At 30.3% G+C, this 115,343-nt stretch carries 86 protein-coding genes and 1 pseudogene; 47 read left to right on the top strand and 40 right to left on the bottom strand.

The features are described 5' to 3' along the window. Positions 1-151 precede the first annotated feature (151 nt). Positions 152-1,006 (top strand): Rpn family recombination-promoting nuclease/putative transposase, encoded by an 855-nt coding sequence (locus tag GOY08_RS03340; protein ID WP_158997147.1) that lies wholly within the window; start codon positions 152-154, stop codon positions 1,004-1,006. A 169-nt stretch (positions 1,007-1,175) separates the two neighbouring features. Here the strand turns inward: GOY08_RS03340 and GOY08_RS03335 are convergent, their stop codons facing one another. Beyond that, a complete protein-coding gene (locus tag GOY08_RS03335; RefSeq protein WP_158997146.1) occupies positions 1,176-2,270 on the bottom strand; it encodes a mannosyltransferase family protein in 1,095 nt (364 codons plus the stop codon). A 693-nt stretch (positions 2,271-2,963) separates the two neighbouring features. Further along, positions 2,964-4,265, bottom strand: a complete 1,302-nt coding sequence (locus tag GOY08_RS03330; RefSeq protein ID WP_158997145.1) for a hypothetical protein — start codon at positions 4,263-4,265, stop codon at positions 2,964-2,966. 722 nt (positions 4,266-4,987) lie between these two features. On the opposite strand from GOY08_RS03330, the gene GOY08_RS15725 reads away from it, so the two are divergent. Next, positions 4,988-5,389 carry a DUF805 domain-containing protein gene (locus GOY08_RS15725; RefSeq protein ID WP_158997144.1) on the top strand — a complete coding sequence of 134 codons (402 nt, stop codon included), beginning with the start codon at positions 4,988-4,990 and terminating at the stop codon, positions 5,387-5,389. A 136-nt stretch (positions 5,390-5,525) separates the two neighbouring features. Here the strand turns inward: GOY08_RS15725 and GOY08_RS03320 are convergent, their stop codons facing one another. Genes GOY08_RS03320 through GOY08_RS03305 form a run of 4 tightly spaced genes read right to left on the bottom strand, consistent with a single transcriptional unit; the run spans position 5,526 to position 19,593 of the window. Beyond that, entirely contained in the window at positions 5,526-6,095 is a 570-nt protein-coding gene (locus GOY08_RS03320) for an imm11 family protein (RefSeq protein ID WP_158997143.1), read from the bottom strand. A gap of 12 nt (positions 6,096-6,107) precedes the next feature. Continuing rightward, positions 6,108-13,220, bottom strand: a complete 7,113-nt coding sequence (locus tag GOY08_RS03315; RefSeq protein ID WP_158997142.1) for an AHH domain-containing protein — start codon at positions 13,218-13,220, stop codon at positions 6,108-6,110. Between the two features lie 47 nt (positions 13,221-13,267). Beyond that, the gene (locus tag GOY08_RS03310; RefSeq protein WP_158997141.1) at positions 13,268-17,287 is read right to left on the bottom strand and encodes a hypothetical protein; all 4,020 of its coding nucleotides are present in this window, start codon (positions 17,285-17,287) and stop codon (positions 13,268-13,270) included. Positions 17,288-17,304: 17 nt separating this feature from the next. Further along, positions 17,305-19,593 carry an RCC1 domain-containing protein gene (locus GOY08_RS03305; protein WP_158997140.1) on the bottom strand — a complete coding sequence of 763 codons (2,289 nt, stop codon included), beginning with the start codon at positions 19,591-19,593 and terminating at the stop codon, positions 17,305-17,307. 190 nt (positions 19,594-19,783) lie between these two features. On the opposite strand from GOY08_RS03305, the gene GOY08_RS03300 reads away from it, so the two are divergent. Next, positions 19,784-20,662, top strand: a complete 879-nt coding sequence (locus GOY08_RS03300) for a phage tail protein (protein WP_158997139.1) — start codon at positions 19,784-19,786, stop codon at positions 20,660-20,662. 129 nt (positions 20,663-20,791) lie between these two features. Here GOY08_RS03300 and GOY08_RS03295 read toward each other — a convergent pair whose 3' ends face one another. The 4 genes from GOY08_RS03295 to GOY08_RS15600 all read right to left on the bottom strand — a co-directional run bounded on the left by GOY08_RS03295 (position 20,792) and on the right by GOY08_RS15600 (position 23,134). Next, positions 20,792-21,709 carry a TatD family hydrolase gene (locus GOY08_RS03295; protein WP_268892494.1) on the bottom strand — a complete coding sequence of 306 codons (918 nt, stop codon included), beginning with the start codon at positions 21,707-21,709 and terminating at the stop codon, positions 20,792-20,794. Positions 21,710-21,732: 23 nt separating this feature from the next. Then, a complete protein-coding gene (locus GOY08_RS03290) occupies positions 21,733-22,167 on the bottom strand; it encodes a Fur family transcriptional regulator (RefSeq protein ID WP_158997137.1) in 435 nt (144 codons plus the stop codon). A 125-nt stretch (positions 22,168-22,292) separates the two neighbouring features. After that, positions 22,293-22,955: a trimeric intracellular cation channel family protein gene (locus tag GOY08_RS03285; RefSeq protein WP_158997136.1), complete on the bottom strand. Its 663-nt coding sequence runs from the start codon at positions 22,953-22,955 to the stop codon at positions 22,293-22,295. A 56-nt stretch (positions 22,956-23,011) separates the two neighbouring features. Beyond that, positions 23,012-23,134 (bottom strand): hypothetical protein, encoded by a 123-nt coding sequence (locus GOY08_RS15600; RefSeq protein ID WP_268892487.1) that lies wholly within the window; start codon positions 23,132-23,134, stop codon positions 23,012-23,014. Positions 23,135-23,426: 292 nt separating this feature from the next. Here GOY08_RS15600 and GOY08_RS03280 point away from each other — a divergent pair, with 292 nt between their 5' ends. The 5 genes from GOY08_RS03280 to GOY08_RS03260 all read left to right on the top strand — a co-directional run bounded on the left by GOY08_RS03280 (position 23,427) and on the right by GOY08_RS03260 (position 29,614). Continuing rightward, the gene (locus GOY08_RS03280; RefSeq protein ID WP_158997135.1) at positions 23,427-24,704 is read left to right on the top strand and encodes a cysteine desulfurase family protein; all 1,278 of its coding nucleotides are present in this window, start codon (positions 23,427-23,429) and stop codon (positions 24,702-24,704) included. Positions 24,705-24,717: 13 nt separating this feature from the next. Beyond that, the gene (locus GOY08_RS03275; protein ID WP_158997134.1) at positions 24,718-26,049 is read left to right on the top strand and encodes a glycerol-3-phosphate dehydrogenase/oxidase; all 1,332 of its coding nucleotides are present in this window, start codon (positions 24,718-24,720) and stop codon (positions 26,047-26,049) included. A gap of 87 nt (positions 26,050-26,136) precedes the next feature. Beyond that, entirely contained in the window at positions 26,137-27,396 is a 1,260-nt protein-coding gene (locus GOY08_RS03270; RefSeq protein WP_158997133.1) for a cation:dicarboxylate symporter family transporter, read from the top strand. Positions 27,397-27,463: 67 nt separating this feature from the next. Then, positions 27,464-28,945: a PP2C family protein-serine/threonine phosphatase gene (locus GOY08_RS03265; protein WP_158997132.1), complete on the top strand. Its 1,482-nt coding sequence runs from the start codon at positions 27,464-27,466 to the stop codon at positions 28,943-28,945. A 54-nt stretch (positions 28,946-28,999) separates the two neighbouring features. After that, complete coding sequence (locus tag GOY08_RS03260; protein ID WP_158997131.1) at positions 29,000-29,614, top strand: NAD(P)H-dependent oxidoreductase; 615 nt, start codon at positions 29,000-29,002, stop codon at positions 29,612-29,614. A gap of 123 nt (positions 29,615-29,737) precedes the next feature. On the opposite strand, the gene GOY08_RS03255 is transcribed toward GOY08_RS03260, so the two are convergent. The 9 genes from GOY08_RS03255 to GOY08_RS03215 form a co-directional block, all read right to left on the bottom strand. Beyond that, on the bottom strand, positions 29,738-30,925 hold the full coding sequence (locus tag GOY08_RS03255; protein ID WP_158997130.1) for a GAF domain-containing sensor histidine kinase: 1,188 nt from the start codon (positions 30,923-30,925) through the stop codon (positions 29,738-29,740). Between the two features lie 210 nt (positions 30,926-31,135). After that, positions 31,136-33,796, bottom strand: coding sequence for an RCC1 domain-containing protein (locus tag GOY08_RS03250; protein WP_158997129.1), 2,661 nt, complete (start codon positions 33,794-33,796; stop codon positions 31,136-31,138). After that, positions 33,793-35,517, bottom strand: a complete 1,725-nt coding sequence (locus tag GOY08_RS03245; RefSeq protein ID WP_158997128.1) for a hypothetical protein — start codon at positions 35,515-35,517, stop codon at positions 33,793-33,795. The genes GOY08_RS03250 and GOY08_RS03245 overlap by 4 nt, the downstream gene beginning before the upstream one ends. Before the next feature lie 293 nt (positions 35,518-35,810). Continuing rightward, positions 35,811-36,947, bottom strand: a complete 1,137-nt coding sequence (locus tag GOY08_RS03240; protein WP_158997127.1) for a hypothetical protein — start codon at positions 36,945-36,947, stop codon at positions 35,811-35,813. An 89-nt stretch (positions 36,948-37,036) separates the two neighbouring features. Next, entirely contained in the window at positions 37,037-38,812 is a 1,776-nt protein-coding gene (gene recJ, locus GOY08_RS03235) for a single-stranded-DNA-specific exonuclease RecJ (protein ID WP_158997126.1), read from the bottom strand. Next, a complete protein-coding gene (gene secF / locus GOY08_RS03230; RefSeq protein WP_158997125.1) occupies positions 38,813-39,868 on the bottom strand; it encodes a protein translocase subunit SecF in 1,056 nt (351 codons plus the stop codon). 17 nt (positions 39,869-39,885) lie between these two features. Next, positions 39,886-41,676, bottom strand: a complete 1,791-nt coding sequence (gene secD, locus GOY08_RS03225; protein WP_158997124.1) for a protein translocase subunit SecD — start codon at positions 41,674-41,676, stop codon at positions 39,886-39,888. Between the two features lie 95 nt (positions 41,677-41,771). Further along, complete coding sequence (gene yajC / locus GOY08_RS03220; RefSeq protein ID WP_158997123.1) at positions 41,772-42,191, bottom strand: preprotein translocase subunit YajC; 420 nt, start codon at positions 42,189-42,191, stop codon at positions 41,772-41,774. A gap of 37 nt (positions 42,192-42,228) precedes the next feature. Then, positions 42,229-43,386, bottom strand: coding sequence for an acyl-CoA dehydrogenase (locus tag GOY08_RS03215; RefSeq protein ID WP_158997122.1), 1,158 nt, complete (start codon positions 43,384-43,386; stop codon positions 42,229-42,231). Positions 43,387-43,620: 234 nt separating this feature from the next. On the opposite strand from GOY08_RS03215, the gene GOY08_RS03210 reads away from it, so the two are divergent. From GOY08_RS03210 to GOY08_RS03190, 5 genes are all read left to right on the top strand, one after another. Next, positions 43,621-45,126 (top strand): HAMP domain-containing methyl-accepting chemotaxis protein, encoded by a 1,506-nt coding sequence (locus GOY08_RS03210; RefSeq protein WP_158997121.1) that lies wholly within the window; start codon positions 43,621-43,623, stop codon positions 45,124-45,126. An 11-nt stretch (positions 45,127-45,137) separates the two neighbouring features. Further along, on the top strand, positions 45,138-46,637 hold the full coding sequence (locus tag GOY08_RS03205) for a HAMP domain-containing methyl-accepting chemotaxis protein (protein WP_158997120.1): 1,500 nt from the start codon (positions 45,138-45,140) through the stop codon (positions 46,635-46,637). A 21-nt stretch (positions 46,638-46,658) separates the two neighbouring features. Further along, positions 46,659-48,170, top strand: coding sequence for a methyl-accepting chemotaxis protein (locus tag GOY08_RS03200; protein WP_158997119.1), 1,512 nt, complete (start codon positions 46,659-46,661; stop codon positions 48,168-48,170). Positions 48,171-48,340: 170 nt separating this feature from the next. Continuing rightward, positions 48,341-49,705, top strand: a complete 1,365-nt coding sequence (locus GOY08_RS03195; RefSeq protein ID WP_158997118.1) for a PorV/PorQ family protein — start codon at positions 48,341-48,343, stop codon at positions 49,703-49,705. Between the two features lie 285 nt (positions 49,706-49,990). Then, the gene (locus GOY08_RS03190; RefSeq protein WP_158997117.1) at positions 49,991-51,355 is read left to right on the top strand and encodes a PorV/PorQ family protein; all 1,365 of its coding nucleotides are present in this window, start codon (positions 49,991-49,993) and stop codon (positions 51,353-51,355) included. A gap of 11 nt (positions 51,356-51,366) precedes the next feature. On the opposite strand, the gene GOY08_RS03185 is transcribed toward GOY08_RS03190, so the two are convergent. From GOY08_RS03185 to GOY08_RS03145, 9 genes are all read right to left on the bottom strand, one after another. Continuing rightward, positions 51,367-53,580: a HEAT repeat domain-containing protein gene (locus GOY08_RS03185; protein WP_158997116.1), complete on the bottom strand. Its 2,214-nt coding sequence runs from the start codon at positions 53,578-53,580 to the stop codon at positions 51,367-51,369. A 36-nt stretch (positions 53,581-53,616) separates the two neighbouring features. Further along, complete coding sequence (locus GOY08_RS03180; protein ID WP_158997115.1) at positions 53,617-54,483, bottom strand: spermine/spermidine synthase domain-containing protein; 867 nt, start codon at positions 54,481-54,483, stop codon at positions 53,617-53,619. Positions 54,484-54,568: 85 nt separating this feature from the next. Then, positions 54,569-55,600 carry an SPFH domain-containing protein gene (locus GOY08_RS03175; RefSeq protein WP_202914013.1) on the bottom strand — a complete coding sequence of 344 codons (1,032 nt, stop codon included), beginning with the start codon at positions 55,598-55,600 and terminating at the stop codon, positions 54,569-54,571. A 21-nt stretch (positions 55,601-55,621) separates the two neighbouring features. Then, positions 55,622-56,074: an NfeD family protein gene (locus GOY08_RS03170; protein ID WP_158997114.1), complete on the bottom strand. Its 453-nt coding sequence runs from the start codon at positions 56,072-56,074 to the stop codon at positions 55,622-55,624. Next, the gene (locus tag GOY08_RS03165; RefSeq protein WP_158997113.1) at positions 56,074-57,324 is read right to left on the bottom strand and encodes a pseudouridine synthase; all 1,251 of its coding nucleotides are present in this window, start codon (positions 57,322-57,324) and stop codon (positions 56,074-56,076) included. Before GOY08_RS03165 ends, GOY08_RS03170 begins: the two co-directional genes overlap by 1 nt. A 77-nt stretch (positions 57,325-57,401) precedes the next feature. After that, the gene (locus GOY08_RS03160) at positions 57,402-58,658 is read right to left on the bottom strand and encodes a pyruvate dehydrogenase complex dihydrolipoamide acetyltransferase (protein ID WP_158997112.1); all 1,257 of its coding nucleotides are present in this window, start codon (positions 58,656-58,658) and stop codon (positions 57,402-57,404) included. A 26-nt stretch (positions 58,659-58,684) separates the two neighbouring features. Then, the gene (locus GOY08_RS03155; RefSeq protein WP_158997111.1) at positions 58,685-59,662 is read right to left on the bottom strand and encodes a pyruvate dehydrogenase complex E1 component subunit beta; all 978 of its coding nucleotides are present in this window, start codon (positions 59,660-59,662) and stop codon (positions 58,685-58,687) included. Positions 59,663-59,688: 26 nt separating this feature from the next. Next, positions 59,689-60,657: a pyruvate dehydrogenase (acetyl-transferring) E1 component subunit alpha gene (gene pdhA / locus GOY08_RS03150; protein ID WP_158997110.1), complete on the bottom strand. Its 969-nt coding sequence runs from the start codon at positions 60,655-60,657 to the stop codon at positions 59,689-59,691. Positions 60,658-60,873: 216 nt separating this feature from the next. Next, on the bottom strand, positions 60,874-61,785 hold the full coding sequence (locus tag GOY08_RS03145; RefSeq protein ID WP_158997109.1) for a dimethylarginine dimethylaminohydrolase family protein: 912 nt from the start codon (positions 61,783-61,785) through the stop codon (positions 60,874-60,876). A gap of 179 nt (positions 61,786-61,964) precedes the next feature. On the opposite strand from GOY08_RS03145, the gene GOY08_RS03140 reads away from it, so the two are divergent. The 6 genes from GOY08_RS03140 (at position 61,965) to GOY08_RS03115 (ending at position 71,584) form a co-directional block, all read left to right on the top strand. Then, the gene (locus GOY08_RS03140; RefSeq protein WP_158997108.1) at positions 61,965-63,188 is read left to right on the top strand and encodes a class I SAM-dependent rRNA methyltransferase; all 1,224 of its coding nucleotides are present in this window, start codon (positions 61,965-61,967) and stop codon (positions 63,186-63,188) included. A 15-nt stretch (positions 63,189-63,203) separates the two neighbouring features. After that, on the top strand, positions 63,204-64,322 hold the full coding sequence (locus tag GOY08_RS03135) for a glycosyltransferase family 4 protein (RefSeq protein ID WP_158997107.1): 1,119 nt from the start codon (positions 63,204-63,206) through the stop codon (positions 64,320-64,322). Positions 64,323-64,411: 89 nt separating this feature from the next. Next, positions 64,412-66,241 carry a translational GTPase TypA gene (typA, locus tag GOY08_RS03130; RefSeq protein ID WP_158997106.1) on the top strand — a complete coding sequence of 610 codons (1,830 nt, stop codon included), beginning with the start codon at positions 64,412-64,414 and terminating at the stop codon, positions 66,239-66,241. Positions 66,242-66,311: 70 nt separating this feature from the next. Then, on the top strand, positions 66,312-69,269 hold the full coding sequence (mutS, locus tag GOY08_RS03125) for a DNA mismatch repair protein MutS (RefSeq protein WP_158997105.1): 2,958 nt from the start codon (positions 66,312-66,314) through the stop codon (positions 69,267-69,269). 126 nt (positions 69,270-69,395) lie between these two features. Beyond that, the gene (gene rpsR, locus GOY08_RS03120) at positions 69,396-69,641 is read left to right on the top strand and encodes a 30S ribosomal protein S18 (RefSeq protein WP_158997104.1); all 246 of its coding nucleotides are present in this window, start codon (positions 69,396-69,398) and stop codon (positions 69,639-69,641) included. A gap of 74 nt (positions 69,642-69,715) precedes the next feature. Then, positions 69,716-71,584, top strand: a complete 1,869-nt coding sequence (locus GOY08_RS03115) for a sulfatase-like hydrolase/transferase (protein WP_158997103.1) — start codon at positions 69,716-69,718, stop codon at positions 71,582-71,584. Between the two features lie 26 nt (positions 71,585-71,610). Here the strand turns inward: GOY08_RS03115 and GOY08_RS03110 are convergent, their stop codons facing one another. The 4 genes from GOY08_RS03110 to GOY08_RS15665 form a co-directional block, all read right to left on the bottom strand. Continuing rightward, positions 71,611-72,957: an RCC1 domain-containing protein gene (locus GOY08_RS03110; RefSeq protein WP_158997102.1), complete on the bottom strand. Its 1,347-nt coding sequence runs from the start codon at positions 72,955-72,957 to the stop codon at positions 71,611-71,613. Beyond that, on the bottom strand, positions 72,954-73,613 hold the full coding sequence (locus GOY08_RS03105) for a hypothetical protein (protein ID WP_158997101.1): 660 nt from the start codon (positions 73,611-73,613) through the stop codon (positions 72,954-72,956). The genes GOY08_RS03110 and GOY08_RS03105 overlap by 4 nt, the downstream gene beginning before the upstream one ends. 14 nt (positions 73,614-73,627) lie before the next feature. Beyond that, positions 73,628-75,085 carry a sigma 54-interacting transcriptional regulator gene (locus GOY08_RS03100; RefSeq protein WP_158997100.1) on the bottom strand — a complete coding sequence of 486 codons (1,458 nt, stop codon included), beginning with the start codon at positions 75,083-75,085 and terminating at the stop codon, positions 73,628-73,630. Between the two features lie 168 nt (positions 75,086-75,253). Then, positions 75,254-77,143 carry a methyl-accepting chemotaxis protein gene (locus GOY08_RS15665; RefSeq protein ID WP_328598597.1) on the bottom strand — a complete coding sequence of 630 codons (1,890 nt, stop codon included), beginning with the start codon at positions 77,141-77,143 and terminating at the stop codon, positions 75,254-75,256. A 170-nt stretch (positions 77,144-77,313) separates the two neighbouring features. On the opposite strand from GOY08_RS15665, the gene GOY08_RS03090 reads away from it, so the two are divergent. The 13 genes and pseudogenes from GOY08_RS03090 to GOY08_RS03035 all read left to right on the top strand — a co-directional run bounded on the left by GOY08_RS03090 (position 77,314) and on the right by GOY08_RS03035 (position 91,695). Beyond that, positions 77,314-78,939 (top strand): SpoIIE family protein phosphatase, encoded by a 1,626-nt coding sequence (locus GOY08_RS03090; protein WP_158997099.1) that lies wholly within the window; start codon positions 77,314-77,316, stop codon positions 78,937-78,939. 15 nt (positions 78,940-78,954) lie between these two features. Continuing rightward, the gene (locus GOY08_RS03085; RefSeq protein WP_158997098.1) at positions 78,955-79,881 is read left to right on the top strand and encodes a PDZ domain-containing protein; all 927 of its coding nucleotides are present in this window, start codon (positions 78,955-78,957) and stop codon (positions 79,879-79,881) included. Beyond that, positions 79,878-80,924 (top strand): hypothetical protein, encoded by a 1,047-nt coding sequence (locus GOY08_RS03080; protein ID WP_158997097.1) that lies wholly within the window; start codon positions 79,878-79,880, stop codon positions 80,922-80,924. Before GOY08_RS03085 ends, GOY08_RS03080 begins: the two co-directional genes overlap by 4 nt. Next, complete coding sequence (gene gspD, locus GOY08_RS03075; protein ID WP_158997096.1) at positions 80,921-83,314, top strand: type II secretion system secretin GspD; 2,394 nt, start codon at positions 80,921-80,923, stop codon at positions 83,312-83,314. The genes GOY08_RS03080 and gspD overlap by 4 nt, the downstream gene beginning before the upstream one ends. Positions 83,315-83,337: 23 nt before the next feature. Further along, positions 83,338-85,164 (top strand): GspE/PulE family protein, encoded by a 1,827-nt coding sequence (locus tag GOY08_RS03070; protein ID WP_158997095.1) that lies wholly within the window; start codon positions 83,338-83,340, stop codon positions 85,162-85,164. A gap of 2 nt (positions 85,165-85,166) precedes the next feature. Beyond that, positions 85,167-86,396 carry a type II secretion system F family protein gene (locus GOY08_RS03065; protein WP_158997094.1) on the top strand — a complete coding sequence of 410 codons (1,230 nt, stop codon included), beginning with the start codon at positions 85,167-85,169 and terminating at the stop codon, positions 86,394-86,396. A gap of 51 nt (positions 86,397-86,447) precedes the next feature. Then, complete coding sequence (locus GOY08_RS03060; protein ID WP_158998057.1) at positions 86,448-86,906, top strand: type II secretion system protein GspG; 459 nt, start codon at positions 86,448-86,450, stop codon at positions 86,904-86,906. A gap of 29 nt (positions 86,907-86,935) precedes the next feature. Beyond that, positions 86,936-87,028, top strand: a pseudogene (locus GOY08_RS15720) (type II secretion system protein); the annotation flags it as partial. 39 nt (positions 87,029-87,067) lie between these two features. Beyond that, positions 87,068-87,745 carry a hypothetical protein gene (locus GOY08_RS03055; RefSeq protein ID WP_235899646.1) on the top strand — a complete coding sequence of 226 codons (678 nt, stop codon included), beginning with the start codon at positions 87,068-87,070 and terminating at the stop codon, positions 87,743-87,745. Then, positions 87,717-88,448, top strand: coding sequence for a type IV pilus modification PilV family protein (locus GOY08_RS15495; protein ID WP_202914012.1), 732 nt, complete (start codon positions 87,717-87,719; stop codon positions 88,446-88,448). The genes GOY08_RS03055 and GOY08_RS15495 overlap by 29 nt, the downstream gene beginning before the upstream one ends. Before the next feature lie 5 nt (positions 88,449-88,453). After that, positions 88,454-89,218: a prepilin-type N-terminal cleavage/methylation domain-containing protein gene (locus tag GOY08_RS03045; RefSeq protein ID WP_158998056.1), complete on the top strand. Its 765-nt coding sequence runs from the start codon at positions 88,454-88,456 to the stop codon at positions 89,216-89,218. Next, positions 89,209-90,513, top strand: coding sequence for a type II secretion system minor pseudopilin (locus GOY08_RS03040; protein ID WP_158997092.1), 1,305 nt, complete (start codon positions 89,209-89,211; stop codon positions 90,511-90,513). The genes GOY08_RS03045 and GOY08_RS03040 overlap by 10 nt, the downstream gene beginning before the upstream one ends. A 9-nt stretch (positions 90,514-90,522) precedes the next feature. Then, entirely contained in the window at positions 90,523-91,695 is a 1,173-nt protein-coding gene (locus tag GOY08_RS03035; protein WP_158997091.1) for a metallophosphoesterase, read from the top strand. Here the strand turns inward: GOY08_RS03035 and GOY08_RS03030 are convergent. After that, positions 91,685-92,092 carry an OsmC family protein gene (locus GOY08_RS03030; RefSeq protein ID WP_158997090.1) on the bottom strand — a complete coding sequence of 136 codons (408 nt, stop codon included), beginning with the start codon at positions 92,090-92,092 and terminating at the stop codon, positions 91,685-91,687. The genes GOY08_RS03035 and GOY08_RS03030 overlap by 11 nt on opposite strands. A gap of 97 nt (positions 92,093-92,189) precedes the next feature. Between GOY08_RS03030 and GOY08_RS03025 the strand changes: the two genes are divergently transcribed. The 5 genes from GOY08_RS03025 to pgtP all read left to right on the top strand — a co-directional run bounded on the left by GOY08_RS03025 (position 92,190) and on the right by pgtP (position 97,641). Beyond that, positions 92,190-92,675 (top strand): hypothetical protein, encoded by a 486-nt coding sequence (locus GOY08_RS03025; RefSeq protein WP_158997089.1) that lies wholly within the window; start codon positions 92,190-92,192, stop codon positions 92,673-92,675. A 29-nt stretch (positions 92,676-92,704) separates the two neighbouring features. Then, positions 92,705-93,493, top strand: coding sequence for a GTP cyclohydrolase FolE2 (gene folE2 / locus GOY08_RS03020; RefSeq protein ID WP_158997088.1), 789 nt, complete (start codon positions 92,705-92,707; stop codon positions 93,491-93,493). A 161-nt stretch (positions 93,494-93,654) separates the two neighbouring features. Then, positions 93,655-94,248 (top strand): L,D-transpeptidase family protein, encoded by a 594-nt coding sequence (locus GOY08_RS03015; RefSeq protein ID WP_158997087.1) that lies wholly within the window; start codon positions 93,655-93,657, stop codon positions 94,246-94,248. 341 nt (positions 94,249-94,589) lie between these two features. Next, positions 94,590-95,978: a hypothetical protein gene (locus tag GOY08_RS03010; RefSeq protein WP_158997086.1), complete on the top strand. Its 1,389-nt coding sequence runs from the start codon at positions 94,590-94,592 to the stop codon at positions 95,976-95,978. A gap of 328 nt (positions 95,979-96,306) precedes the next feature. Next, complete coding sequence (pgtP, locus tag GOY08_RS03005) at positions 96,307-97,641, top strand: phosphoglycerate transporter protein PgtP (protein ID WP_158997085.1); 1,335 nt, start codon at positions 96,307-96,309, stop codon at positions 97,639-97,641. Positions 97,642-97,652: 11 nt separating this feature from the next. Here the strand turns inward: pgtP and GOY08_RS03000 are convergent, their stop codons facing one another. The 3 genes from GOY08_RS03000 to lpoB all read right to left on the bottom strand — a co-directional run bounded on the left by GOY08_RS03000 (position 97,653) and on the right by lpoB (position 99,724). Further along, the gene (locus tag GOY08_RS03000) at positions 97,653-98,402 is read right to left on the bottom strand and encodes a substrate-binding periplasmic protein (RefSeq protein ID WP_158997084.1); all 750 of its coding nucleotides are present in this window, start codon (positions 98,400-98,402) and stop codon (positions 97,653-97,655) included. Between the two features lie 55 nt (positions 98,403-98,457). After that, the gene (gene frr / locus GOY08_RS02995) at positions 98,458-99,018 is read right to left on the bottom strand and encodes a ribosome recycling factor (RefSeq protein WP_158997083.1); all 561 of its coding nucleotides are present in this window, start codon (positions 99,016-99,018) and stop codon (positions 98,458-98,460) included. A 79-nt stretch (positions 99,019-99,097) separates the two neighbouring features. Next, positions 99,098-99,724 carry a penicillin-binding protein activator LpoB gene (lpoB, locus tag GOY08_RS02990; RefSeq protein ID WP_158997082.1) on the bottom strand — a complete coding sequence of 209 codons (627 nt, stop codon included), beginning with the start codon at positions 99,722-99,724 and terminating at the stop codon, positions 99,098-99,100. A 166-nt stretch (positions 99,725-99,890) separates the two neighbouring features. Here lpoB and nadB point away from each other — a divergent pair, with 166 nt between their 5' ends. From nadB to GOY08_RS02965, 5 genes are all read left to right on the top strand, one after another. Then, a complete protein-coding gene (gene nadB, locus GOY08_RS02985) occupies positions 99,891-101,528 on the top strand; it encodes an L-aspartate oxidase (RefSeq protein ID WP_158997081.1) in 1,638 nt (545 codons plus the stop codon). A gap of 23 nt (positions 101,529-101,551) precedes the next feature. Next, entirely contained in the window at positions 101,552-102,631 is a 1,080-nt protein-coding gene (locus GOY08_RS02980) for a glycosyltransferase (RefSeq protein WP_158997080.1), read from the top strand. Position 102,632: 1 nt separating this feature from the next. Beyond that, positions 102,633-104,303 (top strand): energy-dependent translational throttle protein EttA, encoded by a 1,671-nt coding sequence (gene ettA, locus GOY08_RS02975; protein WP_158997079.1) that lies wholly within the window; start codon positions 102,633-102,635, stop codon positions 104,301-104,303. Positions 104,304-104,481: 178 nt separating this feature from the next. After that, positions 104,482-105,258, top strand: a complete 777-nt coding sequence (locus tag GOY08_RS02970; protein ID WP_158997078.1) for a type 2 periplasmic-binding domain-containing protein — start codon at positions 104,482-104,484, stop codon at positions 105,256-105,258. A 14-nt stretch (positions 105,259-105,272) separates the two neighbouring features. Next, on the top strand, positions 105,273-106,688 hold the full coding sequence (locus GOY08_RS02965) for a phospholipase C/P1 nuclease family protein (protein ID WP_158997077.1): 1,416 nt from the start codon (positions 105,273-105,275) through the stop codon (positions 106,686-106,688). Here GOY08_RS02965 and GOY08_RS02960 read toward each other — a convergent pair. Next, a complete protein-coding gene (locus GOY08_RS02960) occupies positions 106,678-107,145 on the bottom strand; it encodes a YaiI/YqxD family protein (RefSeq protein ID WP_158997076.1) in 468 nt (155 codons plus the stop codon). The genes GOY08_RS02965 and GOY08_RS02960 overlap by 11 nt on opposite strands. An 83-nt stretch (positions 107,146-107,228) precedes the next feature. Between GOY08_RS02960 and GOY08_RS02955 the strand changes: the two genes are divergently transcribed. The 4 genes from GOY08_RS02955 (at position 107,229) to GOY08_RS02940 (ending at position 110,048) form a co-directional block, all read left to right on the top strand. Continuing rightward, complete coding sequence (locus GOY08_RS02955) at positions 107,229-108,113, top strand: substrate-binding periplasmic protein (RefSeq protein ID WP_158997075.1); 885 nt, start codon at positions 107,229-107,231, stop codon at positions 108,111-108,113. Next, entirely contained in the window at positions 108,114-109,082 is a 969-nt protein-coding gene (locus GOY08_RS02950) for a phosphate/phosphite/phosphonate ABC transporter substrate-binding protein (protein ID WP_158997074.1), read from the top strand. It begins immediately after the preceding gene. A 147-nt stretch (positions 109,083-109,229) separates the two neighbouring features. Then, entirely contained in the window at positions 109,230-109,613 is a 384-nt protein-coding gene (locus GOY08_RS02945; protein ID WP_158997073.1) for a hypothetical protein, read from the top strand. A gap of 27 nt (positions 109,614-109,640) precedes the next feature. Beyond that, positions 109,641-110,048, top strand: coding sequence for a hypothetical protein (locus GOY08_RS02940; RefSeq protein ID WP_158997072.1), 408 nt, complete (start codon positions 109,641-109,643; stop codon positions 110,046-110,048). A gap of 1,016 nt (positions 110,049-111,064) precedes the next feature. On the opposite strand, the gene gatB is transcribed toward GOY08_RS02940, so the two are convergent. From gatB to GOY08_RS02925, 3 genes are read right to left on the bottom strand one after another with little or no spacing between them, the layout of a single operon-like run. After that, positions 111,065-112,570, bottom strand: a complete 1,506-nt coding sequence (gene gatB, locus GOY08_RS02935) for an Asp-tRNA(Asn)/Glu-tRNA(Gln) amidotransferase subunit GatB (protein WP_158997071.1) — start codon at positions 112,568-112,570, stop codon at positions 111,065-111,067. Positions 112,571-112,598: 28 nt separating this feature from the next. Beyond that, positions 112,599-114,077, bottom strand: a complete 1,479-nt coding sequence (gatA, locus tag GOY08_RS02930) for an Asp-tRNA(Asn)/Glu-tRNA(Gln) amidotransferase subunit GatA (protein ID WP_158997070.1) — start codon at positions 114,075-114,077, stop codon at positions 112,599-112,601. Positions 114,078-114,092: 15 nt separating this feature from the next. Continuing rightward, positions 114,093-114,434 (bottom strand): Asp-tRNA(Asn)/Glu-tRNA(Gln) amidotransferase subunit GatC, encoded by a 342-nt coding sequence (locus tag GOY08_RS02925; protein WP_158997069.1) that lies wholly within the window; start codon positions 114,432-114,434, stop codon positions 114,093-114,095. Positions 114,435-114,556: 122 nt separating this feature from the next. Between GOY08_RS02925 and cmk the strand changes: the two genes are divergently transcribed. Beyond that, complete coding sequence (gene cmk, locus GOY08_RS02920; protein ID WP_158997068.1) at positions 114,557-115,228, top strand: (d)CMP kinase; 672 nt, start codon at positions 114,557-114,559, stop codon at positions 115,226-115,228. The last annotated feature ends 115 nt before the right edge of the window (positions 115,229-115,343 follow it).

The following is a 115,343-nucleotide window of genomic DNA, read 5'->3' as shown; positions in this document are numbered from 1 at the left end:
TTATTCTTTATCACTAAATAACATAAAATAAAAATCAATAGAATTTCACATTATCCAATTTATTGTTAACTTTGTTTACTTTCTGGGCAGCATCACACTTTTCATTATTTTTTATTTATGCTCCTTTTTTATTTACTTGAAAGGAGTTTTTATGGAATTTAAATTACTTGATATTAAAAATAATTATGTCTTTAAACGCATTTTTGGAGAGAAAGAAGATGTTTTAATTCATTTTTTAAATAGTGTATTAAATTATCCAGAAGATGAAAAAATTATTTCCTTAACATATTTAAATACTAAAATTAATAAAGACCAAGAAAACGATAAAGAAACTAGGTTAAATGTCTTGGCTAAACTCAATAATGAAAGCTTTGTGAATATTGAAATTCAGGTGCAAAATACCTATGAGTACGAAAAACGTTGTTTGTATTACTGGGCGAAGCTTTATGAACAACAATTAACAAGCGGAAAGAAATACAAAACTTTAAAACCTGCTATCTGCATCCATATCTTGAACTTTAATTTCTTTAAGGATAAAGATTATTTTATGACGAAAATTAAAGCATTAGATACTGAAACAAGAAAAGTTTTTTCCCACGATTTCCAACTGTACTTTTTAGAAGTTCCCAAAATCACAGATCATTATTATAATGAACTCGATAAATGGATGCACTTTTTTAAAGGCGCTTCAAAGGAGACTGTTATGGCTATGCAAACCCCTGAAATTGGAAAAGCATTTATTACCCTAGAATATATCAGCCAAGATCCCGTTGCTAGAGCAAAATACGAAGCCAGAAGAAAATATGAACTGGACTACAACACTGATATGGATGGGGCTAGGGAAGAGGGTTTTGCTAAAGGAAAAAATGAAGGAGTTCAAATAGGGTTTACAAAAGGAAAAATAGGAATAGCAAAAAATCTTTTAACAAATCATTTTCCAATTGAAATGATCAGTAAAATAACTGACCTACCTATTTCTGAGATAGAAAAGCTAAAGAATAGTTAGTTTCTCTATTTTATTTCAAAATTATATGTAATAATTTTGAAATAAAAGATAAGAATATTTCTTCAAAATATTCCCTAAGTCTAAATTTACTTTTATTTTTATATTTTTTACTATTTAGATTACTAAATTTGTTAATTGTTATTGATATTTTATAAATATTCTCTAGAAATTAATATGCCCACTTTAAAATTCCATAATTATATGTAGTTTGAAAATTTAGAAAAAGAAAAATAAATAAGATACCTAATTTAATATATAATTCTTTTTTACTATTATAAATTCCCAAAATAAAAAACACAGGAAATAGATAACTAAAAAATCTAAATGAATTGATTGTTTCCCCTTGAAATGGCAATAGCAGTACAGAGATGACACAATAAAAACTTATTGCTTTTGAATAATTCCAAAGCTTTATTGAATAAAATAAAATTAAATAAAAAAATAATTGATGCTTTATAGCGCCTAAAGATTTATCTTGATGATTTCCTTGTAGAATAAATACTTTAAAATAATCACTAAAATATTCAATATGATGCCAATTTTTTTGTGCTTTCATGAATTCAAAAGGATTTGAAAAAACTAAATATTGATATAAAAGATAAGAAATAAAGAAACTTCCGGAAATAATTCCAGAGATGATAAATTTCTTTAATTTTTGAAACAAATTAGATTCATTTTGGCATAAAAGAATAGCAACAGCAATTGCCAATAATACTCCCTGATTTTTTGTTATACTACAAAGTCCAGCAAAAATTGTTGCCCATAAAAATTTCTTTTTATATGAAAAATATAAAGCTAAATAGGAAAGAAATAAAAATAAGGATTCCGTATGGTGCGTATGAAAAATGTAACTACCCGGAGATAATATAAAAAATAAGAAACATAATAAATTTTTTGGGTATAACCATACTGGTAAATCATTATCTTTTATTCCTAGATTTCTTATATAATATAAAAATGAAAAAAATAATACACTTGAAAAAATAGTTCCCGTTACAGCAGTTGATAGAGGGTTAAATTGAAAATCAATTAACTTTACAAGAGTTGGATATAATGGAAAAAATGCTCTACTTTGTTCAATGACATAGCTGTTTTGAATTATTTTTGTATACCATCCAGAATCCCAGTGATTTAGAAGTTCAATCAAATTATTTGCAGGTGTTAAATGCGGTTTAAATTGTAAAAGATATAGCCAAAGACAAAAATGCAGCAAGAAAATAAAAAACGCTATAAATAAGTACAAATCAAATGATGACTTTTTCAATAGAAACCTCAGAATTAGAAACGTTTTACCACTATAAGTAGTAGTGGGCTAACATTTTATTTTAAGCGACTCAACTAAATTAAAGGATATCAAGATCTCTGTCAAATTTAATATTTTTTTACAACTATTTTTATTTTTCGTCAAGTAAAGTTTTCCTAGGTAAACTTCCATAATTCATTTTTTTTAGATGAATTCTATTAAATACTTCATTTTATTACTCAGAAATTCTTGTATTTATTTTCTATTATTAAATATATTTTTTATAAAGAAGGAAGGTCATGCAAAATATTTTTGGCATGCGGTACATTAAAAACGTTTTTCAAATATTTATATTAATAAAGTATCATTTAATTGGCAGTTATGATTTGAGTAATTCAATTGAATAAATAGTTACAAATTGAATTCTTATTTTTTTTGAATCAAAATAGCAATGGAGTTACTTCACTTTTAAGTTTGTAGTTGTAATATTTATGTTGTATCTGTAATAGAATTATTAACTGATTAAAGTTTGATTTAGAGGCAGTATTTTAGTATTTGTCTAAAAATTAAAATACAAAAGTATTTTAAATGAAATAGCTCTGATTTCCTTAAATATTTATTTATAAAATTAATTTATGAATTTGAGTATTTTATAAGAACTTACAATTTTATTTCAAATTTTGAGGAAAGAGTAACTAATAATGCATGGTCAGCTTAATTTAAGCTGACAAAGCTAATTTTTTCTTTACTAGTTACTTTTTGAATTAGCAAGTCGTTTTCATTTTTTCCATCTTTTAATAAGGCAAATATTTGAACATTATCAGCATAACGGTTAGCAATGAAATTGAGATCTCCGTTATCATTAACATTCATATATGTAATACTAAATTTATCTGGTTGAATTAAAGTCGTAAAGGTTTTACTATTGATATCATATTTTTCTATTAATGTTTGTCCTGATGTATTGGTTCCCAAAATAAATAATGCATGATGAGAACCTTGAATTTGTGCAATTTTTGTAATTTGAACTGGTTTGAGTATTTGAGAATTACTAGAATTCATTGCATCAATTAATATTTCTTCATTATAAGCAAACATAGAACGGTTGGTTTTTACTAATTTATTTACTTCTGGTAAAGTTGAATGAATGATTTTATGATTAAATGAATCTCCGAACTTTTCTAAACTTTCTAATTTACAATGTACTTTTCCAAAGTTATTATAATATTTTAAAAAATAAAAGTTCTGACCAAATCCACTGGAACCATCTAAATACTCATAACCATGTAAATTAGGATTAAGGGGTTGTATTTTATCATTGTGATTAATGATTTTAACAAGGTCAAGGTCTCCTCCTCCTGAACGAGAATATGTGATGATGTCACCTAAGGAGTTGGGTTGGAATTTAAAGACACTTTCTTTAGAGGTCTTTTCTATAATTCTTTTTAAGCTATTTTTTTCAAACTGATCAGTGGATAAATCTAATTTATATAATATATCTGAATCTCTAAATACTATAAATGTTTTTTCGGAATTAAAATTGACTGCATCTTCATAAACGAAAAAATCTTCTTTTGTTTCTAAACAAGCTAAATGAGCATCACTTTTACGAATGGTGATAAAAGGACATCTTTTTATCATGTAATGTGAATTTTCGAAATAAAGAAGGACATAATATTTTGTATCAAATATATATCTTGGTGAGTATAACACATGAGATGATTTTGTAATTTTTTTACCCGTTTTGACATCTGTGATTTCAAAAATTCCAAGTTCAGAAATACTGTTGTCTGCATTTAAAGTATAAATTGCCTTTTTATCAGGAAGATCTTTATTTTCATCAAGATACATTCCTTTTATCTGGGTAAAATTATGAATAGCGTTTACTAATTTAAATTGTTCATTAGGATTTGAATTTGATTCACTACTATTGCTATTTTTAGAAGCGCTTTTTCCACAACTATTAAATAATAATGTAAAAGGTAAAAGAAATGGAATAATATTCTTAGCTTTCATTTTTCCTCCATAGGAAATATCTTAAAACAAAAAGACTTGAAAAGTCTTTTTGCAAATTATAATAAAATCAAAAATAATCAATAGAATATTAATAATTTTTTGTTTAAATCATAATGAATGGATTTAAAAATTAGAACAAAAAAGCAGCAGTTTTGTTAAAAAAAGAGAAAAGGGGTTCTTCCTTGTTAATTACAATTTTGTGAATCGAAATTAATGCATGAAAATGATTGCATAGAAATCACAATTTTTTTAATATTAGCAGAAATTTAAAAACAAATTATTTCCCGTACCTGTATTTTACCTTAGAATTCCGACAGAAAACCATCTTTGAATAGAGGAAATTTTAGAAAAGCCTTTATTGGAAAATCAGTTTTTCAAATAAAGTAACATTAATTCATCAATTAAAGGCAGATATTGTTTTGAGATGGATTTATGGATATTCTTAATAAACATAAACTGCTTTGTAAGGTTTCTTTTAGTAAAGTATTTAAAGAGTTTTGATAGATACTTCATCAGTCTCATTAAGCACATGATTTTTCTCCTAAATTAACATTATTAAAATTTTCTTGGCAATAATCTTTAATGCAATTATATTATTTAAAATTTGTTTCTTCCAAATCAATAATTGATATTTTAGTATATATTTATTAGAGTTTTCATTCAAGTAAATATTAAGGAAGTTATTTACTTGAATTTTTTCTTATAGTATAGGATTACGTTATATGAGAATTATATCTGCAATTAGATTAGGCTTACTAAACTTCAACAATACCAAAATCCGAAGCGGTAGAGCTGAATATTGGTATTTTGTTATATTTTTAGGGCTTGTTAATATTATTTTAATCTTTTTTTCTATTTTTTTCGTATCAAAAATATTATCTATTTTTATTTTTAATACTGATACTTTAAAAAATATCTCAATTATAATGATATTTATTTTTTTGTTAATTCACGCATTTTTATACTTAATTATAACCATAAGAAGACTTCATGATATCAATAAAAGCGGCTGGAACATAATTTTATGTTTTATTCCAATACTTTCATTAATAATTCTATTCTATTGCATACTTCCAGGCGATAAATTTATAAATAATTATGGGAAGCCAAGTACTTTAGAATAGAATTTCAGGTACATTTTAGAAAGTAAATTAATATTTTAGCATGTATAAATATTTTTCAATAATGAAATTAATCAGAATAAAAAATTAAAATTTAATTAGGGTTTGTTCCAAGGATAAAAATTATTCCCCCTTTTATTCACTCCATAGGCTTCAATGTAAATCCTTGAATATTCTGTTTTTTAAATTCCTCAGCCAGTTCTTTAGTTATAAAAACTGGCAAATCATATCCTTTTAATCTAAAAATATGCACATCTTTAGGTACTTTAGATCTATCAAGAACCATTTTATCAAATGTATAAAACTTACCTAAAAGATCCGGTCTTCCGTACTCTTCAGTAAATAATCGAAATTTTGAATTTTCTCTATCAACACAATCAATTATATTTAAAATATTTAATATATAATAGGGTCTTTCACCTGGGTAAACAACGATTGGAATAAGCTGAAAATTTGTTTCTCCAACAGCTTTTAAACAAGATATAATTTTTTCATTTATATATATTGCAAATGCTACACCATAATGAAAATCTGTATATTTTTTTCCCCACAATTGAGTTGTATAAAGATCTTTAGTTATCGCTACAGATTTACCTTCATTAAAAATATCATCTTCATAACGATTTTCTGAATCTTTCTCTACAACCTGATTAAACAACAAATATTTAAATTTTGGTGAAGGATCTATTATTTTATAAAACTCACTCATTATTTACCTCTTTTATCTTTTAGTCCTATCAATCTTAGGGCCACCTGAATTTTCCTTTGACTTAACTGTCGAATTCCCATTGCTATCTTTTTTAGTCACTAAATTGTTTAAATTTGTTCCTGGTGTAACTATCTCTTTTTTTATATTTTCTAATTCTTTTGTGAAAGCTTTAGTATATTCTTCACCATCTAAACCTTTTGTAACCTCTTTAAGCCTAGTATAAATCTCATTATGATATTCAAAAGTATGAGGCCCCTTATGCCCAGGTACTCTTACCGTATTTTCAGGTCCTTTATCCATATCTAATCCAGCTTTTTCAAACATAGCTCTAAACCTTGGTGTCCAAGGACCACCTGCTCTAGGTGACTTATCATTTTTGTTTGTACAAATATGGTGCTCTGGATCTTTTTGTTTGCTTTTAGCCTCCACTTCCGTAGCAGTTTCAATTTTGCTTTCAGGAAGAACAGTATTAACTGGAACACTTTGATCAACTGCTAAAACGGATTGAATGAAATCTGCGGCTGCATACAGATCATCTGCATTTACAGGTAAAAAATCACCAATAAGATCCGAAGTAGCCTGCATTTTTTCTGTTAAATTTGTATTAGGATCTATGATTGTAGTGGCATGTCTACGAACGGAATCGACCGAATCATATGTTGATTGAATTAAATTCCCTGTTCTTACAACTTTAATCGCTGTTTTAATAATGATATTTTCCCCAGAAGGGTCATTCATTATTACAGGGTTATTTCCGGAATACTGAAATAAATTTGAATCATCCGGATTCTGCAACATCCGCTCAAGGCTTTGCCCAATATAGACATCTGGTGAAAGCCATAATCCACGTGCAGGATCATAGGAGCGGACCCCCATTGTATGTAAACCCGATTGCGCAGAAAATTTACCAGTAGCAAATTGCTCAGTAGCCCGCATTCCCTGACTGTTACTTTCAGAGCTGGCATTAAACATTTCAAATGATTTTTTAGGCCAAGTTGCACGACTATTATTTTGAATACTTGTAAAAAACTGAGAATCAATTCTTTGGGTACTATTTTGAGTATTTTCAAAATTTGCATTGCTTAGTAAAGGTAAATCTCTAGCCAAACCAAAAGGTTCTGTTACGTTTTTTTCAACAACTTTTTTTGTATCAATATCGATAACTGCAGCTATCGATCCCACTACATCTTTTATTCTTAATTCTTTTCGAAACTGGGCTGAGGTATCAGATATAGTTTCAGGTGATGTTGCATTTAATATTGGATTTCTTGTAATTAAAGATAAAGTTGCAAATTCGCCTAAATTAATATTAAAATGTAATTCATCTCGTTCAAAATAAATATTATCCGTTACTTTAACAAACCGTGGATGTGTTAAAGTTTTTACTTGCGGTTTTTCTACCGTTCCTTTACTGGCATTTATTACTTCTTCTAATTCAACGGAGTCAAATTCTGCAATTAAATGTCCTTTATCATTAAACATGCGATAAGAAAGCAATTCATTGTAAATTACATTTTTATCCACATGTTTTGCTGAATAAACCGCTTGTAATTGTCCATTCCCATTCCATATATACTTTTGCATGGGAATACTATCTGGGGTTTTCCAACTTTCAGAGCTCTGTTTATTTAAAACTGCTAATGTAGGAGCAACTCCAAATTCACGATATCCAGAACTATCATGATTATAAAACTGCTTTATGCTTTCTTTTCCATCAGTTGAAATAATGGAAACTAAAAGTCCATCAAGTGACGAACTTTCCGAATTAGAATACTCATAATTATCAATTAATTGATTTAAATTTGCAGAAACTCTACTTGCAATAAAATTTCCGCTTCTTGTAACCTTTTTAATTTTACCGCTTGCGGAGTATTGATAATTTATTTCTCCCCAAAGGCCTTTTGTTTCGCTCAAACGACCAAAGAAGTCATATTTAAAAGTACTTGAAGGATGATAAATATTATCATATTTGTTTGCTGATAAGTCTTTACTTGTCGTAATTAAATAGTCTTTATCATATTCCCAGCCATGATGAAATAAGGAGTTTGCACTAGAAATATCAGATAATTTTTGGGGAATATTTTGGGATTCACCTAACCAAATTGCTGTTGGTATTTGTTTTTGTAAATGCCATTCTGTTTGCAATTTTAAATTATTTTCAAACTGAATTTGCGTCAAGTAACCCTGATTATTAAAATAAATATTTTCAACAGGTGTTGAAATAACTTTATCTTGATTGATAAATTTTAAATTACTTAAATTGTTATTACCAAGTATATATTTTAATTCATAACCAGAAACATTTTTGGCTAATAATTGTATATTTTTTTCATTAGGAAATCCACCAATGCTAGAAACTTTTTCAATATTTCCGGCTAAATTAAATTCTTTATCTACAATATACTGGCTAATATTTACTTCATTGCTATCTTGACCAAAATATAAATCAAGAATTTGTGAATTTACAACTCCTTCTTCATTTAAAAAATATTGTTGTATATTTTTACTTGTTCCAAGTTGACTCTTTGCAATAACTGAGGTCGATTTTAATAAACCTAAACTGGCAGGTTGACTAATTTCTTCTCCGTAAGAATACAATATTTTATCAACCGCATTAGTTTTATTTAATTTATTATATTTAGTAGAGACTATTTCTGAAATTCTGTCATACGTATCGTATATTGTATTTTTCTCTGCTAATAGATTTGCAGAAGTTTTAATACATTCTTCAGGAACAGTGTTTCGTTCACAAGTATTTGTTTGTATAATTCTGTCATAATCATCATAAAAATGTTTTATGATACCTAGGCGAGTATTTGCAATATAAGAGGGAAAACCATTTGCTAAAAATTGCTGTTCCGCTACTAAACCATCATTATCTGCTACTTTTATTAATCGATGAAAAGCATCATATTCCATATCTAAAATATGAGTTATCTCTGTCGTGTTACCTTGTGAAGTTAAACCTTTCTCAATTCTAACTAACTCACCGACTTCATTGTAAACTGAACGAGTTTTTCTACCTTCAGGCGATATAACTTCTCTAAAATTTGCTCCAACCTTATTTTCTAAAATTTGTCCATCGGGAAACTCAACTGTTTTTATAGAGCCATCAAAGAAAAAAGTAGTTTTATTTTTTAATATCGCTTTTTCATGATTTAAAGTTTGATTTAATCCAAATTGAATTCTTGGCAAAATATTATTTAATACTTGTTCTTCTGAAATTTCTGAATTTACATAATCTTTAAAAACGCTACCAAGGCTATTTCTAGCTGATTTATTTCCTAAACTAAATCGATTGGCATCTAAACGAGAAGCCTCGAAAATAGCTTCATCTTTCCCAGAAAGCCATATTTTTTTGTTTAGAGTTAATTTTTCATCTGCACGATTTCTATTATAAATAGAAACAAACCCAAAGTTAATATTTTGACCATTTAAAGATGGTAGTTTTTCTAAATTGTAATCATTTAAAATTGAAAACTCTGCTGATTTATTTTGATTTTCCTCCAATGAATCCATAAATTGTTGAATATCAAGCGTTGATTTACCAACAACAGTAGAAAGTTTTGGAAAACTATATTCATAACTTTCAGTTTCTAATAATTCTTTATCATAGTTAAGATTGGGAATTTTAATATGAAAATATTTTTTTTCATTATTTTTACTTTTTACAAAATCTGAAATAAAAGTTGTTACTTTTTTAATTAAATTTTCACTTTCCGCCGAATTTGTTTTAATTATAGTTCCGGGAGTAGTCTTATTTTTATATAATTTTACTAATCGTGAAAATTCATCATACTCAAATCCTTTAATGGTGCCCCTTGTGCTCTCCAGCCGAGTAAGATTGCCAAGCTCATCATAAGTTGCAGAGTTTTTAATTCCATATCTATCAGTTACAGATAATAATTCTATTCCTGTTTCTGACCATGTAAAAATTTGTTTATCCCCTGTTGTAGATTGATAAACTTTAGGACGCCCATAAAAATCAAATTCTTGAATTGCCCATTGTTTTGTTGATACGCCTAAATGATTAGTTTTGTCATGTTGATATAAAAGTCCTGTTTGTGTCTGATAATGATATTGATAGCTCATTTGTGGTGCGTGTGAAGTACTAGATAAAGTTACTTTACTCACTTTATTACAAAAGATTGCTAAATTTTCACTATGTGTAGCAGGACAAAAGTATTCAAGAGTTGTGGTAGATGATTTTTCCCCTTGGCTTGTATTACTTAAATCTGTAACAGTATGTAATCTATTAAATTCATCATAAGTATTGTATTTTATTTTCAAAGACTCAGCATTATTCCCTAAATAATTTTTCCCAATTATTTTTTCTGTTTCACTCATTGTCAAAATTGAGGCTAAGAAATATTGATTTATTGGAATCACACCTAATCCACGTAGTAAGTGTGATTCCATCTGTTTTGCTGAAACTGTTTTTTGTGCGATAAAAATATTTTCTTTTTCAGAAAAATCACCACTAAATGCTGAATTTGCATTTAATGCAGCTCCAACTTTTGTTGAATATTTATACCCTGCTAATTGTGTACACCATTCATTTTCTTTCTCATTCTGAGTAGAGACATTGCATTTAACAGCTGTATTCTGATCTAAAGCATTTATTTCTGAAGAAAAAACAGACGAATTGGTTTTTAATAATTCATGATAATATTGAGTTGATTCACTTAAATATCTTCTGCCAGATAAAAATCTATTTTCAGTTAGTTGTCCAGCTTGTGTTTCATCTCCTACTTTTAATGATCGAGTTAAACCAAACGCAAGAAATTTAGCTAATTTTTTATCATATGCAGGAGACCTATACGCATATCGTGTAATTTGAACAGGATTAAAACCATCACTAGTTGAAATTTGTTTTACCAATGGAAAAATCACAGGTAAAATAAAATTATTTTGTGCTTGATTGATGATTTCAGGATCGGTTTCAAACGTTAAAGTTTCATGTAATTCTTTTAAAGGTGTAGAATAATTAATTTTAATGTAACGTCCATCTTCTGTTAAAACTGAAGATAGTAAATTTGGGAAGGAAGGTAAATCTAAATTTAAAAAAGTATATTTTAATGAGTCTGGATATTGAGATACTACAATTGGTTTTCCAGAACCAATCAAATCAATTACTTGAAAATTTTCTGTATTTACATAACCTCTTCCAGTATAAACATCTACCTCTGTTAACTTATTACTAACTCCGTTGTTTACTAAAATTTTAAACCCATAACTTTTTGGTGCAATTAAGCTTGGCAACCCATTACCAAAAATATCTACAATATTTATATTTTTTAAATTAGAGGGTTCTAAATTTCTTATTCTTCCTAAAGTAGTGGGAGTAAATGCAGCTTCAGTATAAATACCTTGTGAAAATTTACCATTGTTTAAATAAACAACCAAATCGCCGGAAGAGTCATTTAATATGTCAGATAAACCATCATTATTCCAATCAACAATCCGCATTTTATCAGGATTAAAATAAATACTACTTTCTAGCGGTAAAGTTAAAACAATTTTTTCAAATTCCATAATAAATTGACCTGGTTTTGCATCTGATCCAGTATATGGAGTCATACCTTTATTCAATAAAATATATGCTTTTCCAGCTCCTGAACGGATACAAAATAAATCACTTTTACCATCATTATTAATATGCATTAATTGAATATTTGCATAGTCGCATTGTGTTAAAAATCGAATATCTTCTGCCTTAAATTTTGCTACACGTTGTATAACAACATTATCATCTTTATCTTTTTTATAGTCATTAAAATATACAAGTGGAATATGGTTATAGTCATTAAAATCAACCCAATCTTGAGCCCCATGTCCATCCATATCAGCAAATTTAACTTTACTTATATAAAACCATTTTTGCCATTTCGCTACACCTTCTGAAAGTATTATTTTTCCAGTTTTTGTTTCTGGTAAAGATTTTTGTTTCATAGTTTCTTCTTGAAACAAATTTTTAAAATCATAGTCTTTATATGTTAAATATAATTTTCCACTAAAATATTCGCGCGAAATTAAAGAAGGATAACCTTTCCCATGAATATCTAAGAACAAAGAATCTTTTCCAATTTCATGATAATTAGAACGATTTTTGAAAGAATATTGGGAAAATTTATTTAAACTTAACTTGCTGTCTTTGAAAAAAGATTTTGCATTATATTTAAAAACAGTTTTTGGATGTTTTGCATTGTCGGTTTGTCCATACATTACAACTGAAATTAATCTACCTGCTAAGTCTGATTTTTCATATTCAAAAACATATTTATTTAATTGTTTTAAATTTTTATAAACAGTAACTTTAGAAATTCTTTGCGCAGATACTTGAGGTATTCCAAAGGAAAAATCTGGTTGAATAAAATTATTATATTCATAATTTAATTGAACAGAAACATCATCGGATTGTACTAAATTTAATAATGGTAAGGAATAAAAAATAGGTTTTCCTAAAAATCCCTCTCTATGTTCTTTTGTGTTGGCTAAATTTAATTCAACGGCAGTAAATTGAGGCTTAATATAATTGTAGTTTATTTCTCCCTTCCCTGCAAAAGTTCTAACTTTAGTTAAGTACCAAGTATTTATTTTTCCATCTGGAGTTTGAATTTTAGCTTCATTTGTTGTCCCATACTCATGGATATTACCATCATTTAAATAAAGAACAAAAGAACCATTTTCTCCACATTTTAGAACATCTTGACCAGAATTTCCTTGACTTACCCAAGTTCCATTTCCTAAGGGTATCATTTGAGTACTTGAGATAAAAATATTATCCGCAAGTGACTGACTACAATTTGTTGCTGTTAGATAATTTGTTTTCCCTCTTTTTTTATCTATTTGAATTTTTGGAATATTTAAACTCCAAAAATTTCCACCTTCGCCAATTGAAGAAACAGGAAAATAATTTAATGCTAAACTAATTTGCATCTGGCGGGAAGCTGGAATAGAAAATGGAATATTCCAACTAATACTTCCCGAATCAGAAACATTCCAATCAAGTTCTCGAGCACCATATGTACCAGGAGTTTTTGGTACATTAATTGTAGGAGGAGTATAAGGAGCAACAAACTGTTGCTGAGCATATGCTATTGAATTAGTAAAAATAAGATTCAAAAAAAAAATGAGAAAAATAGAAGTTTCATTCTTTACAACATCCTTGTTTAGTTAGAGACGGTATAAAAGTAAAGTTCTGCAGCAATAATTTGAGGAAGTTCAAAATTTGCTTTAATATTATTTTCATCAGACATTAAATTTTTTCTGTCATATAAATCAGCATAGAACTCTTCGTAACCAAAGACCCAATTTCCCATTAAAGGTTTTCCAGCAATATGTTGGAAATTCATCGAACTATTTACATAGTTACTTTGACAAGGAATGTCATTTAATTGTGTTGCTTGATTGCCATTTAAATTATTATTTACACAAACTTGCATTGCTTGAACATAGTTATGTAAATTTGTATTTTCTTTATATGATACTGTTCCTGCTAATCTAGTCCAATCACCAAAAGAAGAATCTATTTCAGGTAAATTATCATGCCTAATATAATTGTCATATATTTCTTGAGTCCATGCTGTACTTGCATAACTTTTATTTTTATGTGTACTTGAAATATAATTATGATTATCTTTTAACCAATGTATTTTGCTATAGTATAAATCCATAAAAATTTCGGGATTGAATAAATTCAATAAATAAGAATCTTTTATATTTTTTGTCAATAAAAACTCTTTTAAAGACTTTTCTTGTTGTTTAGCATAACTAAGAATTTGTTGATAAGTTGAATCCTTATTGTCATGTGACAAGCCATCCCTAATTGTGATTAATTTGTTATCTGACTGCGAATAACTAGTAAGTGATGATGAATCTTGAAATTCCTCCTCTTTCGATCTTGTTAAATGCATTGACATACCAACCACTCTACTTGATGAGTAGTTGCGTATTGCACTATCAATTGCTTTTGTATTTGTTTGCCCTGAAATAATTAGAGCAATTGCCTCTGGATTTAAATTTAAACTAGAATACCCATTATCTCTAAGCCCTTTTATAAAATCATTTTCAATTCTACGTTCTTCTTCTGTTTTTCTATGTTTTATATTTGGATAATTTGCATAATATTCTTGAGAATATAATTTAACTTTAAAGATACTTACGTTGTTCCCAAAAAATCCTATGTTTAACTTAGAATCAGTAATTTTTTTGAGTTCTGTTATACAAGCTGATGCATCATGAAATGAAGAAATATATCTACAAAATTTCTGCGCCTCATTTAGTAAACGAAGGAATTCTTCAAAATTTGGATTCCAACTTAAACCAATTCTATGAGTTAACGCTCTATAAGCAAAATATTTAAGAAGAGAATTTGCATATTCATGTGTATTATTAATTAAATATTCTTTGTCATAGTAACTTTTCATGAATGGAAAAAGTGAAGTCATTTCAAATAATTTTTTTGAGTGATCCCAAACTATTATCTGTTTATCTAAATTACTTATAGCTGTAATAGCTGAATTTAGTGAAATTTTAGAATTATCATGATCAATATTAGCTATTTCTAAATTTATTTTTGCTTGTTCAATTTCATTCTTAGCAGATAAAATTTGATTTTTAATTAATTTAGTTGCAAGAGTTAAATTAACTTCATTATTAACAAAATTAGAAATTTCATTTTCAATTTGCACTTCGTCAAATGCAAAATAATATCTTAAATTTCTTTCATACTTATTTCTAAATGATGATGTCAACGCTAGAGTTGTTGCATCATTTGAAATTTGTAATTTAATTTCGTTTATTGAATTGATTAAATTTATTTTTTCTTGCTCTATATTATGTTCTGCTATTATTGCAGAGAATTTTTGCGCCTTAGTGTAAATATTATTTTGTGCAATTTGCGCTTTTAGTGCTGCATATCCTGAAAAATCATTATCGCCTGATAAATCATTATCATTAATATATTTATTACACTCAGCTAAAATACTTTCATCAGATTGATTTTCAATAGGAAATTTCTGTTTTGTGTCAGTTATATTGAATCTTATAGCAAACTGACTTTGAATTGCATAGATACTTGCAATTGTTTCTATTGAGTTTTGTTTATGGGAGCCTAAATTCATTAAATTAGAGGCATAACTAGACCAATGTGGAGTTCTAACATCGAATTGACTAGCATTAACTCGAGATGCATTTTCTTTAAGTTGATAATAACTTAATTGAGCAGATCTTGCTAATGCAGCACTAGCAGCTTCTGCCATACACCCTGGTGTTACTTTTTTTTCTACTTCAGAAATATGATCATTATTATTAAAGTCTTCAAAAGATATATCCTGCCATTTTGTTTTATCTCCCCATAAATCCTTTGGATTTAAACTAACAATACATTGATGATTTTTTAACAAATCTATATTATTATTATATGTTTTAATTGATGAAACACATTGGCTTAAAAATTCTTTTTTAATTGCAGCCATTTGACTGTTAAGAGCCTTGTCAATTAAAGATGAATTTTCAAAAACTGCTTTTTTGTAATCAGTAATTGCTTGTTGAGAGTCAGACAAAGAAACTGAATTTAACAATTGTTCATTAAAATAAAGTTTTTTTAATGAATTGAAATATTGCCTTAGTAAATTTCCTTGTTGTTGCTTTACTTGCTGCAATTGAATTTCATAGCTTGATAAAGCCGCTTCTGCAGAAGATAATGCTGTTTTTTTACTCACTATATTTTTCTCTGATATTTTTACCTTATTTTCAGCTGTAGACTTTTGATCTAAAAGAATAGTTTTTTGTAATTCTAATTCGGTTCTTTTCTTACCTAAATCATCTAATTTATAAGTAAATTCTTTATTTTTATTAAAGTCAGCGACTACTGTATTTATTTCCTTTTCAATTGATGAAATGTATTTTGATGAATTTGCTAAACTCAAAGAATTTTCAATCAATGAATTATGAGAATTTCCATTAAAATTTAAGTTTTTTTGTGCATTGCTAGGATCTTTTTTCAAATATTCTTCACACAACTTTTTCTCACTTTTTGCTATACTATAGCGAGAATCTGCAGTACAAGCTAAATAAGCTTGTTTTTTATTAAAAGTATTATCAAAATAATTTTTATTAATCACGGGTAAAGCTATTTCTGATAAATTACCAAATATTTTTTGCAACTCACCACACATGGTCGCTAAGTGAGCAGGTGCACTTACTGAAGAATTTAATAAACAATACTTATTAGAATATATTCTTTTAGCGTATAGTTTTGCTAATCTTAAATCTTGTAAAATAATTTCTCTGACTGAATATTCATTTTGAGAGTTTTCATATTGTGAAGCCAAATTTTCATTTGGAGCTTTAGTCTTATGATAAAGATCCTCACTAGTAATAACACCTTTCCACCTATACATTGCTCTTTCATAATGGGCTCTAGTTAAAATATAATAAGAAAATGTTCTAGTTTCATCTAAAAAGTCATTATAAGAAATACTAGGATCGAATTTGGTATCGAAAAGCTTAATATCTTCTTTATTTTTATCTTTTCCTTTTATTTCTATGATTTTTTTATCTAAATTTACTTCTTTTTCAATTATACTAAGAGCAGTATGCGCCTCACGGATAGATGAATTTAATTTTGCAAATTTGCTAAATTTCAGAGTAGAGTTTTCATTATTGACAAATTTATTACCAAAGAAATCTTTATTTTGTGAAAGAATATATTTAGATTCAGAATTAATAACATTATTTGGAATTTCTGAAATTTTTAATAAAATACTAGCATTTAATAAATACAACTGAGGGTAGAAACATCCATTATCAATAATTTCAGAATTTTCTTTTAATATTTTTTCATATTTATAATCAAACTCATTATTATTTGAGATAAAAACACTTTCATTATTTAAAAATAATTTATTAATATATTCATTTGATAAACCAGTTTTTAAATTACATTTTTTTTCGCGTTCTACCATATACTCTTCATTGATAGGCTTATCTATATTTTTTATATTATCCTGATCTAAAAGGAGATCGGCACCAAAGACAGAACTGTGATTATTTATTATATTTGATTTTGAAGAATAAGGGTAAAAGCCATTCTCTGTATTATTTGAATGATTAGCATCTTTAATTTGATTACAAGATGAAATTATAGATAATAAAAATATACTTTTTAATTTTAAATTATTTTTCATAAGAATCCTTCTAATTTTTAATTTTTCCAACAATCTATACTTGCATCAAAAACGTATGGATTTTCTATTGTTAAATTTTCATCAATTTTTCTAATGCCACAGATGTTTTTATATCCTACTGAAACGCTATAAAAATTTTGGGCATAAGGTCTTTCTATTTTAATAAATTGCTTATTTTTTTGATTTAAACTTTTTCCTTTACAAAATAATTCATTCTTTTGATTAACAATACAAATTGTCCCATCTCTTGTAGAAAAAGAGATAAATTTTTGATTTAGATCTATTTTTTTAGGAATTTTTTGATTTGGTATTAGTGTATTGTCAGGGTTGACAAATATTCCTTCAAAGCTATTTCCCCAACAATAAAGATCATTTGAATTTGATTCTGCACATGAGTAATTTCCATCAGCTAAGACTTTTTTAAAGGATACATTTATTAAATCAATTAAATTTGGATATTCGTATGAAAGAGGAATACTGGGATCTCCTAACTGATTTTGCTTATTTTCGCCCCAGCAATACAACTTATCATTTAAAGAAACAGCACAAGTGTGAAAATCACCAACACTTATGTCTTTAAAAAAGATATTTTCTTGATCTTCTGTGATTACTTTAACTGGTAATTTTGAAAATTGGTAAGAACCATCACCTAGCTGGCCTGAACTATTATTACCCCAACAATACGCAGTATTTAATTTATCAATTCCACAGATATGATTAACACCGGTAGATATTTTAACAAATTCTAATTTAATTCCTTTTTCATTCTTGAATTCATAATTAATTGGAAGGACTTTATTAATTGAATTTGAAATTTTATTTATTAATGTATTTTCACTTTTACTCCAGCAATCAATTGATTGATTATCTTTGCGAATAGCACAACTATACTCTTTTGATTGCTGGATATCTATATAAGATAATTGTGAGGTCCAAGGCATCAATTGCGATGTGTTCCAAGGAGAAGCCTCTAAAGAATTAGGTTCTTTCAAATTTGTATTTAAACACAATAAATGATTTCCGTTTTCGCTTGAAGTAAGGCCACAAGCAGTATCTAAACCAACGGATATTTTACTAAAACGGTTTTTGAATAAAAAACCGTAACATTGTAGTTTTTCATTATTTGCACTAATGCCACATAGACTAGAATTTGATATACTGATATTAGTAAATTCCAAATTTGAAATTTTTAATGCCTTTGATAAAACAGAATATTTTGATCCTAAATTGCTTTCAATGTTTTGTTGTATTAATGTGTCAGAATTATTATTTAATTGTCCATATGTATTATCGCCAAAACAATACAATTTGTTACTACTGTCTTTAAAACAGCTTGTATCAGAATTAACAAAAATTTTACTTATATTATTAAAGTTTTCAATTTTTTGTGGTAAAGTCGCACTTTCAAGACAATTATTTTGAATATTATTGCAGACTTTTTTCTCAATATTATTTTCATATTTTTTGCTAAACGCATTTATTCCAAGTTGAGCTTTATTATTTGAACCCCAACAATACATTTCATTTTGCTCTGATAGCGCACATGTGTGCGAATTGCCTAACTCAACTTGCTTCCATTTTAAATTATTTTCTATCTTTTTAAATTGCGACGAATTTTTTTTATTACCTAAACCTAGTTGTCCAAAATTATTATTTCCCATACAATGTAAAAATTTATCTTTATCTATGCCGCAAGAAAATTCAGTATTTAAAACTTTACTTCCATTTATCTTAAAATCTAAAAATTTAGTCGTTGAAAGTAAATAAGGATTTTCTGATATTTTCTTATTTTCTACATCAAAATCCCAGCAATAAACTAGCTCATCATTTTTATTAATTCCACAAATTTTTTCTTCTGATAAAGTCAAAGTCATAAAATTTGCATTAATCGGTAAATTTAATTCTTTTGGATTTTGGAAATCTAATTTTTTAGTTGGATTTTTGCCACAAACCCATTTATTTTCATCATTTTTAGCGCATAAAATATTTTCACTAATAACAATTTTTTGATATTTTTTATCGTTAATTATAAAATGTTCTGATGGTATACCACTGCTGTCACTATCTGAGTACTTATTCCAACAATAAATTGCGTTAAATTTTTTTTCAATTGCACATAAATTTTGCGAAGAATTTACAACTTCATAAAATTTATACTCTGGCACCAAATTTATTACTGATGCAAAATTTTTATTTAGATTACCATAACTTTCGCTTTGATTATTTTTTTTGCCACAAGAGACTAGATGGACAAATACCAGTGATAAAAATAATATTTCATTATTTTTATTGTAATTTATTTTCATATCAAAACCTTTTAAAAAATTATTCAACTGAACAATTTTAAATATTTAAAAATGTTAATTTTAGATATTAACAAAAATTTAAAATGTCAATTATAAAATTTGTATTTTTGATTTAATTATAATAAAAATATTTTTACTTGACGAAACTCCGTTAAGTGCGAGTTAACTTATTAACAAAATTGAGACCTCTATGAAAGCTAGTTACATTGTTTCCCTAGTACCATTATTATTATCATCATCATTTATATACGGATTACCTTGTCAAGAAGGAGGATTGACTGAAAAGGTAAATTGCTTAAATAGAAAGCTTGAAACATTAATGCAAATTAATTCTACCCTTAACAATAAAATTAATGATGCAGCAAAAGTACCAGCGGGAACAGTTGTTGCATTTGCAGGCGACATAAATAAAATTCCTGAAGGTTGGGTATTGTGTGATGGAAAAGTAATTTCACGCAAAGACAAATATTCTGAATTATTTAACACCATCGGCACCGCCCACGGACAAGGCGATGGTTCCACTACCTTTCACTTACCAGATTATCGTGGATTATTTTTGCGTGGAGTATTAAATGACAGAAGTGGTTTAATGGATCCTTCTGCAACTACACGTGGCTCAATGAATACAGGAGGTAACACTGGAAATAAAGTTGGTTCTTACCAAGGAGATTCTTTTGGTGAGCACAGTCATAATTCTGGGAACTTGAGGAATTCTAGTAGTTATTTAAGTTATAATGGTAGCGGTACTCCTGATAGCAGATATGTAAGTGGGACAACACAACCTGATGGCGATCACTCACATAATCATCCAACTCATTATACAAGACAGCACCTACATCCAGGAAATGGTTTTGCAGTTATCCAAGCTGACCCATCAATAAGTCAATATAATAAAAGTACTCAAAGCGCTGGATCACATAGCCATTCTTTTTCAATAAGACTTCCAAATTATTCTTTTTCCATTAATACATCAATTCCAGCACAAACAATAAGCGGAACAACTGCAAATCAAGGCGGTAGTGAAACAAGACCAAAAAATGCTTATGTAAATTATATTATTAAGTATTAAAAAATATTCTCTCAAAAAATATTAAAACTTATTTTAATATTTTTTGATTTTCACTTCCCATCATAAAAATTTCTCAACTAGAAAAAAAATCCATACTAAATAAAGTAACATTAAATTTAAAGAAACATCCTAAATTATTCCTAAAAATTTTAAAATATTTTTATTTGTTTGATCTACTAATTCACTAGGAGATAAATCAACGTATTTTGCTAAAATATTTGCAATATTATTCAACATTGCAGGTTCGTTATAAGGTAATTTTCCAATTTCAGGTATTTCTGGGGGAAGATCGGGAGAATCGGTTTCAAGCAATCTTAAATGCGTAGGGCATTGAATAAAAGCTTCTCTATTTTTTAAAGCTTGTTTCCAAGTAGGAACACCACCAAAAGAAAAAAATATAGAGTGCTTAGAAAGTTTTTTTAATTCTTCAACAGATCCACTATAGCAATGGATCATAATTTTTTGCACCCCTTTTTCTAATGCCCATTGAATTCTTTCATAGCAATATTGCCACGGAGCGCGCAAATGTAAAATCATAGGTAAATTATATTTTACTGCACTTTCAACTAAAAATTCAAATGCGATATTTTGCAATTCAAGTACCTGTTTTTTTGCTAATCCTTTGCACTTTGAATGTTGCATAACATCTTTAGAAAGATCAAACCCTGCTTCACCAATTGCCCAAATATTAGATAAATGATTTTTCAAAATAGTATTAAATAATTCAAAATCTTTTGTAATTTGCTTGATATTTTCACTTCCATCAGTATTTAACCACTTTTCATGGATATGCATTGGATGCAAACCATGGGTTAGGAAACAAGAAAATTTATTGCTACTTATTTGAAAGTTGGAATTTAGATAATTTTCTCGATTTAAAAACTCAAGAATATCATTAAAATCAGAATTGGTTAGGATGGCAATATTTTCAAGTGTATCTTCATTCCACACACCTGCGGCAACTCCAACTTTAACTTTTGAATGGATGGAGTTTAGAATTGTTTGCTTTAAATTAGGTAGATAATTCAAATGAAAATGCGAATCAATGATAAATAAATTGTGATTAGAATTTAAGTCATTGTTCCCCGCAAAAATACGTCTACCTCCACTACGTTAATATTTTTAGGTAGGTCTAATATAAGTTTACATTGCTCTTCTGAAATATCAAATAGCTTTCCAGTATTGTTATCAAAAAAGTGGAAATGTTCGTTTACGTTTGTATCGTAAACTACTTTACCAGTATGTGGTAATTTAAATTCTTTCAACATACCTGCGTGCACAAGAACATCTAAGGTATTGTATACGGTTGCTCTGCTTAATTTTGGAAAGTTAGCATCAGTCCAATTTTTTATATCTTCTGCTGTAGGATGATCTGCTTCACAAAGAACATACTTACAAATTGCAATTCTTTGTGCAGTCGCGGCCACACCAGACTTTTTCAGTCTTTCTTCTATCTCAGCAACACTTAAGCATGGATTTTTTTCATTTATTGGTGTTGGAATCATAAAAATACCCTCATAAAGAGATGTTATAAGTATCTAAAGAAAATAGCAAGAAATTATTAGACTTATTCTAAATTTTGAATTAAAAAATTAATGCACTCATTTCATAACCTGTTGAAATTAATTAATTATTCAAGATTTGGAACTCTTTTCTTTCTCCGCAAAAACTTTAATTTACGGTTATGTATTGTATCTTTTCTTGCTTTTGGCAAATGCCAATTTTTCCATATAGAGATCATACGTGACACAAAAATAAATAAAATAACAATAATATCAAGCATTAATGGTGGCAGATAGTCATCTAAAACAAAATAGATTATTCCCCCCATAACAGCAAAAGCTCCATAAATTTCTTTCTGAAATAAGTATGGAACCCGATTGACTATCACATCGCGAATAACACCACCAAAACATGCGGTTATTACGCCCATCAATATACATTGATAATTTAATAGTCCTGATTTTAGAGCAACCTTAATTCCAGCTAAGGTAAAAAAAGCTAAGCCTAGGGCATCAAATATTAAAATCATTTTATCAAAATAACGGTGCTGTTTTTTAAATGCTAATACAACTATTGTTGCTAACAACGCAATTAACCAATAGATTGGAGTGTTGAAAACTGCAGGTGGAGTGTTGCCAAGAATAATATCCCTAAGACATCCGCCACCAAATCCAGCAACAACAGCCATTACAAAAATTCCAAAAATATCCATTTTTTTAGCAACAGCAATCGAAGCGCCACTAATGCAAAAAGCAAAAGAACCTGAATAATCAATAACATTAAAAACCATATTAGAACCTTATAAAACTACCTTATAATTTATTTTTAGAATTATTCTCGTTTTATTCAAGAGGATATTCCTTCTGTTGGTAATAGTTTTCTATTTTCCCAAACTATATTTAAGTAAAGAATGTTGGTAAAGAAGTAAAGAATTTGGAAAATTAATTTCAGTCGTAATAAATTTGGCATATCCCTTCCTTTCATATCTAGCATAAATCAAAACTAAGATTTTGAGTTATACCCTTGAAGTATTAGCCTTCTCTAAAAGCACCATACCCCTTAAAGTAACAATATATTATTTTTTTAATTTATAAAAGAATATCTTAACTTTTCTTACGAAATTAAATTATTGTGATTGGATAATCAATCAATTAAATCAAAAATATACTTTAGATTCTTTATTTCAAACGAGATCATTTGCAAGTTTTAAGACTTCAGTCTAAGTTAATGATCTTGGTTACAACAAACTTGGACTTTATCTATGCTTAAAAATATATTTATAAAAAACTTTATTCTCCCATCTCAATTATATAATACTTCCAAAAAAAATGTCCCTAATATTAAATTTGGAGGCATTGAACTTCCTAAAAAAACTATTTATCTAGACTTTGCTGCCAGCACGCCTTTAGATAAACGCGTCTTAAATGAAATGACACCCTGGATGCTCGGTTATTTTGCAAATGCTGCCAATAGAACACATCCAATGGGGGAAATAACAGATCACGCAATTGCAGAGGCAAGATTAAAAATTGCTAACATTTTTAAAGTTGACTATGATGAAATTGTATTTACTTCAAGCGCCACTGAAAGTAACAATTTATTTCTTCGAGGTCTGATAACCAGTCCATTTCGAAAAAAAAATAAAATATTGTATAGCCCAACTGAACACTCAAGTATTATTGCAACAATAAAAGATTTAGTAGAAAAATACGGCGAAAAAATTATTTTTAAAGAACTTCCAATAGATCAAAATGGGCAAATTATTTTAGCAGATGCTGAAAAATTAATCGATAAAAATACACTATGTGTCTGCGTGATGGATGTAAACAATGAAACAGGAATAATACAAAAAAATATTCCATATTTAAAAGAATTATGTGAGAAAGTGAATACTATTTTACATGTTGATATGGCGCAAGGATTTGCACGCTGTAAAATGGAAAATTTATTTTTAAATTTTGATACAGCAACAATATCATCTTCTAAAATATATGGTCCAAAAGGAGCTGCCGCACTCATTATAAAAAAAAGAAAGCCTAAAATAAAGCTAGAGCCGCAACTAACAGGAGGTGGTCATGAATTTCTTTTGCGTTCAAGTACACCTAATACAGCGGCAATCATTGGCTTTGCAAAAGCTTGTGAGCTACAGTTCATAGAAGCATCTGAAAGAAGTGAATATTGTGAAAAATTAGAAATAGCTTTTAAAAAAGAAATTTCAAAGCAAATACAACCTATTTATTATGGCAAAGAGGAAAATAAAGTAAAAGGAATATTAACTTTATGTATTGCTGGAGTGAATGCAATGAAACTTCTTGAAGAAACAAAATCCGTTTGTGCTAGTGTGGGAAGTGCTTGTAAAACTCTGCAAGCAACATCTAGTCATGTATTACTGGCTATGGGTGTTCCCTTAGAAAATGCGCTATCAAGTTTTCGCATTAGTTTTGGTTTGACAAATTCCGAGGCTGAAGTCAAAGAAGCGGCTAAACGTTTGGCCAAAACAGCAATAAAATTAAAAAACGAATCTGCAACTCTAAAATAATAGGATGTTGATTATGGACTTGAATGTATTAATTGTCGGCGGAGGAATTCACGGTGTTGGTTTATTACATGATCTAGCAACCCGTAAAATACATGGGATACATCTTGTCGAAAAAAATAAAATTGCTTCTGGAACTTCGAGTCGAAGTACGAAATTAGTTCATGGAGGCTTAAGATATTTAGAGCACATAAACCAATGGAGCCTTGTAAAAGAAGCACTAAAAGAAAGAAGTTTACTACTAAAACTTCTAAATGGAATTGTAAAACCTCTTCCTTTTGTTCTACCCAATTTTCATGGTGATAAACGGCCACCATGGATGGTTCGTCTTGGATTATTTTTTTACGACTTACTAGCAGGAGATTGTGGATTACCATCTGCAACTAAAATAAGTAAAGATGAAATTATTCATTACGCTCCTTATTTAAATGTAAAAAAAATAGAAAGTGAAATGATTAGTGCTTTTCTTTATTATGATGCACAAATGCTTGATGACGTAATAGCAAAATTGGTTGTTGAAGCATCAGTAAAATTAGGTGCTTCATACGAAGAAGATTCAGAAGTCACTCGTGTTCAAAAAATAGAGGGTGGATTTAGAGTAACAATAAAATCAAGTCAGGAAGAAAGAACATTAACAACAAAGTATATTATAAATGCAGCAGGTGCTTGGTGTAATGAGAATTTATTAAAATGGGATATTATTCCTAATATACCTTGTTTGCTTAATTTAGGAACTCATATTATTTTTCGCCCTGAGGTTGTTAAAAATGGGAAGGTTGAAAATTCATTCGCTACTCTTATCCAAGAGCCTGATGGAAGAATTGTTTTTTTCATACCTTGGTTCGATAAATGGTTATTTGGAACTACAGAATCCATCTTAAACAGCAGACCTTCACAAATTAAATATCCACAGGAAGACAAACAATATCTTATGCACACCGCAAGTGAGGTTTTAAACTTGTCTGACGCTGAACAAAATATCTCCGAAATATTTTGCGGTGTAAGGTGCATGCCCTTAAATCAAAAAACTAAATTTTCTAATTTAAAAGCTAATTGGGTAGATAATCCCTATGAATCTCCATTTTATCTAAATAAACTTGATAAAAATATTTCAGGTCTTTCCAGAGAAACTGTAATTGATGAACCTATTAGTGGACTTTTTTGTATCTATGGAGGGAAATATACAACTTATAGAGCAGTTGGTGAAAAAATAGGGTCTCTGTTAAGTAAAAAATTAAAAATGGGTACGTTATCAGGTACTCATATTAAAGAAAATTGGTTTATTCAAGAACTTATAAATGAAAAGCCAGAAATATTTAAAACATCACCCGAGTTAAGGCAAATTTGACAAGCCTTCCAAAATTACCTAAATAAACACCCTTTAAAAAAATATAAGAATACTTATAATAGAATAAAATTATATTATGAGGGCAAAATGTCTTATAAAAAAAAACTTAGTGAAATACTTACTTTTTTAAAATTTCATTTATTCCTTCAAGTTGTCATAGCAGTAGCTTTAGGAATTTTAGTTGGTATATTAGCTCCCAAATTTGCGGTTGACCTCCGCCTGATTGCAACAATTTTTATTCGTTTTATAAAAATGGTTATTTCACCTGTTGTGTTTGTATCAATTATTCTTGGTGTTTGCTCACACAGTAAACATGGAGGAGTGGGTAAATTAGCATTTAAAACAATTGTTTATTTTGAAATTATGTCAATTATTGCAGTTGTATTAACTTTTGCCTTTATGCTTTTCTTCCAACCTGGAGTTGGATTTAATATTACAGCATTTCAAGGCGTTGATATTTCCAAATTTAAACCAAAGGAAGGATCAAAAGGCGGTTTTACTGAATTTATAACTCATATGGTTCCTGAAAATGTATTTGCTACTTTAGCAGGTGATAATTTATTAGCCGTGATTGTCTTAGCAGTCGTATTTTCAATCGCAATTTTACAAATGAAAAATAATGATAAAATTCTTCAATTTTTTCAAATGTCCAATGATGTATTTTTTAAGATGATTGGAATGATTTCAAGAATATCTCCAATTGCAGCCTTTGGCGCCATTGCAGCTACAGTTGGACAACAAGGAGTACAATCATTAGTTATGCTTGGTTACTTTATAATAGTATTAGGCATAAGTATGGTCGCTTTTTGGATAATTCTCTATATTGTGGGTAGAGTATATGGCTTTGATCCACTTAAACTTATGAGACATATCAAAGAAGAAATGTCGATTGCATTCGGTACTTCTTCATCTGAATCAGTGTTTCCACAACTTATGAACAAACTAGAATCATTTGGCTGTTCTAAGAAAGTTGTAAGTTTTGTCCTTCCTACTGGCTATGCTTTTAATTTAGATGGAACAGCAATTTATGTAACAGCAGGTGCCCTATTTATTCAGCAAGCATACAATATACCTTTTGGTTTAAATGAATTTTTTATTCTTTTAGTTACTATTTTAATAGTTTCAAAAGGAGCAGCAGGAATTACAGGAGCAGGTTTTGTAACGTTATCAGCGATATTAGCTGCAATGCCTAATCATATTATTCCAATTGAAGGGTTAGCATTGCTTCTAGGAATTGATAGGTTTATGTCCGATGCTAGAGTTGTTACTAATATTATAGGGAATACTATTGGAACTGTTCTAATCGCTAAATCTGAAGGAGAATTTGCGCAGAAAAAAACTCGGTAAAAAATAGTATTTTTTCAAATTAATTCCCAATTTCTACAATCAAATTTATGTATCTTTGAGGAAATTAATGAAAAAAAGAAATGAAGGCAGTAAAATAAAACTTAAAATTTTTATTTCTGCAATTATTTCATTAATTTTTGTAATAACAATAGCTTTTGTAACAAAAAATTTTTTAGATGAATTTAATGAAACAGAATCATCAATTGCTAAATTAATAAATACTACCGGTAAGCAAAGAATGCTTATTCAGAAAATTATGTTACTCATTCAATCAGTAAATTCTAAAAACTTAGACAGTGCAACTATCATAAAAAGTGATTTATTCTCCAGTATCCAAGAAATGAAAAAAGCAAATGATATTATCATGAATGGGAGTCCTAAAGAAAATATCTTAAAAATAACCAATAGTGAAATAGAGCGAATATTAAATAATAAAGTAAATTTATACAAGAGAATAAATGAGTATACAGAATTAGCGGAAGAAAATGCAAAAAAAAATGATTATAGTGGATTTTTGTTAGAATATAATATCTATAAAATGAATAGTCTACTACTAGATTTAGAAAAGTTATCAAAACTTTATTCAAATGAAAGCGATTTACAATCAAGAAAAATTAATGCTTTATCAATAATAATGATAATTTGTTATTTAGTTGTTTCTTTCATTTCAATATTTTTTATCTTCAAACCTTTAGCAAATCATATCTCTAGTTTATATTTAAATCTTGAAAAAAAATATCATGATAAAGATATAAAAAGTATAATGTTAGAAATTGAAAGCAAGTTTGCTGAAAAATGCTTGAAAGAACTTTATCCAAGAGTCGAATATAATCCTTCATTTAATACTGACTTAGTTTCACTTGCAGCATTTTCACAGAGTGCGAAAGAAATAGGGAAAGACTGGTGGGGGATTTATGAGTTTGGAAAAATAAAAGTAATATTAATTGGTGATGTTTATGGCCATGATAAAGGAACAATTATTGTAATTGACACTATAACTAAATTTTTTGAAGATGCTATTGATAAAAAAGCTCTAGATAAAATTAATTTTTTAGATGTTTTCAAACTTCTTAACGAAAAAATTCAAGAATTAGGAATGCAAAATCAACTTACATTAACAATGTCAATATTAATTCTTGATAACAATTTAAGCAGAGTGAAATTTATTAATGCGGGACATAATTTTCCATATTTAGTAGAATATAGTGAAAAAGATGAAATTAAAATTTCTAGATTTAAAACTAAAGGACATAGCCTTGGAATTAAGCAAAATAATCTTTCATTGCCTGAAGAAGAATTAAAAATTGTTGAATATGAGTTTAAAGATAAATCTTTAATTTTTCTTTATACATCAGGATTAATAACAAATAAAGATAAATTTGACAAAGAATATAGCGAAAGAAACTTAAAAAAGATTTTTGAAAAAAATAATTTTAAAGACAAAAATGCACTACTAGTATTAGACGCAATTTCAACAGATGCCTTTCGCCATTATGATTCAAAATCTATTAGCGAAGACATTACATGTATTGTTGTTAAGAGAACTTAACTTGATAAAAAAAATATGCTATTAATACTTTAAATGTTTTTATTAGGAGCATCTATGACATTTACTGATTTTTTAAAATTTAGACACGCTTGTAAACAATTTGACTCTAGCAAAAGTGTATCTATAGAAGATAAAAAAAATATACTTGAATATGCCCGTCTATCTCCATCTTCTTTTGGAATAGAACCTTGGAAATTTATCGCAATATCAAATAAAGAATTACGTGAAAAACTTAAATCTGCATGCTGGAATCAAAATCAAATTACCACTTCTTCATTTATAGTTTTATGTCTTTCGTATATGCCACATCATTTCAGAGGTAAAACAGAATTTTTAAAACAAAGAGTTGGAAGAAAATCTTCTGGCGAAATGCTTGATAATTATTTAAATATGATTATCAGTTATTTAGCAATGCAAAACACTCAAGAATGGGCAAAACGCCAAGTTTATATACCTTTAGCTAATATGATGACAGGTGCAGCATCTTTAGGCATTGATTCATGCCCTATGGAAGGATTTGAAATTGAAAAAGTTCATCCTGTTTTAGATAAAATTGTTGATTGGAACGAATTAGATTTAGTTGCAATTGTTGCTTTCGGTTATAGGGTAAATCAACAACCACCACAAACAAGAGAATCTAGTAGTTCAGTAATCGAGTTTATTGATTAATAAATAAGCTACTTTTTTGCTCTATCAGTTGTAACTACCACTATTTTTAAAGATTCTTCTATTCTAATTAATTCCATTCTTTTACATGTAAATGATATAAGAATTCTTTATCTAAACTTAGAATTACTTTTTTAAAGGAAAAAAAACAATAAAAGTAGTAAAATTAGCGGTATTATCATAATATAAGTTGCCCTTTTGTGCCATGATAATACCTTTTGCAATTGATAATCCTAATCCTTTAGGTATATTGCAAATATTTTTTGTAGAAAAAAATGGTTCCATTATTTTATCTATGTCAACTTTTCTCAAACCAATACCATTATCTATAAATTTAATAACTAGATCATCGTCATTTACATTTGACTCAATTTTAATCCATTTGTCTTCATTAAGGGAATTTAGCAAACTTTCATATGAGTTTATTATTAAATTAAAAAAGACATGTGATAAATTAATTAATCTACATTTCAATTTAAAATCTTGATCTATATTTAAAATAATTTTTATTTTATTATTTTGCAATTTTTTTTCCAAAAGAAAAAATATTGCTTTAAAAATATCAATTAATTTATTTTCAGTATAAGGCTCATCATCAGAGATTTCTGAAAATTTTCTTAATGATATTATAATTTTTCTAATCCTTTCAATTCCAGTTTTTATTGTATCAAAATCTTTTTCTATTTTAGAGTTAATTTCTTTACTTACAAATTCTTTTATCTTCTCATCGACAATAGCTATCTTCCCACTAATTATTGCTAGAGGTGTATTAATTTCATGGGAAATTCCAGAAGAAAGCATAGAAATAGAATTAACTCTAGATTCTTTAATATAGTTATAATTAATAGTTTCTAATTCAATATTTTTTTGAAACAAATCTATTATATTTGTCACTATTTTCGCGTAATTTTTTAAAATAGTAATTTGATTTTTATTTAAAATTTTTGTCTTTCTATGCATTACAAGAATGTTTCCTATAACAATGCCATTTTTTAAAATTAAAGGAAATGAAGCATAAAAAACAATTTTAAATTTCTTCCTTAAGTATAAATTATAAAGATTTTTTTTATCTTTTCCTAAATTTTCTATTATAAGTAATTTTTTATTTTCGATGGAATACTTACATAAAGATTCAGAATATGAAATTTTTTTCACCTTTAACCCTTTAGCTGACATAAAAAATAATTCATTATCATGTTTAATAGAAAGTGCAGCTATATTTGTTTTACAAATAATTGATAATGTTTTTGTTATTTCAGAAAAATCTAATTCATTTAATATTCTTTTAGGATCAAAATTTAGAAAGCTTTTCATATGAAATTTTCCTTAATGATTTTTCTTAATATATTATATAAGAGAAACTTTTTAAAATTCAATCACAAGTGTCACAACTTTTATAAACTCAAATTTAGCTTTCAAATCTTGAATATTAAACTATTCTGCATTTATGAATATATTATTGTTTGGTTATGGTAACGAATGAAATTTTGATTCGTAAATTATTGGAATTGAATAAACTATTTTCTAGTCGTATATTTTTCTTTCATAAAAATTTGCTAAACAATAATTTTTATATTCGAATATTGAATTATTTGGAATATTAACCAGTTGCTGTTTCCCTAAATTATGTTGAATTACATATGCTATAAGACAGTGAGTATAACTCGTTGGATGTACAGAATCCCAAAACAGAGTCCGAACATTGGCAATCTCTTTTTTATCTGTGCAGAACAAATTTTTCTGTGCCTGAAACGGCATTGCAACAGGATTTCGTTTAAATTCTCCTTTGTAACATGGAAGCTGAATAGTATTAGTTTCAAAATCTTTAAATGGATAAGTGCTATTTAAATACATTAAGTCATAAGAAAATTTACTTCCATCAAGAAAATTTTCATTGTTTATAAATTTAGATAAATAAGGGTTTATATCAATATAATAGATAAGAGAATTTAACGGTTTTGAATTTCTTTCCTCAACTTTTTGCTTCAAAATTGAATTATGTATTTGGACTATTTCAGATAAACGGTAATAAACCTGCTCTTTATTTTTAAATTTTCCTGAAGAGAAATTATAATTATCATTCAAAATAGCCTCAGGAGTCATTCTTATATTTGGTAAACTCAATAATAAAATATGTCTAGCTCCAGCATATTGCAGCTGATAAATACTATTCATTATATTATTAACAATTCCTTCACTTGTTTTATAACTATCATTATCAATCATTCTAGTATAATCAGTTTTACTATTCATTATTTCTAAATAATCATTGCCTCCAATCCAAATCACATAAAGTGTTTCATCTGGAGATTGAATTGTTAAATTTCCTTTAAAAGAATTTCCATTTAAATAGTTTTTTAAATATTTATTAATGTAATCAGTCATCCCACCAGTTATTAAATTTCTAACGCCAGACTTTAAAAAAGAAACTATTTTATACATTGGTTTATTAATTTCTGATTTAGTTTTAGCACCACCATATGCAAAATTCAAAATTGGGATTTGATTAATAATGCTATAATAATCACCCCAAACTAAACCATTACTAAATCTCCCTTTAAAATAAGGATCACTTGGGAGGTAGTGAGTAAATTCTTTTAAGTTTCCATTATCAGACAAACTATCACCAAATACGACAATTCTTTTAATTTGTTCATTTCGTAATGGATTTATGAAATAAATTGGATATACAAAATCTTGTATTTCAGCTTGTAAAATTGCTTTAATATCATATAATTTTAAAACATTTAAATTTTTTGCTGATTTATTCTTAAGATAAATTATATTATTACAATATTCTAAAGCATTCTGATAAGTTAACTTTGTTTCTATAAAAAATCCATCTTCAATATGCCCATTTAATGAAGCATAATTAGTTTCATCTGTTTTGGATTCTACTCCCCAATAATAGGAAATGTTTGAATTATTATAAATTGTTTGATTTACTCCACTATCAGATTGCGAATTATTTATTTCATAGTAGTAACAAGCAAGTGAATATTGATTTTGTTTTTTTTCATGATAATTTAGGATTGAAACTTTGTAAGGTCTACCATAAGAAGCAGAAAATTCTCCATTTCCCAATTGACCTTGAAAATTATTTCCCCAACAATATACCGTTCCATTATTTTTTAATGCGCATGTGTGTAACCCTCCTGCTGATATTGAATTGATATCCAATAAATTTGGAACTTCTAAAGGCAAATAATGAATTGAATTTTTTGTTACAGTTCCTAACTGAAAATTATTTTTGGAATTACTCCCCCAACAAATAACAGTGCTATTCTTAGTTAATCCACATACATGATTATCACCAATACTTAATTCTTTAATTTCTAGTAAATGGTCAACCTTAAATGGAACAGGTAGTTTAGCATTTTTATTTTCTATCGTATTCTCCACTCCAAGTTGAGAAAATGTATTATCACCCCAGCAGTATATACTATTTGAATTACTCAAAGCACATGTTGAAGATCCACCTGCATAAATACTTTTAATATTTTTTAAATTCTGAACTAAATTAACGATTGTTTTATTTTGAATTTTTCTATTTCCAATTTGCCCACTTCTATTATCTCCCCAGCAAAAAACTTCTCCTTTTAAGTGTAAAGCACATATATGTTGATTACCTGAGCTAATCATAGATATTTTTGAAATGTAATTATTTTTTATAGGTAATGCTGATTCCGATATTTGATTTGTCAATAACTGACCTTCACTATTATCTCCCCAACAGTAAATATCTCCTAAGTTATCTAAAGCACAAGAGTGATTTTCACCTAAAGAAATGCTTTTTATGTTTTTTAGTTCTTTTATTTCTTTTAATGATGCAATTCTTGGTTGATTTACTTGTATAGGAATTCCTAATTGCCCAAAGGTATTAAGACCCCAACATTGAACGCTGCCATTTTTTTTTAAGGCACATGTATGCTGTCCACCTGCCGAAATAGATATTACATTATTTAAATTTGGGACAAGTTTAGGAATTCCACTATCATTCCCTAAGCTTCCTAACTGGTAATTTAAGTTATCTCCCCAACAATATACTTCGCCATTATTTTGTAAAGCACATGTATGTCTTTTTCCAGATGAAATTTGAATCACATTTTTAAAATCATATGCCATAACCGGACTAAGAAAAAAAAATGCTATTATTATTTGGAATAAAACCTTAAATTTATTCATATATTTTGCTCCCAAATTTCAATTTTACTAATTAAACTATCAGGTTTACTTGCAAAAAATATTTTTGCTTCTTTTCCACAGTAACTTTTAATATCATGTAAAATAATATCTGATTTCTTCATATTAGTTATATTATCAAGCAAGTAATATTCTTCATTTACTGCCTTACTAATGATAGTATAAATTGTAGGCCATGCATTTAAAATAAAAGTTAGCCAAAATCCTTTATTTACATTTTCTAATTTTTTTACATATCTTTTTTGACAATAAATTGAAATTTTTTCATTTCTTACTTCATTTCTATTAGGATCTAATAATACAAATTTTAAATTTTTTTCATTACTAAATAGCCTTTCATCAATATCTCTTTTTTTGTAAATCTCTTTATTAATTACAATATCAGTTAAACCAACATGATAACTTCTCACATGTTTACCAATTGTTTCGTTCATCAAGCGGCTATCAATTGGTAAAAATGCTTCTTTCACTTCTTTTAAATACTTCACTAAGCAATTATCTAGTGATTTCAAACTTTGACAGTCGGAGAAGTAATCATCTATTACATTTAAATTTATTTCTGAATTAATTAAATTTTTATTATAATAATTTACTTGCTCATTAGATAAATGCACATGACTATTATGCGCTAATATATTTTTAACTGCAGAATTTAATTTTTTATTTTCTTCTTTTACTATTTTTAATTTATCAGAAAAATTTGCATAATCTAATCCGAAATTAAATTTATCACTAAAATATTCTCCACTTTCGTCTACAATAATTACCTGTGAATAAGGAATGGTTTTAATTGATGATGTAATCCATGATGAATTATCATTAAGATCTAGCTGATTTTGAAACTCATTTGAAAAATATTCATTTATTGTTTCAAACATTTGATTACACTGCTCAATTTGATTTAAATTACAAACATTTTTCTTTAAAATTTTTTGCAGTTGAATAAAATCACCTCCCAACTGCATTCCTGAAATTGTTATTTTAATATCATTATTTATTTTATCCTTGCTACTAATGTATTTAAAATCAGAAAAAGAATTTATTTCATTGAATATATTTTTATCCACATTTATTTTATTTTCAAAAGAAATTTTAGATTCTTTATTTTTAAAATCAAGTTTAGCAGTAATAATTAAATATGCTGATAGTTTTTGTTTTTCAACTACAGTATCTCCACATATTTTTATAAACTCAGATTTATTTTTCTCAAAAATTGAGGAATAAAATTTATTTATTTTAAAACCGTTTTCACTATTATTATTTTTGATAAGTGAATTTACTCCTTTTGTAACACTTGAAATTAAAGTTACTGTAGAAGAAAGTTCACTTGCTTTCAAGTTGCTTAAATACCCACTATCAAAAAAAATATTTCCTTGTAATGAATTTATTTTTCCATTTGTATTTATATTTAATATTTCATTTAATTCAGAAGAAGAAATATTATTGTAAAATGATATTTGCGATCTACCATCTGGGATAAATTCATATGAAGTATTATCTAAACAATTATTTTTGGTCATATTTTCTATAGAACTAAATCCTTTTCCAATAATAGACGAATTATTATCACTTTGCTTTTGATATACTTCTGAAGAAAAAGGATTTTGAATTGTTTGTTGATCTATAAGTGAATTTTTATTTTCTCCACATGCAGAAGCAACTAATACAAATAAATTCAAGATAGCAAGCTGATAATGCTTCATGAATAATTCCTTACTTTATTAAATTTAAAAATATTGTATTTTATATCAATTCATTACAAAATCGATTTTATAATTTAATATATTAAAACAATTAGTTAACTTTATTTATTTGTTAATATATTATGAAAAAATAGTCAAGAAATCTTAAAAAACTTCAATAATATAGAATGAGTAGCAAAGAAAATAAAAATAATTGAGGATATTAGATATTATTTTTTAAGTTTAAATACTGTTTTATAAAAAAGAAAGTTAGAAAAAATAAGTTTTAATAAATTATCATAAAAGATAAAATACTATAACCTTAATTCAATGATTAGCCCTTCTGAACCCTGTTTTATTTCATAATCACATTGTGCAACATGTACTAAATCTATCCATGTAACAAAACTAATAAGCGCAAATAACGTATTAGGACTATTAGGGTCTAAAGCAATCATAGCCATGCCTTTTTCTATTCTATCATTCACATCAAGTTCGTTGTTTTTTACTAATGCAAAAAACTCTTCTGGAAAAGCCATTCCTTCACATTCCCAACGTGTGATAATTTTTCCATCAATGCTTTTAGCTGAGAACACAACTCCATTTCCTCTGCGAGCAAAATAAACACAGCTTCTCCAAGGACCAACAAGCAATCGTCTTAATAATGCTTCATTCGTATTTGCTTTTAAAGGAGTTACAATAGCATGTTCTATATTTATGCCTTTTCTTCTCCACGTTGTATCAAATGTTTCTGCCACATCTCTAAAAATTTGAGAAACATCCATATTTTGCGGAGGAGATTTCACAACAAGCTTTTCAATCATGCCTTTTGGATCATTTGCTAAATAAATTTCAAATTCGTTCAAACTATCTACAACATCATTCCAACGACGTTTTAAAAGTGAATTAGGATCAACTCCATTCAATCCAATAAATGCATCTTGTTGTCTATCTTGCTTTTGTTTTAAAAATGACTTTTCCATTGCATATGCTCTTACTTGCTGAATGAATTGATATAAAGCCATTTCTGGAGCGGGAATTCCTTTGCGTGGTTCTTCAATATGCAATTGTCCTTTTAAAAATTGAACGGCATAAGAAAATTTATTTATACTGTTGTTCTTAAGAATATTTGCACAAACAAAACCTATTAATAATATCATCAAACCAATAGATACAAAAAAAAGAGCAAGTGCACATGCAATAAAGATGGTAGTATTTGAAAGAATTGATTTCTCAAAAATAGCAAGAGTTATAAATACCCCTGACGATATTGCTGTTATCATGATAAAAAAAATACAGACAAATAAAAAAACACTTCTTTTAATTTGTTGTTTTTTATCTAACTCTTCATTTAAACCTGGTTTCGAAGGCTTATGCAAGAAATTTTGCGGCTGATACTTTTTCTTTCGAACATACCATGGTTCAATATCATTTCTATGTGACTGGATCATAGGCGCGTCCACTTCAATTAAAATTAATAAATAAAATATGGCTTATGAAAACCAATTCTACTGCATAGGATTTGAATAGGCAAAGTTTATTAGAAGGAGGAAGATGATAAAACAGGCGCATAATCTATCACACGCACATCTGTCGTAAGACGCCCATTCCAAACAGTCAGTTTTGCCTCAACAACTAACTGGACACCTATTCCTGTTTCTAAAAATTGCTCAAAAACTTCAGCTAACCCGAAAGCAGTTAACCAAGCTTCAGAACCTCCATCGTAGAATAGAACTTTAGCATGATTTTGGGAAATGTCTTTGCCTATTCTTTTAACATGTCTTACTTGAACAGGCCCCAGCAACCAACGAGTCCTAGGATTTTCAACCCCATATGGTTCTAATTCTTCAAGTTTTTCAACCAAGGAAAGTGTTAAACTGTTTAAAGAAAGCAATCCATCAACCTTTAATAATGGAGTCTTATCTTGAATCTGAATATTCATTTTAGCTTGTAAGTGGAGATACTCTGTGAGCCATTCAAACTTTTCAGGAGCAATTGTCAATCCTACTGCATGAAAGTGTCCGCCAAAAGAGAGAAACTGTTCACGCACAGCATTTAACATTGCAAATAAGTTAAACGCATGGGTAGAACGACCACTGCCTTTTAATTTACCATCCACAGTTCCAAAAACGAGAACTGGTCTATAAAATTTTTCTAGTACACGCGTGGCTACTAAACCCACTACTCCAGGATGCCAGTGTGGTTGATGCAAAACAAGAGCGTCGGGTATGGAACTCATCTTATGCACAAGCTGAAAAGCTTCCTCAGTAAATTGCTTTTCCAAAAGTTGGCGCTCTGAATTTTCCTGATGCAAATGAAACGCCATTTCTTTAGCTGAACTTAAGTCATTTGTCCTTAATAATTCAACACTTCTTAAAGCATTTCCTAATCGTCCTGCCGCATTTAAACGCGGGCCAATTTTAAAACCTATATCACTTGCTGTTACTTTTTGTCCTAATTTCCATCCTGCACAAAGTAACAACTCTTGAATTCCCAAACGATTCCCCAAATTTATATTTTGTAATAGAACTTCTAAACCAATTTTACATAATATATAATTTGCTCCAACTAACGGAGCCATATCTGCAATTGTCCCTATGGCAACAAAATCGAGGTAGTTTTTCAAATTAACTTCACACTTAAATGCATTTTCCTTTAATTTTTGTCGTAATCCAATTAATAAATAAAAAGCGACTCCAACTCCTGCAATCATCTTTTCAGGAAAGTAACAATTTTCCTGTTTAGGATTCAAGATTGCAAAAGCATTTGGCAATATCGGCGGAATATCATGATGATCAGTTATAATAACATCTATTCCAAGAAGTTTGCTTTCTTCACAAGCAGCAACAGCTGATATTCCATTATCAACAGTAATAACCAATTTGGTTTGTTGTGTAGCAAGTTTTTTTAGACCTGTACTATTCAGTCCATATCCTTCTAACAACCTATCAGGAATATAAATATCTACAGGATAATTTATTTCAGAAAAAAACTGTTGCAACATGGCGCATGAAGTTGTTCCATCTACGTCATAATCACCAAATATTGTAATTTTTTCTTTTTTCTGAATAGCTTGAATGATGCGCTCACAAGCTATTTTAAGATCTTTTAGTAACCAAGGATCAGGCAATAGTCGCAGCAGTGTTCCATCATCTTCGGCTATTTGCCCATTTAGCAAAAATTTCTTTTTTTGAAAAAAATACTCGGTAAATGACTCTGAATTTTTAGCAAATATATCTTTTAACTTCCAAGCATATCTTTCTGTAGTACACAAATATTCACTAGTAAATACATCTTGGTTTGCTGACAAAACCATTTACTTTTTTTCCTGCGACTGTTTTTTTCTAACATGAATTGGAGGAGCATAGTCTTTCGGTTTTTCTACTACAGCTTTATCCTTATATTCTTTTTGTTTCCAACCCAATTTTGTAAAGTAACCATCCATCATTAATGTTAAAGGGGCAGCTACATAAATTGATGAATAAGTACCAACGATAACACCAACCAACATGGTAATTGCAAAATCTTCGATTGAACCACCGCCTAAAACAGATAAGACCAACAAAGCTAAAATTGCAGTTACTGATGTTAATATAGTACGATTCATCGTTTGACTAATACTCTTATTAACCACATCTATCATAGACATTTTAGGTTGCAAAAGTCTTGTTTCACGAATTCTGTCATAAACAATTACTGTATCATTTATAGAGTAACCAACAATTGTTAAAAAAGCTGCTATAGATGTGGTGTTAAAAGGACGACCAAGTAAAGTCATAAAACCAAGCGCAATAATAACATTGTGAATTAAACACAAAACTGCACCGGGAGAGAAGCGCGCATCGAAACGAAAGGCAATATAAATAAGAATTCCAATACAAGAAAGCAATAAAGCCATATAACCTTTGTATTCATCTTCTTTTCCAACTTTACCAGAAATATTAGTAGTAGATGCAAAAACAAGTTTCTGTGCCCCAAATTGAGCATTCAGTTTTTCTTTTAATTCAGAAGCTCTACCCGTTGTTGCATTTTCATCTTTGCCTTTTTCTCTTTGAATTCTGATTAAAAAAGACTCAGAGTTGTCTTTCCTGACTGCAACATTTCCATATGCTGTTACTTCAGCATGGTCAATACCAATACTTTTTATTGCTTCTTGCAGTTTTTCACGTGTAATAGAACGATCCATTACATTAACTTGAATTTCTGCTCCACCTAAAAAGTCAATACTATAATTAAGACCTTTAACTGCAACAATTGCTAGTGATAAAAGAACAAGCAATAGCGAAATTCCCACAGTAAACTTTCGCCACTTCATGAAATCAAAATAATAATTGTGTGGGAAAACTTGAATATTTCCTAATTTAAACGCCATAATAGTTTTCCTCTTTTTTAGCCAAACCTTTTAATTTTTGTTCTTTCAACAAGCCATTGTCCAATAACTTCTGTGACATAATAGGAAGTAAAAAGCGTGCATATAATTCCACATAATAAAGTAACAGCAAACCCTTTAACTGTAGGATTACCATAAATTAAAAGAACAATCCCTGCTACAGCTGAAGTAATATGTGCATCAATTAGTGTGCGAAAGCTCGTACTATAACCTTTATAAAAAGCTTGTTTTTGAGAAAAACCTGAACGTATTTCTTCTCTAATACGTTCATTAATAACTACGTTACCATCAACAGCAATAGCCATAGTTAATACAATTCCGGCAATACCAGGCAACGTTAATGTCGCACCGAATAAGGCCATAAATGCTAAAATAAGAAGAACATTAAAAACCATGGCTAAATTAGCTACAAAACCAGATAAACCGTAGATAAATAACATAACAACAATAACTAAAACTGCTGCAATTAATGTTGAAATGACTCCGGCATGAATATTCTGTGCACCCTCAGTTGGGCCAATTTGCCGTTCTTCAACAACTTTTACTGAGGCAGGTAAAGCACCTGCACGTAAAACGAGTGCTAAATCTTGCGATTGTTTCATTTGCTCCGCCATATTGATGTTGCTACCCATAGTTATGGAAGCATTTCCACCCGTAATTGGCGAACGAACATATGGCGCGCTTTGAAGATTTCCATCAAGAATAATGGCAACTTCGTGTGGGGCATTTTTGGGATCTGCAGCAGTTGTTGTCAATTCACCAAATAACTTTGCTCCCTGTGGCTTAAACTTTAAGGAAACACTGTATTGAGGAATATAATTTTCTGCAGTTTGCACAGCTTGAGCATCTTCAATCAGATCTCCAGTTAATTTAGCGTGAGCTTCTACTAAATAAGGTAGTGCTGATACAACTTTCCCAACTTGGGTTCCTTGTCCATAAATTCTTTTTAGAACAATTGTTGCATTTTTGGGTAATTTATTATTGTCCCTTAACCATCTTGAAAGATCTTCAATAGTTGATGGTTGTTGGTCTTCATCAGAAATTTTTAGAGCTTTGCGAGCTTCACCAAGTAAAGGTAACAACTGTTCTTGAGTGACAGTATTAAGAACCAATCTAAAATCAAGTTGCGCTGTATTACCCAATAACTGTTTTGCTCTTTCTGTATCAGACATTCCTGGTAATTCAACAACAACTCTTGTTGTACCAGCTTGAAAAATATTTGGTTCAGATACACCAAATTGATCAATACGATTTCTAATTGTATTAATTGCTTGTTGCATCAACTGCTTTTCAAACTCAGCTACATTTGTTTTATTAGGATAAAAATGTAACGTGTTTCCTACTGTTTTATCAAACAATAAGAGTAAAGTTTGTTCATTAATTTTCTTTTGAAGTTGTTGCGCTTGAGATTGATTTTCTATTTCAATTGTTGCTGAAAGATCATCATTAACCTTAATTGCACCAGTTTTTACTCCCTCAACTGCAATGAGATCTTTCGCTCTTGACATTGCACGAATGATAGAGTCTTGAAGAGCCTTTTCAACTTCTACATTTAAAGTTAGGGAAAGTCCGCCACGCAGATCTAGTCCTAAATTTACCCTAGAGGAAGGTAAAAAGTTCTCAGCAGCTTTTTGGTACCACTTCTCAGGTTGACCGTTTTGATCACGCTTCCAATCTGAGGGGTTTCCAATCATTGTAGGTAAAGTATATAAAATTCCAAAAATAAGAGCACAAAAAATAATAACCGTTTTAATCCACCACAGCGCGGGCATAGGAACTTTGTTTGGCATAAATCACCTGATGTGTTGCTATAAAAAAAACTTAAAATGAAACCGCCCGCCCAGAATGAGCGGGCGGTTTCATTTTTCAAAAGCAAAACCTAACTTTACTTTGCAGAAGTAGCAGCCGCCGCTTCTAATCTTCCAGAAATAGAGGATTTTATAACGCGCAGTGTTGAGTTTCCAACATTTAATGAGACAATATTATCTTTCACTTCAACAACTGTCCCAATAATTCCGCCTGCAGTGATCACTTCGACTCCAGGAGTTAAAGAATTTAAAAACTCTTTTTGTTCCTTTGCTCTTTTCGATTGAGGACGAAACACAAACAACCACATAAAGAGAATAATTCCACCCATGAGAGCTAAATTAACCCACATTGGTCCTCCCTGCGGAGCTCCTGCAGAAGCAGCTCCAGCTGGTGCTTGCTGCGGAGCAGTCGCAGCAGTTTGAGCCATGACCGCACTACCAAAACTAGAAGATATTACTATAGCACTCAATTTCAATGTCGCTAATTTAAAATTCATGTATTTATCACTCCAATTAATCCAAAAAACAACAAGATTAATCTAGTATCATCTTTGCGATAGTTTGCAACTGCATGTTTGTTGTTCCTTCATATATTTTGCCAATTTTTGCATCACGATAAAATTTTTCAACTGGAAATTCTTTGATAAATCCATAGCCTCCAAATATCTCGAGTGCTGTACTAGCTACAGTTTCAGCAACCTCACTTGCAAAACGTTTTGCCATAGCTGCTTCTTTCACAAAACTAAGACCAGCATCTTTCAACCGTGCAGCATTATAAACCATTAGCTTTGTAGCTTCAATCTTGATTGCCATATCTGCAATTTGAAATTGAATTCCTTGAAACTGAGAAATTGCTTTGCCAAATTGTTCTCTTTGCTTTGCATATTGAACTGCCGCAAAATAAGCACCTTCTGCAAGACCTAACATTTGAGCTGCAATTCCAATTCTACCTTCGTTTAAGGTTTCTATAGCAATCTTATATCCTTTACCAACTTCGCCAATTATGTTTTCTTTTGGTACTTTAGCATTCTCAAAAATAACTTCACAGGTACTACTAGCTCGAATTCCAAGTTTTGATTCTTTTCTGCCTAAAGTAACACCACCCATATCTTTGTCAACAAAAAAAGCGGTAATTCCTTTATAGCCTAATTCAGGATTTATATTTGCAAATACAAGAAATACTGAAGCTTCCTTTGCATTGGTAATAAATATTTTTTTTCCACTTAATTCGTAATACGAACCTTTATCTTTTGCTATTGTTTTTAATGCAAAAGCATCTGATCCGCTATTTGATTCTGTTAAACAATAACTACCAACTCTAGTTTTTGCCATTTGTGGAAAATATTTATTTTTTAAATGCTCAGGTCCCCATTTTAAAAGAGCATTTGCAACCAAAGTATTTTGCACATCCACAAAAACACTAACGCTTGGATCTACTTGAGCTAAGGCCTGTATTGCGAGAATGGCTTGAAAAAAAGACCCTCCTGCACCGCCATATTTCTCAGGTACTTCAATTGCCATCAAACCAAGATCAAAAATCTTTTTTATTATTTCTGGCGACAAAAGTTCCTTTTCATCCATTTCAGCTATTTGTGGTTGAATTTCTTTTTTTGCAAATTCAACCACTGATTGAAAAAACATTGATTCTTCTTCTTTTAAATGTGTCAATGGATTGAAAGAATGATTTTGCATAAGCTGACTCCTAACAATATTCAAACAAGATTTCAAAAACTTCATAACTGAAAAGTTAAACAAAAGCAAAAAAACTTAAAACGGTTTTTGTACCTTTATTGTTTACTTTATTCATAGTAGTTAAAAGTTTCATCTATGTTCAAAAATTTAACACCCGATTTCTTTACTAGTTAATAAATTATTCAAAACCTCCGAAGCATGAAAAGTTTATAGGAATTTTTTGGAGATTTTTGAATGAAAAAAATAAGTCTTAGTTTTAAATTAAATTTATCACTAGGTATTTTATTTTTTCTTATTTTATGTATCTCAATTTATTCTATATTAATGATTAATAAAACAAACTCTTACTCACAAAATACCGGAGAAAACTGGTTACCAAGTATTGTGGCAATCGGAGAGTTAAAAAGGGATCTTATTGCAGGTCCAAGGGGATTAATTTTATATTCCTTAGATTGGGCAACAAATTCCTCTCCAGCAATAAAAAGTAAAGGTCTTGAAGAATTTAATGGAAACTTTAAAAAATTTGAAGATCATTTAAAAAATTATGCACAATTTGTCGTTGAACCTGAAGAAAAGGAAATTTATGAAAAAGCACTTTCTAATTGGAAAACTCTAAATGATAGTATCCAAGAAATAAAAAAAGTTATTGAAGATAATAAAAGTCCAAATGCTGGATTTAATTATTATCGAGAAAAAATGATTCCACAAGTCACTAGTTTAGATGAAGAACTCAATAAAATCTCTGAATATAATTATAAAGGTGGAGTTAGTTCTACAAATGATGGAGCTTACTTAACTAGTTTAACAAATATTTCTATGGGTATCACTATTATAATATCAATGATAATTGGCTCAATAATTTTTCTTATTATTAAAAAATCAACAGGACTAATAGAAAAGGCTATAAAAAAATTAAAAGAGCAAAGTGTTGAGAATCATAGAATTGCAAATGAATTAAAAGGTGGATCTAAAAAGCTTGAAAATTCTGTTACTGAACAGTCTGCTGCAATTCATGAAACTACAGCTGCAATCAATGAAATTACTAGTATGGTAAATAGAACTGCTGAAAATGCTAGAGAATCTACAGAAGTTGCAAAAAAAGCTTCTGAAAAATCGGAAATTGGTCAAAGTACTATGACTAAACTTGTAAAAGCAATGGAAACCATTCAGGAATCTAATGTTCAATTACAAAATATTGCAGTTATTATTAACCAAATTAATTCAAAAACTGCAGTTATTAACGATATTGTTTCTAAAACAGAATTATTATCATTAAATGCTTCAATTGAATCAGCAAGAGCAGGGGAATATGGAAAAGGATTTGCAGTTGTTGCTGAAGAAGTTGGAAACTTAGCAAAAATAAGTGGAAAATCTGCAAATGAAATACAAGAACTCATTACTGCAAGCCAAGAACAAGTAAATAAAATACTTGAACTAACTAAAGCTAGAGTAGATGATGGAAAAAAAGTAACTAGTGAAGCACAAGACTCTTTCATTAAAATTTCCGCTGATATTGTAAAAATGTCAGATGTTATTCAACAAATATTTGAAGCAACACGTGAACAAGAAATTGGTGTTAGAAAAATATCTGATGCTATGTCAGCTATTGATAAAGCAACGCAAAATAGTAGCCTTGCAGTAAAATCAACAGCAAAATCTTCTGAAGAATTAGTAGAGCAAAGTGACAAATTAGATAATACAGCTGGAAATATTAGTATGATTATTATAGGGATGAGGTAACTAAGTAACTTATGAAAAGAAGTTTTGCATTTAAACTAAATATTGCCACTATAATTCTCTTATCTTCAATTTTAATTTCAGGTTTGTACTCAATTTTAATGATAAATAAGTCGCAAGAATACGCTCATGAAACAGGTATAAATTGGTTGCCAAGTGTTAACTTACTCGCTGGAATTTCAGAAAATATTGGACAAATTTCAAGAAGACATGTAACTATTATTGGGAACTATCTAACAAATCAAGAGAAAGAAAAAATTGAAAGTGATAAGGCAAAATTAAATGAATTTATTTCAGCATTAGAGAAAAAAATGGGAGAGTATCCAAATTTTATTTCTGATGCAGAAGAAAAAAATTTATTTAATACTTTAAGCAATGCTTGGAAAGCTACAAATGAAGAAATAATCAAAGACTTAAAAGATCTAGATGAAGGAAAAGCGTCTCTTGTTTTTGAAACTTATAATTCAAAAACTTTAAACTTATTTGTACAAACGACAAAAGCCTTAGAAGAACTTACTAATTATAACGCTAAAGGAGCTTATGATTCAACAAAGTCAGGAGCATATTTAACAAAGTTAACAAATATTTCAATGACATTAATTTTAATATTTTCTGCAATTGTAACTTTAACTATTTTTACAATTAATTTAAAATCATTGAAGTCAATTTCAAAGTCAGTCGCAGATTTAAAATCACAATCAAAAGAAACAAATAAAATTGCGCATGTGTTAAATGATGATTCGCAAAAATTGTCTAAATCAGCTACAGAGCAAGCTAATTCAGTTCATGAAACCAGTTCTTCTATAGAAGAAATTACAAGCATGGTGAATCGTACTGCCGAAAATGCAAAAGAATCCACAGAAGTTGCATCAAATGCTTCCAATAAAGCAGAAGATGGGCAAGTTACTATGCGTAAATTAGTAACTGCAATGGAAACCATTCAAGATTCCAATGCACAATTGCAAAATATAGCAACTATCATCAATCAAATTAATACGAAAACTGCAGTAATTAATGATATTGTATCTAAAACAGAACTTCTTTCTTTAAATGCTTCAATTGAATCAGCCCGCGCAGGAGAATATGGAAAAGGCTTTGCAGTTGTTGCCGAAGAAGTTGGTAATTTAGCAAAAATTAGCGGGAAATCAGCAAATGAAATTCAAGAACTGATTACCTCTAGCCAAGAACAAGTTAATAAAATTCTTGAATTAACTAAAGAAAGGGTTGAAGAAGGAAAAAAAGTAACAGCTGAAGCCCAAGACGCCTTTCAACAAATTTCAGAAGATATCTCAAATATGTCTTCTGTTATTGTGCAAATTTCCGATGCTACTAGAGAGCAGGAAATCGGCGTACGACAAATTTCAACTGCAATGACAAATATTGACAGAGCTACTCAAACAAGTAACGCGGCAGTCAAGACGACCTCTGAAGCAGCTGAAATTCTCTTAAATCAAACAAAAACTCTTGATTTTACTGCAAATGAAATTGACTCACTGATTCAGGGAAGTATTTAATATGTTACTGTTGAGGTTTGTATGAAAAAAAGAAGTCTTTCCTTTAAACTAAACATATCTGTTTTAGTACTTCTAACTTTAATTTTATTTTCTGCAATTTATGCAAGTATGATGATTAATAAGACTCAGAAATTTGCTCAAGATACGGGAACAAACTGGATGCCAAGTATTTTATCGAGTAGCAAAATGAGTGAAGGAATGAGTAAATATTCTAGAAGAATTATTGGTTTATTATCTAATACGATGATTTATTCAGGTGATGAAGGAGCAAAAGTACTGGAATCAGACTTAAATGCTCTTAATAAATATGCAAAGGCAATAGAAGAAAATTTGGAAAGTCATAAAAAATTTGCTGATAGTGAAGAAGAAAAAAGGCTTTTAAAAAATATTAATGACAAATGGGATTCTTACCAAAAAGCATGCTTAAAAGCTATCGAAATAAATAAAAATGGTGATAAACCAGGTTCAGTTAAATTTATCTTAAAAGAAGCTCGCAAAGATGCAGCTGAATTTGAGGAAGCAATTGGGGAGTTAGGTAAATTTAATTACAAAAATGGTGTTCTTTCCACAGAACAGGGAGCAAGTTTAACATCCTTAACATTAATCACTATGAGTATTGTAATTGGATTATCAATAATTATTGGTTTATTTATTATTAATTTAATTCGTACTACAAGCAATTCATTAAATATGGCAATTGATAATTTAAAAAATCAGAGTATAGCAGCAAGTGAAATAGCAAATAGCTTAAAGCAAGGTTCAAATGTTTTATCTGATTCAGTAACTGAACAAGCCGCTGCTATTCATGAAACAAGTGCTGCAATAAATGAAATAACCAGTATGGTAAATAGAACCGCTGAAAACGCAAAAGAATCATCTAGCGTTGCCACTGCAGCTTCAGAAAAAACAGAAACAGCACAAAAAACTATGCAAAGACTTGTTGCCGCTATGGAAACTATTCAAGAATCTAATAGTCAATTGCAAAATATAGCTGAAATTATTAATCAAATAAATACAAAAACAGCCGTAATTAATGACATCGTTTCCAAAACAGAACTTCTTTCGTTAAATGCTTCCATTGAATCAGCTCGAGCAGGAGAATATGGAAAAGGTTTTGCCGTAGTTGCAGAAGAAGTTGGTAATTTAGCAAAAATAAGTGGAAAATCAGCGCAAGATATTCAGGAATTAATTACTTCTAGTCAGGAACAAGTTAACAAAATTTTAGGATTGACAAAAGAACGTGTGGATGAGGGTAAAAAAGTAACAGCTGAAGCAAAAGATTCATTCCATCAAATTTCTGAGGATATCTCAACGATGGCAAACGTTATTCAGCAAATTTCTGAAGCCACAAGAGAACAGGAAATTGGAGTTAGACAAATTTCTACAGCAATGGCAAACATAGATAAAGCAACACAAAAAAGTCAATTAGCAGTTGCAAATACAAAAGAGTCTTCTATTAATTTAGTATCGCAAAGTGAAAAGTTAGACTCCACAGCTAAAAATGTTGAAGTTTTAATTAAAGGTACTGCCTAGGAAAAAGTAACTACTTAATTAAATTTTCCAATGCGATATTTTTTCCCAAGATTTTTGTCATTACAAACAAATTAGACGCGAATAATAATTTTTTATTTTAAATGATTTTCTATGACATAAAAAGGAGATTGGAATAAAAAAAATGTACTAACTTTTTTTATGAAGTAGGTATGAAAATTAAAGGAACTATGCAAAATAAAAGTTGCAAGAAATTCTTTTTTACAAACATTATATTATTTTGTTTGCATATTCTGTTTTGTTTCCCAAGCTATGCTGACTGGTGGCATAACAATAGTTTTATTATGGGTGGAAGACCAGCTGGTATGGGAGGAGCCTATACAGGCATAGCTACTGGTGCTGCAGGAATTTATTATAATCCTGGCGGAATGGGCTTTTCACCAGATTTACAATTAAGTGTATCTACAACCAACTATTATACATCTACTATTAAACAGCAAGGATATTTAAGTGATAGTAGTACAGGATTTGAATTAGGAGATGCTGATTTATTAAATGGTTATTTTGGGGGAATTTTTCGCCTAGATACAGAAACACCTATTTTTCTTGCTTTTGCTATTTACAATAAAGACTATGTAAATATTGATAATGTTGTAGCATCTTACAGCAGCGATGGGAAAAATAAAACGCGCTACGTTCAAAAAACCAGTTCAACTGAAAATGAATACGCATTTGGTGGCGCGGTGCGTATTAATCCTCAATGGAGCATTGGTGCTAGTATTGCATTTTTTGATATAAAATATTCCGAAGTTCAAAATGCAAATATTGTTGGGGGACCTTTTGATGATCCTGACAATCCTGGGAATCAACTTTATACTTATGAAATGTGGAACTACACGAGTTCTTTTTTTGTGCGGGGAATAGAAGGTGGACTTGGAGTTGCATACAAACCTAATGATTATATTTCATTTGGTCTATCTGGAAAATATAAATTTATAATGGCTCAAGGTGCTGATAGCACTTATGTTGATAATCAAGTAATCACTAATTCTAATTTTGTCCCTTTAGGTTCAAGTAGTACTTATCCTTTTAATCAATATTTAAATAAATCAACAATAAAAGAAGATGATAGACCCTTTGGTAAGTTACCTTCTATGCTTCGTTTCGGTATTGGTTTATATCCATTAGAATTTCAAACTATAACAGCGGATATAGCTTACTATTCTGCAAATCAAGCTAATAACCCCTTTTATCAAACCAAAGAAGTATTTGATTACTTTTTAGGTTCAGAAACCATTATTTATGAAAAAGTTGCTTTAAGGCTTGGCTATTTTACAAATAATTGGAGTGGAGATCCAAGTGTAAAAGATCAAATAATAAATGTTAATTTCATAGGTTACACAGTTGGTATATCATATCTCAATAAGAATTCCTCTTATGGTTTTATCTGGATGCATCAACAAAGTAAACCGGGAGCTCAATATCAACTTGAAGAATCTCTAGCTAGTAGCAGTAATAACCCTTCTGTAACTTGGACTACAAACCAATTTGCTATAATTATAACAGGAGAAATGTAAAAAATTGAATTTATTCTATAACTCTTTTTAATAATTACTTCTTTAATAATTTTAAATTCAAAATTAAAATCATAATTAGTATTTTTAAAATTTTAATTTAGGGTACATACTAGGAAAAAAGTAACTACTCAATTAAATATTTTCACTACTACAATTTTTCACACATATTCTTGTCATTACAGGCTAAAATAAATATAAAATTAAGTTTCTATTTAAAAGATTTTTTTGAGCATAAAAAGGGGAATGAAATAAAAAAATGTACTAACTTTTTTTTATGAAGTAGGTATGAAAATTAAAGGAACTATGCAAAATAAAAGTTGCAAGAAATTCTTTTTTACAAACATTATATTATTTTGTTTGCATATTCTGTTTCATTTTCCAAGCTATGCTGACTGGTGGCATAACAATAGTTTTATTATGGGTGGAAGACCTGCTGGTATGGGAGGAGCCTATACAGGCATAGCTACTGGTGCTGCAGGGATTTATTATAATCCTGGCGGAATGGGCTTTTCACCAGATTTACAATTAAGTGTTTCTACAACCAACTATTATATATCTACTATTAAACAGCAAGGTTATTTGAGTGACAGTAGTACAGGATTTGAATTAGGAGATGCTGATTTATTAAATGGTTATTTTGGAGGTATTTTTCGCCTAGATACAGAAACACCCATTTTTCTTGCTTTTGCAATTTACAATAAAGACTATGTAAATATAGATAACGTAGTAAATTCTTATAGCAATGACGGAAAAAGAAGCACCCGCTTTGTCCAAAAGACCAATTCTACAGAAAATGAATATGCATTTGGTGCAGCTGTGCGCTTTACTCCTAAATGGAGTATTGGCGGGAGTATTGCATTTTTTGATATAAAATATTCCGAAGTTCAAAATGCAAATATTGTTGGAGGTCCTTTTGATGATCCTGACAATCCGGGGAGTCAACTTTATACTTATGAAATGTGGAACTACACGAGTTCTTTTTTTGTGCGGGGAATAGAAGGTGGACTTGGAATTGCTTACAAACCTAATGATTATATTTCTTTTGGTTTGTCTGGAAAATATAAATTTATCATGGTGCAAGATGCAGATACTACTTTTGTAGATAATCAAGTAATAACTGACACTAATTTTGTTCCCTTAGGCCCAGATAGCACATATCCTTACGATCAATATTTAAATCTCACTACCGTAAAACAAGATACTAAACCCTTTGGTGAATTACCATATATGATTCGTCTAGGTATTGCTTTGTATCCATTAGAATTTCAAACTTTTACTGCCGATATAGCATATTATTCAGCAAATCAAGCTAATAACCCCTTTTATCAAACCAAAGAAGTATACGACTATTTTTTAGGTTCAGAAACCATTTTTTTTGAAAAAGTAGCTTTAAGGCTTGGCTATTTTACAAATAATTGGAGTGGTGATCCCAAAGTAAAAGATCAATTCATAAACGTTAATTTCATCGGTTATACAATAGGAATATCATATATTAATAAGAATTCTACTTATGGTTTCACATGGATGCATCAACAAAGCAAACCTGGTGCGCAATATCAACTAGAAGATGCATTCGCAAATAGTGGTAAAAATCCTTCCGTATCATGGACAACAAACCAATTTGCTTTAATTATTACTGGAGAAATGTAAATAATTTCAAATTATTCTTTCACATTTTTACTGATAATTTCTTCAAGCATTTCAAGTTCAAAACTGAAATCATAAATAGAATTTTTAAAATTTTCTAATAAATTTTGTTCAACAATTTGCCCAAATCCTCCAAGCATAAATGTATTTAAAATTCTAATTCTATTTGCCAAATCAAGCAAACGAAATTTATAGAGTAAAGTTTGAGGAAATTTTTGGGCATCCATAAATAAAAACTGGAAAAGATCATCTCCAATTGGATTATCTAAGGCTGAAAAAGAAAAGGCAAAATTTTCTACCAATCTTTCTTTAAATAACGGAGTATTTTTCAATCTCTCATATATTTTTTCGACTGAATCTGAATATTTTTGCAAACGTAAAAATCCAACAACAAAAACAAAAGACAAATTATCATTTAATTCTTTTGAATTTTTTAAGGCAAGTAAAGCTATTATACAAGATTTATTATAATAAGAAATATCAAATTTATATATTAAGATAATAACATTGGCTCTAACTCTATTACTTTTATGCGTTAAAAATTTCAGCATAAACGGAATTATTTTTTTATCTCTAATGTCCCAAAAATTTTCTACCGCATTGGCCACAACTCTTTGATCATCGCTATACAGTAAATGCATAAAAAAAGGGACAATTGCATTTTTATAAACTTTATTTATAAATGAAATTATTTTATGTCTAATGTAAAGGCTTTTATTTTGTTGTCCAATGATAAATTGTACGAGTAAATAATCTACTTTATAAGATTTATACTCAAACAGAGCGTCTACTGCAGCAGCTTGCAAAAATTCATCCCCTGAAGATAACACTGAAAATATGTAATCAATTGATTTCTCACTATTTATCTTGCCAATTGAGATAACTATATTTTTTTTGATAAATTTATCATCTGTTTTATTATAGTTATTTTGCAGTATTTCAAGTGCTTTAATATTATTTTTTTCACCTAATGCTTGGACAGAGCGGATATTACTTATTTTATTTTTTGCAATATTCAAGTGATAAATATAGTAATATTTTTTAATTAGAAATGCTAAAAATATTACTATCGAAATACATATTAAAAGATTAAAATTTAAATAATAAAAACTAAATTTAGTCGGAAACAAATTCATGCAAAACCCAGAAACAACAATAATCATAGGCACAAAAAAACCTTCGGTATAATTGCGAATTTTTTCACTAACAACCTCTGTAAAAGAAGAAGTAAAATGCTCATAAGAAGTTTGAAATAAAGAGTGTTCTAAAACAACTTTTACTAACTCCACAGCAGCTATAATATAAAAAGTATATTCCAAATTCATCAAATAAACCAAAGAAAGCAAACAACATCCATAAATAATATGTTGGATAATTATTTTTGATTTAGTAAAGAGAAATCTACTTAATAAATAACTACTTAAAATAATCATTATACTTGAAAATAATTGAAATTCAGAAAAAAACTTATTGAGATCCTCTGTATTTCCAAATCTAATACCTGCAGCAACATTAAATTGGTAAGTTATAAAAGCTGTAATAAAATGGAATAAACAAATTACAACTATATATAAGAATACTAAATTAAACAAATGTTTATTTTTTAATATCTTTTCATCATTATCAGTAACTTGATTTTCTTCATTAGTATCGTCATTATTAATTTTTTTAATTCTAAATACATATAAATAAGAAAGAAATAGTATTGAAATAATAAAAATATCTAGTAAAAAATACTGGAAAAGACTTAAACTATAAAAAACTTTATTAATTAGAATATCTGAAGTAATCGCGCCAAATTCCTCTGAAATTATAAAATATGAAAAAAACAATTTTGATTCAAATACATAAAAATAAGAATTAATTAAATTCCAGTAAAGGATTATACTTATTAAGGAAAATAAATTACCAAAAATTTGGTACATCCATACAGTTTTTTCATAAAAATTTGGTGTTGCAGTATAATAAAAATTAATACCTAAGTATGTTAAAGATAATATTAAAAAAACAATTATTTTATATTGTCTAGAATTTTTAATTTTCTCAAACTGAGCTAATAATAAAATTGTTACTGGAGTTAGTAAAGATGAAATTATTAGAGCTTTTGGGAGTTCTTCTGCTCCTAATGTATCTATAAAAAACGAGTTTGCAGAAATATTTATTACTTCAATAACAAATTGAAATAAATAGGCTAATATACAAAAAAATATAATTTTACGATTAATCATTCAATAACCCATTTACTTTTTCTTTATAAATGCCAGTTACTTTTCAAATTCTTGCACATACTTGGGAGGGTTAAATATTCCTAAGTATGTTTGAGCGTTAAAAAAAACAAGTTCTTTTAGTATATTTTTATTAATTATTTTATCTACTTTTTCTAAACTTAAACAATTAATTGGTTCGTTTTGCAAAACAATAAAAGCCCAATTTCTACAATAAGAAGGTATCCATGTAGTAAATAATTTTAAATGTTTAAAATTATCTTTTAACATACTTATATATTTTATAAAAGTATCATCTTTTTTGTAAGGTAACTCACCTGATTGAATTAAAATATTTCCTTTTTTATTTAGAATTTTTTTACAAAGAAATAAAAATTTTTCATTTATTATTTCATTTCTATCAAGATCTTGATCGCATAAATCACAAATTATAACATCAAATTTTTCTTTACAATTTTGTAAATATTCTACCGCATCAGTAAAAATTAATTTTACTTTTTCATTATAATATGCACCAGCATTCATTTCAGGTAAAAATTTGTTACAACAATTTACGACTTCAGGATCTAATTCAATTAATGTTAATGAATTTAATGTTTTCCACTTTAGAGCTTCTCTAGCACTTGCTCCTTCTCCAGCTCCTATAATTAAAACATTTTTAGGATTTCCATGAATTGTAAAGGGAAGATGAACTAATAATTCATGATAAATTTGTTCATCATAGGTTGTAGATTGTAATTGATCATCCAAATACAATGCTTTAAATCCATTAACTAACTTAACAATTGTAATTTCTTGATAATTAGATTTTCCTTGAAAAACAACCTCTTCAACCTCTGAAAGATACATTTCAGTTGTTGAGACATGCTCTGTCATCCAAATATTAGACTTGCTATGTGAGTTCAATGCAGTTCCTCCTCTTCTATGTTAAAGAAAAAGAAAAGGAACAGATAAGAATTTTTTGCCTTATATTTTTTTTCCTAGCAAAAATTTATTTTTTTAGGTGAGGTAGTTTTGCTGAATCTTGAGAAACTTTATTTAAAATATCTCCAATTGCACCAACTGAAGAAAGTACAGAAGTAGCTTCATATGGGATAAAAACCTTATCTGTATTTTTTTGAGTCATTTCACCAAAACGTTTTAAATATTCCATTGCAATAAGATAGTTTGCTGCTACATCTGATGAACCAAAAGCATCTTTTACAAATTCTATAGCTTTTGCTTGTGCTGCAGCTACATCTTCAATAGCTTTTGCTTGACCTATCGCTCGAGCTATCATTGCCTCTTTATCGCCTAAGGCTTGATTAATTTTTTCTTGTTTTTCGCCCTCTGAATGTTCTATTCTAGCTCTTTTTTCACCTTCAGCATTCAAAATCTGACTTTGTTTTGAGCCCTCAGCAGCAAGTACATTAGCTCTTCTCTCTCTTTCCGCTTGCATTTGTTTTTCCATTGCCATCTGCACATCTGGTGGTGGAGAAACATTTTTTAATTCTACTCTGTTTACTTTTAATCCCCATTTATCAGTGGCTTCATCTAATACTATTTTAAGTCTGGAATTTATGGTATCTCGACTGCTTAAAGTATGATCAAGATCCATTTCACCTACTAAACTTCTTAAAGTCGTTTGTGTAAGCTGAGCAACAGCCCATGGCAAAGATTGGATTTCATATGCAGCGCGTTTTACGTCTGTTATTTGGACATAAATAATAGCATCAACAATAATTCCAACATTATCTTTGGTAATTACTTTTTGTTCTGGAATATCTATAACAACTTCGCGCATATCTATTCTATCAACATTTGTAATAACACCATTGCGACTCCATAATATCTGTCTTGATTGGTCGACAAAAGGAATTAAAATATTAAGGCCCGAATTCAGAATTGTGTGAAATTTACCTAACCTTTCGATAATGACACATTCTTGTTGCCTAATAACAATAATGTAACGAGAAAAAATATACACAACTAACACAACAATACCAATGAGTAATAACATTGGCATCAAATTCATTTCTTGCATAAATATCTCCAAATTAAAAACTTAACTTAACTTTTCAACTTTAATTTTATTTCCTTCTACTGAGATTACCTTAACAACATCACCTTCTTTCAGTTGGCGTAAGCTATTTTCTTGGTGAATGTCCCAATATATTTCCCATACATCAGAAAATATTTTTACTTTTCCAGATATTTGCGGGGATTGATAGTTTTCAACAACAATACCTTGCTGCCCAACCAAACCTGCAATATGTTGAGAACCCTTTGGTTTTAAAAATCGTGATTTTTTCCATTTAGATATAAAGAAAAACAAAAATATACCTAGAATGCTAAATAATCCAACATGAAAATAAACATTATTTGTAAAAATAGCAAAAATACCAGTTAGTATAGCTGCTAAACCGATAGGTAAAAAATAAAAAGTTAATGAAAAAATTTCTACTAAAAGAAAAGATATTCCAATAATTAGATATAACCAATATAAATCATAATCCATTATTTTTTCCTTTGATTTGTTTTTCTTTCACTACTACGAGAATTATTTTTATCATTAGTAGTTTTTCTCTTTTTCTTTAATTCAAATTCTTTTTTATCTAAATCAGTTAATTTTCTAGTCTCTTTTCCTTTAAAAATAGCTTTTTTAGGATCAATATTAGAATTTATTTGTTCTTTAGGTTTAAACTCTAATTTAGTTTTATTAAACCTCTTTTCTTTTTTATCTGTTTTATAGATATTTTCTTTGGTTTCTAACCTTTTTTCAGTGAAAGAATTATTAGAATCTTTCACTTTCCAAGTATGTCTTTTTTGTTCATTTTGTGCAAGTTCTTTTTTTCTTAATTTAGATATTAGTGTAGCTCGTTTTTCTCTACGTTCAGCTTCTTTCGCATATTCTATATCATTTAAAGTTACTTTTTTCTTTAGTTTTCTTTTTTCTAGAATATCTTTACTTAGAGTAAATTTTGATTTTTCATTAATTTCTTGTAACATATTCTTTTTAAGATTGGATAAATACTTACCTTCAATATCAGTAACAACACGCATTTTACCAGCTTCAAGTTTTGATGGTAAACGAATATCTCCAATAGCAACACGGATTAAACGAACAACACTTAACCCTATGGCTTCTAACATCCTTCTAACTAAACGATTGCGACCTTCCGTTACAACTAATTCAATCCATTGTCCTAAACTATTACCTAACTTTTCTTTTGAACCAATTTTTACTGAAATAGCTTTAGCTATACCATCCTCTAGTTCAACACCTTTTTTTAGTTTTTCTGAATCTTCAATAGTAAACGGAGAAGAAACAAGAACGGCATAAGTTTTTTCAACTGAATATTTGGGATGTGATAGAGCAAGAGATAAGTCGCCATCATTTGTTAAGATAAGTAAACCTTCGCTACGATAGTCCAATCTTCCAACAGACTGAACATTTAAAGGTAACTTTTTTAACTCAGGAAGGTCGAATATAGTTGTTCTTTCTTTTTCATCTTTCCTGCTAGTAATAGTCATAAAAGGTTTATTAAATAAATATGTTACTTTGGTTGGGATTGATTTTAATATTTTCCCGTTAACACTAATAGAAGAATTTTTCTCTACTTTTACTCCTAAAGTTTTAACTATTTTACCGTTTACTTGTACATTGCCCGATTCAATTAACTCATCAGCTTTTCTTCTTGATGAGACTCCATACTCTTGCAAAAGAACGTTTAATCTAACCAACTCAATCTTTGTTTCTTTAACCATTTTAATGTTTCCCAACATGAAAAAAACTCATTACTAACAATAGGCCAGTAATGAGTTTGTTTATATAAAAATATTATTTAACCTAAAAATAATGCAGACACAGGATCTTCAAAAAATTGACGTAGAGTTTTTAAGAATTCTGCTCCTAAAGCTCCATCGATTACTCTATGGTCGCAACTTAAAGTAACTTTCATTCTTTGTTCTACACCAACCGACCCATTTGCCAACACAACAGGTGTAGGGACAGTAGCCCCTACAGCTAAAATAGCTGCTTGCGGTGGATTAATAATCGCAGTGAAACTTTCTATCCCAGCCATACCTAAATTACTAACAGAAAAAGTGCCTCCAGCATAGTCATTTGGCTGCAATTTTCCATCTTTAGCAAGTTTTACAAGACGTTTTGTCTCTTGAGCAATTTGCACTACTGTTAATTTATCTGCATGTCTTACAACTGGTGTCATTAATCCATTTGGTAATGCAACAGCAACACTCATATGTACATCACGATATCTTGCAACATGATCTTCTTGCCAAGAAGAATTGATCTCTGGATGACGCTTTAAAGCTCTAGAAGTGAGAAAAATAACTAAGTCATTTACACTAAATTTTTCTGCTTCTGATAATTTTGCAATTACATCTTTTCTCCAAGCAAGTAAATTTGTCATATTAATACTTACTGTTAAGTAAAAATGCGGTGAAGTTTGCAGACTTTCCGTCAAACGTTTCGCAATTGTTTTGCGCATATTTGTGTGAGGAATTTTTTCAACTTCAGCAGCTCCAAAAGCAAAACTTGTTACACCAGTTGATGTGCTACCACCAGAAGAAGAAATTTGTGCAAGATCACGTTGAACAATTCGCCCATTAGGTCCACTACCTTGAATTGATTTTAAATCAATTCCTTTGTCTTCAGCTATTTTTTTAGCTAAAGGACTTGCTTTTACTAAATCATTATTTTGAGGTGTTACAGATGTTTTACTTGCAGAACTTTGGCTAGGAGCTGCCTTTTCTTCTTTTTTAGGTGCACTAGAAGCTGCAGTTGCGGAAGATCCACCTTTTTTAGCATTATACTTTTCTAATGCTTCTTCCCATTTTTCTCCATCCTTACCAATGACTGCGATAGGAGCTTGTAGGGGACACTTTTGTCCATCACCAACAAGAATTTTTAAAAGAATTCCACCTGCCGGGGATTCATACTCCATAGTAGCTTTGTCTGTTTCAATTTCAATGATAGGAATTCCCGCAGAAACTTTCTCGCCTTCTTTTTTTAACCAACGCGCGACAGAACCTTCGGACATGGTATCTGAAAGTTTTGGCATTTCCATTACAGTTGCCATAATTTAATTCTCCAAAGTTTCATTTATTATTTATATAATACAGCTTTAATTGCGGAAATCGTTCTTTCCACAGTTGGCATGACTTCATGCTCAAGTCTTTCATTATATGGCATTGGAACGAACAAATTAGTAACTCTTTCAGGCGGAGCGTCAAGATAATCAAAACATTCTTTTACAACTCTATCCACTATGTGACAACCAAAGGAAGCCACACCCCAACCTTCTTCTAAAACAACTAATCTGTTAGTTTTTTTCACAGAATTAAAAATCATATCTTCATCTAAAGGCATTAATGTTCGTGGATCGATAATCTCTACACTAATTCCTTCTTTTTCAAGTTCAGCAGCAACATCTTGAGCCACATAAACCATTTTATTCCATGCCACTAAAGTAACATCGGTTCCTTCACGTTTAATATCTCCTACACCTAGTGGAATAGTATATTCACCTTCAGGCACTTCTCCTGTGCGACCATACATCATTTCACTTTCTAAAAATAAAACGGTATTATCATCACGGATGGCTGATTTCATTAAACCTTTTGCTTCTGCTGGAATGACTGTACTGACTATTTTTAAGCCTGGACAATTTACCAACATATGATCAACACATTGACTGTGTTGTGCACTGAGCATATGCGCAGCTCCATGAGGTCCACGAATTACCATTGGTACTTTGTATTGGCCACCACTCATATACAACATTTTTGCTGCATGATTGATAATTTGATCAAATGCTTGAATTGCAAAATTCCAAGTCATCATTTCAATGACAGGACGCAAACCACACATAGCAGCACCTACACCAAGACCAGCAATACCTGCTTCGGAAATTGGTGAGTCAACAACTCGCATGGGACCAAATTTTGCGAGCATTCCTTTTGTTACTTTATAAGCGCCATCATATTGTGCAACTTCTTCACCCATAATAAAAACATTTGGGTCTCTTTCCATTTCTTCTGTTAAAGCTTGATTCAAAGCTTCACGTAAAGTTAATACTGCCATATTATAAACCTCAAACTTTTAAAAAATTATACAAGAACGTGTTCATAAATTTCTTCGAGTCCAGGTTCTGGAGACTCATCAGCAAACGTCACTGCTTGTTCAACTCTATCAGCAATTTCTTCTTCAAATTTTTCAAAATCATCTTCTTTTGCTGCTTTTTGATGCAAAATAGCATCTTTTAGTAATACCAAACAATCACGACTGCGTTCTTTTTCCACTTCTTCTTTTGTTCTATAGTTGCCTGGGTCAGATACAGAGTGACCGCGGAAACGATAAGTTTGTGCTTCTACAAGAATTGGTTTTGAAGTTTTACGTGTTTCTTCTACAATTTCTTTCATTTGAGTATAAGTGTTAATAACATTTCGTCCATCTACAATTGCTTGGCGCATGTTATAACCCTTAGCTCTGTCTGCTAAATGTTCTAAAGTACAAGTTCTAGATATTGCTGTACCCATTCCGTACATATTATTTTCGACAATAAAAATACAAGGTAAATCCCAAATAGCAGCCATATTTAATGCTTCATGAAATTGACCTTGATTAATTGCAGCATCGCCTAGAAAACAAAGCGCAACATTATCTTCTTTTTTGTATTTTATTCTCCATCCAGCGCCAACAGCAAGAGGAACTTGTCCTCCAACAATTCCATGTCCTCCCATAAAACGTAATTTTTCAGAGAACATGTGCATGGAACCACCCTTACCTCTTGCACAGCCCGTTACTTTACCAAGTAACTCTGCCAGCATCACTCCAGGATCCATCCCTAATACAATTGGTAGAAAGTGATCACGATATCCTGTAATCACATAATCTTCTCCCTTCCTAATTGCATTTAAACAACCAGTACCAACTGCCTCTTGGCCAATATACAAATGACAAAATCCACTAAATTTTTGTTGAACATAAAGTTGTCCAACTCGCTCTTCAATGCGACGCCCTAGTAGCATTTCTTTATAAAAAGCTACCAAAAGCTGATTTGATAATTTTTGAGCCATTTATCAACTCTCCAAATAAAGTATCGAAAAAAACAATTTTTAAAGAATCTTCTAATAAGATAAGTTTGAGTTTGGCACTCAAACAAATGCAAAGGTTAAGCTATGCCATAAAAATCTATACTGCAAGAAAGTGTCAAACCAAATAGATTGAATTTAAATCGCTATACAATAGATTCATGGATAGGAAATAAAAAAAACTTAATTAAATTTATATATTTAAAAAAACATGAGTTTCATACAAAATACGGAACCTCCTGATTTTATAAACTCAGAAGTATCAACTTCTACAGGAATAAATCCAGCCGCTATTAGATTAGAATTGGTTTGTTTGCAATTTTTTTGAATAATAACATGTTTACGATCGGGGCAATGCGCATTGCATGCAAAACTGGGGGAATCTGCTTCGTGCAATGGAACATGAATTATTTTTGGGAATATTTTATTTAACAACTGCCAACCATCATCTGTAAAAGCATCTTTACAAGCCAATGCAGTTTTATCATCTAAAATACTTAGGCAAGTATCTAAGTGATAAAATTTTGGATGTTTTAATTCAAAAATTGCAATAGGAGAATTTGTTGTTTCTGATAAAAATTGATAAATTCGTTTATCCGTTCTAAAACCATAACCACCAAGAATAAATCGAAATCCTGGCAGCCATAATGCATCACCCATGGATTCAAAATAATAACCCAAAGTTCTTGATGCTATCCGATGTGTTTGATAGCCCTGACCGATTAAAAATGAATTAATGTAGGATACTTCTTCATTTCTAGTATCATTGAACATGTTGGACAAAACAGCATTAAAATTTCCGCAGGAATCTAAATAGGGAAAACTTTGATTTGCGCAAAATACCATATCTGGCAGCTCATCAACAGGATCAACAACAAACACATTAAATCCCAACTTTTCATAAGTTGCTTTTAAGTTTTTCCATTGCTCAACAGCCAAGTTTTTATCTAATTTGTGCAACGAACCATCCGACTGACGCATATGTGCATTTATAGGATTTTCCACATTAAAAAATGCGGGTGAAACCATCATCACACGATTTGCATATGGCATGGAAGAAAGGGATTCCTTTGAAATAGTAAGTTCTGATACATTTCGTATCACTTTTTTCATGAAGCACCTCAAAAATGAAAGCTCGCTTTCTCTTGTTTTTAGAAAGCAGGCGCTTATTTACATCAAGCAAAATTCCTGTTCAAATATTTTACAAAAAAAGATAAAGAGGATTATATCATTTATTCCATGTAAATGGAAAGGACATCAATTATAAATAATTTCGCAATTGGGAGTCTCCCTTGATTTCTATTCAAGAATTAGAAACTAAAGGAATAAATGTAAAATCCTTCACAAGCCCTTGGCTTTTTAGCAATCAAGTTATGCACTTAGATGATACAGCATTAAATGAACAGAAAATTGCTATAGTGCGTATTAAAGAAACAAATAAGTATGGTATTTATCATAAAAATAGTTTAATTTCAGTTCGCTTTTTTTCTGATTATTTTCAAAATTATATACAAAATAATATAATTACAAAAGAACATTTTGTTGAATTCTTTTTTAATCATTTGAATAGAATAGTAGCTATCAAAAAACTTTATGACTTTACAAGCAACGAAGCATATAGAGTGTCGCATGGAGATAATGATTTTTTCCCTTCAATAGCAATCGACTTCTATAATACTGTATATGTAATTCAAATCTCATCAATTGTAGGTGAATTTTTACTTCCCTTTGTAATAGAAGCTCTACTAAAATTCACAACTTTACCATTATTCGAAAGAAGCACGGGTCAAATAAGAAAATTAGAAAATTTACCAGAACGAACTCGTTGGATTAGAGAGCCAAATATATCTAATAATTTCCAAGTAGATTGTAATTTTGCTAATTTAAGCCTTAAATTCTTTTTAAATAAAGCTCAAAAAACTGGATTATTTTTAGATCAAAGAAATAATTTAAAATATTTAGAAAAAATAATTCCACACACTAAAATTAAAAAAAGTTTAGATATTTGCAGCTATGCAGGGGCTTGGAGTGCTACAGCAGCCAAATTAGGTGTAGAAAATTTAACATTAATTGATCAAGATGTGTGGGCATTAAATTTAGCAAAAGAGAATATTCTGCTTAATAGTTCAAAAGATTGTCTGGTAACAACATTGCATGGAGATTTATTTGAACATCTGCAAAAACTTAACAAAGAAAATTCAAAATTTGATTTAATAATAGCCGATCCTCCTGCCTTTGCCAAAGCTAAAAAACATATTTCTGAAGCTGCAAGAGCATATTCACGTTTAGCAAAGCTGGCTTCAAGATTATTAACTGATAATGGAATTTTAGTAATATGTAGTTGTAGTAGACATGTAAGCGATGAATTATTTCTTGAATCTATCGCAAAGGGATTTGATAATGGGAATTGGCTCTTTCTCCACAAAGGAGAACAATCTCCTTGTCACACACGTCTTGCTTTACCAGATTCATCAGATTATCTTAAATGTTACTTTATTCAAAAAAGGGTTTTATAATTTAAAGAGGTGAGAATGAGAAATAAACAAGTTGTTATGATTGATGCCAGAATAGCTAAAAGAGGTTCCGAACACGGTATAGCAAGGCATGTCAAAGAACTTTTATTTAACTTATTCAAAATTGCCTCCGGAAATAATAAAACTTATTTCATACTAGTGAATAATGATAATGTATTTCTAGATGAAGTATTACCCTCTAATTTTAAACTAATTATCTTAAAAAACTCTGTTTTTTCTTTAAAAAGTCAAATAGAATTATTTTTTGTGATAAAAAAATATAAACCAGATATTTTCCATTCACCACAATTTATCGTTCCGTTACTTAGCACCGTTCCTTTAATTGCCACAATCCACGACATGAATCATTTAGCTTTAGGAAATAATTATTCTTTTATCAAAAGATTTTATTATCAATTTTTTCTCCAAAAAAAATTAAAAAAAGCAAAAGCAATTATCACTGTTTCAAATTTCTCAAAACAAGAAATTATTAAATACTTTAAAATAAAACCCGAATTAATTCATGTAATTTACAATGGAGTTCAAAATAATTTTAAACCACTAAATTTTTTCTCACAAGAAAAAATAATTAGTGTATTAAAAAAATACGATCTTCCAGAAAAATATATATTCACCTTAGGCAATAGCAAACCTCACAAAAATTTGGCAAAAGTTCTTGAAAGTTACTGCTTAGGAAACTTTAATTTACCTTTAGTTATTTTAACTAATATTAAAGAACAAATAGAAGATTTAAAACAAAACTACAACTGTAATAAACAAATAAAGACTTTAACTTATGTTGCTGAAGAAGATTTTCCTATAATATATGGTTTAAGCAAAATTTTTATTTATGTTTCTTTATATGAAGGATTTGGACTCCCTCCTATAGAAGCTGCTGCATGCGGCGTCCCAAGTATTGTTAGCAATACAACATCTCTGCCGGAGATTATGGGAAATAATGCTATTTACGTTGATCCTTTAAAATTAAACGAAATTCAAGCTGGAATGGAGTTTGGGCTCCAAACAGAGTCAACAGAGGTTCAGGCTATAGTCAAAAATGGTTTCACTTGGATTCAGAAATATTCTTGGTTAGAAATGGCTAAAGAAACTCTTCACATTTATGATAACTTACAATAATTTGATTTGCTTTTTAAACAAAATATGAATACCAACTTAGCGGATAAAGGTTTGGTAACGATCCAAGCTTCTTTTATGAAAGGTTATGTATGACAACGATCAACGGAAATTTGCGTAACATCGCAATCATCGCCCATGTTGACCATGGAAAGACAACATTGGTTGATAAATTACTTCAACAATCTGGAACATTTGCAGCACATCAAACCGTTGCAGAACGTGTCATGGATAGCATGGATCTAGAACGTGAACGTGGAATCACAATTGCGGCAAAAAATGCCTCCATGGTGTACAAAGATGTGCGCATTAATATTGTTGATACCCCAGGCCACGCTGACTTTGGTGGAGAAGTTGAAAGAACTCTCATGATGGTTGATGGCGCAATTTTATTGGTCGATGCTGCTGAAGGACCGTTACCCCAAACCCGTTTCGTTTTACAAAAAGCCTTACAACGTAACTTAAAAATGATTTTAATCATCAATAAGGTAGATAGACCTGATGCCAGAATAGATGAAGTATCTAATATGGTTCAAGATTTATTCCTCGAATTATCCTCGGAAGATCATCATCTTGATTTCCCAATATTGTATGCATCTGGCAGAAATGGTTGGGCAAGTAAAGAAAAAGACACTCAAAAAGAAAACTTACAAGATTTATTCGATACCATTTTAGAACACGTTCCACCGCCAAAGGTTTCTCTTGAAGGCGGAGCGCAAATGTTAATAAACAATTTAAGTTACAATAACTTTTTAGGTCGCTTGGCGATTGGGAGAGTTGAAAGAGGTTCTCTTCAAGCAAATCAAAGTATTGTTTTGATTAATAAAGAAGGTAAAAACCAACAAGCTAAAGTAATCAAAGTAAGAGCTTATAGAGGCCTAGAACAAGTTGATGTTGACTCAGTTTCAGCTGGAGATATTGCCATAGTCGCAACTGGCTTAAATGATTTAGCAATTGGTGACACTATTGCAGACGCTTCTAATCCTGAAGCTTTACCAAGAATTGAAGTTGACCCACCAACTGTGGGTGTTGAAGTGAGTGTAAACACTTCACCAATGGCAGGTAGAGAAGGAACTTATCTAACAAGTAACAAACTTTCTGAATTTTTATATAAAGAAGCAATGAATAACGTTGCTTTAAAAATTGAAAATACAAATTCACCTGAAGTTTTCATATTAAAAGCGAGAGGCGAACTTCAAATTGCCATTGTGATGGAAAATCTCCGTCGTTCTGGAGGCGAATGTATGGTTGGCCGTCCTAAAGTAATAACTAAAATGGAAGGTGGAGTAGAATTAGAGCCTGTTGAAAGAGTTGTTTTAGACGTTCCTGATAACAGTGTTGGGGCTGTTACTGAAAAACTTTCTATTCGCAAAGGTCGTTTAGAAAATATGCAAGCATTTAACAACGGTAGAACAAGAATTGAATTTAGCATTCCTACTCGCGGACTTCTTGGATACAGGAGCACCTTCTTAACTGATACTAAAGGTGAAGGTCTTATGTCCAGTTACTTTGAGGGCTGGGAAACAAGCCGTGGAAACTTTTTATCTAGAGTAAATGGTGCACTTATCTCTGATCGTTCAGGCAAAACTACTGAATATGCTTTATTTGGACTTGAAGAAAGAGGTCGTCTTTTTGTAAGTTCCGGAGAAGAAGTTTACGAAGGTATGGTTATTGGAGAGCACAGCCGTGACTCTAACTTAGATGTAAATCCTGTTAGAGAGAAAAAACTTACAAATATGCGTGCTGCTGGATCTGATGACTCTACAAAATTGTCTCCAATAACCAAACCTAGCCTAGAAACTACGCTAGATTGGATTGAAGATGATGACTGGATTGAAATCACACCAAAAAACATTCGCATTAGAAAGCGAATTTTAGCGGCGAATCAACGTAGCGTTTCCAGAAGAGAAAAATCAGAGTAAGTTTTACTCTGATTTTTTTATATCTTATAGTTTTGCTCTATCGTATTTTCAGTTCGAAAAGGGCAAGTAAATGACCGAACAAACTAGCAACGACTTTCAAAAACAACACCTTCTTCTTTCACAATGGCAAGCAATTGGCAAAGAATTTCCTCCCCATTTGAAACCTGCTTTAGAGCGTTTGAGTAGCGAACATTGTTCTGGTATTGCCATTAAACAATTAGATTCTCCCATGATGAAACAATTTAAAGCTGCGAAAGATGAATTTCCCGATGCTTTATTATTTTTTCGGATGGGGGATTTTTATGAATTGTTTGGTATCGATGCAATTATAGCTTCAGATTTATGCTCTTTAACATTAACTTCTCGGGATAAAAGTAGTGAAAATCCTGTTCCAATGGCAGGGGTACCTGTAGTTGGTTATAGAAATGCTTTAAAAAAATGCGTTGCTGCTGGTTTTAAAGTCGCAGTTTGCGATCAAGTCGAAGATCCAAGACAAGCAAAAGGAATTGTTAAAAGAGAAATTACGCGCATTGCAACTCCAGCCGTTCCAGGGGATTTAGATGATGATGATTTAAATAGCGATACAAAATTTGGATGCTATTTAGCGAGTATTCTTGAAAGCAAAAAAAAATATACTTTAGCGTATATAGATGTTTCTACCGGAGAATTTAAAGTAACACATAATTTGGATTTTCTTCTTTTAGCAGAAGAAATCGCAACTATTTCTCCCAAAGAAATATTAATTCCACAAGCACTCAAAGAAGTAATTCATAAAATTCAAAAATCATTGCAATTAAAAAACCAAATTTCAATTAATTTTATAGAGTCATGGTTAATTAAATCAAATGAAAGCTGTCTAGATTTATTTTCTGAATTTTTCCAAAAGAGTGATTTTAATAGATTTGGTTTAAATACAGTAACAAATAGTTTACAAGCGATAGCAGCTATTTTACATTATTTAAAAAGTACTCAAAAAAATATTCTCAAAAACATACAAGTCATAAATATTTACGAATTAAATAATCATTTAATAATTGACGATGCTACAAAAAAGCATTTAGATTTTTTTTACACTTCAACAGGCGAAAAAAAAGGAAGTCTATTCCATTTTTTAAACAAATGTACAACTGCTTCTGGCAGTAGATTATTATTATCACGATTAAAATATCCTTTTAAAAAAGAAAGTGAAATTAATGAATCCTTGGATAAAGTCAGCGAAATATTAGAAACAGAAAATTTAATACACGATTTAACAGAAATATTAAGACAGACCGCAGATATAGAACGCTTATTAGCCAAAATTGCACAAAAAAATATAGACCCTAAAGGTTTAGCTTGGTTGCGCCATACTCTGCAAATATTACCAGATCTACATATGCTTTTAGCAAAAAAAAGTAATTTAAAATTTCTTGGGAAGATTTTTTCTAATGATAATTTATTAAAATCATTATATCCTTTGACTAACTTATTAGAGAAAGCATTTGTACCAGAGCCCTCAAGTATTTTAGGCAAAGGAGGAGACATTTTTAAGCTTGGATATTCAAATGAATTAGATAAAGCTATTAATTTGACAATTAATTTTAATAATATGTTAGAAGAACTTGAAAAAAAAGAAAAAGAATCTTCCCAAATTCAAACTCTAAAAATTGGCTATACAGGAGCTTTTGGATATTATTTTGAGATTTCAAAAGGAAAAACAGCGCAGGCACCAAAACATTTTATACGAAAACAAACCTTGACAAATTGTGAAAGATATATTACACCTGAACTAAAAGAACTGGAAGAACAAGCCCTTAGTGCTGGTGAAAAAAGAATTATTTTAGAAAAAGATTTATTTGAAGATATACGCAAAAAATGCTTAGAATACTCTTCTGAATTAACACAAACAGCAGCAATTATCGCAGAAATAGATCTTTGCTTAAATTTTGCAAAATTAGCGAACACTTATCAATGGTGTAAACCAATAATATCTTCTGAAAATTATATTTATCTAAAAAATAGCTCTCACCCAATATTAGCACAAAATTCATCTTCAGCAGAACCCTTCATCTCAAATGATATTTTCTTGGGAGAGAAATTAAGTGAAAATGATCAAACCCAACCCCTATTACATCTTATAACTGGCCCCAATATGGCTGGAAAAAGTACTTTAATGCGACAAGTTGCTCTAACCCAAGTTTTGTGTCAAATGGGCTGCTTTGTTCCAGCTACAGAAGCAATAATAGGAATTGTTGATAGAATTTTTACCCGGATAGGTTCAGCAGACCATGCATTAAAAAATCAATCTACGTTTATGGTTGAAATGCTAGAAACGGCAAATATGTTGAAATTTGCCACACCTAAAAGTTTACTTCTATTAGATGAAATTGGGCGTGGAACATCAACTTTTGATGGGCTATCACTTGCTTGGTCTATTTTAGAATATTTGCATGATACTGTAAGAGCAAGAACTTTATTCTCTACTCACTATCACGAACTTTATGAAGTCACAAAAGAAAAGCCTAATATACAATCAATGTTCATGGAAGTTTCTGAATTAATTGAAGAAAATAAAATAATATTTACAAGACGTTATCTGCAAGGAAGAGCAGGAAAAAGCTATGGTATCCATGTTGCCGCTTTAGCTGGCTTACCCCAAACTGTTATCTCAAGAGCAGAAAAAGTTCTTAATAGCTTGGAGAAAACAAATGAAAATTCATCCTCGCAATTTGAAATTCAAAATAAGTCTCCTAAGTCAGTTGAAACTCCAGATAATTCAATAAAAGAACAGGAATTAACAAGTGGTGAATTAGAACAACCTTCCAATGCCACATATATCACTGAAATCATTAAAAAAATAGATATTAATGAGATAACTCCGAAAGATTCACTTTTTCTTCTATATCAACTAAAAGAAATTATTGAAAAAAATGAGGGGACTAAGTCTTTAATTGCAGGAAAAGAGTACTTAAAAAACCTTTTGAAGCAAAATCACAATGGAAAAAAAAGCAAAGAAGTCTCACGTCTGCCGGAACAAACTCTCTTTTAACTTGACGATAGAAGCTAGCTGTGCTTATTTGTCAATTCTTAGTTTTGTTGAGTCGCTGCGTCGGTATGTAAAAGCCCAACGCTGCTGCCTGCATATTTGTTATTGAACTTCATTAGGAGTTTTTCCATGGCAGTATCCACAGTAAAGAAAAAACGTCGCTATTCTAGACCAAAGCGTACGCTTGATCCACAAATTACATTTGATTATAAAGACACTCAGTTGCTACGCCGTTTCGTAACAGAACACGGAAAAATTGTACCTCGTCGCATCAGCGGTGCAAGTGCTCAACAACAAAGAGCATTAACACTTGCAGTAAAAAGAGCACGTACTATGGCTATACTAAGCTATGGCCAAGGCAGTGACGCGAGATAATTGCTTCTAATCTACCTTTATAAAAGTGATTTCAACTACTGAAATCACTTTTATTTTTTTTGGCTAAAACAAAAATGCAACACAATTTAAAATATAAAATTTCTAAATTAAGTCCCATTCAAAATAATTTGCTCATTATCTTTCTTTTTATATTGTACGATATCTTTATTTTTAAGGGTCCTCTAGTATTTATTTTCAATATTTTTGGTGGTCGATATTTTGTAAATTATTTACTTAGTGTCATAATTTTAATATCACTTATATTCATTTGTAGAAGTCTGTCCAAAACAAATATATTAGGAAAAGTTTTAGGTTCTGTTATTCTTTTATTACCACTTGCAATTCAAACTATTCATTTTTCTTTTTATAATACTCCATTAAGTGCTTATGGTATAAGATTCTTTTTTAGTAATCCAGCTCTTTCTTTTCAATTAGGTTTTGAAAATATAAATTTTATTAAAATTATATACTTCACATTGTTTTCTTTAATAATTATTTTTTTATTAAATAATAATTTAAAAATATATAAATTTAATTATTTAATAAATAGTATAGCCGTTGTTTTTGCAATTTCTCTTTCAATACTATGCGGAATGAATTGGTATCTTATTTTAGAATATCAAAATGCTACTTCTGCATTTTATGCTGCAATTCCTGAAACAGGAAGATCTCTCTATTTTAAGCAACTAAAAAAAGATAAACCTAATATTCCAAATGAAGTATTGAATAAAAAAATGCCAAATATTCTTTGGATTATAGGTGAATCTGTTGCTAAAAGTCATATGAGCCTATATGGATATCATCGCAAAACAACCCCTAATTTAGATAGGCTTGCTGCAAAAGGAGACTTAATCCCTTTTAATAATGTTGTAAGTATTGGCCCCCATACTTTAATTTCTGTTCCATATATGCTTGTTGGAAGACAAAATATAGACCCTGAAGGAAAAATATATTCTTCTCCAATTATTTTTGAATATGCAAAAGCGCGCGGCTATCATACCGCTTTTATAAGTTCACAAGATTTGCGTTGGAAAAACTTTGACCAATTGAGTGGAAAAAACATTGTTGATTATTATCGAGCAGGAACAGATTTTAGCAGCAATGTGAGCGTTTCAAAGGGGGCAGATGATTTAAAAGTTTTAAATGAAAGCATTTTACCGCATTTAAATGAAATAAAAGCTCCATTTCTTTTCGTAGCACATATGGATGGTAGTCATTATCCTTACAGTAGTCATTCAGAAAAAAAATACAAAATATTTTTACCTGAAAGCAATCCTAACGGAACAAATGCCTACGATAATACTATTGTTTATTCAGATTTATATTTAAATAAACTGATAGAGGAAGCAAGAAATAAAGATCCAAATATTTGGATCTTTTATACTACTGATCATGGACAAGCTGTTGAACTCGCTCCTCTTGATACACAAACAAGCAAGACAAAATCTGCAAAAAATCAAAATTTAGATGAAGAAAAAAACCTCAACAATTCAGAGGAAAAAAATCTAAATATTATATTTAATCAGGGATATGATAAAGAAATTATTCATAATGCTTTTTTTGTTGTACCTCCAAAAAATTATCATACAAGCATTTTAAACAAACAAAATGCCCCTGTTGCTCAATCTGATATATTTGCAACTATTCTTGATTTATTAGAATATACTAATCCAGTATCAAAAATTGATGGTATTTCTTTATTAAAACCTATTCCAAATAATCGATTACGAATTACTACGGGCTTTGTAATAACAAATGATAATATTCCTGAAGCCCAAGTTACTTTACCAGATTTATCTTCTTATTTTGTAGATTTTACTAGAAAAAGCATTAGCTTTTCAGAAAATAAACAAGTCATACCTTTTGATAAAGCTCCTAAAGAATTTGTTCATATTTTTGATGAAAGCAACAATGATAATTCATTATTATCTGCCGAAAATTAAGATTAAAATCAAAATAAATATATTATTTATGGATCATTTCTATTTAAAATTTTGATTGCTGTAGTTGTATTCCCTGTTAAACTACCATTCCCAAGTTCACCCTTTCCATAAGAGTTTCCTCCCCAACACCAAACATCATTATTTTTAAGTAAAATACAAGCACGCCCATCGCTTACAGCTAAATCAATAATATCTGAGCTGGGCCATGTTTTTGTCACCTTAACAGCTTTATTGGAATTTGAAGTAGATCCATTTCCCAAATTACCAAGACTATTATTTCCCCAGCAATAAACATTTGTGAAATCATCTGCTACAGCACAACCATAATTAAAAGATAAATTGGTTCCAGAATCACCAGTAGCGACCATCATGACTCCACTAAGTGCTTGGTTTGTTGTTGCATTTATAACCGTATAACCAGTAGTCGCATTTGCTGGTGCTGTATTCGTTCCATTCCCTAATTCACCAAAACTATTTGTAGTTGCTCCAAAACATTGAACGGTACTATTAGCCATAACTACACAAGTTAAATTTGGACTAAAGGTTGTACCACCTCCTAATTGAGATGGTGTATTGCCACCAAAATTAATCGACACTGGAGTAAATGGTGAAGAATTACTGAAAGATTGTCCCCAACATTTAACAACGCTTCCAACCAACGCACAACTGTCATTATTTTGTGCAATTAACTGCGATGCAACCCCATTAATCGATGCATTTACTGCTGCCGAAGGGGATGACGTTTGATTTCCATTTCCTAATTGGGCTTTAGAATTATCACCCCAACACGACACCACACCTGAAGTGTCTTGGATACAAGAAAATCCATCATTTAATTGAATAAATTTTACAACTCTACCAGAAACATTTGTTACGGTCTGAGGCGTTGTAGCAGAGCCTGTAGTTTGTCCATTTCCTAAAACTCCTGATGTTTGATTTCCCCAACATTTCAAACCAGTATAGTAATAAGCACAAGTTGAAGTTCTTCCTGATACAACTGCAACAATAATATCTGAACTGTTTGCTGGATTAACACTAGTTGCCCAAACAGGAGAAGATCTATCAGTTGTTGTCCCATCTCCTAATTGAGATTTATCATTTTGTCCCCAACATTTTAGTCTTCCATTGTTCATAACAACGCAACCGCTGGCATCACCTACAGTAATCAATCCACTTTTAGTACCCATAGATGAATACAATTGGACTGTACCTGTTAAAATTGCTTTATTTGCTAAATCCTGTAAGGAAACAAAACTTGAAAGCGAAATAGGATCATCCTTTCTACCCGGATCCTCTAAATCAGAAAGATCCGAACAGCTTTGAATAAATAAGAAAAAAATAAATACAAAGAATATTTTTATTGCACTTTTCATAGAAATAATCCCAAAGAAAAGTTAAGGTCCAAAATTTGATAATTTCCAGTATTTTGTCCAAATGAATTTCCATTGGTATCATTGTAAGCCGCTGCTTCCAAATAACCTCGTGAATAGTAAGCAGCAGGTCCAAAATATAAAAATCCTAATTTAAATAAGAAAGATAATCCTGCCCCATATAGAACATTTAAATTTATAGTCGGGTTTCCGGAAATAATACTTCCATTAAAATTTGTATCCCTATTCCAATAATTATAAACACCATAATAAGCATAAGGATTAAATTGAATATCTAAGATGGAAAAAGTAAGTTTGTAAGCCAAATCTAAACCAACAAAAGCAGCTTGATATGTTGAAGTAACAACTCCATTAGAATTTGAATTTGGACTATCACTTGAAGTTAGTGCCTCATATTTTCCACTTATACCAAATGAAAAGTTTGAACTTCTATCAAATGGCAATAAAAGCTTTACTGTACCATTGTAACCTATATAATTAGAATTGCTAATTATTGCTTGCGTATAACCACCACTTAGCAAAAAATCTACTGTTCCTGTAGAACCACTAGATGATCCACCGAAATCAGAATCTTGCGCATATATAGAAGAAAAGAACATAAAAATTAAAAAGAAAAGAAATTTAAAATTGGTTACCATATATCCTCAATAATTTATGGGCCATCTTCCCCACTTAAATTAACAAAATCTATAGTCTCAAAATCTGGATTTTCATTTCCTAATCCATCAAATATTGTAAATGCAGAATTTCTTTTAACTCTTCCAGTTTCACTCTTTATAGGAGAAGAAGTAGCTCTTTTCTTTAACTTTTCGACCAAGGTTGTTCGATTCATGGAAAGAAGTTGAGCTGCTCTATTTTTATTATGATTTGTTCTTCTTAAAGCTTCAGAGATTAATCTATTTTCAAATTCTTCAACTACTCTATAAAAATCTATACCTGAACCTAAGTCAATTTCTTTTTTTATAAATTGATCAATTTCACTCGGTAAATCTTCAAAAATATTTGTTCTATTTAATTGATTATTAACTTGTGAAGTATTGGAATTTTGTTGAAAATTATTTCCATAATTTCCTTGATTATTATTTAAATTTTGAAAAGCATGATTTATATGATTTCCATTTACTTTACTTAAAGTTGGAGTATGATTTACTTGAGAATTTTCTTTTATTAAATTGTTTGAATATGAAATATTATTTTGTATATTTTGATTTGAAATTTTATTAAACTGGTTTAAATTATGTTGATTAATGTTATTAAAATTACTTTGACTTGCTATATTAATTTGTGATATATTTTGATTATTATTTGTGTTTCTATCATAAAAAGCATCTATATTATCAGTTACTAAATTTCTTAAGCGCGGAGGTAAATCACAGATATCCACTGAACCTGAATTCTTTAAAACAACAATCCGTTCAATTAAATTTTCAAGTTCTTGTATATTATGATTCCATGTATTTTGGAGTAAAGCATTCATCGCATCATGAGAGATACCAATTATTTTTTTTCCTTTTAACTGATTAAATTTTTGGACAAAATACTCAGCTAAAATAGGTATATCTTCTCTTCTTTCTCTTAAAGGCGGAAGATAAATTGAAGCACTGGAAAGTTTGTAGAATAAATCCTCTAAAAATAGTCCTCTTTTTACCAGTTGCTCTAAATCAACAGAAGTTGAACAAATGACTCTAACATTAACTGGAATTTCATTTTTTGAACCAAAATTTTTGATCACTCCTTCATTCAACGCTTTAAGAAGCGTTAGTTGTATTTTTGGAGTAAGCTTTCCCACTTCATCAATGTATAGTGTACCACCTTCTGCTTCTAAAAAAAAGCCACTCCTTGCTTGTGCTCCACCTTGTAAATTATTGGGCTCGAATCCAAATAAATCGTGTTCTAAACTTTCTTCCGACATTGATGCGCATTTTATGGGAATAAAGCTATTTTTATTTCTTGTTGATTTATCATGAATAATTTTGGCAATAGCATCTTTTCCAGTACCCAATTCACCGGTTATCAAAACAGCTGCGTTTGATTCAGCGACTTTGTAAACTAAGTGTTGAACATGCCTAATAATGGCACTTGAACCCATAAGCGCATAAGTTCCGTTCACGGACTTCTCCTTCCAGCAATTACGGCATGATCGTTACAAGATCACTCAAAAAAAAAATTATAGGAATTACTGTCTACTATTATTGCACCTTGTGATTATTTAAACAAGACCACAAATGGGAGTTTTTTCGGCAAATTTTTTAATAGGTTCTCTGGCTTATTTGATAGCTTAGAAAAAGACTACATCACCTTTTACTAGCGATTCATCATCAGCAGCTGTACCTCCAGCTTCTGGAGGTTTGCTTGGAGGAGTTGGTGCCTTTGGAGGAGCTGCTTTGGCTGCGCTAACTTGCGCTTGTGGCTTTGCTGCGGCTCCACCACTACCTCCTGAAGTGGGCGGAGGAGGCGGAGTTGAACCTGCAGCTGGTGCTGCAGGAGGGGGAGTACTACCACCGCCTCCATCACCTCCATGACCTGTATTTTGATGCGCAGTTTTTAAAGCTAAAGCATCATTTTGCAAAGCTTTATTTAATAATTCTTCAATATTTATTTTGATTTTTTCCAAAGGTTGTAATGCTTGATCAATTTGTTGTTTAGTAATATCTTGGAACTGTAAACTTAAAATAATTTGATCAATATTTTTTGCAACACTTTCTGAACTTGCAACCGCATTAGAAATAAGTTTTGTAAATACTTCGGTACTTTCTTCAGCAGTGCGCACTAATTCATTAACAGCATGATCCACATGCGTTTTCTTTTCGGTGTTCTTTTTCAGGTTTTCCAATAAGCTTCTACTTATGTCTCTAACACTAGAATTCACTTTTCCAACTATTTGGATGATGTTATTACTTGCTAAACTTGTTCTATCAGATAACTTTCTAACTTCTTCAGCAACAACTGAGAAACCACGCCCATGTTCGCCTGCTCTCGCAGCTTCAATTGCTGCATTTAACGCTAATAAGTTTGTTTGATCAGAAATATATTGAATTTCATCACTAATTTTATTAATTTCAGCAGTGTTAACTAAGATTGTATCAATAGCTTGAGAATAATCCATATTAAGTTTAGAGTTATGCTCTAACATTTCTATCATTTCTCTTAAGAGTGATAAACTACTTTGAATGACTTCACTAAGTGATGTATTGCTATTGTTTCCTTTTCCACCTCTAAATTGCGCTGATATTTCATTAGACTCTTCCAAATGTTCTTGAGCTTTTTCATAGATGAATCTTACTTTATCACCAATCTCTATTGCACTTCTTTCTGTTTGATGTGTTACATTATGCAATTGATTTGTCATTTCAGGGACGAGAGAGATAATTTCTTCTAGCCGTTGAACCTGTTCACTCACACCAATTTCTTTTTGAGATGCATCGAGTTGAAGTTTTGTTAATTTATTTTGTTGATCTAGCCCACGTTCTTCAGCAAGAACCGCCCTGCTTTCAAGTGATTTTGCCAGTGAATCAAATTCTCGTTTTTGATCTTGTAACTTTTTATTCATGCTTTCAGCACTAGACTTCCAAAATTCCATATTTTTTTGTGCTTGAACATTTTTAGATTGAAATTCATGTTGTAAGGATGAAAGTCTGGCATTGTTTACTTCTTCCATATGAAGTATTTGATGCCTTAGAGCAATAATTTCTCTCTGTTGTAATTCCTCTTTCGAGGAATCTTTTGATCTAGCAGAACTTACTGAAGGAATTTGAGAAGCTTGCTCAAAATTTTTCTTTCTTGACTCTAGTTCATCTTTTAATTTTGCTATTTCTTTTTCTTTACTATGAAGATCTTTTTCTCTCGCAGCTATATCTCTTTCTTTTTGATCTAATTGTTTTTCTTTCTCTGAAATTCCTTTATCACTCAAATGGCCACCAGAAGATTCAATCTCATCGCGTATCGCTCTAGCTGCATCGTTGGCAATTTTGTCTAGATCATGAGTCAGAATTTCATCTATTCTTTTTCGAACAGAAAAGAACCAAACAAAAGCTAATAAGAATAAAACGACACTTACTGCTGTGGTTAACATCCAATCTGTTGATAAAAAACCAGTCGCTGCAATAGCAACTGCTCCTAAAATAGCTATCAACACAAATATGGTAGGTTTAAATCGGATCTCTTCCATGGAAAACTCCAACCGCAATCAATTTTTATCTGCGTGTTCTTCTTCGGATAATGTAGCACCTTTCTGAGGAGCCACTGTATTGACATGGTGAAAGAAGATTTCAAAGTTTCATTTAACTGACATCTCATTTCAAACGATAGGGCTAGGATGATGATAAGGAGATTTACAGATTGAGTTCAATTACCATTGAAGACATTGTGAAAAAATGGACTCAAAAACTTACAAATATGATAAAATATTTATACATATTTGTAGGCTTCATTATTTTTGTTGGACTCATTGCAAATTATTTAATTCCTAATTTATTATTTAATATTTTAGTCATAATAATTATTATTATAAGTGGATTTTTTATTTATATTATTTCAGAAAAAGTTCAACAACTCATGCTAGAATGGCACGTAGAGTTTACAAATCCAACTGAAAAACTTCTCCAAACAATACAAATGGTTTCAATGCAAAAATTAGATTTACTTCCAGAAGAGCAATTAGATAGCTTTACTTCGGAGTCACACTTAAAATTACTAGAAGTAGCACGCGGAATATTGGAACATCAACGCTTTATAGATCAAGTTGTTGATAATATGTTTGAAATGATGTTTTTGCTCAATCAAGATGGAATTATTATGAAAGCAAATAAATCTGCATGTGAAACAACTCATTTTTCACAAGCAGATTTAATAGGACAACATATTAGGAAACTTTTTCCGCATGCAGAAAGCCTTGTTGATTACTATTTAGAACTTGAAATTCAATTTACCACTCAGGGATTTGTAAAAGATGTAGAAGTTTTTGTCCAAACATCAGAGGGTGAACTTCTCCCCTTTTCAATTAATGGCGTTAAAATTGAAAGTACTACTGGAGTTTTATTAGGTTATACAATGATTGCAAAAAACCAAGCTGAAACAGTTCGTCTTTTCAATCAGGTAAATAAAAGTAACTATGAGCTTGGTAGAGCAAACGAAGAATTAGCAAAACGCTATGATCAAATTAAAAAAGAAATAGAAGAAAAGGAAGGACAAAGAAGAACTTTAGAAATGGAGTTAGCAACTAGCCAGCTCGTGCAAAAAACATTTTTGCCTCAAATTGCTCCAGAACATCCTAATGTAGATTGCGCAGGAACAGCAATACCTGCTGCTTTTTGTGGAGGAGATTGGTGGAACACAATAACATTAAAGGATAAATTCTTTGTTTTTATTGCTGATGTGACAGGTCATGGTACAGCAAGTGCAATGGTGACAGCAGCGATATCTGGTTATTTTGTTTCAGTAAAGAGCAAACTTTTTGCAGGTGAAAACCTTGATGTTGATGACATTTTACAAGGATTTGATACAGTGCTTTCTAGTATGGGACATAGTGATGTTAGTTACAACATGACATGCTTCTCTTGTGTCTTTGATTTCGAAAAGAAAGTAATACGTTATGCGAATGCTGGCCACAATTTTCCTCTAATAGTGAAAGCCGACAAAAAAGTTGAAACTCTTATTGCTAGTGGTAATAGACTTGGAAACATTGGAGCAACTCGTATTGACAATAAGGTATTTGAAAAAAAAGAACTTCCTTTAACCGGAGGAGAATTTATTTTCTTTTATACAGATGGTTTAATTGAAAATAAAAATGATAAAGATGAGGAATATGGCAAACGAAGACTTAGAAAATTTATTGAAAAGAATTATACTAAAACAAGCTCAGAATTTGTTTCCTTATTATTGCAAGATAGTCTTGAGTTTTATGGAGCAGGCAAAGCTCTTGAAGATGATATTACCATGGTCGTTGTTAGAGTTAAACAACCTTAATTTAAGAATTAAACAATGATCCGTCTGTTAACAAAACTAAAATATAAAATTACTTCGTCTGATGTCAGTATTCCACAGGCTGAAAAGGTGACACCTTTTCTTTATGTCATTACTGGTATCATTTGTACTATTGGAATTACTCATACTTTTTATATCTATTTTGGTAAGTCATTAAATAAAAAACCACCTCCATTAATTGCTAAACCCACACATGAAAATCAAAAAAATTCTATTGATTTATCTTCAATTATATCGAGAAATATATTCAATTTAAAAGGAATTATCCCAGATGCTGAAAGTGATGGAAGTCGCGCCTGTTCATTAGAACCATTTAAATCCTCTTTGCCTTACAAAATTTCCGGAATTTTATTTGGCGGAACTTCTGAGACAAGCCTAGTGGTTTTAGAAGGATCTGCAACAGGTACATTTAAAATGGGAGATCATTTGCCCCAGGGCGGTACTTTACATGCTATAGAAAAAAATAGAATATTTGTCGTTAATAAAAATTGCCCAGAGTATATTGACCTTATTACTGAACTGCCTAAAGATCCTAGACTTTCCCGCTCCCCACAAAATGCTTCTGGAGCTACTTACAAGGAAGATGGGTTTGAACGGAATGGCAATTCTACAACTGCCACAAAACAATGGGTAAATAATATTTTAACAAATGATTTCGCCAAGACTCTTGAAGAAGCTAAAGCAAGTCCTAATATTGTCGGCGGACAAGTTAAAGGTTTTGTTATTACTAATATTTCTCAAAACAGTGTCTATGCAAAACTTGGATTAAGAGATGGAGATATCGTTTCAGCAATCAACGGGATTGAATTAAATGACGCTGCACGGGCTATTCAAACATTAAACTCCATGCGAAACGAAAATACTATAGAAATGCAAATCATTCGCGGTGGTCAAACAATTTCTTTTAAAGTGAATGTCCAATGAATGATACAAAAGACCAAAATGATATTGAAAATACTGATGAAAATAAAGAACACAACTCATCGGCAAATGAAATCAATCCCTCTAAAATATCTGAACCTGAAAAAGAATCTGAGGGGGGAGGAAAAAAGAAAAAATTATTTTCTTTGAATATCTCACAAGAAAAGAAAGTATTTATTCGGAATATTGCTTATGGTTCTTCTGGAATTATAGTTTTATCCGTTATTGTCAATACAATTATTTCTGTAAAATTATTACAAGGAAATAAACAAATTATTCCCTCAAGTTTTACCTATACTCCACAATTAATCAGTAATTCTTCCTTTTCCGTGGTGAAGAAAAGCATTATTAATAGAAATATATTCAATAAAAACGGCGATATACCTATAGAAGATCAAGATGACAACAACTCTGGTTTAATAAAAAATTTTGATGAAGTACCTTGTAGCAATCAAGAAGAAAAACTGCCCGTTGAATTAGTAGGCATTCTTTTCACTGGTAATTCTAAGACCAATTTAGTAACATTTAAGGATTCAAGAGTAGAAACTGCTGATGTCTATAAAGAAGGGCAGAATATCATTGAGTTTGACAACTATCAAATTTATAAAATTACTGGACCTTCTTCAGTCCAATTACGCAATCAAAATAAAAAAATATGCCTATTTACAGGAACTAAAGAAAGATTAATAACTAAAAAAGAAGATGAGTCTTCCAATAATGAGGAGCAAATAACCGAATTAGATTCTGATTATGTAAGCGAGCAAATTGGACCTGGTTTTTCTCGAATTTTAAATTCTGCAAGACTTGTCCCAGAGTCTCAGGGTGGTAAAACGATTGGATTTAAAATTTACGGTATTACTTCAGGAAGTTTGTTTGAAAAAATTAAACTTGAAAACGGAGATGTGATAACAAGTGTCAATGGGATTAACTTAGAAGATCCTGCGCAAGGCTTTAAAATCTATGAAGCATTGCAAGATGAATCGACAATCACACTGCAAATCAAGAGGACTGGCGCACTGATGACAAAAAAGGTAATAGTTAGATGAATCAGAAGAAGTTAAACGTTTTAAAAACAAAAACATTCAGAAGGCATTCAAATGCCCTTCATTTGGTATTAGTCGGTACAACTGGTTTAGGAATTGTAGTGAGTCCATCTTTGCTTGCACAGACGCCTCCATCATCTCCTCCTAAAGCACCTGCTTCAAATTCTCAGATTAACAAAACAAAAACACCATCTCCTCCGCAAAATACTGAACAAACAAATTCAGTAAAAAAATCTCCCGCTGATGCTATTCCACACGGACAGGAATTAGTGAGTATTGATTTCCCAAATGGTGCTAACTTAAGCGACATTATTAAAACAATTGGGATGTGGACAAACAAAAACTTTGTGTTGGCGCAAGGTGTTGCTGGTTCTTCACGTATCTCTATAATTTCTCCAGAAAAGGTTACTAAAGAAGAAGCATATCAAGCTTTTTTAAGTGCTCTTAATATTTCTGGTTTTACAACTGTTGACACAGGATCTGTTGTAAAAATTCTTCCAATTGCAAATGCAAAGTCATCTAATATTAAAACTTATTATGGGGAAAACTGGTCTCCTTCAACAGATGAAATTATTAATCAGGTAATTCCGTTACGTTATATTGATGCAAACACAGTTATCAATCAATTAAGACCATTACTTGGTATCACTCAATATGCAGCTTTCACAACAACAAACTCTTTAATTTTAACTGATACTGGAAATAGAATTAGAAGAATATTAGAAGTGATTAAATTATTAGATTCCAAATCTAATCAACCTATTGTTTCCATTATTCCAATAAACTATATGGATGCAAAAGATACAGTAACAAAAGTAAATGAAATTTTTGGAAATAGAAATGGTCCATCACTAAGTGTGCAAAAAGTGTTAGCAGATGAACGTACTAATTCTGTGATTTTAGTCGGACCGTCAAGTGGTTTAGATGATGTTGCGCGCTTTATTCAACGCATTGATAAACCTTCTCAAGATCAAAACTCTCAAACTATGGTACGTGTCAGACCGTTAGATTATGCTGATTCAGAAAAATTAGCCCAAACTTTGCAAGCACTAACTCAAGGTACTAACAAACAAAATAATAATTCTTTTAGACCAGCATTTTATCCTACTCCAATGAACGTACCTGGTGCACCAAATACACCCGCTCAACAAGGTCAAGCGGTTGCGGATCTTAATGGAGTTAAAGTAACGGCAGATAAACCGACAAATTCTTTGGTTATCCAAGGAAGTAAATCTGCTTTTGATGAGCTTGATAATATCATTGCACAATTAGATAAAAGACGTGCTCAGGTTTATGTTGAAGCAAATATTATTGATATGAGAGTAGGCAATGGTTTTGCATGGTCACCTTCTGCTTTAGCTGGTTCTGTAACAGGCAATGGTTACACGGTACCTTTTGGCTTTAACGTTTCTCAAGGGGCTCCCCTCTTTTTTTCGCAAACAGGTCAAACAGCAGATCCTAGCGCTTTAGCTGGTTCTGTAAAAAATGGCGAAGCTATATTAGGTTTGATGAGCAATAGCACAATAAATTTAGGGCCATTTAGCTTAACACCAGGGGCATTATTATTTGCCTTAAAAACAGACTCTAATTCTAATATTTTACAAAATCCCAGTATGATTGTTTCAGATAATGAACAGGCTTTATTTTCCTCTAATGAAGAATATAGCGTGACAAGTAAAACAAACAATCCAAACGGTAGTGGAATTATAGATACAACTACAAAATATACCGTCTCAACAGAATTAAAAGTTACGCCGCAAATTTCCAGAGCCGATTTTGTCACCATGAAAATCAACTTAAAGCTTGATGATGCTGCGGCAGTCAAGGAAGGTGCTCCGAATCCAATAAGTAAACGCTCAGCAGAATCCGTGTTAATAGTCCAAAACGGACAAACAGCTGTCATAGGTGGTATTACCAAAGAAAAAACTGTGATTGAAGAAAGGAAAGTACCATTATTAGGTGATATTCCAATTTTAGGTTGGCTATTTAAGACATCCATAAATGGTAAAGAAAAAGTAAATTTAAATTTATTTATTACCCCACATATTGTGAGAAATTCCGAAGATCTTGAAAAAATATACCAGCAAAAAATTAAAGACCGTGACGCATTTTTAAAGGCGTTTTACGGTGAAAAATTTAAAAAGCAAGATTTCTATTCTCGCTTACCTACAGAAGAAGATGGAAAAGCGCCACCACCTTACAAAGGTGATGAAGAAGCAAGCAAAAGTAACCAAGAAAATTTGCAAAGTCAGCAAGATCAATTGCCTAAAAAAGTGCAATTACCTAGCGAAGATCCTAATCCAATCAATGCGCCTTCAAGCAATCAAAGTGGAGGAGGGTTTGGCTTTCCACAACCTTCAGCACCACCACCACCGCCGCCTTTTAATAATTAATTTTGTGAGGTCAGATCAAAACAATGGCAACTGAGCAAACAAATTTAACAGTTGAAGATGCGGCAAAACTCATTTTATCTAAAATTAAAGTGAATCCTGACCAGTTTTCTACAACAGAATTTTCTTCCAAAAACAGAAATTTGGAAGATATCTTATTTAATGATTTTAAAGTACCACAAAACAATATTGAAGAAGCAATTCTTGAACAACAAGCAACAAACCGTACTTTAAGTGAAATATTAATTGAAAATGAGCTTATTCAAGAAGTAGATATGTTAAAAGCACTATCTATTCACTTAAATTTAGAGTTCAGAGATAATTTTCCATTCCATGAAATCGATCCTAAACTAATAGAAAAATTAAATATTAGTTTTTGTTTACAACACATGTTTGTCCCTATTTCAGAAGACGAACTTAACGTAACAGTAGCGGTAGCAAACCCTTTAGATACAGTTAGTATTGATGATTTAAGAGTTTTGTTAAATAAAAATATTAAAAGAGTGGTTGCCCCAAAAGATTTAGTCGAAGCTGCAATAAATAATGTTTTTGAAAGACAAGAGCTTGTTGATCAAAATAAAGGATTAACAGCAACATCAGACGACGATATAGATGGAATTGAAGGGCTTGATGTTGCTCATAATCTTTTACAAGATAATGAAGAAGCACCAGTTAGGAAAGAAGTAACAGCCATTATTCGGCGGAGTATTACAGAAAAAGCTTCCGATATTCATATTGAACCATTTGAAGATCGCGTATCAGTGCGGTTTCGTGTAGATGGTAGATTGCGTGAAGTTAGAGTCATTCCAAAAAAATATCAGTCGAGTGTTTCTACGCGCATCAAAATTTTAGCGAAGTTAAATATTGCTGAGAGCCGTTTACCTCAAGATGGGCGTATTACTTTAAAAGTTGGTACCCGTGAAATTGATGTGCGTGTAAGTACATTACCGATAAAATTTGGTGAAAGAATAGTGTTACGTATTTTGGATAAGTCCGGTGGTCTGCCAAATTTGGAAGATATTGGTATGCCAAAAGCACTCCTAAAAAGCTTTAAGCAAGTTGTAAATCAAAAACATGGTATTGTTTTAGTCACTGGACCAACTGGTTCAGGAAAAACTACGACGCTTGCTTCTGCTTTAATGCATATTAATAAACCTGATGTAAGTATTATTACAGTTGAAGACCCTGTGGAAATTCAATTACCAGGTGTGAGTCAAGTAGAAGTAAATGATAAAGCAGGACTCACGTTTGCAGCTGCTTTGCGATCCATTTTACGGCAAAACCCAAACATAATTTTAATTGGTGAAATTCGTGACTCTGAAACTGCGCAAATTGCGGTACAGGCTTCTATTACGGGTCACTTGGTATTTAGTACATTACACACTAACGACACAGCTGCTTCTGTAACTCGTTTAGTTGATTTTGGCATTGAGCCATTTCAAATTACCACTGCCGTTGTTGCTATTTTAGCAGTAAGACTTGTCAGACGAGTCTGCCCAAATTGCAAAGAACAAACTCAACACACAGCTGAAGAATTGAGTTTACTAGGATTAGCTCCAAAGCAAACAACTGGAAAGGTTTTCTATAAAGCGCGTGATGGTGGGTGTAGTAATTGTAAAAATAATGGATACGCTGGTCGTATTGGGATCTATGAGTTGCTTGTATTTGATGAACACGTCCGAAATTTTGTCTTAAAGAGCTCTGATGGAGCTAGTTTGAAAAAAATGTGTGTGCAAAGAGGAATGAAAACCCTCCGAGATTCAGCGCATGAGCGCTTTTTAAATGGTGAAACAACTTTAGAAGAAGCACTCTACGCAACTCAATCCGAACATGAACAAGAAGAGGTGAAATAGTTATGCCTATGTATTCTTACAAAGGGCAAAATGCACGCACAGGAAAAAAATTAAAAGCATATATAGAAGCAGAATCACCTAAAGATGCAAAACAAAAATTAAAGAAACAAGGTATCTACGTTCTTGAATTAAAGATTGATAGCAGAGCAAGTGCAGCTGAAGGAAAATCAGGCATTATTGCAATGCTAAATCGTAAACCTCCCAAGCCTGAGGACATTGCTAATGCTACAAAACAATTCGCTATTTTGTTACGTTCAGCAGTAGATATCAACGATGCTTTGCGTGCAATTGCTGATCAAGTAGAAAATGATGAATTGAAATCTGTATATGTTAAAATGCGTGAACTTGTATCTGAAGGAAAATCTTTATCCGATGCACATAAAAATTTCCCAAAAGTTTTTTCTTCAATTTATACAAATATGATTGCAGCTGCGGAAAAAGCTGGTGCATTGCCTTTAGTAATGCAAAGATTATCAGAATTTATTAATTACCAGATAGAAATTAAAAGAAAAGTAGTTGGAGCTTTAACTTATCCAGCTCTTATGGTCGTAATGGCAATCGCAGTTGTTATTTATTTATTTGTAAAAGTAATGCCACAAATGACAAAATCTTTTACTACATTAAAAGTTACTTTACCTTGGTATACAGTATTAATGAACGACATTTCTAATTGGATGCAAGATTGGTGGCTCATTTGTGTGGTATTTTTAGGACTAGCAATTTTTGGTACTTATTCTTGGTCAAAGACTGAAAAAGGTCGCCAAAAACTGGATACAATTATGTATACAGCACCAGTGATCGGACCGCTCATCCAAAAAGTAACCATTTCACGCTTTTCAAAAACTCTTTCTACAATATTGTCTAGTGGTGTACGAATAGTTGAAGGTTTGCAGTTAACTAGGAAAGTTGTGGGAAATAGTGTGATGGAAAAAGCCTTAGACGAGGCTATTGTTAAAGTACAAGACGGCGACAAACTAGCAATTGCTCTTGAAAGAACTGGTAAATTTCCAACCATGGTTATCCATATGTTAAAAACAGGCGAAAAAACGGGACAACTTGAAGAAATGCTTGTTAATATTTCCAATGTTTATGATGATGATGTAAACAATCAAATTGTGGTAACAACACGATTGATAGAACCAGCAATGATGATTTTTATGGCAGGAGTCGTCTTCGTGATGGTAATGTCTGTCATAGGACCTATGATGGCGGCTATGAATCAGTTGCACTGAATTTAGATATTTGTATAATCGTATTCTTCTTTGGAGATGGAGTTCTATTTTATGAAAATAAAAAATTTTTTACGTGTGAAAAAAGATTTAAATTGCCAAGCTGGATTTTCCTTGATGGAAATTATCATTGTGGTTGCCATAATTGGTACTTTAATGGGAATCATCGTTGCACGTATTTCTGGAAGTAACGAACAAGCAAAGTCTGGTATTACTGATACTAAGGCTTATACTCTACAATCAAAATTAATTCAGTTTCAATTGGCACAAGGAAAGTTTCCAACAACTGGACAAGGTTTACAATCATTAACTACAAATCCTGGAGCACCCATTGCTTCTGAAGATGATTTAAAAGATGGTTGGGGTAATCCTTTTGAATATAAGTTAACTCCAAAAGGTCCACTTATTATTTCTAATGGTCCAGAAGGCACAGCCAATAGTGCAGCATCTCTTTGTTACCTTAATGGCAAGAAAGTAGATTGCAAATCTAGTGAAGCAGGAGCACAAAACTGAACTCTAATTTGATTAGCTTCTTTTGCTCCATGCGAAAAGTTTTTGGAAAAAAAAACAATCAACACGGGTTTTCTCTTTTTGAGATTATTATTGTTTTAGCTCTAATAGGGACTATAGCAGTTGTTATTATTCCTAATTTAAAGCTTTCCGTGGACTCCCAAATGTCTACTAGTTTAAGAAATCTAACAGCTCAAATTCGCAGTGCCTATGATGATGCAATCTTTTCAGGAAGAATGCATCGAATGGTTTTTGATATCAAAAATAGTGAATTTTGGGTTGAACAAGCTCCACTTGGTTACGAAGGAAGACCTCCTTTACTAGATTCTGATTCAGAATCAGAAAGTCTGCAAAAACGTGACAAAAGAGCAGAAATTTTAAAAATATTAGATGAAAAGTATAAAGACCTTGCAGATAGACCAATGCCAACTACTTCTGGAGATAATAAAAATTATTCCATTCGGAGCATTGCTGTTGTCCAACGCAAAGTATTAAAACCTGTTGATTGGAAAGAAATAAATGATGCTGTTATTTATCGCCAAAAACTTTCTAGTGGAATTATTTTTGCGCAAGTTCTATCAAGTTTATCAGCAAAAAAATTTGATTATGTAGAAATTTTATCTAGTTCGGACAAAACAAAAAAAGAATTTGCCTACATCTATTTCTTACCTAACGGAACAGCAACGTCTACTTCAATAAAACTTGCAATGGCAAATAAAGATAATCCTAATACTATCAGTGAAACTGGGCCAAAATATACTTTAAATTTAAATTCACTGACAGGTGAGTGTAATTTGCTAGAAGGTTTTCAAGATGCAAATTTTTCATTACCTAAAAGATAATAATCTTTTTAAAAATAATTTAATTAAAATGCAAACTGCTGAAGGTTTTACTTTATTTGAATGTATTCTTGCAATAGCTATTTTATCCGTTACAGTTGCAAGTATAGTTGGATTACAATCATCTATTATTTCAGTCACCCAAATTGCCTCTGACGGGATGAAAGGATCTTGGGCTGCCCGTTCAGCAATCGCACAAATGCAATATGTTATTGAAACACAAGGTCAAGATAAATTACCTGAAGAAAAAAATTATCCTTGGGTCACTGATTCACAATTTAGTATTTCTTTAAAAAGAAAAGAATTAAAAGAAGTTAAAATATCACAATTTTTAACTAGTGCCATTGGAATATATAATATAGTCAATCCACAAGGTAACGAAAATCAAGATGTGGATAGAATGCTGGCTTCAATAACGTCGGTATTAGATAGTAGTGCTGGATCAAGTCCAAACGGTTTTTTTAGTAACTTTTTAATCGAAGTAAAATGGACAAGTGGTATAGTAAATAAAACTATCAATGAGGGTTTCTTTTTTGTAGATAAAAATACATTTGCAAATATTAATCTTCCTGACCCTCCTGGTAGCAGTAATAATAACGGTAACAATCAAAATAATAGTAATAACGGTAACAATCAAAATAATAGTAATAACGGTAATAATCAAAATAATAATGGAAACAATAACAACAATACAGGTAATCGGTAAATTCAATGCAAATTACAATTATTAAGAAACAAGAAGGATTTACGTTGATAGAAATTGTTTTAGCTATTTCTATTTTAGCAACAATTGGGATGTTAACTATTAATATTTTGACAAATCAAATTGAAACCCGCGAAAAAGTAACAGCACACAATTCTGTGCAACACGCTATCAATATGGCGATGGATAAAATTTATAGTGACATTCAAAGTTCTTATGTATCTAATCCTAATGATTTAGCTTCGCTTAATTTATCTGTTCGAGCTGTTCCACCAAAGTTTAGTTTTAAAAATGAAAATCTAATACTCGCTGTTCAAAATTTTAGATCTTTACTTGGAAATTCTACTCAAAGTAACTTGGCGTATGTCCGTTACTATATTAGACCTAATAATAAAGATTCAAAAAAACTTGAACTCATTAGAGTTGTTGATACTGATATGGTTGAAAATATAGAAAACTCTGGAGTTGGATTTCAAGAAGTCTTGGTTCCTGATTTAAAAAGTTTTTCTTTAGAATTTTGGAATGGAAATGAATATCAAAAAGAATGGGATAGCTCTGCAAATGACACGCAAAATAAAATACCCAAACTGGTAAAAATTCATTTAGAAACTTATTTCCCTGAATCTAGCTCAGAAAAACAAATTCTCGATCTTTCTCCAAACACAAAAAAAGAAAGAAGAAGCTTTGCTTTAGACACTATTGCATATGTTTTAAGCAGCAATGGTGCTCAAGAAGTAACAGAACCTTCATCGGGAGATTTCAAATGGCAATAATAGTTAAATTAATTGTCAAAAAAATACTAAAAAAATACGACCAAGGTTTTGCTCTAATATTTGTTCTTGTATTTGTAGCAATGATAATGGGTGTTATTGGTGATATTGTTTATCAAACCCAAGTTGGCGCAAGAGGTGCTATCGAAGAACGTAATGGTTTAGATGCTCAAGCAAGTGCAATATCTGGGATTGAATTTGCAAAAATAATGCTTAATATGAACCAACTTGCAGCTAAATATGAAGGTAATCCATTAATTCCAATTCCAAAAAATATGTATTCTTTGATCAATGGACAACCAATTGGATCTTCTGGTTTAGCAAAATTAGAAGAACTGTCTGGAGGAAATTTTACCAAAGCAATTTCACCAAAAATACAAGAAGCTTTAAAAGCAATTCCAGGATATTTTGTATTGAATATAACTTCTGAAAATTCAAAATTAAATTTAAATTTATTGCAAGCGAATTTATCCGCCGACGCACAAAAAGCTTTCCTTAGAATATTTGCGTACCCAGATGCTGCAAAAGTTTTAGAAATGTATGGATATACTCCACAACAGATGGTTGACAATCTAGCAGCATATATCAAAAAATCGAATACTAATGGCTATCAACAGACAGGAGCACTGGCAGCATATTCAGAGTTAGGATTAAAATATAAACCCAAAAATGGAGCACTTGAAAGTTTAGAAGAATTGAGAAGAATTCCAGGTTTCCATATAGATGACATTTATAATATATTTTCCCCATATTTCACAATTTGGCCTATCTCAGGCAAAAATAAAAGTCTAAATATAAATTCTGCACCTATTGAATTAATTGCTGCATTATTGACGCCCCCAGGTCAAGAAATCAATGAGCAAGATTGGGATCGTTTTGAATTAAAAAAAGAAAAAGAAAAATTTAAAGATAATCCCAAAGACTGGTTATCAAAAAATATTAGTGGCTATAAAGATACTCAAGATACCGATAAGATAACAGATCTGCTTTTTGGAAATACTGACAATATTTTTAGAATTGAATCTAGAGGGGTCGTCAATGGGGTTGAAAAAACTCTTGTTGTTGTCGTTCAAATGGATGATAACAAATCTTCTGGAAATAAAAATCAAGCTAATGATAAAAACCAAGCCAATGACAAAAATAAGGCTAATGATAAAAACCAAACAAATGACAAGAATCAAGCTGGAGACAAAAATAAGGACGGGAACAAAAACCAACCCGATGATAAAAATCAGCAAAGCGATAAAAATCAAAAGAAAGACGGAAGTTTTCAAATACTATACTCAATGTGGAAATAGGTTATTTTTATGTTTTTAAAAATGCTATTTTCTATAACTGCTGCCTTAACTGTAACCTTACTAGGTCATTATTATTTATATCTTAGAATAATTTATCCCCTTTTTGGAAAAAATCCTTTTTGGATATCAACATTTATTTGTTTATGGGCAATGACTTTTTTTGGTTTTATTATTTTACGTCTTGTTCCTCATTTTTTAAGAAAAATATTTGAAACCATAATGTTCATTTGGATGGGAACAGCTTTTATTTTTACAGTTATCTGTATTTTAACATCACCATTAAGTGTATATTTAAATTATAATAATTATAGTTCTAAATTTTTAAGTTTTTTTGTTCTTGCTTTAGGTTTAATTTTAACTTTATTTTCAATATACCAGGCTTTAAAAAAACCTACAGTGATAAAAACTGAAATTCCTATCAGAAATAATCTTCCTGAAATTATAAATGAATTAAAGTTTGTAGTATTAAGTGATATTCATGTTTCTGGGTTGATTGGTAGAAAAAAAATGCGTCATTTAACTGAACAAGTAAACAGTTTAAAACCAGATATTATATTTATAACAGGTGATTTAATGGATGGATCATTAAATCAACTCAAAAAAGAAATTGCACCTTTAGAAAATTTATATGCTAAGCATGGAATTTTCTATATCACAGGTAATCATGAATATTATAGCGGCCCTATAAATTGGAAAAAACATTTTCTGGAAAAATTCAAATGGAAAGTAATTTCAAATTCATCTTGCTCTATTGAAATTGAAAGTTTAAATTTAAATATAATAGGAATTGAAGATAGACACTGGCTTAGTTATGAAAAAATTCCAAGAAAACTTGATAAAAGACTGCATCAGGCCGTCATGCATTTAGAACAAAAAGGTTTTAAAACCGAAAATGCTCTAAATATTTTACTTGCGCACCAACCTAAGGATGCAAGGCTTATACCCCAATTTCCATTTATTGACATTCAAATTTCAGGGCACACTCATGGTGGGCAAATCTGGCCATTAAATTATTTAGTTAAAAAAGATCAAAAATATGTGAAAGGTCTTTACAGATTAAACGATCAGCAACAGATTTATGTAAATCAAGGTACTGGTTTTTGGGGGCCGCCAATGCGTTTAGGTACTGAATGTGAAATATCATTATTAACTTTTAAACAACAAAAGTATATTAAACCCTGATATAACTTTCTTCAATTTCAACACATTCTTGAATTGTTAATTTTACTGGACAGGCTTTACCAGCTGCAATTAAACGTTTAAATTGGTCATCACTACAATTCGAATGAATAAAATACTTCACAATAATTTTTGCTACTTTTCTAGGTGCACTTTGCATTATTTTTTCAACTTCAAATTTAATATTTGACAATGGAATAGCATGATCGGTGGCAAACATTGACATAATAGTCGTTCCACAAGCCCCCAATGAAGCGCAAAATAAATCAGTTGGAGAAAAAAGACTTCCATCACCACCATTATCTTTAGGTGCGGTTGTTTTTATGGTAGCTCCTGAGTTGATATGTGTTATTTCAGTTGTCTGAGGTGCTGCTAACTGACCTTTAAATAGATTAGACATTGAAAAATCCTATTAAAAGATTTGATATTCTGGACTGCGAGGCACTGGGAGAAATAGCACTGCTTGGATATATGGTCAAGATAAAGGAGTTTTGCTTATGTTAGAAAGTATTGTATTTATTCACTCTTGGACGAGATGGCTCATCGCACTATTATTGCTTCTTGTTTTGTATCGTTCATACATAGGATGGTTTAAAAAATCAGAATATACAAAAAAAGATCACATTTTTGGTGGAGTTTTGCTCGGATTGACTCATTTACAACTCGTTATGGGGCTCATTCTTTATTTTGCTTTAAGCCCAATCTCGCAAGCTGCATTGAATAATATTAGCATTACTATGAAAAGCACAGTTCTTCGATTCTGGGGAATTGAGCATATTTTTACAATGCTATTATTTGTTATTTTTATTCAAATTGGCCGGATTAAAACTAAGAAATCTAAACTTTCTGTCCAAAAATACAAATCTTCAGCAATTTATTGTACAATAGCCGTTATTTTATTGCTATTAGGTACCCCTTGGACTTTTCGCAAAGAAATTGGTAGACCTAATTTCATGGGATTTCCAAGTGGTTTAAACAAATAAAATTATAAATAAGCGTTAGAAAGCCTTTTATGCAAGATACTCAAGCAACTCCTGATCAAAGAATGGTAAAAATAGCTAAAGTTGGGATTACTGAAGTAAATTATCCCATCCTTTTTGAAGATCTAAATCAAACAACACAAAGTGTTTTACCATCAACTGCAAATTTCTCTTTTTTTGTTGAGCTACCCGCCCATAAAAAAGGAACTCATATGAGCCGTTTTCCAAGTGTTCTTTATGAATTTGGTTCTCACTTAAACCTTCAAAAACTTGAACAAATGGCAGAAGAAATCAATAATCGCTTGGAAAGTTCCAAAGCTTATATTAAAACCTCCTTTCAATATTTTTATGAAAAAGAAGCACCTATATCTAAAATTAAAGGCATAACAAATGTCGATGTTACTGTTGAGGTGAGCTCAAATCTTAACACAAAAATGAATGAAATTATTTTACAGGTAAAAGTTCCCATCAAAAGTCTTTGCCCTTGTAGTAAAGCAATTTCTGAATACGGAGCACATAGTCAACGTAGTTTTATTACACTAAAACTTTGGCAACCCACACTTTCTATTCATGATTGCATTGATATTGCAGAATTATCAGCAAGTTCTGCAGTATATCCAATTTTAAAAAGAGTAGATGAAAAATTTGTTACTGAAAAAGCATATAACACTCCTAGATTTGTAGAAGATTTAGTTCGTGAAGCGGCTATTCACCTAAAAGAAAAAGATAACAAATTAAAATTTGAGATCACTGCTGAAAATTTTGAATCGATTCATAATCATAATGCGTGGGCACAAGTGATGAGTGAAGACTTATTTTGATATTATTTTAAATTCTTGCTTAGTATCGTTCTAGAAATACACAAAATCTTGAACACGATTGCTAATCCATTTTTTAATCATATGCTTTATCTTTTCATATCTATTTATTTTGTTATTTTAGATTTAATATTTTTTTAACTTTATTTTGTCTAAAGGAATTTATGAAATCTTTCATCATTTTTATTAAATATTTCATCTTAATTTTTATTGTCATCAATATTCAGCAATTCATTTTCGGTCTAAATTTAGAAATCAATGGAGTACGTGGAGAATCTAATTGTACTGCCAAAATAAATAATAAAACATATTCTTGCGTTTTAGGAAAAAACAGTACGACTTCAAATAAAAAAGAAGGTGACTTGTCCACGCCGTTAGGAAAATATCCTATTAGAAAAATCTTTTATAGAGAAGACAGAATAGGTAATAAAATTAATAGTTTAAAAATTCCCCTTCAAAAAATACAGAAAGATGATGGTTGGTGCGATGATCCTCAATCGCCCCATTATAATAAATATATAAAACTTCCTTTCCCTTATTCTCACGAAAATTTATGGCGAGATGATCACCTTTATGATATTATTTTAGTCATAGGATATAATGACGAGCCTGTTGTCAAAGCTAAGGGAAGTGCAATATTTTTACATGTAAAATCTTCTACGACCAAATCAACTGCGGGTTGTGTTGCCTTTAGTGAAAAAGATTTAATTGAAATATTAGAAAATTTAGACTCTTCATCACAGATCATAATCCAATGATTTTTTTTAGCTTCAAAAATTCATCGGATTTTACTTAGTAAAATTAATATTAATGCCACTTAAGTGTTGAGAATGTATATTTAGAAAAAGAACATGTACCTAACTTAACTGACATTATTTATTAAACACTCTAATTATTTATCTAAAATTTATTTTTTTATAAATCAATCTATTATTTTTAATTATAATTTTTATTTACAATTCATTGCCTTAATATTTTTAAAGAAACATTTTTTATAATATTGATTTCAAAAAATTTAATTGATATCAAAATATTTACTCATTATGAATTAACTTTAATTCATAAATATTAAGTAATGCTTATTTTGAAAGTTAAAATCATGAAATTACTAACAGTAATTATAATATTTATAATAAACTTTGAAGTGCACGCAAAAATAAATGAAAAATCTTATTATTCAAAAATATATGAAGATAGTAAAATAGTTTCTTTTCTTAAAGAAATAAAAAAAACTCATGATTTAAATAAAAAAATTAAAACTACAACAGAAAAGACAATTGTTTCTTCTCTTAAAAAAAAATTACACTCATTAAATTCTAAACTGATTACTGAAATAGAAAAATTTCCAAATAAAAAAATTGGCCTACTTTTTCTTGCCATTGTTAATCCAGACAAAAATGAACAATATGAAATTGACTTTGATGTTTTAGATGCTGGTATTGCTACTGTAATATTGCAAAAAAAATCTAATTTTATTAGTATTGAGGATTTGAGAAATGGATATCAATTTATATTACCAGAATTAAATGTACATAAATTAAAAAACAAATCACCTATTAATAATTTACTGCTTTATCAAATTTTAAAAGATAAAAATTTATTATCAAAGTTAACACCACAACAAATTGAAAAGACTTTCATTTCTTCAGCTTATTCAAAATCCTCTACAGATGAAAGAATTGATTATGCCATTCAAATGTTGAATACTAACTTTGATTTAATAGATAGTAGTTGTAATTTAACAAAAGTATTATTAGATCTACACAAAGATATTCTAATTAACTTTATCCCTATAACAAACGATAATTATAGATATCATCTGTATGATTTTTTGATAAAAAAATTTATTGAGAATAAAAAAAATAATAGTAATTTAATGCTTTACTTAAAATTCAATGGAAATAATTATGAAATATTTAATTTTTTGGATATTTCTAATATCCAATATAAAGATGTACAAGATTTTTTTGATATTTCACTTGATTTAAATGAAAATTATAAAATTTCTGATTATAGCTTCCATCGCAACACAGAATTCCAACTTCCTAATAAAGAATTAGCATTAACTATCTATAAAATAAAAAAATCATACTTACGCGAAGAACAAATAATTAAAGCTTATTTAAAAGCTATACATCTCAAAAAAAATAAAAAACTTCTTTTTCCTGAACTTGCAGAAAAAATATTTAAAGATTCAAAAGAATATTTCAAAAGTAATCCTATTTTATTAGAAAGGACTTTAATTCATACTAGTCAATTTAACTCAAATTTTTTATTTAGTAATAAAAAATTACTTGATGAAACAATTTCTTTTATTACAAGAGAAAAAATTCAGTTAAATTATGAAATAATTGGAAATATTTATTTGAAAATAACAAAAAATATTAATAAAAACAGAAACGAATTTCTATATATTGCACAAAACTTACTCAATTATTTGTTTATCTTAAATGAGTTTAAAGCTAGTAATTTAGAAGCTTACTATTAAATTAAAATTTTTTTTATAAAATAATTAAAACAATTATTTTAATTTTTAACATTAAATAATCATAATAAATATTTTAAAAAAAGAAAATTTATAAAGATATTTATACAAATTTTTAAAAAATTAAAACAAAAAAATAAAAATTAATAATATTTTAAATAAATTTATATAATTAGTTTTTCCTAATTAATTTCTGCAATTTTTTTGCTAATAATGAACATTTGTGATAGTTAAAACAACAATTAAATAGTTACTAAAATAAAATAATATTTGTAACTAATTTATTTATTTTATGTATTTTTTATAAATACAAGAATTAAAAGGAAGTAATATGTCTTTCGTCTGCAAAATTTTAAATAAATTTAAGCAACCAACAGCACTCCCAGAAGTGATAGATCCTAAAAAAATCGATATTGATTATAAATATTGGCGTATAAGAATTTTTTATTCAATGTATATTGGTTATGCCGTATACTACTTTACAAGAAAATCATTTACATTTGTAATGCCAAACATAGCAAGTGATTTACAACTTGATAAAGGAAGTCTTGGTTGGATTGGAAGCGTTTTGGCAATAAGTTATGGAATTAGTAAGTTTGTAAGTGGTATATTGTCTGATCGCGCAAATGCGCGCTATTTTATGGCCTTTGGCTTAATGGCAACAGGTGTATTAAATATATTATTTGGTTTGTCTTCCTATTTTTGGTTATTTGTATTTTTCTGGGCTTTAAATGGCTGGTTTCAAGGTTTTGGTTGGCCCCCTTGTGCAAAATTTTTGAGCTATTGGTATGCTCAATCAGAAAGAGGAAGATGGTGGGGAGTTTGGAATACCTCACATAATTTAGGAGGCGCCATCATTCCAATAATTATTGTTTTTCTCGCTAATATTTATGGTTGGCGATATGCAATGATGATAAATGGATTTTTTGCAATTTTAATAGGAATTTTTCTAGCAAATCGTTTGCGTGATACACCAGAAAGTCTGGGTCTTCCTTCAATAGAAAAATACAAAAATGAAGAAAAAAATATAATAAATGATCAAAATAATAAATCATTAAAAGAAATATTCTTTAAGTATATCTTTAAAAATAAGTATATTTGGCTATTAGCTTTTGCATATTTTTTTGTTTATATAGTTAGAATTGTTATGAATGACTGGACTATGCCTTATTTGATTGAGAAAAAAGGTTACAGTAATTCAACAACAGCAGGTACTGTTATTGCAGCATTTGAAGTAGGTGGTTTTTTTGGAAGTATAGTAGCTGGTTGGTTTTCTGACGTCATTTTTAAAGGTGGACGAGGTTATGTAAACTTTCTTTTTGCTTTACTAATGGGAATATTTATAGTCTTTTTCTGGCAATTAAGTGCAGGATATATTTGGTTAGATACTATTTTGGTTGGTGCCATAGGTTTTTTTGTTTTTGGTCCACAAATGTTAATAGGTATCGCAGCTGTTGAACTTTCTCATAAAAAAGCAGCAGCTACTTCAACTGGTTTTATAGGATGGATAGGTTATTTAGGAGCGTTTGTTGCAGGCGGCCCAGTAGGTATGATTTTAGATAAATTTGGTTGGGAAAGCTTTTTTATAACTCTAATAACATGTTCGGCTATCTCAATTTTTTTCCTAGCATTCCTTATAAAAGCAAAAGCCTATCAAGAAAAATAAATTGATAAATTTTAATTATATTTTTTAATTATTTTGTCAATTGTTCCATTATTTTTCAATTTTTTAATAGCTGAGTTCATTTTTTCTAGAATTTCTTGATTATTAGGATATTTTTTTGAGACAATTAACATATTGCCAGTATTTTTAAAATCAGAAATCCTTATACTTTTTATTCTATCTAAATTAGGAAGTTTTAGAGATTTAATCTCAGATTTTAAAACTATAATTCCTTCAACAATCGCGTCTATTCTATTATTAAGAAGTTTTTTTAAGAGAGAAGAATAATCGCTAGATTCTTCAAATTTTATTTTCAAATTTTGAAAATATTCTGAATAAAAACTTCCACGTATTATTCCTATTGTTAAATCAAGCTTTTTAATTTCATTTAATGAAATTTCACTACTTATTTTTATTTTATCTTTATAAATAAAAATATAAGGATCTGCAAAAAAAATGGGTTCACTATAAAAATATTTTTCTTTCCTTTCATCAGAGTATGCATAAGGAAAAGCTGCAAAAGCTTTCCCATTTTCTAATAAATATTCACATCTTAACCAAGGTAAAAATTGCAGACTACAATTTAAATTTGCAAGTTCACATACTTTTTTTACAATTTCTACAGCAATTCCATTTCCTGGAATTAGCTGAGAACTATAAGGTGGATATTCACCAGTCAGAATAATAATATCATTATTTTTTGGATAAATTTTAAGAGTAAAGAGAGATAAAAATGTGAATATGAAAAAAGTTTTTATATACACAAGTTTCCTCTACTTCAAAAATTAGTGAGCAAATAAAATAATTACAAAGCTTTATTTAAACTGTTAAAACTTCTTTTTCTTTTTGTGCGCATAATTCATCCACTTTTTTAACATAAGAATCTGTTAATTTTTGGACTTCATCACTTGCTCTTTTTACTTCATCTTCAGACCATCCATGTTCTTTTTGAAAAGCTTTAGCCTTAGTGTTACCTTCTTGGCGATGATGACGGACTGCTACTTTAGCCTCTTCACCAATTTTTTTAACTTGCTTAGCAAGTTCTTTCCGGCGATCTTCTGAAAGTGCAGGGATTGGTATACGAATAATTTTACCATCATTATTTGGTGTCAAACCTAAGCCTGATGTCAAAATAGCTTTTTCTACAGCTGATAACATACTTTTATCAAAAGGATTTACTGTGATTAATCTTGCTTCTGGAGTTGCTAATGTAGCAATTTTTGTCAAAGGCATTAAAGAACCATAGGATTCTACACGTACATCATCTAGCAACGAAGCCGATGCACGTCCTGTTCTTACTTTTTGTAAGTCAGATTGCAAAGAAGAGATTGTTTTCTCCATACCTTCTTTTATTTTACTTATTAATTGATTTTTATCCATGATAAATTCCTTTCTTAGAAACTAAAAAAACAAAAAAGCAGTTAAAAACTGCTTTTTTATACAGAACCTATACTACAAATCACCAGCCAACGCTGCTTCTTTTAAAGTTTTTTCTAATTTTTTCAATACCGCTCCAAACTAATTCGCCAGTAGAAATATTTACCAATTTCATTTCGATTTGATATTGCACAGAGCTCTTTCCACCTTGTTTAGATACAATACTAGAAATAGCACCAGATAAGAAAAAGTCGGCTCCAAATTGATTTCCTGGACCTTTTACATGTCCTTTTTTAACAACACCAGATTGTTGATATTTGTATTCATCCAAAATTTTCTTTCTTGCATCACCATCTAAGAAACGGACTTTTCCATCATTCAAAATTTGGGAGCGCAGATCTTCAAATAATGCTTTAGTATCAATTATTTCACTCGTTCTATTTTCCATATCATCAACAAGCACAAACGGTCTATCAGAGGACTTTTTTTGCATATCTTCGCGCCAATTTTGTACCCATGGAGCAGCAGACATATCTTTTACCATTTTTTGAACAGTTAATGTTGCATCTGTAGGATTCCATTTATCATCAATAATTTGCGCTTGATTTGCATCTCCATAGTCACCCTCAAATGAGGCGCAGCCAGACAAAGCGAGCGAAACTGCTAATAAAAGAGGTGATATATAGATTGCTCTTTTAGAATTTAACATTTAAAACCCTTTCTTTTTTAATAACAAAAAGCAACATAGGCATTCCAATTTATAAATAAATTGACCGCTGCTAAGTATATGCTTTTTACAAGGAGACTTGCAAGACCTTCACTTCATGCTTAATGTTCTCAGGGCTTAAAGCGTCAGTTGAGTTGAGGAAAACTTTATGGTGAAAAAAGCGTCTATTGCTGTAGGAAAAAATATTGAATTTGATTTTTTAATTATTGGTGGAGGAGTTGCTGGTGCTTCTGCCGCCTTAAAACTGAGTCAATTAGGAAAAGTAGCTCTAGTTTCAAAAGAATCTCTATTTGAATGTAATACACGTTGGGCTCAAGGAGGAATAGCCTCTGTATTAAGTGAACAAGATAGTTATGAAGCACATACTCAAGATACTATAGCAGCAGGTGGTGGTTTATGTCATGAAGCCACAGTAAGAAAAGTTGTTGCTGCAGGCCCAGCAGCAATAAAAGAATTAATAGAAATGGGTGTTCCCTTCACTCCCAAAGATCCCAATAGTCAAATTGATTTTGAGTATCATTTAACACAAGAAGGTGCACATAGCGCAAGAAGAATTATACATGCTGATGACATGACTGGTGCAGCTTTACAAAAGACACTTGTTGAACAAGTGGCAAAAAATAGCAACATTCATTTATTTGAATTTCATACAGCAATTGATCTTATTGTAACTGATAAAATATGCCCTGATTTTTCAAGAAATAGAGTTCTTGGTGCTTACATCATAAATGATAAAGAAAATATAATTTCAGCTTTTTTGGCAAAGGCAACTATATTAGCAACTGGTGGACATGGAAAACTATACTTATATACCACTAATCCCGACGTCGCTGCTGGTGATGGGGTAGCTATGGCTTGGAGAGCTGGTGCGAGGGTAGCTAATCTAGAATTTATGCAATTTCACCCTACTTGTTTATTCCATCCAAATGCAAAAAACTTCTTAATTTCTGAAGCGCTACGCGGGGAAGGGGCCATTTTAAAATCTAAAAGCGGTAAAAGATTTATGGAAAATGAGCATCCATTAAAAGAATTAGCACCCAGAGATATTGTTGCAAGAGCTATTGACTCTGAAATAAAAAGAACTGGCGAACCTTATGTTTTACTAGATATTTCACATAAAAACCCTGAATTTATTCAACAACATTTTCCTGGAATTTATGCAAAGTGCTTAAGTCTAGGGATAGATATTACAAAAGAACCAATTCCTGTCGTTCCTGCAGCACATTATAGTTGCGGAGGAATAGTTACTGATCTACGAGGGAGAACAGGGATCAAAGCACTTTGGGCTATAGGCGAAGTGGCTTGTACTGGATTACATGGTGCAAATCGATTAGCTTCCAACTCTTTACTCGAAGGCCTTGTTTTTGCTCAGTTTGTTTATGATGATCTAAAAGTTCTTTGGCCAGATTTACAAAACTACAGATTACCAGAAGTTCCTCCTTGGAAAATTGGCAAAGCCTGTGAACCTGATGAAATGGTTGTAATAAGTCAACTTTGGGATGAAATTCGGCGAACTATGTGGAACTATGTAAGTATTGTTCGTACTGAAAAGCGACTCGCTCGAGCAGCAGCAAGAATAGATCAAATTTGTCAGGAAATAGAAACGTATTATTGGAATATCATTCCAAGTAGATCCTTAGTAGAAGTAAGAAACTTAGCTGTAGTGGCTCAACTTACAGTTAAATGTGCGCGTATGCGAAAGGAAAGTAGAGGGATCCATTATTCTTTAGATTATCCTTACACAGATGATGTAAATTATAAGAAGGACACTGTTGTTTTAAGTTAAAAGTAAAATATTTGGAGAGCCGCATGTTTATCTCGTTAATTATTCCTACATACAATGAAAGCAAAAACGTACCCATCCTTATTGAGAGGATATCAGAAGCGTTATCAGATGTGAAAAAGGAAGTGATCATTGTTGATGATAATTCACCAGATAAAACATGGGAAATAGCCAGAGCACTGAGTGCTCAATATCCTTGGCTACGAGTAATCAGAAGAATGAATGATAGAGGTCTGAGCTCAGCAGTACTCGCTGGTTTTGAAATTTCCGAAGGGGAAATTCTTGCGGTTATGGATTCAGACCTTCAACATGATGAAAAAGCATTGCTAAACTTCATAAAAGCATTCGAAAATGGGGCTGAAATCGTCGTTGGTTCAAGAAAAGTAAAAGGTGGTGGTATAGAAGACTGGAGCAAAAGTCGTATGTTTATTTCATGGGTTGCTACAGTTTTAGCTAAAATTGCTTTACCAAAATCTATTAGTGATCCCATGAGCGGTTTTTTTGCCTTAAAACGAAATGTATATGTTATTCATAAAAATGAAATAAATCCTAAAGGATTTAAAATTTTACTAGAATTCTTAGCGCGTGCTAAAAATAATAAAATAGAAGAAGTTGGGTATACTTTTAAGAGTAGAGTACATGGTGAAAGTAAATTATCCAGTAAAGTTATATTGCAATATATTCATGCTCTATATGATTTAAGTATTGGGCAAATTATTCCAACTCAGTTTATAAAATACATTTCCATAGGAACGACTGGCTTAATTTTTGCTACCATTAGCTTATTTATCTGCCAATATTTTCTTCATATATCTCAATCAAACTCCCTAGCTATATCAATTGAATTAAGTATTTTAACAAATTTCTTTTTAAATAATTATTGGACTTTTAAAAATAACAAATTAGTTGGTTTTAAAAAAATTCTTCGAGGATTAATTACTTTCCATGCAATTTGTTTAGGCGGCGCCTTAATCAATCAAGCTATAGCTCTTAAATTAATAACTTTAGGCTTTACAGTTTATTTAGCTAATGCATTTGGATATTTTATTGCAGCAATTTGGAATTATATTATTAACATAAATATTACATGGAAAGGAAAAGCTTAAAATGGCTAATTATATTTACAATATGGTACGACTTCGGAAGAATATTAATGGAAAAGATATCTTGAAAGATATTTATTTGTCTTTTTTTCATGGTGCTAAAATTGGAGTTATTGGTTCAAACGGCGCAGGAAAATCTACATTATTAAAAATAATGGCAGGAGTTGATAAAGACTTCGCAGGAGAAGCTTTTCCTCAAAAAGGAACTAAAATTGGATATTTACCACAAGAACCAAAATTAGACCCAAACAAAACAGTCTTTGAAAATGTTGAAGAAGCAGTTAAAGATATTAAAGATCTAATTCGTAAATTTGACGCTTTGAATGAAAAGTTAGGTGAGCCTCTGGAAGACGATGAAATGAATAAAATTCTTGAGCAAACAGCTGTGCTTCAAGATGAAATTGATGCAAAAAATGCTTGGGAAATTGATAGAACGATAGAAATTGCAATGGATGCATTAAGATGCCCTCCTGGAGATTCTAAAGTAACAAATTTATCAGGAGGTGAATTAAGAAGAGTAGCTCTTTGTAAATTACTTATGGAAAAACCAGACTTGCTTTTACTTGATGAGCCGACAAACCATTTGGATGCAGAAAGTGTTCAATGGTTAGAAAGATATTTAAAAGAATTCCCAGGTACGCTTGTTACCATTACACATGACAGATATTTTCTCGATAACGTTACAGAATGGGTATTGGAGTTGGATAAGGGAGAAGGAATTCCTTGGCAAGGTAACTATTCCTCTTGGCTAGATCAAAAAACAAAAAGATTATCTGAAGAAGAAAAACAAGAATCTGCTCGCCAAAAAACTCTTAAAAGAGAGTTAGATTGGATGAGCATGTCACCTAAAGCAAGACAAGCTAAAAGTAAATGGCGTATAAGCGCATACAATGAATTACTAAAAGAACAAAATGAAAAACAAGAAGGATTACGAGAAATAATTTTCCCACCAGCACCAAGATTAGGTGATAATGTGGTTGAAGCTTCTAACTTAACAAAATCATTTGGTGACAAATTACTTTTTGAAAACTTAAATTTCAAACTACCTCCAGGTGGTATTGTTGGAATTATTGGACCTAATGGAGCTGGTAAAACTACTTTATTCAAAATGATAGCTGGCTTAGAACAGGGCGATCAGGGTGATCTTAAAATTGGTGAAACAGTTAAAATAAGTTATGTTGATCAAAACAGATCAACCTTAGATGGAGATAAAACTGTTTTCCAAGAATTGAGTCAAGGGAAAGAAATGATCCAAGTTGGAAGTCGTGAAATTCCAGCTAGATCTTATATCTCAAGCTTTGGTTTCCGTGGTGCAGATCAACAAAAAGCTGTTGGAAAGCTTTCTGGTGGTGAAAGAAACCGTTTAAATTTAGCTAAAATGGTAATGAATGGTGGAAATTTACTACTTTTAGATGAGCCTACAAATGATCTTGATGTCGATACTTTACGTGCACTTGAAGATGCTTTGATGTCTTTTCCTGGTTGCGCCGTTGTCATTAGCCACGATCGTTACTTTTTAGACCGGATTGCTACACATATTCTTGCTTTTGAAGGTAACAGTAGTGTTGTTTGGTTTGAAGGAAATTATCAAGATTACATGGCGGATAAAAAACGGAGACTAGGTGATGACGCTGTGAATCCTAAACGTTTAAAGTTTAAAAAACTTGTTCATTAAAATTTTAGTATTAAAAAATACTTATTCAAATAAAGCATGATTTTTAAAATCATGCTTTATTTTTTATTAAAATTATAAAGAAGTGTAAAAAAAGCTTTGTTTCAATAAAAAATAATTTTATCTTGACAACATTCATATCATTTTCTTAAAATTACTCATAATTTAAAGGAAGTTAATAATGCTAAAAATTTTGTATTTTTTAGAGCTTTTGATTTGGATTAACATTTCAGCATATGCTGCAGACAACTCTATTTTGATTCAATATCAAAATAGGCCGCCTTTTTTTATTGATAATACTACAACAAAAAAATTAGATGATGGAATTGCTTTTCATTTAATAGATAAAATACTGAAAAGAGCTCAAATAAACTTTTCATATGACAATCAGCCTTTGATTCGTACACTTATCAATATAAAAGAAGATTCAATGCCAGTTTGTTTCCCATTTGCTTATAAAAGTGTTGACAGAGAAAAATTTGCTTTATTTAGCAAAGCTTATTTTAAATCTTCAAAATTAGTTATTCCAATAAAAGAAAATGATCAAAGATTTACAAATATCAAAACATTAGAGCAATTAATGAATAATAACACTTTAAAACCAATACTAAAAATTGGTTATAATCACGAAGAGGAAGTGGCTAGATTACTTGAAAAGTATAAAAATTATTCTATTTATAAAAAAGAAAATGATATAAATCAACACATAGTATTAAGTTCAAAAAATCAAGAAGAAATGTTAATTCAGGTAATAAATAATGAAGGTGATTATATTATATTAACCCTGGATGAATTTAACTATTACAGAGAAAAAAATCCTTTTATTAAAAAAAATACAAAATATGTGGAATTAGTGGATCAAAAAAACGTTATTCGGCATTTTATGTGTGCTAAAAAGGTTGGAAAAAATGTAATTGATAAAATAAATCTAGCAATTGATAGTTTGAACAAAAAATAAAGGAAATTGAAAAAATGCTTTCTTCTAAAATTAATTTAAAATTTTTCGTTTCGTTATGTGGATTTATACTTTGTAATAATTCTTTTGCTTGGAAAAATCATGCTTTAATTACCGAATATTCTATAGAAAAAACAAATATATTAATCAATAAACCTCAGGTTAAAACAGAATCTTTAGAAAATTTTTTAAATAGTACTTATTCTCAAATTCCAGCTGTATTAAATAAAGTTGACCTTTGGGCTATTGATAAAAGTCAACACAATAATTTCATATTTAATCCAGTTCCATCTGACTTAAAATTTACCGCTGTAGCAGGTGACCCTAAAATAGTTGAAAAATTTTTAGTATCTTTAAGAATTAACCCAACGCTAAAGTTCCCTTTATATCTCCAAATACTTCCAGGTGAAAAAACAAAAGAAAATTCGGTTTTAATTGATAATTCAGAAATATTTTTAAAAGCAATTGAAAAAGAAGTTGGTGAATATAAGTTTGCTAAATTAAATGAAGGAGAAATGGTAAACTCACTAGCTGTTTTAGCTACAGCTTCGGATGAACCTGATTACGGCAGTGATATTCATTTATTTGATGATAATGAGAAAGAATTTAATTACAAATATCAATTTGGCACACAACCATTTGGCAACCCAAATTTTGCAATAAGCAGTCAAGCTCCTTTTCACATGGGGTTTTATCATGAAGCAAGTTTAGTTTATAGTGTTGCTGGATATTTGAAAAAAACTTACGCTGAATATAGAATTAAATTAAATATTGAATTAGCTGAACTAGCCTTTCAAACAGGACATCCATATTGGGGATTAAGATTTTTAGGTTGGGCTCTTCACTACGTCCAAGATTTAACCCAACCTTATCACAATACTCCTTTACCAGGGTATTCAACAGCTGATTTAATAGGATTAAATATTCTTGATAAATTAGAAGGTGCTCTTTATAAAACAAATAAAAAATTAAGTGATACAATCAATGTAGTATCAAATCGTCACTTTATTTTAGAAAAGCTTGTTTATGAAGAAACCGTATTAGCAAAAGAAAATAAAAATTATAATTCAATAATTATAAATCATATGCAAAATACTTCATTAGATAGTAATTATCCACCTTTTGATGATAATTATGTTAGAAATGTACTAACAAAACAAGCCGTAAAATTTGCGAAACCTACATATGGGAGTTATATCTTTTGGAAAGTTAATAATGATATTTCTTCAATTATAGCAAGATCGTTTCCGGCGGAATATTCAATTGATCCTAAATACATATTCCAAGATTCTTTTCCAGCTTTACAAATACTAAATAATCAACCTGAAAAACAAAAAATACAAATGATTGATGTTACCTGTAATCTTATGAATAATGCAGGTAGTCATACACGAAATGTAGTAAAAAGTGTTTTAGATAAAATCAATTTTTAGTAGCACTTTTCTTTAATAGAATATTCAATTGTTTATCAAACATAGCAGCAAATTTATGTTTATCAGTCGTTTGCATTTGCGGAGGACCACCTTGAATAAGTCCTCCTTCCCGTAACATTTGATTAAAGTTCCGATAAGATAGTTTTTCTGATATTGACTGGATATTATATAACTCGCCACGAGGACTTATTGCGACTCCTCCTTTTTTTACAACCAAATCAGCTAAAGGAATATCAGCGGTTATAACAAGATCATCCGAAGAGAGTTCTTGCACAATATATTGATCTGCCCCATCAAACCCTTTAGCTACTTGAATCTGTGAAATATGCAAAGATTTTGGGAACTTTATGGCTTGATTTGCAACTAATATTGTTGTTATTTTTAATCTTTCAGATGCTTTAAAAATAATTTCTCTTATGCCAACTGGACAAGCATCGGCATCAATCCATATTTTCATTTTTCTCCTCAATCATATAAAATTCACATATCACTCTAGATTTTCAAGCTAGAGTGACTCTTAAAACTAATTGGAGCACAATTGTGAAAAACCTAAACCACAGTATTCTTATCTTTTTCATAAGCTTAATGCAATTAAAAGTAATTGCATTAGAAAGAAAATTGAAGATTATTGTCGAAGAAACTCCTATACGAAGCTATTTAGAAGAAGCTCAAACTGAAAAAAAACCAATTAAAAAAGATCCAAATGAAAAGGCTACAGATACAAAAGAAGAAAAAGGTGGAGACAATATTTCGCAAAAAAAACTTGTTGGTTCAGATATAGAAATAGCAACTAAATTATTTACAAGATTAAATATCCCTATTGAATTTGAACTTGTGCATTGGACTCAAGTATTACCTAAAATTATTTCAGGTGAAGCAGATTTGGCTTTAGGAATTGAAAAAAAAACAAAGTTTGATAAATATGTTATTTTTCCAAGGCTTCCGACATATACTAAAAATTATAGTTTTTATGCATTAGCAAAACATGTACAAGAAAATCCCATCATGACATTTGAAGATGCGCTTGCTCACAATTATAGTGTAGGTATTTTAGTTGGATTTTCATACCCAAAAATATTTTGGGAAGCTTATCCTTTTGAAAACAAACAATTAAATAGCCATTTAATTGAAGGAAGAAGCTTACGAACAAATCTAATAGGGTTAAAAGAAAAGAAATTTGATCTTATACTTGCCGACAGAGAAAGGACAGATGTATTGTTAAAAAAAATAGGTGCTGAAGAAAGTATTTCTCGTTTTAAAAATATTCTTTTTTGGAAAGAATTTTATTTAGTTTTTTCAAAAAAAATGGTAAATGACAAGTTCCCCGATTTAAAGTCAAAAGTTGAAAGAGAATTATATAAAATGACTGAATCAGAGCAAATAAAAGAAATTAATGAAACGTGGATATTAAAAGGTATAAATTAAATGCTATGTAAATTTCGAAAATTTAAATCCCTTTTATTTGTAATCATGCTTCTAACATGCTCTAGTTGTGTTAAATTATGGCTTGGGACTCCGGAAATTGGTTCGAAATCTTATCCAATAGAATTTTATTTAGCTAATTCTTATTATTTAAAAGAAAATGATTCAATTGATAATTTTCAAAAATGTCTCGAAGAAAAAACGGGATATCATCTAAAATTCAATTTTGTTCCTGATGAAAAGGCTGTTTTATCTGCATTGCAACGTGGTAATGCTCATTTTGGTCTTTCATCAGCTTTAGGTTATATCAGTGCAGCAGAAAAAAGTTCCTTAAAAAGCGTGTTACTTTTAACTAAAAAGGGATCTGCAACAAATCGAGCAATCATAGTAGGAAATTCAAAGTTTTGGAAAAGTCTAATGATAAAATCAAATCAAATAAAAAGATCCTTTATTTTATCTAATGAAACAATTATAAAATTAAACAATGAATTAACAATGGCTTACTCAGATCCTGAAAGTGTGATTGGTTTTCTTTTACCTAGAATGTTTCTTTTTCAAAAAGATATTTTTCCTTATGCTGCTATTTTTGCAGGTAGCTACAATTCAGTTCTTGAGGCATTAAATGAAAATTTGGCAAATTTAGGTGCAATTTCAGAGTCTTTTTTAGAAAAAAAATATCCCAATTTATCTCAAATACAAGCAGGTGTTCAATTTGGAGATTATATTATAATAGCTGTTACCCCAAGTTTACCTAGCAGTACTATCATAGAGAATCAAAACGTCCCAGCACAAATAAGTATTTCTATTATTTCTGGTTTTGACCAGTGCACTCATAAAAACTCTACTGAATTTAAAAAAATATTTGATTCAGACGGCGTACTAAAATCAAATGAAAAATTATTCTCAGTTACAAAAGAGCTTTATCAATTTCAACAAGAAAATATTAGAGTCTTAACTAAACAAGATAATTAACTAATCAATTTTTTTGTATAATCTTCAAAGATTCAGAAATAAATCAATTTTTATGTCAAAATATTTCTTTACTTAAAATTTCGTTCCGCCAGTTCAAAACTAAATCCTGATAAATATCAATACAGATATAATGTAAAGGAACAAATTATGGCTTTTACCATTTCACCAAACGACATATTATGGTCACGAACTGGAGATCCTGTAAGAGTTGCTGCACGCAATAATAAAGATGGAAAGATCATTTTAGATACTAATTTTGATAATATTCAAGATGTAGCAAAAATTGGAATTAAAAATGGTTTAGAACCTGAACAAAAAGCTGCTTATAGTTTGCATTTATCAGATATTCAAAACAATGATGATAGACATCAAGAAATAAGAGATTTATACAATAGAATAACTGAATTGAAACAAGAAAACACTGACCCAAGAGTTATTAAATATTTAGAAAATGAACTTCAGTTCAGAATTGTGCGTGAGAAATTTACACCTGAAAATTTTGCAGTCGATGCAATTACATTAGGAATTTAGAGAAAGAACTTCAAAGGAGTTATTATTATGGTTTATATTCCACCACCTTCTAAATCGGCATTTATTCAATTAGGCGATTATGTTCCTAAAGTTGGTATTTATACAAACCCAGGTATTGTTGCAGAAAAAAGAGATGATGGAACAATCGTAATTGATACGAATAAAGATAGTATTAAACAATATCACAGACACTCAATCACAACTGGGTTAACTCCAAACGAAAAAGAAATTTTTAATGATATTATGGACGATGTTATGTCAATGAGTGAAAATTCAGAACGTATTATTGAACTCCAAAAAAGAATTGACTCTCTAAAAAATACACCAAAAAATAAAAAAGTTTCTGATTTCTTAAGGAATGAACAAGCGCAATTGATACGTTGGTCAAAAGACTTACCTCGTGTGTATAATACGATGCCTGAAAAATTAAGATAACAGAGTTGAATTAGTGATTTACAGATGTTTAATTTGCAACAATATTGTTATCTTCATAGTAAATTATAAAATAACATACCAATAATTATTTTTAATTTTTTTTTCTCACTATTTAATAGTTATTTTAACTTGATAAAAATATAAATTATTTATTGCCAGTAATGTTATTTTTTCATCCTCTTTTCACTTCTGCAATATTTAGACTTTATCTATTCATTTTAGATATCAAAAAAATTTATGCTTCTATGAAAAAAAACGATAGAAAAATTCATTCTTAAACAAAAAAATTAATATATCCTTAATAAAACTGTCTTATTTTTTGTTGATAAAAATTTTGTTTTTTATCAAATTTTAACCAATTGATTATTTCATAATTTACTATTGACTTTACACCAACATTTAAGATATCTAACCAATATGCTCGATGTAGATTCCTGTTTTATATTTTCCGTTTCAGTAACAATCTAGTCCCTTTGAAGATTAGTATTAATACTAACTTACTAAAGGAATTTTCTTATTAAATATTGAAACTATATCTATGAAATATATTAAAATAGAATTTTTAGTATATTTTATGAATTAAAATATACGTTAATGACCCGTTGTTATTAATAAAAGATATAAAAAAATAGGCGATTTAGTTGGTAAAAAATTATGACTATTTTAATTTTACAAATAAAAAATCATAATTTTTATAAATATTAAAATTATTATAAGACACTCTTATAAGAAAAAATCTTTCCTAATTTATTATTACTTCACAAAACATTTTTTAAAATTTCATAATTTTTTTGAAAAAATACTTATTATTTTTTATCCCTTTTATCTTTCTTATTACTAAACATTGCTTACTATTTTTAAATACTTAAGGGTGTAAAAATTTGACAGTATTAATTGTTTAAGATACTTTAAATTAAATCTATTAAAAGACAATGCTAAAGGCTAAAGGAACTCCAGATTAAAAATCTGGAGAGGTTATTTTGGCGTATTAAAAAGACATTTAGATTGGCAAGAGACTAATTTGTTTTTCTGCTGTCTAAGAGTTTTTTCAGTACTTCATTAACTTTTCCAGGATTTAACTTACCACCTGATAACTTCATGGCCTGACCAACAAAAAATCCAAAAAGTTTCTCTTTGCCTGATAAATAATCCTGAAGCACATTAGGGTTTTCAAGTAACACTTGTTCACATATTTTAGCTATTGAAGTATCATCAGATATTTGGATTAAATTTTTTGTCTTAACTATCTCTTCAGGTGATTGATTAGTTTCCAACATTTCTTCAAAAACATCTTTTGCAATTCTTCCGCTGATAGTCCCTGATGCCTGTAGATTTAATAATGAAACACTATACTCTAAAGGAACGGGAACTTCAGTTAAATCATCAATTGACACACCTTTTTTTTCTGCAATTATTTTACTTGCGCGCATTACATCTGTCATAAAATAATTAGAAATTTGTTTTGCTTCGATTTTTCCTTCTGTAAGCTTTAAAAGACTCTCAAAGTAACTACTGTTTATTCTTGTAGCAGTAATAACTTTTGCATCATATTCAGGTAAATTATAATTTTGAACTAGACGAGCTGCCTTAGTTTCAGGTAATTCTGGCATCTCCTTAATAACTTTTTCAATTCTTTCTTTAGTTACGACTAATGGAGGAAGATCTGGTTCGGGAAAGTAACGATAATCTTTCGCAGATTCTTTTGATCTTTGTCCGAAAGTTATATTTTTATCACTATCATACCCACGTGTTTCCATTTGTATTTCGCCACCGCTTTCCAGAACATCAAAATGCCTTTCAATTTCATAGGCTATGGCTTTTTCAATATATTTAAAGGAATTTACGTTCTTAATTTCACAACGTCTACCTAATATTTTTGATCCTTTCGGTTTAATAGAAACATTGGCATCTGCACGAAAATTACCACGCTCTAAATCCCCATCTGAAATGTCTAAATTAACAACAAAACTATGTAATTTTTTAAGATATTCTGAAGCTTCTTCTGGTGAAGAAATATCAGGTGCACTTACAATTTCAATTAAACCGACTCCTGAGCGATTGAAATCTACTAATGAACATTCACCTACATGGATATTTTTTCCAGCATCTTCTTCAATTTGAATACGCTCAATCCCAATTTTTTTTCCATTTGCTAAAATAATTTCACCACCAAAACAAATTGGTCTATCATATTGTGTAATTTGATATCCTTTAGGTAAGTCAGGATAAAAATAATTTTTTCTTGCAAATACACTTACATTTTGAATCTCACTTTTAAGGGCAATTCCCATTCTAATGGCTAAGTCAACCGCTTCTTGATTTATTGTTGGGAGCGCACCTGGTAAGCCTAAACAAGTTGGATCTATATTTGAGTTTGGAGCATCACCATAGGCATTCTTACTTGAACTAAACATTTTACTTTTTGTAGCCAATTGGCAATGGACTTCTATACCAATTACAAGATCATATTTTTGAGTGATTTCTAAAAGTTTTGGATAATGTACCAAAGAATTTCCCGTCATGGAGTGAACTTTTCCTTTTATTTATTATTTAAATAAGTTTTGTTAGACCAATTAAATTTTCTTTCTCTAATTCAGCAGCAAAGGCAACGAGTTCTGCATCTTTACCCAAAGGTGCGAGAAATTGTAATCCTACTGGCAGTTCACCTTGTTGAACTCGTGCTGGAACAGAAATTCCTGGAATTCCAACTAGATTAGCAGGTATTGTAAAGACATCAAAAAGATATTCTTTAATAGGATCAAAAGCTGTAATTCCAAATTGAAACGCACTATTAGGGGAAGTTGGTAAATAGATATAATCTACTTTTTTAAATAGTTCGTTAAATTGTTTTGTCATCAATTCACGCACAGCTTGTGCTTTTCCATAAAATGCATCGTAAAATCCTGCGCTCAATGCAAATGTACCTAACATAATACGGCGCTTCACTTCTTTCCCAAAACCTTCCGCCCTAGTTTTACAATATAAATCAAATAAATCGTCAGTATTTTTAGCTCTATGTCCAAAACGAATCCCATCAAAACGTGATAAGTTAGACGATGCTTCCGCACAGGCAATTAAATAATAAACACTTAATGTATATTCTAAAGAAGGTATTTCTACATCAATAAATTCAACACCTTTTTTTTGTAGCTCAGATTCCAAGTTCAAAAATTCTTGCATCACATTTTTGTCTACACCATCACTTAATATGCTTCTTAAGACACCAACTTTTTTCCCACGCAAAGAATACTGATCAGGGTAACTAGAATACTGACCTTTTAAGGATGTTGCATCTTTGGAATCTTCCTTTCCAAGAACCCCCATAACTAAATTCAAATCTTCTACACAGCGTGCAAAAGGAGAAATTTGATCTAGGCTCGATCCAAAAGCCACTAAGCCATAGCGAGAAACCCGCCCATATGTTGGTTTCAAACCATAAATGCCACAGTAACCAGCAGGTTGTCGCACACTCCCACCAGTATCAGAACCTAAAGTGATTGGAGCAAAACCAGCAGCACAAGTCACAGCAGAACCACCACTTGATCCTCCGCTAACCCGAGAGGTATCATGTGGATTTTTAACAGATCCATGTGCACTATGCTCATTTGCAGATCCCATTGCAAATTCATCCATGTTAGCGGTTCCAATCAAGATTGCGCCTGCTTTTTCTAAATTTTCTATCGCAGTTGCATTAAATTGACCTTTATAACCTTTTAATATTTTAGAAGCACATTCTAAAGGAAAACCAACTTTTTGAATATTCTCTTTAATTACTATAGGAACTCCATACAACGGAAGAGAGCTAGGATTGCTATAGCTTGTAAGTTTTTTTGCCTGTGCAAAAGCATAATCTTTTTGCACGCTGGTTAATGCATTTAACTCAGGATTTAAACGATCAATATTTTCAAAAAGATCGACTAAATATTCTTCAGGTGAAGATTTTTTTGCATGAAATTGTTTTACTAATTCTGCAGCACTATGTTCAAATTGATTTGTTGTATACTTTGAGGCAAATTTATTTTTATACATCACAAAAAACCTATATTAAGTAGAAGGAGTTAAAATTGCAGGAACTCGAACAAATACGCCTTCCCTTTCTGGGGCTTGCTCCAAAAATACCTGTGTTTGAATGGAGTTATTGATAACATCAGGTCTTAGACGGGAAATATTTTCACTGTCGTTATTTTGACTAGCTTTGGCCATAATAATAGCTGAACGGGCATCACCTGCTAAATCTTCCGGCAATGGGAGATCTGCCAATGCTTTAAAAGCATCTAATATTTTAGCTAGTTCAGCTTGGTAGGTAGCGATTTCTTCTTCAGTAACCTGTAATCTTGCTAGCTCTGCTATTCGTTTGACTGTTTCACGCGAAAATTCTGTTGTCATATAAGAAAATCCTTTCAAAGCCCTCTAATAGAACAAATTGACAAAGTAATCTGATAGAAGCATTGAATCAACCATCAAATGCATTTATGGATAAAATGGCTCGACGAATAATGGAGACACTCATGAGAATTGCAATATCAGGACATAGTGGTTGTGGTAATACGACCGCAACAACAAATGTAGGCAAAGCTTTACAATTAAAAATAGTTAATTATACCTTCCGTGATTTAGCGCGAGAACTTTCCGTAAATTTCGAGGAATTACATAAAGAGGCCGCAACAAATCTCATCTATGATTATTTAACAGATTTAACCTTAATTAGAAACGCTATTTCTAATGAAAATATAGTTATTGGTACGCGCTTAGCTGCCTGGTTGATGGATGCTGAGTTACGTATCTGGTTGCAGGCTCCGCTTGAAGCTAGAGCTTCACGCATAAATCGCCGCCAAACAGAACAAGAATCTAGCTATGAACAGGTATTATATAAAACTTTAAAAAGAGATGAACAAAATAGAAAACGTTACTTGCGTCTATATGGTTTAGACATTGAAGACCATAGTGATTTTGATATTACAATTAATACTGAAAAATTAACTGCTGATCAGGTTTCAAGTTTGATTGTAGCAGCAGCAAAATGGGCGAAAAAAAGTCAATTAGAACGTAAAAATCTTCATCTTGCACGTATTCAAGAAATAATTGCAGAAAATCTCCAAATTCCTTTGGAAGCAGTTCAAAATCCTAAATATAAAATAAATATTGTAGAAATTTATAATAAATTAAAGAGTGTGAAGTAACGAAATTGGATTGATTTACTATTTTCATGCAAAGAATTATTCACTGCAAGAATGTTCTAATTTATTTTAAAAAACTAAATTACCTAAATAAATAACTTTAATAAATTAAGCTGCA

The sequence above is a fragment of the Pigmentibacter ruber genome, assembly GCF_009792895.1.
Lineage (GTDB): Bacteria > Bdellovibrionota_B > Oligoflexia > Silvanigrellales > Silvanigrellaceae > Silvanigrella > Silvanigrella rubra.
This window is presented reverse-complemented; position numbering and strand designations above follow the sequence as displayed.

Bases quoted from the DNA above. Each gene is read 5' to 3' on its own strand.
- GOY08_RS03320 (WP_158997143.1), bottom strand. From the start codon at position 6,095: ATGAGTGAGTTTTATAAAATAATAGATCCTTCACCAAAATTTAAATAT.
- GOY08_RS03245 (WP_158997128.1), bottom strand. From the start codon at position 35,517: ATGAAGCATTATCAGCTTGCTATCTTGAATTTATTTGTATTAGTTGCT.
- GOY08_RS03080 (WP_158997097.1), top strand. From the start codon at position 79,878: ATGAATGATACAAAAGACCAAAATGATATTGAAAATACTGATGAAAAT.
- GOY08_RS03305 (WP_158997140.1), bottom strand. From the start codon at position 19,593: ATGAAAATAAATTACAATAAAAATAATGAAATATTATTTTTATCACTG.
- GOY08_RS03115 (WP_158997103.1), top strand. From the start codon at position 69,716: ATGCAACACAATTTAAAATATAAAATTTCTAAATTAAGTCCCATTCAA.
- GOY08_RS03285 (WP_158997136.1), bottom strand. From the start codon at position 22,955: ATGGTTTTTAATGTTATTGATTATTCAGGTTCTTTTGCTTTTTGCATT.
- cmk (WP_158997068.1), top strand. From the start codon at position 114,557: ATGAGAATTGCAATATCAGGACATAGTGGTTGTGGTAATACGACCGCA.
- GOY08_RS03015 (WP_158997087.1), top strand. From the start codon at position 93,655: ATGAAATCTTTCATCATTTTTATTAAATATTTCATCTTAATTTTTATT.
- mutS (WP_158997105.1), top strand. From the start codon at position 66,312: ATGACCGAACAAACTAGCAACGACTTTCAAAAACAACACCTTCTTCTT.
- GOY08_RS03215 (WP_158997122.1), bottom strand. From the start codon at position 43,386: ATGCAAAATCATTCTTTCAATCCATTGACACATTTAAAAGAAGAAGAA.
- nadB (WP_158997081.1), top strand. From the start codon at position 99,891: ATGGTGAAAAAAGCGTCTATTGCTGTAGGAAAAAATATTGAATTTGAT.
- GOY08_RS03065 (WP_158997094.1), top strand. From the start codon at position 85,167: ATGCCTATGTATTCTTACAAAGGGCAAAATGCACGCACAGGAAAAAAA.
- GOY08_RS03035 (WP_158997091.1), top strand. From the start codon at position 90,523: ATGTTTTTAAAAATGCTATTTTCTATAACTGCTGCCTTAACTGTAACC.
- lpoB (WP_158997082.1), bottom strand. From the start codon at position 99,724: ATGTTAAATTCTAAAAGAGCAATCTATATATCACCTCTTTTATTAGCA.
- GOY08_RS03280 (WP_158997135.1), top strand. From the start codon at position 23,427: ATGCTTAAAAATATATTTATAAAAAACTTTATTCTCCCATCTCAATTA.
- GOY08_RS03160 (WP_158997112.1), bottom strand. From the start codon at position 58,658: ATGGCAACTGTAATGGAAATGCCAAAACTTTCAGATACCATGTCCGAA.
- GOY08_RS03165 (WP_158997113.1), bottom strand. From the start codon at position 57,324: ATGGTTAAAGAAACAAAGATTGAGTTGGTTAGATTAAACGTTCTTTTG.
- GOY08_RS03135 (WP_158997107.1), top strand. From the start codon at position 63,204: ATGAGAAATAAACAAGTTGTTATGATTGATGCCAGAATAGCTAAAAGA.
- frr (WP_158997083.1), bottom strand. From the start codon at position 99,018: ATGGATAAAAATCAATTAATAAGTAAAATAAAAGAAGGTATGGAGAAA.
- GOY08_RS03265 (WP_158997132.1), top strand. From the start codon at position 27,464: ATGAAAAAAAGAAATGAAGGCAGTAAAATAAAACTTAAAATTTTTATT.
- GOY08_RS03105 (WP_158997101.1), bottom strand. From the start codon at position 73,613: ATGGTAACCAATTTTAAATTTCTTTTCTTTTTAATTTTTATGTTCTTT.
- GOY08_RS02960 (WP_158997076.1), bottom strand. From the start codon at position 107,145: ATGAAAATATGGATTGATGCCGATGCTTGTCCAGTTGGCATAAGAGAA.
- GOY08_RS15600 (WP_268892487.1), bottom strand. From the start codon at position 23,134: ATGCCAAATTTATTACGACTGAAATTAATTTTCCAAATTCTTTACTTC.
- pdhA (WP_158997110.1), bottom strand. From the start codon at position 60,657: ATGGCTCAAAAATTATCAAATCAGCTTTTGGTAGCTTTTTATAAAGAA.
- gatA (WP_158997070.1), bottom strand. From the start codon at position 114,077: ATGTATAAAAATAAATTTGCCTCAAAGTATACAACAAATCAATTTGAA.
- GOY08_RS15495 (WP_202914012.1), top strand. From the start codon at position 87,717: ATGCAAATTTTTCATTACCTAAAAGATAATAATCTTTTTAAAAATAAT.
- GOY08_RS03205 (WP_158997120.1), top strand. From the start codon at position 45,138: ATGAAAAGAAGTTTTGCATTTAAACTAAATATTGCCACTATAATTCTC.
- GOY08_RS15665 (WP_328598597.1), bottom strand. From the start codon at position 77,143: ATGGAAGAGATCCGATTTAAACCTACCATATTTGTGTTGATAGCTATT.
- folE2 (WP_158997088.1), top strand. From the start codon at position 92,705: ATGCAAGATACTCAAGCAACTCCTGATCAAAGAATGGTAAAAATAGCT.
- gspD (WP_158997096.1), top strand. From the start codon at position 80,921: ATGAATCAGAAGAAGTTAAACGTTTTAAAAACAAAAACATTCAGAAGG.
- GOY08_RS03025 (WP_158997089.1), top strand. From the start codon at position 92,190: ATGTTAGAAAGTATTGTATTTATTCACTCTTGGACGAGATGGCTCATC.
- GOY08_RS03330 (WP_158997145.1), bottom strand. From the start codon at position 4,265: ATGAAAGCTAAGAATATTATTCCATTTCTTTTACCTTTTACATTATTA.
- GOY08_RS03060 (WP_158998057.1), top strand. From the start codon at position 86,448: ATGAAAATAAAAAATTTTTTACGTGTGAAAAAAGATTTAAATTGCCAA.
- recJ (WP_158997126.1), bottom strand. From the start codon at position 38,812: ATGGTTTTGTCAGCAAACCAAGATGTATTTACTAGTGAATATTTGTGT.
- secD (WP_158997124.1), bottom strand. From the start codon at position 41,676: ATGCCAAACAAAGTTCCTATGCCCGCGCTGTGGTGGATTAAAACGGTT.
- GOY08_RS15725 (WP_158997144.1), top strand. From the start codon at position 4,988: ATGAGAATTATATCTGCAATTAGATTAGGCTTACTAAACTTCAACAAT.
- GOY08_RS02945 (WP_158997073.1), top strand. From the start codon at position 109,230: ATGGCTTTTACCATTTCACCAAACGACATATTATGGTCACGAACTGGA.
- yajC (WP_158997123.1), bottom strand. From the start codon at position 42,191: ATGAATTTTAAATTAGCGACATTGAAATTGAGTGCTATAGTAATATCT.
- GOY08_RS03030 (WP_158997090.1), bottom strand. From the start codon at position 92,092: ATGTCTAATCTATTTAAAGGTCAGTTAGCAGCACCTCAGACAACTGAA.
- GOY08_RS03170 (WP_158997114.1), bottom strand. From the start codon at position 56,074: ATGGATTATGATTTATATTGGTTATATCTAATTATTGGAATATCTTTT.
- GOY08_RS02950 (WP_158997074.1), top strand. From the start codon at position 108,114: ATGCTATGTAAATTTCGAAAATTTAAATCCCTTTTATTTGTAATCATG.
- GOY08_RS02965 (WP_158997077.1), top strand. From the start codon at position 105,273: ATGCTTTCTTCTAAAATTAATTTAAAATTTTTCGTTTCGTTATGTGGA.
- GOY08_RS02980 (WP_158997080.1), top strand. From the start codon at position 101,552: ATGTTTATCTCGTTAATTATTCCTACATACAATGAAAGCAAAAACGTA.
- GOY08_RS03185 (WP_158997116.1), bottom strand. From the start codon at position 53,580: ATGATTAATCGTAAAATTATATTTTTTTGTATATTAGCCTATTTATTT.
- GOY08_RS03195 (WP_158997118.1), top strand. From the start codon at position 48,341: ATGAAAATTAAAGGAACTATGCAAAATAAAAGTTGCAAGAAATTCTTT.
- GOY08_RS03310 (WP_158997141.1), bottom strand. From the start codon at position 17,287: ATGAAAAATAATTTAAAATTAAAAAGTATATTTTTATTATCTATAATT.
- ettA (WP_158997079.1), top strand. From the start codon at position 102,633: ATGGCTAATTATATTTACAATATGGTACGACTTCGGAAGAATATTAAT.
- GOY08_RS02970 (WP_158997078.1), top strand. From the start codon at position 104,482: ATGCTAAAAATTTTGTATTTTTTAGAGCTTTTGATTTGGATTAACATT.
- rpsR (WP_158997104.1), top strand. From the start codon at position 69,396: ATGGCAGTATCCACAGTAAAGAAAAAACGTCGCTATTCTAGACCAAAG.
- pgtP (WP_158997085.1), top strand. From the start codon at position 96,307: ATGTCTTTCGTCTGCAAAATTTTAAATAAATTTAAGCAACCAACAGCA.
- GOY08_RS03240 (WP_158997127.1), bottom strand. From the start codon at position 36,947: ATGATCCAGTCACATAGAAATGATATTGAACCATGGTATGTTCGAAAG.
- secF (WP_158997125.1), bottom strand. From the start codon at position 39,868: ATGGCGTTTAAATTAGGAAATATTCAAGTTTTCCCACACAATTATTAT.
- GOY08_RS03290 (WP_158997137.1), bottom strand. From the start codon at position 22,167: ATGATTCCAACACCAATAAATGAAAAAAATCCATGCTTAAGTGTTGCT.
- GOY08_RS03200 (WP_158997119.1), top strand. From the start codon at position 46,659: ATGAAAAAAAGAAGTCTTTCCTTTAAACTAAACATATCTGTTTTAGTA.
- GOY08_RS03045 (WP_158998056.1), top strand. From the start codon at position 88,454: ATGCAAATTACAATTATTAAGAAACAAGAAGGATTTACGTTGATAGAA.
- GOY08_RS03070 (WP_158997095.1), top strand. From the start codon at position 83,338: ATGGCAACTGAGCAAACAAATTTAACAGTTGAAGATGCGGCAAAACTC.
- GOY08_RS03055 (WP_235899646.1), top strand. From the start codon at position 87,068: ATGTCTACTAGTTTAAGAAATCTAACAGCTCAAATTCGCAGTGCCTAT.
- GOY08_RS03085 (WP_158997098.1), top strand. From the start codon at position 78,955: ATGATCCGTCTGTTAACAAAACTAAAATATAAAATTACTTCGTCTGAT.
- GOY08_RS03110 (WP_158997102.1), bottom strand. From the start codon at position 72,957: ATGAAAAGTGCAATAAAAATATTCTTTGTATTTATTTTTTTCTTATTT.
- GOY08_RS03145 (WP_158997109.1), bottom strand. From the start codon at position 61,785: ATGAAAAAAGTGATACGAAATGTATCAGAACTTACTATTTCAAAGGAA.
- GOY08_RS03260 (WP_158997131.1), top strand. From the start codon at position 29,000: ATGACATTTACTGATTTTTTAAAATTTAGACACGCTTGTAAACAATTT.
- GOY08_RS03300 (WP_158997139.1), top strand. From the start codon at position 19,784: ATGAAAGCTAGTTACATTGTTTCCCTAGTACCATTATTATTATCATCA.
- GOY08_RS03040 (WP_158997092.1), top strand. From the start codon at position 89,209: ATGGCAATAATAGTTAAATTAATTGTCAAAAAAATACTAAAAAAATAC.
- GOY08_RS03255 (WP_158997130.1), bottom strand. From the start codon at position 30,925: ATGAAAAGCTTTCTAAATTTTGATCCTAAAAGAATATTAAATGAATTA.
- GOY08_RS02940 (WP_158997072.1), top strand. From the start codon at position 109,641: ATGGTTTATATTCCACCACCTTCTAAATCGGCATTTATTCAATTAGGC.
- GOY08_RS03275 (WP_158997134.1), top strand. From the start codon at position 24,718: ATGGACTTGAATGTATTAATTGTCGGCGGAGGAATTCACGGTGTTGGT.
- GOY08_RS03190 (WP_158997117.1), top strand. From the start codon at position 49,991: ATGAAAATTAAAGGAACTATGCAAAATAAAAGTTGCAAGAAATTCTTT.
- GOY08_RS03270 (WP_158997133.1), top strand. From the start codon at position 26,137: ATGTCTTATAAAAAAAAACTTAGTGAAATACTTACTTTTTTAAAATTT.
- GOY08_RS03210 (WP_158997121.1), top strand. From the start codon at position 43,621: ATGAAAAAAATAAGTCTTAGTTTTAAATTAAATTTATCACTAGGTATT.
- GOY08_RS03155 (WP_158997111.1), bottom strand. From the start codon at position 59,662: ATGGCAGTATTAACTTTACGTGAAGCTTTGAATCAAGCTTTAACAGAA.
- GOY08_RS03340 (WP_158997147.1), top strand. From the start codon at position 152: ATGGAATTTAAATTACTTGATATTAAAAATAATTATGTCTTTAAACGC.
- GOY08_RS03010 (WP_158997086.1), top strand. From the start codon at position 94,590: ATGAAATTACTAACAGTAATTATAATATTTATAATAAACTTTGAAGTG.
- typA (WP_158997106.1), top strand. From the start codon at position 64,412: ATGACAACGATCAACGGAAATTTGCGTAACATCGCAATCATCGCCCAT.
- GOY08_RS02925 (WP_158997069.1), bottom strand. From the start codon at position 114,434: ATGACAACAGAATTTTCGCGTGAAACAGTCAAACGAATAGCAGAGCTA.
- GOY08_RS03250 (WP_158997129.1), bottom strand. From the start codon at position 33,796: ATGAATAAATTTAAGGTTTTATTCCAAATAATAATAGCATTTTTTTTT.
- GOY08_RS03175 (WP_202914013.1), bottom strand. From the start codon at position 55,600: ATGCAAGAAATGAATTTGATGCCAATGTTATTACTCATTGGTATTGTT.
- gatB (WP_158997071.1), bottom strand. From the start codon at position 112,570: ATGACGGGAAATTCTTTGGTACATTATCCAAAACTTTTAGAAATCACT.